The sequence below is a fragment of the Maridesulfovibrio salinus genome (assembly GCF_055394525.1).
The window spans coordinates 3,435,508-3,550,850 of the sequence record NZ_AP042461.1 but is presented as its reverse complement, the minus strand read 5'-3'; the positions used below and the strand labels follow the sequence as shown (position 1 = coordinate 3,550,850).

The following is a 115,343-nucleotide window of genomic DNA, read 5'->3' as shown; positions in this document are numbered from 1 at the left end:
TGGGCGTTTTATCTCACCTGATCCGTTGGGCTATGCTGGCGGGGATGTGGATTTGTATGGATATTGCGCTGATGATCCGGTTAACTTTGTGGATCGGGTTGGGTTGCAGGGGGAGAGTGAGGAAAGTGAAGAGGACGATAATATTACTGATTCTGTTTTTGGTGTTGACCCTAATGAGCAGGTAAAAAAGATGAATTCTCTTAAATGGGGTGGCAAAGGACGTTCTGTAAAAGACGGCCCTGAGTACGGGAATTGGGGTGGAGGAAAATATAGTGGTGGAGTTGAAGGTGGTAAGGTTGGGGCCGCTCAGCCAGTAGATAGTTCTGATGAAGCTTACAAAAAACATGATCTGGCTTATGAGCGAATTAAAAATATGGACACACTTGGTGATGTTAATGAAGAACAAAAAAAATTAATTAAAAAGGCTGATAAAGAATTGATAGAGGATCTAAAAAGACTAGATGCAGATTCCAGCAAATGGGAAAAGCCTCCCAAAAAAAGAGACCAGAATAATGCTGAATTGTATAGCGAAGGAGCAAAGTTATGGTTCTCAGTGAGCAACCGGTGGAAAGAAATAACACAATAATAGCGTTAATGTGGATTTATGTGCTTCCAAGTTGGATTTTATTTGGGAAACTTCTTTCTGAAACAGACAGCGCATCAGTTAATCTTTTGATTCCTGTTATTCCATATTCTGCTTTGTTTCTCTTATTTTTGAAAAGTAATGAGAAAACAAGAAAAGATTGGATTTTAGTGATTTTTGCAGGAGCAGCGGCAAATTTGCCTCAATTGTTCGTACTGTACTTACTATATAATTGGCTGGTTAGCGGATTTGCCGCATAGTTTTGGGGCGGTATTTATATAGGTCAGCCCTTCGGGGTTGGCCTTTTTTATTCGTAGTTCTGGAGTGTTATGCTTATTGTCCAAGCATAACATTTATGAATTCGATTTAAGGGGTTTTATACCATAACTGAGGCCATTTCTGTTGGCCTCAATTCAGAAAGTCACCCCGGAAATCTGTGATGAACCAAAAATATGGGGCCAATTCCTTAAGGTAATTATGCTACTGATATGGAAAAGTTAGTGAAATATTCAGGCATGAGTCGTTTGACAAATCTTCCGTTAAAAGGAGATCTAGGCCGTTTTTGGGTTTCTTTGGACCCTTCATCAAAAAATGAAATGTATGGAAGAACTGGTATTGGAATGCATGGAGGAATTTTACCTGGTTCTGCTGGTTGCATAGATGTAGGTGATAGTGATCGTGAAATTTTAAATAAGTTTCAAAAATCCAAAGGTAAAATTCCGCTTATAGTTGAATAAGTTAAAATGGCCCACCAATTATGGTGGGCCTTGTGAGGTTTTATGCTTGTCGATTTTGTATGGGCTTTTTTTTTAGGAAATATGATTAAATTATTGAACCATATTGATTACCATCCTCTCCCACTATTAGTCGATATCGTATTATTTTTTATCGTCTTGCATACATGCAGAAATAAACATGTGGGAATATTTGCTTCAGCATTTGGTTTTGCGTTTCATGAACAGTATTTTTCATCTATTGGTACTTCATTAGGACTAATATATCCACAGTATCCACCAGAATTAGCCTTTAGTGTATTTATTATTACTGTAGTGCTAGTTTATTTTCTCTTCTTTACTGTTAATTTATTTAATATAATTTGGACTAGAGTATCAAAAAAATAAAAGCATGTTGTTGGAATAAAGTCGTTAGTCCTGTTTAAAAACTTATAATATCAACTCACGGGCTGATTTTTAGGTTTGAATAAAAGTAGAAAAATCTAAAGAAGAGAAAAATAAGAATACAACAGGATATGTGCTTGGTGTAGATGATTGTGTAGAAAATATTTCAGATATTCTAAACGAAGGTGAATTTAAAGCTCCAAAACATGATAAATTTACTTTGCCTAAAACTTATTTCAATGAACTAAAATAATTTAAGTAGGCCCAGAGGTTAATCTTTGGGCCTACAGTATAGTATATGAAAAAATATTTTTTAATCTGGCTTGTGACAGGAATTCTATCTGAGGTTCTACTGTATTCCAGTTCTATGACAGAAGATGTTGCTCAACGTGGGTATTGGTCAGATTTAGCTGTGTTTTTGAATCCATATGCGATGCTGTATATGGGGCATGATCTTTATTCAAAGGCGTTTTGGAACATTTTTTTATTTATGCATACCTTAAGATTAGTATGGCTTTTGATTGCAGGATGGTTAGACAGGAAGTCTTGTAAGTTCTTCTTTACTAAGTATATTGCGTGGATAATGCTCGTTTTGTATTTAACACCGAGCTTGTTCGTACTTTAGATTCCGGTTGTTAAAATTCAAAATATATAAGACCAGTCACCCTGTCTCTTTAGGTTGGCTGGTCTTTTTGTAGCTTAGCTTGATTACGCCATTTCGGTTTCCGAGAATACGACCCCGTCATAGGCAGGTTCACTTGCCCTGATCCCTTGGGATATGGCGGCGGGGATGTGGATTTGTATGGATATTGCGCTGATGATCCGGTTAACTTTGTGGATCGTGTTGGGTTGCAGGGGGAGAGTGAGGAGAAGAAGAGTATAAGTCCCTCTGATTCTATTACTGGTCTTGATATACGAAAAGTGCGTAGTGAAACCTAGAAAAGAAGTCCTTCCGATTCGATAACAGGGCTTGATATGAGGAAAGTTCGTGCGGAAGTACGAAATACTAAAGATGGGGATTCTTTATTCTTTAAAAATATAAATGAGTATATTGAGAAAGGAGTTGAAGCAGTTAAAGATGCTTCCGGTTATAGTAGAGCTGTTGAAATTGCAAAGGAAGAATTAGCAAAACGTGGTAGAGGAAATCATAATAATGAAGGTGATGCAATGCGGCATGCTGAATGGAATCGGAGGATGACAGAAGAACTTGGGGCATCAAGAGCCTGGGCATTTGGTACAGCACACGAAATTGATGGGTTGATATATCATAATCAACCATGGAATGAAGCAATGATGGACATGCATAATAACGCAGTAGGAAGAGCTGCTGGTAGTGAAAACAGACCTGTTGATAAATCAAAGCTTCGAAAAGGACTTAATAGTGATATACAAATCAACCCTTACGATTAATTGGGGCAACTAATGATGAAAAGAACTTCTTGTTTGCTCGCTATGCTATTCTGCTTGTTTTTAGGGGTTATTGGTGGGATGGGGTCAAAAACAAACTACGGCTTATTTATCGTTGAAAATAGTTCAGATGAGGATGTGGATCAAATAGAAATCAATGTGATGGATTTAAAAATAAAATTACCTGGAATTAAGACAAATGATTTAATTACTGGTCGTTATGAAATTCCTGGTGACAGTCATTATGATATAGTTGTTACATTTGTTTCAGGTAGGACAGTTGAATTTTCTTCTGGATATATGACCGACGGACTTGATTCCTCTGATTTATTCATTATTGAAAATGATAGTATAGAGCACCACTCTATACCACCTGTTGAAATTAATTAATATTTGGTGCTACATAGAAAATTGCATGGTTTTTATGATACATCCTAGCTAACAATTGATGAGCCCTTGGCATATGCACTGCCAAGGGCTTTTGTGTGTCAATTATGATGATCCGGTTAACTTTGTGGATGATAAATCTTGACTTGCTACTCCAATGGAGTACTATAGAAGCATGGCCAAGTTGATGACCGTCATTGAGACTCCCGAATTCATAAAAGACATTAAGCGGTCAAAGATGAGCGCCGAAGAGCATAGGGAGCTTATCAATTTCTTAGCAGCTAATCCTGCTGCCGGAGTCCTGATGGAAGGAACTGGCGGTGTTCGTAAAGTTCGTTTTGCCGGAGCTGGCCGAGGTAAAAGTGGAGGCTACAGAGTTGTGTATTATTATCACGACACAAGTATTCCTGTGTTTGCCTTGAATCTTTTTTCAAAGAGTGAAAAGGCCAATCTGACCAAAGCTGAACGTAATATGATGAAGATGCTTGTACAGCTCCTAGTACAAAGCCTCAAGGGGGAAAAGTAATATGGCAAGTGCCGGAGAACGTATCCTCAAAAGCCTTGAGCAGGCAGTTTCCATTGCCAAGGGTGAAATGGATGAGTCTGAGTACAACGTTAATATTCCAGAAGAAGTAGATGTTCGCAGTATTCGCGAAAAGCTAAATATGACGCAGATCGGTTTTGCAAAGGCATTCGGGCTTTCTCTGTCATCAGTTCGACACTGGGAGCAGAAACGCCGAACACCTGAAGGTCCAACCAGAGCTTACCTTAAAATTATTTCTCAGGAACCTGAAATGGTCCGCAAGGTCTTGTCCGATCCAGGGTGTGATGCACGGTAAACATTCTGTCGTGAAATATGTTTTTGAAATGAAAGCACCCCGCTTGGCCGGTGGGGTGCTTTTTATTGCGAACCAGCCATAGCCATGCCCCTAGCGTTGCACCTGCCAAGGGCTCTTATGTATTTAAAAGTCTATCCTCTTTTTTAGCTTAAAAATAATTTCCATCCTAAAGCCGCCACTCAAACTCGGCAAGTCCCACGGACGCATTGCCCAAGTCCTGAGACTGCAATGTTCGTCCGTTACTGCTGTAAAAAGTGTAACGCCGGTGAATGGGCTGATAACCGCCTTACAGGATGCTGTCGAAATATTCGATAGTGGGTTTCAGACCTTCTTCCAGAGGTGTGGTGGGGGTCCAGTCCAGTTCCTTTTGCGCGAGGGAAATATCCGGTCTCCGCTGGCAGGGATCATTTTCCGGGAGCGGACGGTATTCCAGTTTTGAAGACGATCCGGTCATTTCAATTATCAGTTCGGCCAGTTCCTTGATTGTAAACTCCCGTGGGTTGCCGAGGTTGACGGGCCCGGTGAATGAATCATCGGAATTCATAAGCCTGATAAAGGCGTCAATGAGGTCGTCAATATAGCAGAATGATCTGGTCTGCGAGCCGTCTCCGTAAATGGTTATGGACTCATTTTTCAGGGCCTGAACAATGAAATTTGATACCACACGGCCGTCATTTACCGCCATGCGCGGGCCGTAAGTATTGAATATGCGGGCCACTTTTATGAGCAGGCCATGCTGGCGGTAGTAGTCGAAGAAAAGGGTTTCTGCACATCTTTTCCCCTCATCATAGCAGGCCCTGAGGCCGATGGGATTCACATTTCCCCAGTAATCCTCCTTCTGGGGATGGCAGGTAGGGTCACCGTATACTTCTGATGTGGAGGCCTGAAAGATCTTAGCCTTAACCCTTTTGGCCAGACCAAGCATATTGATAGCCCCGTGAACAGAAGTCTTTGTGGTCTGCACCGGGTCGAACTGGTAATGGATGGGGGATGCGGGACATGCCAGATTGAAAATATTATCAGTTTCCACATAGAGTGGAAAAGTGATGTCATGGCGCATCATTTCGAAATACGGGCTGTCCAGCATTGCTACTATATTGGATTTCTGGCCGGTATAGAAATTGTCCACACAAAGAACTTCATGGCCGAGTTCCAAAAGTTTTTCACATAGTCTTGAGCCAAGGAATCCGGCTCCACCGGTAACAGTGTAGTGTCGGGATTGTGTCATTGATGCCTCCGGCAGCGGAACAGATTTACAAATATATTAATAAATACTTCTAAAACATAGATAAAACAAGATGTAAAAAGATGCCTTCATTCCATAAAAAATAGCAACAGGGTCTTTTAACTTTTTTGGAAATGTATTATTCAGCAGGTTATGGAAAAAACTCTCAAAATACTGCTCGTTGATGATAATGCAGTGAACCTTAATCTGCTGGCCAGAGTGCTCAAGTCTGACGGGCTTGAAGTGTATACCGCTTTTGATGGAAATGAGGCGGTTGAGCTTTGCCGGGAGAATGACTTCGCCCTGATCCTTCTTGATGTTCAGATGCCTGGTATGGACGGCTATGAAGCAGCAAGGGAGATCAAGAAAATAGAAGCATGCCGCCTGATCCCCATAATTTTTCTGACCGCCATATACAAGGATCCCACGTATGCCCGCATGGGCTATGATGCCGGGGCCGTGGATTTTCTCACCCAGCCGGTTGACCCCCAGATTTTACGGGGCAAGGTTGCTGTTTTTCTGGAGCTCAAGCACCAGAAAGATATGCTCGAGAAAGAAATCGCGCAGAGAAAGCGGACCGAGCTGGCCCTGCGTAAGGCGGAAGAGAAATACAGGAATATATTCGAGCGCGCGGTAGAGGGTATTTTCCGTTCCACTCTGGGGGGCAGGCTTATCGAGGTCAATCCCGCACTTGCGCGGATAATGGGTTATGACTCCCCTCAGGACATGATTGATAACGTCAATCTGGATACAGTGTATGTTGAGGTTGAAGAGCGTCCTGTTTATGTGAAAAAACTGATGAAAGAGAAGTCTCTGAATGATTATGAAATGCAGGTCAGACGCAAGGATGGCTCCCTGATCTGGATTTCGGAAAGCAGCAGGCTGTTCGAAGAGAATGGAGATTTCTACGTAGAAGGTGTTGTTGAGGATATAACACACCGTAAAATATGCGAAATGGATTTACAGGAGAAGGCGACTCTGGATGCGCTGACCGGCATTCCGAACCGTTACCTCTTTTTCGACAGGCTGGGTAAATCCATCGCCAATGCGGTCCGCTTCAAACAGGAACTGGCCCTTCTTTTTATCGACCTCAATGACTTTAAGAAAGTCAATGACCGCTATGGGCATCATGCCGGGGATCTGCTTCTCGCGAAAGTTGCAGGCAGGTTGAGGGCAAGGCTTCGCTCCTCGGACACTTTCGCTCGACTGGGCGGTGACGAGTTCTGTGTGCTGCTTGAACGTCCGGGAGAGGTGGAAAATATTGCCCGCGTAGCTGAAACATTCATTGAATGTCTGGAAAAGCCTTTTCAGTTTGACGGCATCTCATGCAACATCGGGGCATCAATCGGCATAAGCCGCTACCCTCATGACGCTTCGATGGCGGAGGAGCTGGTGAGAATGGCGGATGATGCCATGTACCGGGTCAAGGAGTGCAGAGAAGTGAGTTACCGTTTTTATTCAAGTGCAGGGCCGGTCCGTTTATAAATTTATAAATCAAAGTCCCGCAGGAGAGCCTCGCTTGCAGGACCCATGAATCGAAAATAACCGATTCGTTCTTTTTCCCGCCTGTTAAAACCGCTTTTCTTTTGATTTTATCTGACTCATAGCTGTTTTTTGAGTGTATCCATTTGTCGCGTAGATGCGAATGCGTTGTTAAGTGTTTCTGCCATTTTGGGCAGAAACACTTTTTTTGTGGGCAGTTATGCATGGTTTGACACTGACACGCATCTTTGTGTCGATTTGATACGCATCTGGTATGAAAATGTAATTGTGAAAAAAAATACTAATCATGAATCCTTAAATATACAGGGATGTGCATGTATAATTACCTACTGTGTCATCTTTTTACGATGGAAAACCCCTTGTTAATGCTCATAAATGTGGTAAAAGTAGCTCAAAATTTATTTATGACTTTCTGTTTCATGTAATGTTTTGAATTTTAAATTTAAAAAGATGTGAATGTTTTAACTATCTATTATTTTAAACTGCTTTGAACTGTTGTTTCGGGCTCTGCACCTTGACACTATAAATAGCTGGTGAGATAGATTTAATTAAAAAATTGTTGCAGGAAGAATCTGAAATAATTTTTGTTTTTTTCAGACTGGTGTAATCAGGAACCAGTCAGGTATGTTTTTAGTAATATTAATTTCAAAATCGTAAGAGAGGTGGAAGGATGGTTTTCGACTGGCTCCAGTTTGCCATTATCATGTTTCTGGTAGGTGGTCTGCTTTTCGCCGGCGGGCCTTTGATCCTGTCCGCCCTTGTCGCTCCCAGAGCCAAAGGGGGAGATATGGGGATGCCTTATGAGTGCGGTATGAAACCACACGGTCGGGCCTGGAATCAGTTCGGTATCAGCTATTATGTTTATGCTCTTCTGTTTCTGGCTTTCGATGTGGACGTGCTCTATCTCTTCCCGGTGGCAGCCTGGTATCACGAAGCAGACGGCCTGTTTGCTTTTATCGAAGTGGCCGGATTTTTGTCGGTTCTGGCAATCGCAATCATATATTTCTGGAAAAAAGGAGTTTTCACATGGCCCCGCAAGATTTCCTGACTCCCGGCGGGCACAAGGTCGAAGACGGGCTTGTGCGTCTGGAGCTGGCAGAGGATGCCATGAACATCTGCCGCTCCATGTCGCTGTGGCCCATGACCTTCGGTCTGGCCTGCTGTGCTATTGAGATGATGGCGGTGGGCATGGCCCGTTTTGATATGGCCCGTTTCGGCGCGGAGGTGTTCCGTCCTTCCGCACGTCAGGCGGACCTGATGATCGTGGCCGGTACAGTCACTAAAAAGATGGCCCCGGCTGTTGTTCGCCTTTATGAACAGATGCCTGCCCCGAAATGGGTTCTGGCCCTTGGAAACTGTGCAATTTCAGGCGGACCGTTCAAATTCAAGAACCAGTACGGAATAGTGGAAGGGGTGGACCAGCTTATCCCGGTTGATGTTTATGTACCCGGCTGTCCGCCGCGGCCCGAAGCATTGCTGGAAGGTTTATTTCAGATTCAGGAGAAAGTGACCGGTAAACGCTGGTGGCCTGTACCTGAGGATTTGCAGAAGGAGCGTGCCAGATGATGGGGAAAGATTTCAATCTTCCGGTCAGTCCATTGATGGTCGGCAAAGGCAGTGTTGAAAACTCAGGGGTGAGCTTTAATGTTTTTCTGCTGCCGGAGGATATAGAGCAGGCCGCGCGGGCCATGCTGGATCAGGCCTACCATCTGGAGAACATAGATGCCATTGATGTGGCTGAAGGTTTTCTGATCACCTACCACTATGCCCATTTCACAAAGCCGGGACGTGTGGCGCACAGGGTCCTTGCCCCTAGGGAAGAACCGGAAGTGCCGACCATTTCACACATCTATCAGGGAGCCGACTGGCACGAGCGGGAGTGCAACGATTTTCACGGCGTGAAATTCAACGGACATCCCAATCTGCTTCCACTGCTTCTTGATCCTGAAACACCCAACGGAGTGCTGCTTAAGGATGAAAAGACCCGCAAGCCGTTGCGTGAAGTGCTCAATCCCGGTCAGATTGTTTTCAAGGAAGAAGCATTCACCCTTTTCGATGAAGAGCAGCCGGATGAAGAGTCCGGGTAGTTAATGCCTCCGGCGGCTCTCCGAGGGCGCTTTCAGCGGGACCAAAAGGCCCGCGGCCCTTTGGAATCCCAATCGGGCTTTCGCTTTCGGGAATCGTCGAAACGGCAGGACTTAATTGCAAGTGCTCCCTTTAACAGGCAGCCACAATAAACTTTATTTGTAAAGATTTACCGTCAACAGCGGCGAAGCCTTAATAAAAAGTTTTGGGATTCTTAAACCCTTTTTTACAAATCTGCAGGATAGCAGATTTGGGGGTTGCCACTAAAGGCAACACCTCGAAGAGGTGAGCCACAGGAAGTGGCGAATCAAAAGGGTTTAAGGCTCCCGGCAGGGTCGCCGAAGGCTAAAGGCTCCCGGCAGAGTCGCGAAGGCATTCAAACCAACAGGACGAGATTATGACTACATTTCCTGAAGGTGATTTTTACACCAACCACTTCGAGAAGGGTGCGGAAGAGAACACCATGATTCTGAACATGGGTCCTCAGCATCCTTCCACTCACGGTGTCCTCAGGGTCATCCTTGAGCTGGATGGTGAGTACATAGTGCGGGCCGAGCCTATTCTCGGTTACCTGCACCGTATGCACGAGAAGATGGCCGAGGTTAAAACGTGGGTTCAGTTCATCCCCAATATGGGGCGTGTCGACTACCTGCATCCTCTGGCCTGGAACCATGCTTATGTGGGAGCGGTGGAAAAGCTGGCGGGTATAGAGGTTCCCGAGCGGGCTGAGTACATCAGGGTCATCACCACCGAGCTGAACCGCATTTCCTCGCATCTTCTCTGGTGGGGCGCGTACCTGCTGGATCTCGGTGCATTTACTCCTATCATGTACGGCTTTGATGACCGTGAAATCCTCATGGACATGATGCAGAAGGTCACCGGAGCCCGGCTGACCTACAGCAACTTCCGTTTCGGCGGGGTTGTGCATGACCTTGATGACATGTTTGTGGATAAATGCCGCGATTTCATCAAACGGCTGCGTGACCGCCTGCCCATGTACAAGGATCTGGTTACCGACAACATCATTCTGCGTAAGCGGATTGAAGAGATCGGTTACATGGACGCTGACATGTGCAACCGCTACGGGGCCACCGGGCCGTTGATCCGCGGCGCGGGTGTGAAGCATGATACCCGTGTGGCGGAACCGTATTCCATCTATGACCGTTTTGAGTGGGAGGTTCCGGTTTATTATGAAGCCGATGCCATGGCCCGCTACATGGTCCGCATGGATGAAATAGAGCAGAGCCTCAATATCGTCGAGCAGGCTATCGAACAGATTCCCGAGGGCGACCACATTATAAAGAAGGCTCCGAAGCCGACATGGAAAGCTCCGGCCGGAGAGGCTTACTTCTGTACCGAAGGTGCAAGGGGCAAGGTGGGCATTCATATCGTAAGTGACGGCAGCAAGACTCCATACCGGATCAAGCTGCGTGCCCCCGGATTCTGCAACCTGTCTCTGTTCGCCGAATGCGCCAGAGGCACAATGCTGGCTGATGCGGTTGCCATTCTCGGCAGTCTTGACATGGTAATCCCCGAAATCGACAGGTAGTCAGGAGCTTCGTATGTCTCAAATACCGGTTGAACTTATAAAACTGCTCATCGCGCTGGTGGCTATCGCGGCTTTCGTGGGGCTGAACGGACTTGTTCTGGTCTACCTTGAGCGTAAGATTGCTGGATTCGTCCAGCGCAGGCCCGGTCCTTACGAAGTAGGGCCGCAAGGGCTCCTGCAGCCACTTGCCGATGCTGTTAAGCTGATTGGTAAACAGCTGTTTACCCCCTGCGGAGCAGATAAACTCCTTTTCTGGATGGCTCCGGTTCTTTCATTTTTCCCGGTACTACTTCTCTTCCTCCCAATCCCTTTCGGTCCAACTGCGACCGGAATGGAAATGAACCTCGGCCTGCTGCTCATTCTGGCCTTCTCCGGTCTGAATGTCCTCGCCCTATGTCTGGCAGGCTGGGGTTCTAACAACAAATGGGGGATACTCGGCGCGGCAAGGGCGGTGGCCCAGTCGGTCGCCTACGAAATCCCGCTGCTGCTCTCTGTGCTTGCCATTGCTTTCATGACCGGAAGCCTGAACCTCAGCACCGTTGTTGAAGGGCAGGGCGGCTGGCCGTGGCAGTGGAACCTGTTTTTGCAGCCTCTTGCTTTCATCGTCTATTTTGTGAGCGCGCTGGGTGAAACCAACCGCGCCCCCTTTGACCTGCCCGAAGCTGAAAGTGAACTGACCGCGGGATTCCATACTGAATATTCCGGCATGGGATTTGGACTGTTCTTCCTTGCCGAGTACGCAAACATGATTGTGGTCTGTTCGGTTGCCGCGGCACTGTTTCTCGGCGGTTGGCAGGGGCCGTTCTTCGATGGCGCATGGTGGTTCCTGCTCAAGGTCTACCTGCTGCTGATCGTCATGATCTGGCTGCGCTGGACCTATCCGCGCGTACGTTTCGACCAGCTCCTGAATATCAACTGGAAGTGGCTCATGCCTCTGGCTCTGTTCAACCTGTTCGTAACAGCGTTTGTGATGAAGATCGTCTGATGCGCTGCGCGCTATTGGATGAAAGATTTCGCCTCCGGCGGCCAAAGGGACTAAGCCCCTTTGGAATCCCTGAGGGGCTTTCACTGAAAGATTAACGTCAACGGCGGCGAAGCCTTAATAAGAAGTTTTGGGATTCTTAAACCCTTTTTTAAAAGGGTTTAAGGCTCCCGGCAGGGCGCACCGCGAGGGCCCCGGCAGGGTCGCCGAAGGCATCAGGTGAAATATGAGTGCAATCAAAAAGTTTGTAGATAACGTGACTTCTCTCTGGTCCCTGGTTGTGGGCTTGAAAGTCACGGGTAGGAATTTCATGGATGAGAACGTTACGGTGCATTACCCGCGCCGTACTGTTACTCCTGAACAGCTTGAGGGATTTCGCGGTCCGCTGGAGCTGGTCGGTAAACCCAAAGACCCCGCGAAGCCCAAATGTATCGCCTGCATGATGTGTGTCACCGCATGTCCGAGCAAATGCCTGACTGTGGTCAAGGCCAAGGCTCCCAAGCCCACCGAGGCCGAGGTTCAGGCGATGAAGGAAGCTGAGGAGCGCGGCGAAAAAGTCAAGAAGCCCAAGGCTCCCAAGGAACCGGCAAAGTTTTTTTATGATTTTTCACTCTGTTCACTGTGTGGTTCATGTGTGGAGAATTGTCCGGTCGATTCTCTCAGGTATTCATCCAATGTGTACCTGACCGTCACTGACCGCAAGGAATTGAAGATGGATCTGCTGGCAAGGCTGGCAGGGCAGGCCGAATCCGCCGCTGCGGACAAGTCTGCCGGATCATCAAACAAGGCTGAAGCTGAACCGTCTGAAAACTCAACAAGGACTGACTCATGATGGAACTGCTCGCTAAAGTCGCTTTCGCTATCTACACGCTGCTTATTCTGGGCGGCGGGTGCATGGCCGTGGGCGCGCACAGTCTGGTCCGGGCCATGGTGGGGCTGATAGCTTCACTGCTGGGGGTGGCCGGAATGTACATGCTCATGGCGGCACCGTTCATGGCCTTCATGCAGATCCTCATTTATGTGGGGGCTGTCTGTGTGCTCATCTTTTTCGCCATTATGCTTACCCAGGCTGACGAACATGGAGTTGAAGCGGGTTCCCGCAGACCGGGCAAATCCGCTCTGTCAGCTCTGACTTTTATTTTACCGGTTTTCGTAATCGGTTTTATTCTGGTCAAATTTCAGCCCGCGTCCATCAACCTGCCCGTGGAAGTCCCGCTGACTCAAATAGGTAAAGGCCTTCTGGAGGACTATCCGGTCGCCTTCGAGCTTATTTCAGTGGTTCTGCTGGCGGCAATGGCCGGAGCCGTTCTGCTGGCGTTTGAAAAGAAAGGGAGGAAGATTCAATGAGTCCTCTGCTGATGTATCAACTTGTGGCGCTTCTGCTGCTGGCGATCGGCCTGTACGGCATCGTCTGGCGCAAGTCACTGGTGGGTATGCTCATTTCCGTGGAGCTGATGCTCAACGGGGCCGGGCTGTCCATCGTGTCCGCCACCCAGCTTACCGAAGCCGGGAGCGCAGTGGGGCAGATCGCCGCACTCTTTGTAATGGGACTGGCCGCTGCTGAAGCGACCCTTGTACTGGCTATCATTGTTGTGGTGGCAAAACGGTTCAAGACTGCTGAAACCGATGCAGTATCAAGGCTGAAAGGGTGAGTAAATGACAGTAGCTACAGAATTCATCACCAGTTCGCGCATCCTGATTCCGCTTGGCATCACCCTCGTGGCTCCGTTCTTCATCTGGTTTTTCCGGGAGAGCATCAACAGGCGCGAGGCCGTATCCATCTGGGCCGGGATACTGACTTTTATCTCGGTGGCCTCGATGGTCCCCGATGTACTGGAAGGGCGCATCATCCAATACACCCTGTTCACTCTTTTCCCGGGTGTTAATGTCTCCTTTGCCGCTGACGGGCTGGCCTTTGTGTTCGCCCTTATCGCATCTTTCCTCTGGGTTTTCGCAACAAGCTACAACATAGGCTATATGCGGAGTCTCAATGAGCATGCCCAGACCAGATATTATTTCTGTTTCGCGGTAGCCATTTTCGGTGCGGTCGGCGTGGCTTTCTCGGCCAATATTTTCACCCTCTACCTTTTCTATGAAATCATTTCCGTGTTCACCTATCCACTGGTTGCCCACCATCAGGATGATGAGGCATTCAGCGGGGCACGGAAATACATGGTCTACCTGATGGGTACTTCCAAGCTGTTCCTGCTTCCGGCCATGGTCCTGACCTATGTGCTCTGCGGAACACTTGATTTCCATCTCGGTGACGTGGCGCAGGGAATCTTCCCGGCGGATGCCGATCCCATGCTGGTTACCGTAACTTACGTGCTTTACATCGCGGGTCTGGCAAAAGCGGCGCTCATGCCGTTTCACAACTGGCTCCCTTCAGCGATGGTCGCGCCGACTCCGGTATCCGCGCTGCTGCATGCGGTGGCAGTTGTTAAGGCCGGTGTGTTCTCGGTTTCCCGTGTCATCCTCTCCGGCTTCGGCGTTGATCTCATGGATAAATTGGGACTGGGACTGCCTACAGCCTACCTCGCGGCTTTTACCATCGTTACGGCTTCACTCATCGCCCTGACCAAGGACGATATCAAGGCCCGGCTCGCCTACTCAACTGTAAGCCAGCTTTCCTACATCATTATAGGTGTCGCCATGCTTACTCCGGAAGCGGTGCAGGGCGGGCTGATGCATATCGCCCACCACGCTTTCTCCAAGATCACCCTGTTCTTCGGAGCCGGAGCCATCTATGTGGCTACACATCTTAAAAAGATCAGCCTCATGGACGGGCTTGGACGTCGAATGCCGTGGACTTTCGGAGCCTTTGCCATCGCCTCCCTTTCCATGATCGGTGTACCTCCGGTCTGTGGATTCGCGACCAAATGGTATCTGGTCAAGGGTGCTGTCGGGATAGGGCAGTGGGGGCTGCTGATTGCACTGCTGGCAAGTACCCTGCTCAATGCGGGTTACTTCGGTCCCATCGTCTACCGGGCTTTCTTCAAGGCCCCAGCGGAAGGTGCGAACATAGAGCAGTACAGCGAAGCACCGCTATGCATGGTTATTCCGCTTTTTACCACGGCCCTGATTTCGGTCTGGCTGGGGCTTTATCCCCAGACTTTCCTGAACTTCATCAACGTGTTCGGTAAATTCTAAGGAGAACCGCCATGAAAGAAAAACTTGGAAACTGGTTCGAAACCCAGCGCACGCAGAATATGAAGTTCTGGAAGATACTGTTCGCGGCCTTCCTCGCGGTGCTGGTGATCCTCAACTTTTTCATACACCCTCATCATGCCGAATATCATTACGATATCTACCCGGGATTCTGGGAAGGCTTCGCTCTGGTGGTTTCGGTGGGAATGGTCTTTGTGATGAAGGTGCTTATCCAACCTTTTCTAGTAGGACCGGAGGAGAAAGGAGAAGACAATGACACTTAACGGATTCCTCCACCCCTCTCTGGCTTTTATAGCTCTGGCTGTGGCTCTGCCTTTTTTCCGGGGCAGGCAGTGGAAATACTTCCTGCTGATTCCGCCTGTGATTGCCATCGCGGTGGTCTTTACCGCCACCATGGGCAATTTCGGAGTCATCCCGTATCTTGGCAATGTTCTGGTGCTCGGAAGGGTGGACAAGCTTTCGCTGGTCTTCGCCAACGTCTTTGCCATCCAGTCGCTTATCGGCATGATCTATGCCCTGCACATGGATGACAAGGCGCACCACGCCGCCGCGGCCCTTTACGTTGCAGGCTCGTTCGGCTGTGTTTTTGCCGGTGATTATCTGAGCCTGTTCATTTTCTGGGAACTGATGGCTGTGGCCTCAACCTTTCTGGTCTGGCTGCACCGCACCAAGACTTCATCGGCTGCCGGATTCAGGTATTTCCTGTTCCATATGCTCGGCGGGCTTTTCCTGCTTGGCGGACTGCTTCTGCGTTACCACGAGACAGGGACATTCGCGTTTCTGCCGGTGGACCCGCAGGCTGTACACTACTACGACTGGCTGATCCTGATCGGATTCTGCGTCAACGCCGCTGTGGTTCCGCTTCATGCATGGCTTCCTGATGCGTATCCCGAAGCAACCATTCCCGGCGCGGTGTTCATGTGCGCATTCACCACCAAGACTGCCGTATACGTTCTGGCCCGTGGATTTGCGGGGGTTTACCTCCTCGCGGTGGCCGGAACAATCATGGCGGTTTACGGAGTGCTTTACGCGTCCATGGAAAACAATGCCCGGCGAATCCTTTCGTATCACATTGTGTCGCAGGTCGGTTACATGGTTGCGGGGATCGGTATCGGAACCGCCATGTGCCTTAACGGGGCCATCGCCCACGCTTACGCGCATATCCTTTATAAAGGGCTCCTTTTCATGGGAGTGGGTACTGTGATGATGGCTGTGGGAACCGCTGACCTTGACCGCCTCGGCGGGCTGGTCGGAAAGCTGCCCATCGTCATGCTTCTGTACATGGTCGGAGCAGTTTCCATCTCCGGTATGCCCTTCTTCAACGGTTTTATCTCCAAAACCATGACCATTACCGGGGCCGCGGAATCGCATCACACCCTGCTGGCCGTAGGACTTGAGATCGCGGCAGTGGGTACGTTCCTCTCGGTTGGTATCAAGCTTCCCTACTTCGCTTTCTGGAACAAGCCCGCGCGCACGGATGTGAAGCTTAATCCCATCCCCAAAAACATGTATGTGGCCATGGGAATTGCCGCGACTCTCTGTTTTGCGCAGGGTGTTTACCCGCAGATGCTCTACAAGCTGCTGCCGTTCCCGGTTGATTATCATCCCTACACACCCTGGCATCTGTTGCAGGCATCCATGCTGCTGGCTTTCACCGGAGCGGGCTTCTGGATCATGCGTAAAATCATCGTGCCGCACCACGGACGCAACCTTGATTTCGACAAGCTTTACCGCTTTGTCGGGAACATGGGGCTGCTGCTGGTCTGCCGCCCGATCGCCATCGTGGATTCGGTCTGGACCACTGTTTACAGAGTAATTGGCCTCAAGTGGCTGATGAATTCCGCGTCCGGATCATCGTGGTTCGACCGCAAGGGTATCGATACGGTTGTGGACGGAACCGCTTACACGGTGCGTAATATCGGCAGGACAGGGGCTAAGATGCAGACCGGACGATTACAGGATTACCTCGGTATGGCTGTAGTTATCTCGCTTTGTGTGTACGGGCTGGTCTGGTACTTTGGATAGTTAGGGCCTCCGGCGGCTCTCCGGCGGCTCTCCGAGGGCTCTCCGAGGGCCAAAGAACCCTTTTGGAAAAGGGTTCTCTGGACTCTCCTAAAACTTTTAATAAGCTTCGCAGGTTTTAGCGAGAAAGCATTAATAATAGTAAGGAGAAATTGCCTTACAAAGCGGCAAAGCCTTATTGAAAAAGTTTGGGATTCTTAAACCCTTTTCAAAGGGTTTAAGGCCCCCGGCAGGGTCGCCGAAGACTCTCCTAAAACTTTTAATAAGCTTCGCGGGTTTTAGCGATAAAGCATTTATAAATTGAGACAAAATTGCCTTACAAAACGGCAAAGCCCTATTGAAAAAGTTTGGGGGCCCCCGGCGGCTCTCCGAGGGCGCTTTCAGCGGGACCAAAAGGCCCGCGGCCCTTTGGAATCCCCATCGGGTTTTCGCTCTCGGGTATATTGATAATTGAGAAAATATTAAGTTCTGCGTCCCTTGATGAAACTATGAGTTCCAACATATCGCATCAATGGAGACGAAGTCATAATAAAACGTTTTGGGATTCTTAAACCCTTTTGGAAAAGGGTTTAAGGCCCCCGGCAGGGTCGCCGAAGGCATTTTTAAATAAACTGGAGAGAATGCAATGCAAGAAGTAGCTTATCCGGTTCTGACCGTTCTGGTGTTCTTCCCGCTGCTTGCCGCCATCGGACTTTTTTTCCTCCGTGGCGACAACAACATAAGGGTTTACACCTTGATCGTGTCAGTCATAGAGCTCGCGCTCTCGTTTCCTCTTTTTGCCGGATTCAAACTGGAATCCGCGGCCTTTCAGTTCGTTGAGCGGACTGACTGGGTGGCAAGATGGGGAGTGGAGTATTACCTGGGGACGGACGGTATCAGCTTCCTGATGGTTGTACTGACTATCGCGGTCCTGCCCCTGTGTGTGCTCTGTTCGTGGACTTATATACAGAAAAGGGTCAAGGAGTTCCATTTCTGCCTGCTGTTTATGACCGCGGCATGTGTGGGTGTCTTTACCTCCCTTGATCTGGTGCTGTTCTATGTTTTCTGGGAAGCCATGCTGATTCCCATGTACCTGCTCATCGCTGTATGGGGCGGACCGGAGAAGCGTTACGCTTCCTTGAAGTTCTTCCTTTACACCCTCGCGGGTTCGGCACTGCTTCTGGTTGCGATTGTCGCTTTCAGAGTGGTGGGCGGAACGTTCTCCATTCCGGAACTCATGGAGTACAACTTTACTTTCGGATTCCAGTTCTGGGCTTTTCTGGCACTGGCACTGGCATTTGCCATCAAAGTACCCATGTTCCCATTCCACACATGGCTGCCCGCGGCTCATGTGCAGGCTCCGACAGCGGGATCGGTTATTCTGGCTTCGGTTCTGCTTAAAATGGGAACTTACGGCTTCCTGCGCTTCAACCTGCCTCTGACTCCCGCCGCCAGTGAATACTTTGCTCCGTTCATGATAGCCATTTCTATCGCGGGTATCATCTACGGCGGTGTAGTGGCTCTCGGGCAGAATGATATCAAAAAGGTTATCGCTTATTCATCGGTGGGGCATATGGGATTTGTCACTCTTGGTATCTTCCTGTTCAACCTGCGGGGATTCGAGGGTGCTCTTTTCCAGATGCTTAACCACGGTATCACCACCGGCGGACTGTTTATGATGATCGGCGCGGTCTATGAACGCAGCCACAGCCGTGAAATCAGCGACAACCTCGGCCTTGGCAAATACATGCCCGCATACATGTTCTTCTGGGGACTGTTCGCGCTTTCATCCTTCGGATTCCCCGGAACCAACAGCTTTGTGGGTGAGATACTCGTCTTTGTGGGCGCGTTCGAACAGAATCCGTGGATCGGCGCATTGATGGTTCCCGGCGCGATGGTCGCCGCGGCCTACATGCTGCGTATTTCCCTCAAGCTGGCCTGGGGCCGTCCCACTTCGTGGAAGGAATGGGCGGATCTCAATTTCCGAGAATGGACCTACCTTGCGGTTCCGGCGGTCTTTGTCCTTTATATAGGACTTGCTCCGGGACTCTGCTTCAAGGTGATGGACGCTTCCCTGATCAAGCTTGAGAAGGATGTTAAGGAAGGGGCTAAGATTGTTTCCATTGAAAAGGAAGAGCCCATGAAGCTGGCCCTTAATTCCCTCAAGGGTATCATCAAGTAAACAGCAGGAGAAATTGATATGGATATGCAACCACATTTATTCATGCCGGAACTTTTCACGTTCCTGATCATTGCCCTGCTGTTCGTGCAGGCCGTGGGCAGTGCGAAAATGCGTGAAAATGTCGGTGTATGGCTTCCTGTTGCTTCGGCAGTGGGAGTCGTGGTGGCCCTGCTTTCGCTTGGGCAGGAAGGACTGGTCTTCAAGGGGGCCTATAAAGTGGACGGGTTGTCCCAGTTCTTCAAGGCGGCCGTTGCCGTGGGGTTCTGCGTGACAGTTCTGAACGCCACCCGCCAGCCGACTCTGGATTACGAGAAACGGTCCGATTACTTTCTTTTCCTTGCGATCTGCGCCTGGGGATTGATGATGCTTGCCTCGGCCGTTGAGCTTATAACAATGTACCTTGCGCTTGAACTCTCTTCCTATGCCCTCTACGCCATCATCGCGCTGCGGGCCAAGGACAAGGGTGCTGCGGAAGCGGCAATCAAATACATTCTCTTCGGAGCGGTCTCTACAGTCCTTGCCCTGTACGGCTTCTCCTACATACTTGCCGGGATGCACACCACCTACCTCTCTGAACTGGTGCAGAAGACATGGACCTTCCAGGCGGCCCCCATGGCTGTAACGGGCATGGTCCTGTTTCTCGGTGGTATGTTCTACAAACTGGCCTTATTCCCGTTTCATTTCTGGTGTCCTGATGTCTATGAAGGCGCGAGTAATGAAACCGCCGCTTTCGTGGCAACCCTGCCCAAGCTCGGAGCAGTGGTTATTCTGATCCGCCTCGCCGCCATGTTCAAGCCGGGGTACGACATAACCACCATCATTGCCGTGCTCGGTGCACTGTCCATGACTTTCGGCAACCTGTCCGCGCTTGTACAGCGTGACGTTAAACGTATCCTCGGTTACTCCTCGGTGGCCCATGCCGGTTACATAATGATCGGTCTGGTTTCCGGGACAGCGGAAGGATTGGCAGCGGCGTCATTCTACGCGCTTGCCTACGTTGCGATGAACCTGACCTGTTTCTGGGTAGTCAGCCGTGTCTCCGTTGACGGACGCAACCTTCAGCTGGATGATCTTAACGGACTGCACAAGCGTGCTCCGGCACTGGCCTTTGCCCTTGCTGTAGGTTCGTTCGCTCTGGTTGGACTGCCGCCTATGGCCGGGTTCATGGGCAAGCTGTTCCTGTTCTCCGCCGGCTGGAACCACGGTTACAACTGGCTGATCATAATTGCCGGTATCAACACCGCGATTTCCATTTACTACTATCTGGGAATGGTCCGCCATGCCTACACCAAGGATGCCGCTGAGGACCAGCCGCTGCCGGATACTTCCGCTTTCAGCTTTGCTGGCGCGGCAGTGCTTTCCGTGCTCGTGCTCGGTCTCGGAATGATGCCCGCCGGTATTTTCGACTTCGCCCTGAAGGTGGGAGAGATTATGCCGTAAGGCGTCTGGCTGCGATGTGAAAATTAAATGAAGCCCCGCTGCCATTTGGCGGCGGGGCTTCTTTATGTTGTCCTTTCAGGGGTGTGGCTCGGCATGTTGAAGTTTAATTGACTGCTTGAATGCTGCTGGCGCTTATTATCCCGTGAGTCGATATCCGGGTTACACCCCCCTTTGGGGGTGTAACCCCACAGGAAGGTTGTTTACTGTCCTACAACAAAAAGGCCGGGAAGCTTCATAACTTTCCGGCCTTGCATGACGGCAATTGGAGGTACAGGGTTTTATATAGAGACTGTACTGCCGTACTTTGTGTGGTCTTATCTAGAGATTCAAAGGCTGTAACACGTCTATCTTTTCAGATTCCTTGTTGCCGAGATATTTCAGGGTTGCGTAGATTCCGCCAAGAATCGCCAGCGCGATCGCAATGTAGATCATGTTTTTGCCTTCAGTTACCTGATAGAACAGGGTGGCCACGGACCATCCGAGAGCGGTGCAGTACATGGCCATTACGGCAGAGTAAAAGCCGCCCATTTCCTGACGGGTGGCCCCGATTACTGCGAGGCAGGGGAAGTACATGAGTACAAAAAGGAGATACGCGAAAGCGGAGAATACGGTGAAATTGGCGGCGAGGTGCTTGTAGACAGATGTGTCCGCCCCGATTTCTTCTGAAATGGTGGCGCTGTCTTCGCCTATAAGCCCGATTCCGAGCAGGTCGACAGAGCTGACCAGTCCGACAAGACCTTCGCCGACGGTGGTGAACGCTTCAGTTACAGTCGCGCCGATATCAACGGATTCTTCTTCCGCGGGAGCATCGGCTGCAACAGGTTCCTGTGCTTCCATTGAGGAGTAGAGCGAGTTGACTGTTCCGACAATTGCTTCCTTGGCAAAGAGTCCGGTAAAAAGGGCCACGGATGCGGGCCAGTTTTCTTTTTTAATGCCCATGGGTTCAAAGATGGGTGAGATGGATTTACCGGCAATGGAAAGTACCGAGTTCTGGGAATCTTCGTTGCCGAAGCTCACCTGACCGTTATCGATACCCACGGAGTTCAGCATGGAAAGGACAAATACGGCGGTTACTACAATAACACCCGCGCGTCTTACGAATCCTTTCATACGCAGCCACGCACTTTTGAAAACAGCGCCGACCCGCGGCACATGGTAGTGGGGCAGGTCCATGACAAAGTGTGATGATTCGCCCTTGAAAAGGGTGTTCTTGAGCAGGAATCCGGTGAATATGGCCATGGCCAGTCCGGAGAGATAAATGAGAAATACCGCAAGGCCGGAGTACGCTCCGAAAAGGGCCACGCAGAACAATGCGTAAACCGGAAGCCTCGCGCCGCAGGACATGAACGGAGCCATGAAGATAGTCATGAAGCGGTCACGCTTTGTGCTGAGTGTGCGCGCTGCCATAACAGCGGGAACAGTACACCCGAAACCTACGACCATGGGAATAAACGCTGAACCGGGCAGGCCGATGCGCCGCATGAAGCGGTCCGCTACTACCGCAACACGGGCCATGTAACCGAAGTCTTCGAGTATGGCCAGAGCCAGAAACATGAAGAATACAACCGGAATAAAGGTGGCAACCGTCTGGATACCCGCGCCGATTCCGCCCAGTGTCACGGTTACCCATTCCGGTGCGCCTATATTCCCCAGCATTTCCGCGGGCAGGTCAATGAAGAAAAGTCCGGCAGTAATGTCGAAGAAATCGATGAACACGGAACCCAGCCCGATGGCAAACCAGAAAGTAAGGAACATTGAAGCCAGAAAAACAGGAATCGCGGCAAATTTGTTCATTACAATGCGGTCCACCCGGTTGGTGAAACTTTCATTGGGGTCTTTGTTTTCATTGAGGACTTTCTGATAGATTGTGTCGATAAAAGCGTATTTCTGAACTGTGTCCATCACTTCCGCGCGGGTGGGATGGGTATCGTGTTCGGGCAGTTTCTGTGCCTTGGCCGCTATTTCTTCAACGGCTTTGCTCACGGATGCCCTGTCTACCGCAATTACCGGAATAACCGGAAGCCCCAGTTCTTCGCTGAGTTTATCCACATCAATGTCCAGACCCTCCTTCTCAGCCACATCAAGCATGTTGAGGAGGATTACGATCTGGTCGGTGCGCTCCTTGAGATCCATGGTCAGGAACAGGTTGCGGGAAAGGTTGGTGGCATCAACCACATTGATGATCATGTCATATTCACCGGCGCGGATAACCCGTTCCGCGACTTTCTGATCTTCCGTGTCGGGGCTGAGGTTGTAGGTTCCGGGAAGGTCCACCAGTTCTACCGAGCTGCCCCCAAGAGTGAAGCTGCCTTCAATTCTTTCGACTGTTACACCGGGCCAGTTGCCCACTTTCTGCCGTGATCCGGTCAGGGCGTTGAAAAGTGTGGTTTTACCGCTGTTGGGGACGCCTGCTATGGCTATTCTGTCAATCCTGTGCATTTTAAAGCTCCCTTACCTTGATCTGCATTGCTTCTTTTCTTCTGAGAGCCACCCGGCTTCCGCGAATCTGGAAAACCATGGGGTCGGAAAGTTTTACCGGAGCAAGTCTGATGGGAGTGCCTTCCACAAAGCCCATTTTACGGAGCTTTTCAGCATAACCGGTTGTGTCCGCATCAAAACCCACAAGTGAATAATTTCTGCCGCTAAGAATATTTGAAAGATCCATGTTCTTAGTCATTTTCTCTCCGCCTGCAGTTTCCACTGCTTTGAATTTAACTGTTAAGGTTGAACGCAAAGCCCTCTCAGACCCTGTGAAAGCCGCATTGTTATTATTTGGTTAGTATTTTGTTACTGTCAGTTCCTGGCTGTAAGCTGACAGGAAATTTAATGTCATGTTCGTAATTCAGAGCACTTGCAAGGTGAGTGATCTGTTTTAACCATTACCGTTAAATGATTGATAAGGGTTTTCAAAATCGGGTTCAGTTGACGTCTATCCAGTGTTTGTTGTTGGGTCAAGAAGAAAATGAAAATTATTCTCATTGAGCCGTAGTGTCTGTCCGCCGGAGAGCGGGAGCGCCCTTTTTTATCCATATTGACGGTTGCTTCCGCATTTCGTCACTGTGCCGCAATGCAGGTCGGCTTTAATTGATGTATCCGGTGATGTATCCGGCAAGAAACATTACTTTGAAAGGACAACCGAAAATACATCTGCTATAAGTAAGGGTAATCACAATGGAAGAAAATCCGGGGGGTGGACTCATGGCGGCAAACGGTCAATCCGGCCAGGTGGCTGCGAGATCGGTTCAGGAATATATAGATGAGACGCCGTTCTGGGCTGACGGAACCTGCGCGCCGTCTTCTCCCATGACATCCATGCAGTGGCGGATCTGGTTTCTGGCTTCCGCGGGTAAATTCTTCGAAGGCATGGTTGTTTTCATGACCGGGGTTGCCCTGCCGCTGATAGTCAGGGAATTCGGGCTGGGGGCAATGGAGAAGGGGGCGGTGAGTGCGGCGACCCTTTTCGGTATCCTTATCGGAGCCACCGCCCTTGGAGGTCTGGCCGACCATTATGGGCGCAAAAAGATGTTCATAGTGGAAATGGTGCTTTTTGTAGCCTGCCTGATAGCCCTCATATTCAGCCCAAGTTTTATGATGCTGGTCACATTTCTTTTCGGGATGGGGCTTGCGCTCGGCTGTGATTATCCCACCGCCCACATGGTCATTTCCGAATCAATTCCCAGCACGGACCGGGGGCGGCTTGTCCTCAGCGCATTCGCTTTTCAGGCTGTTGGCGCGTTGACGGGTACGGCTATCGGCTATCTCATTCTCTATAAAGCCCCAGAGCTTTCAGCCTGGCGTTATATGTACGGGACAGCCATCATTCCGGCGGTTCTGGTTGTGGTGGGAAGGTTTTATATCCCGGACAGCAGCCACTGGCTTGTATGCAAGGGCAGAATAGAGGAAGCCGAGAAAGAGTTGCACAGACTGCTGAACAGGAATCCCAGCTATCCGAAAGTTATCAGGATTGCCCCGCCAGCCTGTGAATGTGCAGAAGAAAGCAGGAGAAAGGGTTCATACCTTGAGCTGTTTCGTGGCAGGAATCTCAGGGCGACTGTTCTGGCTTCGGTTCCGTGGTTTCTGCAGGATCTGGCGACATACGGAATAGGAATTTTCACGCCTACGATTCTGGGATCGGTCATCGGGGCCAAGGCTGTCCACGCGCGCAATGTCGCGGACCTCATCCATAACGACATGCTTGCCGCCAAGGGTGCTGCGTTCATTGATGTCCTGCTGCTGATCGGTATCATCGCCGCTGTGCTGATGGCGGACAAGGTCGGGCGGATCAAGCTTCAGGTCGCTGGGTTCATCGGTTGCGCCGCGGGACTTTTTCTTGCTTCCATGTCCATGACAATGGACTCCGGTTCATCCATGTCCATTACTCTCCTTTTCAGTGGATTCATGCTTTTCAGTTTCATGACCAACATGGGTCCCAACGCCATAACCTATCTGCTGGCGGGGGAGGTCTTTCCCACCCATGTGCGGGGTAAGGGAGCGGGGCTTGCCGCTTCATTCGCCAAAATAGGCGCAGTTGCCACCGCATTCTTTTTTCCCGTACTGATCAAGGATTTCGGTACCGGGGTGATTCTCTGTGTTCTTGTGGGCTGCTCACTTCTCGGGGCCGTGGTCACATGGATATTCAGGATAGAAACCAGCGGAGTGAATCTGGAAGAAATGTAAATTCCATCGCAAAACATCCGTATCCCCGCCCGCACATTCTGCCGGCGGGGTTTTCTTTTTTGTTCCCTCTTGCACAATGGGGGAGGATGGCTATATATTTGGCTGAAACAATTAAGTAAACATGACGACAGCTTCGGTGCTTCAGACCGGGATATTTGAATCAGCGGTTTTATGGATTTCACGAACTGTCGCTGCCAGCCCCTTGGAGGCATAAGATGCATGAAGTCAGTATGGGTGGAACGCTGCGGGATTACCTGAGCGGAGAAGAAATAGATGAAACGACTTATGAGGAGTTCCGGCAGGCTCTGGCCAGAATGCTGGTTGAGGAACTCGGCTATCCGAAGGATTCCCTTGAGGCAAAAGTCGATCTCTGTTTTGATATAGATGGCGAGGAAATATGCCGGACTATCGATCTGGTGGTCTACAATAAAGAGAAGCTGCCCGTGATGCTGGTCATGTTCTGTGCTGGTGATGTGGGCAGTTACGAGCGTGAAGCCGTCTGCGCCGGGAAGCTGTTTCAGGGCGGGCCAGTGCCGTACGTTGTGATCAGCGATTCCATGGACGCTTTCCTGCTGGACGCGATATCGGGAGATACACTTGCCCACGGCATGAGAGCCGTTCCGAGCTATGAAGAACTGATGGAGAAAACCGCTGATTACGATCGCAAACCGCTTCCGCCGGAAAGAAGAGCCAAGATTGAGCGTATTTTCTACACTTACACAGGTTTCCTGCAGGGCACATGCTGTAGTGAAACATGTTCATTGCCCCCCAAGAAATAACGGATGCATAAAAAACAGCCCGCAACTCCCTTGAGTGTTGCGGGCTGATACTTTTGATGGGTCTTCAACCGGAATAATCCGGCAGCCTGAATCTTATCTGTACAGAACCCTGATATCCACAAATCCGGCTTTTTCGGTTCCGGTCAGAACCATTGCGGCGGTGAGTTCCGCTTTCAGCTGATCGATGTATTTTTCAACACCTTCCTGAAGTCCGCCCACGGTTGCAACCGAGAAAGGACGGCCGATCATTACCGCATCCGCTCCGAGGGCAAGCATTTTCAGAACATCAATTCCGGTGCGGACTCCGCCGTCAACCATTATGGCGCATTGTCCGGCAACAGCCCGTGAGATTTCGAAAAGCACTTCCGCTGTTCCGGGACAGGAATCCAGCACCCGGCCGCCGTGGTTTGAAACAACAATTCCCTTGGCTCCCGCGTCAATGGCCATGCGTGCTTCGTCAGGAGTCATGATGCCCTTGAGGATGAAGTCCGCATCAACTGAATCGATGATCTCACGCAGCTTGCGCATGCATTTGGGAGTCACGGGACGTCCCATCTTCTTCAGTGTGATCAGTCCGGCGGCGTCAATATCCATTCCGATGATTTTGCATCCGGTTTCCTGAGCCTTTTCAAGCTTTTCATTCAGCTCTTTTTCTTCCCAGGGCTTGATGAAGGGAATGCCGTGTCCGTCAACATCCTTGATGGCGGAGAAACCGCTTTCATGGATGAAGGGCGGGACACCGTCTCCGGTACAGCCGATGATGCCTTTTTCCTTACAGCCTTTGAGCTTGGAGGTGATGTAGTCAAGTTCGCTGATCTTACCGCCCATGTTGAACTCAACACCGCCGATAGGAGCGGCGATTACCGGAATATCAAGGTCCATACCCATGATGTTCACGGAAGTGTCGGGCTCGCTGAACTCGTGGATGGTGCGCATGTTGAGCTTGAGATCTTCCAGTGCCTTCACATTATTCTTGAAGCTGGAAGCGGTCCCGAGGCCGCCCATGCCGGGAACTTCTCCCACACAGGCCTTACCGTTACACACAGGACATACTTTGCAGTAGCCTTTCATGAGTTCACGGGCATTGTCGCGTACTTCTTTCATTTTAAAAACTCCTTATATAATTAGAAGATAGAGATTAACATTCTGGTTGCCACGATGATGAGCAGAATCGCGAAAATCTTTTTGAGCCTGTCCACGGGCAGACTGTGCGCCAGCCTTACACCAAGGGGAGCGGTAAGCATACTCGCTGAAACGATTCCGATCAACGCGGGCAGGTAAACATAACCGAAACAATATGGCGGCAGCCCTTCAACTCCCAGTCCGGTCCAGACGAATCCTGATGTACCGGCAATGGCGATGGGCAGTCCGATGGCCGCGGCGGTTCCGATAGCGGTATGGATGGCAACGTTGCACATGGTCAGAAACGGGACGGAAAGTGTGCCGCCGCCGATTCCCACGAGACTGGAAAATATACCGATCACGTTACCGGCAACAAACATGCCCTTGCCCCCGGGAACCTGTCTTGATGCTTTGGGCTTGAGTCCGAAAAGCATCTGGGAGGCAACGTAGTAAAGAAAGATGACGAATATGCCTTTGAGCACATTGGTGTTCATGAAGGATGTGGACAGGGAGCCTAGAAAAGTTCCGAGCAGGATTCCCGGTGTTATCGCCTTGAAGATATCCCAGCGGACCGCGCCTCGTTTATTGTGCGAGCGCATGCTGGAAATCGAGGTGAAGATAATGCTCGCCAGCGAAGTTCCCAGTGCAATGTGCATGAGATGTTCCTGGGGAATGCCCAGCGGCGGAAGCGCAAACACAAGAATGGGCACAATTACCAGTCCGCCGCCGATGCCGAGCAGCCCGGCAAGAATCCCGGCGAACACACCGAGAATAATGAAAATAAGCAGGGTAGAAATCATTAATAAGTCCTCACTGCGGAAAGAGAGTCGGATACTCTCAGGTTAAAGATATCCACCGCTGCGGCCCCAAAGATCAGCACGGTTCCGTTTTCCGGTGGATGAAATAATATGTTTATGCACTAAGTGCCTTGGCTGTTCTTGCGTTCAGCGGCAAGCTCCACCTCGGAGATATGCTGCCGCATGACCTTGCGGGCTGCATCGGGATCACGGTTTTCAAAAGCCTCAAGCAGTTTGAAATGCATGCTTATGGATTTTTCCTGACGGTCCGGAGTCTGAAGAATCTCCGATCTGCTCTCCATCATGATCTGGTTGAGCGCTTCCATCATTTCAGGAAAAATAGAATTTCCCGTGGCACGGGCAATCTCAAGGTGGAACAGGGAATCAAGGTCACGGGCGTTATTGCCTTTGCGGTCTTCAATCTGCTGGTTGCAGACGATTACCTTCATGCGGTTCAGGGTCTCATCATCAATGTATTCAGCGGCGAGCGCGGCCATTTCAGGTTCTATGACCCTGCGGAACTGGAAAATATCGTTGATGCGCTTCTTCTGGGCCGCAAAAACACAGGTGAACGCTTCGGCAATGTCGCTTGCTTTTTCTGTTTTTATATAGGTTCCGTCACCGCGGCGGCTTTCCAGAAGATTTTTCTCAGCCAGAGATTTTATGGCCTCACGCACCGAGCTGCGGGAAACTTTGAATTTCTCCGCAAGGGTTCTTTCAGCGGGCAGCCTGTCGCCGGGATTGAGTTCTCCGGAATCAATCAGCTCGGCAATCTGCATAGCTACTTTCTGGTATACGGGATTATTTTTCTGTTTTTTCAAAATTGGACCTGCCAATTCCTGTTTTTGGTTGAATTGGTCTGACCAATATCATTTGCTGTGGGCAGGGGCAAGACAAAATAAAGGCGGCACTGCAGTTAAATACAGTGCCGCCTTTATTTATGAATGAGTGGGTTATTTGAGCCTGAAAAATTGAGTTATTAAGTTGCGGGATGCGGGTTGGACCTGTCTTGGGCTCGGTTAGCCCGGAAAAAGGGTGACTGGTTAAAATCTGGAGTCAGCTTTAATCCTTCTCGGCATTTTCCATTTCATCCCGCGCAATGGATTTGAGGAATGATATTTTGATTGCGGCCTTTTTCCTTTTGACCGCGTATTCCGCCCGGTAGGCCGAACGTTTGTCCGGAAACATTTTAAAGGTTTCCATTTCCACCGGAAGCCGTGCCCGAGTGTATTTGGCGCCCTTGCCCGAGTTGTGCTCTTCAAGCCTGCGCCGGGGATCGGTGGTTACTCCGCAGTAGAGTGAATTGTCGCTACAGCGGAGAAGATAAACATACCAGTTGCTCATACACGGTTTGATACATTCCCGACCGCTTCCGGTCAAAGGGCATCATGCTCTAAACACTCATTGCTTTCCGGGCCAGACTGTAGGCGATGGTCCACATGGTTATGCCGATGATTGTGTCAAGGATTCTCCATGTCTGCCGCCTGCGGAACAGGGGCGCCAGTGCCTGACCGCCGAGGCCGAGGGTGTAGAACCACAGGAAAGAAGCGGAAATGGCCCCGAACCCGAAAGCGTAGCGCCCGTCTCCGCTGTACTGCCCGCTGATGGAGCCCACCATGACGACCGTATCCAGATAAACGTGCGGGTTCAGCAGGGTTATGGCCAGAGTCAGGGATATGAGGGAGCGGACGTTTGTTTCGCTCACTTCGTCTTCATCAAGCCTGCCGCCTTTCATTGCCGAACGGAAGGAGTTGAAGCCGTACCAGCCCAGAAAGGCGGCGCCGCCCCATGCGGCCGGTTTCAGAAGCATGGGATTGGCGGCAATCAGTTCCCCGGTTCCGAGCACTCCGAGAGTTATGAGCACCGCGTCACATATCGAACAGACCAGACAGACGGTGAGATGGTGATTCTTTCTGATGCTCTGTGAAAGTACAAAGGCATTCTGGGCCCCGATGGCGATGATCAGCCCGGCCCCGGTCCCGAGCCCCTGCATATATGGAAGGATGAGTGACATTCTTTCTGCTCCTTTTGAATGATTTCGATCAAGGTATGCAGTCAGCTGAAATTAGTAAAATTAAATATTTTCATTTCTCATTAGTTTTACTTATAATGAGGCATGCTCGATAACAGATATCTTGAAGCCTTGGCGGCAGTGGTGGAAGAGGGCGGCTTTGACAGGGCCGCGCGTAAACTGCATCTGACCCAGTCCGCGATATCGCAGCGGATTCGCAATCTTGAAGAACAGGTAGGTCAGGTGCTGGTGGTGCGCTCCGTCCCGCCCGAACCCACAGAGGCCGGACGCAGGATGATCAGGCATCTGCGGCAGGTGCGGCTCATGGAGCACGAACTTGAGGAATCATTGGGGATTGGAGATCCCGGTGATTTTGTCACTCTGCCCGTGGGGGTGAACGCGGACAGCCTCGCCACATGGTTTATCGATGCCCTTGAAGATTTCATGCACGAGAACAGGGTGCTGCTGGATATTTACGTTGATGATGAAAACCGCACCTATGAGATGCTCAAAAACGGAGAAGTCGCGGGATGCATCGGTACTGACAAAGGGAAGGTCAAAAGCTGCCGGAGTCAGTTTCTGGCTGCGGTGGACTACCTTTGCGTATGCACGCCCGGTTTTCTGGCCCGCTGGTTTAAAAACGGGTTCAACCATGAAAGTGTCAGCAGGGCTCCGGCGGCGGTATTCAACCGCAGCGATGAAACCCAGTCCATGATGCTGCGGAAGATTTTCCCGGGGCGTGAGCTGAGCCACCCCATCTTTTATGTCCCTTCATCGGAATCATTTGTTGACGTTGTCAGCAGGGGGCTGGTCTACGGGATGGTTCCGGAAATGCAGGCTGAATCAGGGATCAGGTCCGGAAGGCTAGTTGAAATTATGCCTGAAGCAAGAGTTCCGGTGAATCTTTACTGGCACTCATGGAATATTGATAATCCATTGTTAAGCCAGCTTTCCCGTACGCTTAGTGAGTATTTTGATTCAACTTTCAGGAAGTAAAAAGGATAATATTTAAAATAAGTTAAAAGAATGAATAAATGCTGTTGACACCCCTATGCCTAACATGTAGACATGCTCTCACGTTGGCGCGGGGTGGAGCAGTTTGGTAGCTCGTCGGGCTCATAACCCGAAGGTCGTCAGTTCAAATCTGGCCCCCGCAACCAAAGCAGCTTAATGCTTTTTGTGCTGACCCAAGTTCTTTCAAATTTTAGAAATTATCTTAAAAAAGTGCTTGCCTTTAATTTAGCTTGCACGTAGATACATTTCTCCGTGGCGCGGGGTGGAGCAGTTTGGTAGCTCGTCGGGCTCATAACCCGAAGGTCGTCAGTTCAAATCTGGCCCCCGCAACCATAAGTTAATAATAAGGTTTGTGATCAAATGATCGCAAACCTTTTTTTTTGCGCTTTTTTATGTGCCGGAGGGTGGGGTGGACTGTAAAGTTGAGGGGATACACCGAAGCAAAGGGGAGATTCATGTTCTCGGAAAATATTTTACCGGAACATGAATGACCGCTGCTGAACCGGCGTAAGCAGGCCGCTTACGGAACCTGCCATGGAACAGTGCCGGGCAGTTTGATCAGTTCAAAGTAAAGCAGCAGGGTCAGGATCAGGAGCATCAGTCCCCAGAAACAGGCTATTCGCAATGCGGTGGATTTGGCCTGTTTTCTTTTCCTCCATGGCAGCGGCAGCACTCCCTGAAGTATGAAAGTCACCACTCCGGCCAGATTCAGGCAGATTATGTTGGTCAGAAAAAGTATGGCCGCTCCGGCGGCGTATTCGGTGAGGCCCGCCCCGAGGAAAAGGCCGCAGGCACTTAACGGGGGCAGCAGGGCCAGTGCCACCATCACTCCGACAAGGGATGTCGGGACTCCCAGAGTGAAGGATATGATCCCGGCGGTTCCGGAAATTATGGCCAGCAGGATGTCGTAGAAATCAATGGAGCTTCGAAGCATCAGTTCGGGCGATATGGGCGGCAGGTTTACTGCCCATCCTATGCCGTAGGCGATGGCCAGACTGAGCAATGTTCCCGCCGTGAGTGTCTTGAGTGCTTCAACAGCAAGTTTTGCATCTCTGAGAGTCGCGGCCAGACACAGCCCCACATTGGGACCGAGCAGAGGGGCTAGAACCATCGCTCCGATTATTACCGCCACATTATTGCGCAGCAGTCCGATGACCGCCACTATCGTGGAAAGGAACACCAGCAGCACATAATTGTAATTAAACAGTGAAGTGTCCAGAATGTCGGTATAAAGCTCCTCCCTGCTGATGCGTCCTATCTTGTTTGCGTTGTTATCCCCGTTGCCGTTTTCACTATCGCTGTCATTTCCGTTCCCATCGCCGTTTTTACCGTTATTTTTCTCTATGGTTTCAAGACGCGGAAGGGTGGCTTCCACCGGGTAGATCACTATGCGGTAGTCTGATTTCCATGTAAAAATATTTTCAAGTTTATCCAGAACATTCTCGGATTCCTGCACGTCCAGAATCATGCGGAATGAAAGAGATGATTCCTTTTCAAGCGGAGCCGACCAGAAAACGTATCCCTCATCCGTGCACTGTGATTCGAGAGTTTTTTCCACTTCATCCTTATCTTCCTTGGGGGTAATTATTTCAATCAGTCGCAACGGCATCTGGACTCCGTGGTTATTGTGGTTATATGCACTTCGGCGGCATGGCATGATTCAGCGCGGAACTCTGTCCGTGCTTTTCAGCCGCAAAGATTTCGAAGCCTATTGTTCATGTGGATATTATGATTATGCTGTATTATATGCAGATATAAGAAAAAAAGGAATACAGGAATAAAATGAAAAACTCCGCGATTGAAATATGCGGCCATGTTGTTGCTCCCGGTTCCGGGGCGACTGTGTCTCTGCCTGTTCCGGATTCGTATCTGGGGCAGGGGCTGAGCATGCCTGTGCATGTCTTTAACGGAAAGAAGGCGGGGCCTTCCCTTTTCGTGAGTGCCGCTATTCATGGTGACGAGCTTAACGGCATTGAGATTGTCAGAAGGCTTACCCGCTTGAAAAGGCTGAACCGGATCAGGGGAACGCTTTACGCCATTCCCATCGTCAATATCTACGGGTTCATGTCCAATGCCAGATATCTGCCGGACCGCCGGGACCTGAACAGGTTTTTCCCCGGAAAGTCGGGCGGTTCCCTTGCTTCCGAGCTGGCCAAGGTGCTGTTTGACCATATTGTGGGGCGCTGCCAGTACGGGGTTGATCTGCATACCGGATCGAACCACCGTGTAAATTTTCCCCACCTGCGCGGAGATATGAAAAATGAAACTGTTCTGGCAATGGCCAAAGCTTTCGGGGCTCCGCTGGTGCTGGACGGTGAAGGAGTTGAGGGAACCCTGCGCAAGGCGGCCTATGACTTAGGAGTGAAAACCCTGCTTTACGAAGCCGGGGAGGCTCTGCGTTTTGATGAATTTTCCATCAGGGCGGGGCTTCGTGGAATATTGTCGCTCATGGAACATCTGGAGATGCTGCCCGCTTCCAGAAAAAGCAGTGCTCCCCTTGATCTGCAGGTAGCGGTGGGCAGTTCATGGTGCCGTGCCCCGGAGAGCGGCCTTTATCTAGCCAAGGCCAAGCTTGGGCAGCGGGTTAAAAAAGGCGAGCTGCTGGGATCGGTGCATGATCCCATAGGCAATTCCTCGTGCGAGCTGCTTTCGCCCCGTGACGGTGTGGTTATAGCCCACCAGGCGCTGCCTTCGGTTTACAAGGGTGACGCAATGCTGCATATCGCCTGCTTTGAGACTCCGGCAAAGGCCGAGGCCTCGGCGGATGAATTTTCAGAAATAGTGATGGATCAGGAATCCGTCATTTAGCTTTAAGATTTTCAATTTACAGAGGATGGTTGAATAATGAACAGGAATGTTAAAAAGATAATATACTCAATGATGGTTCTGCTCGTCCTGCTGGCGGGATGCAGCAGTGGAGACTGGCGCACAGCCAGCCGGGAACCAGCCGGAATCGCTCCGGACCCGGCATCCACGCCTGAAGCGGTTATTCAGGTCTACGCCGCCTCCACATGGGGCTGGCGGGGCTGGTTTGCCGTGCATACCTGGATTGCCGCCAAGAAGAGCGGTGAAAAGGAATATACCGTTTATGAAGTGATCGGCTGGCGTATGAAACGCGGGCTGCCCGTGGTCAGGATTGAGCGTGATGCTCCAGACCGTTACTGGTTCGGGGAAAAGCCCGAACTGCTGGCCGATGTGCGGGGCGCGAAAGCTGATGAGCTGATCAGCAGAATTGATTCCGCCGCCCGGACATACCCGTGGAGTGACACATACAAAGCTTTTCCCGGACCCAACAGCAATACCTTCATAGCATGGATACTTGAAAAGGTCCCCGAGCTTGGAGTGGAGCTTCCCTTTTCAGCTATCGGCAGCGGGTACAGCGGCTGACGCACCTGCTGTTTTGTAAAGTGAATTGTCAGCGGGGGGGCACCTTGAAGAATCTCACGACTGCTGAAGGCTGCCCCCTTCCAAAGAAGGTAATATAATGTCAAACAGAGTCTTTGTCGGAACCAGCCTTGATGGATACATAGCAGATCGCAATGGCGGTCTTGAATTTCTTGAAACCGTCCCGAATCCGGAAGGCCATGACCTTGGTTTTGTCCCGTTCATGGAGAGCGTAGATGCGATTTTGATGGGACGAAAGACTATGGATGTCGTCCTTGAGTTCGATGGTCCATGGCCGTATTCAAAACCTGTTTTTGTGCTGAGTTCTTCGATTTCGGCGCTCCCCGAATCATTGGCAGGTAAAGCTGAAGTCGTCTCAGGAGATATTCACGACATAGTGGAAAGATTAAACGATCAGGGTTTCACGGATCTCTATATCGATGGGGGGAAGCTCATTCAAAGCTTTTTGGCTGAAGATATGATTGACGAACTGATCGTGACCCAAATCCCCATATTGATAGGCGGTGGTGTCCTCTTGTTTGGCGATCTTCCCGACCACTTGCAATTTGAACTGATCAGCAGTGAAGTGCTGTTGCAAGCTCTCGTTCAGTCCCATTACAGGCGCAAGCGGTAAAGTGGATATGTGGATGGCTCACCACGATGCTGGCGATTATTGGAAAAAGAAAAGATAAATTATTCACCGCTCACTCCAGTATAAAACAGGAAGGCCCCCCGGCAAAACTGCCGAGGGGCCTTCCAGACTGCTGATAAAGCACCATCTGCGTCGTAGCTGCGGAAAAAACTGAAACTCACGTATGCTTAAATACGCTTCGTTCCAGTATTTTCCTTGCGCCTAGCATATGATACTTTCTCAACAGTCTGATGATTTTGATAAAGCACCATCTGCGTCGTAGCTGCGGAGAAAACTGAAACTCACTTATGCTTAAATACGCTTCGTTCCAGTATTTTTCTTGCACCTAGCATATGATACTTTCTCAACAGTCTGATGATTTTGAGTTTGTTGATCTTCGAATTTAGCCCTTCATACGTTCGGTCATTTTGTTCAGTGTCCTGATCTGGGCGGACAGGTCTGTTACTACCGTTTTGGAAAGGGACATGGCATTCGATGTTTCAGAGGAAATTTCACTGATGTCGGTGATGCTGTGGCTGATCTCTTCGCTGGCGGCTGAGTGCTGGTCCGCCGCAGTGGCGATGGACTGAACCTGCGCTGTGGCATCATTAACCAGTTCAACTATCTGGCGCAGGGAGTCCCCGGAAGCGTTGGCCAGTTCAGTTACCTTTGAAATCGTTTCCACGGAATTTACTGTGGTGTTGATGTTCTTGCGCGCTTCATCCTGAATGTTCTTTACCGCGTTGGCCACATCATTGGTGGCGGTCATTGTCTTCTCCGCCAGTTTACGGACCTCGTCCGCAACAACCGCGAAACCTCTTCCTGCGTCTCCGGCCCTTGCCGCTTCAATGGCGGCGTTGAGGGCGAGCAGGTTGGTCTGGTCGGCAATATCGTTGATCACGTTGATGATTTCACCGATGCCTTCCGCCTGACTGCCGAGGCTCTTCATGTCGGTCATGAGTGTTTCGGCCTGTGTGGACACTTCGCCCATGCCGTCCACCGCCTTGTAAACAACGTCCGCGCCTTCCTCCGCCATGCTGCGGGCCTTGTCCACGGCATGCGCCGCGTCAGCCGCGTTGCGCGCCACTTCAAGCACTGTGGCGTTCATTTCTTCCATGGAGCTTGCGGTTTCTTCCACTCGCTTGGCCTGTTCAACGGCTCCCACGCTGGACTGCTCAATCTGGACCATGAGGTTTTCAGATGCGGAGGAAACCGAATCAACCACCTGATCAAGCTGAATTGCGGCATCGATTAGTTCCGAAGCCTTGGATTCCGCCAGTTCGTTGGCGGCGTTCGCTTCCTTGGTGGCCTTCATGGCTTCTTCAGCGGTGCGTGCTGTTTCCTGCTCTTTTCTGGTGATCTCGGCAATGTTGTTCTGCAGGGATTCCGCCATATCGGAAAGGGCTTCCTGCAGCTGGCCCAGCTCATCCCTGTTCCTGATTTTCAGGTCGGTTTTGAATTCACCGGACGCGATTCTGGTTGCCGCTTCCTTGGTCTCGATTATGGGGGCGATGATGCTTTTGGTAACGATTATTCCAAGGGGCAGCAGTATCAGCAGAAAAATAGCCGCGGAAGCTCCGGCCTGAAAAAGCAGGGCGGTCATGTTCAGATCATCCATCTCTTTTCTGATGAGTGCCGCCTGACTGTCGATATTATCAATATATACTCCGGTTCCGATCCAGTAGTCAGTGCCGGGAATCATTGTGGCATAGCCGAGCTTGGGCATGGGGCTGGCGTGGCCGGGTTTGTCCCACATGAAGCGGACGAAGTCACCGCCTCTTTCAGCGGCTCTGGCAAGTTCGCGCACGGAGTACACATTATCCTTGCCTTTGAGGTTGCGCAGGTCCTTGCCGTGCAGGGAGGGTTTAACCGGGTGGGCAGCGTTAACGGTTCCGCGGTAGATGAAATAGTAGCCGGAGGAGTCCTCTTCAAAGAAGGCGTTTTTGATCATTTCTCTGAAAAGCTCGACTTTCTCATCCTCGTTCGAGATTCCTGAAGCGGCACTTCCCAGAGCTTCGGCCATGGTTGTGACAGCCACCTTGATCTTGTCCTTGTGGGCATCAAGCATGATTTCCTGAGCCTTGAGGGCTTCTTTGTCGGTAAGAGTGTAAGAGGAATATACACTTATGCTAATAGTAATTAATGACGCTAATATAGCGATACAGAACAATACAGCGAGTTTGCTGCGTATAGACAGGTTGTTCACAACGTATCTCCCGATAGTTCAGTACACAGGCGGGTACTGATTTGATTGTGATGAAAATTGTTAGTGGAAAGAACTGGTGCTGTGTCGGATGAAATGCCAACGGCAGTTGTTTCGATCCGGCAAATAAAGAAAGTCTTTGCCAGCGTGTTCTGAAAGATATCTACCCCGACCCGACGGATTTAAACATACATTCAAGGATTTGAACATACATTCAATGTAGAAGTAACAGAAAATTTTTAATTATAAAGGTTAGCTGTGAAATCATACTGGATAATGATTCACTGCTTCCTTTGAATTCTGAAAATATTGATATCGTTTTTCATTGTCAATTGTAAATTTTACGGCAGGCGAACGATATATCCATATGTAAAAAGTGGGTTATTGACTGTGCGGGAGAAAAATACTCGGTCAGTACGGTAAAAACAGGAGTTAATAAGTATATTATTCTTTCAATGTTGGCTTTGCCCGGTTTGACAAACGGATATTTTCTCGTATGCTATACATATAAACACTTAACTATAGATATGTATAGTAAAATGAAAAAACAACAATCATTGCTGACTCGCGCAATACGGGTAGTGGACGCGGTAAGTGCTGCTCCTGAGGGAATCAGGTATTCAGATGCGGCTTCGGTTCTGGAAAACCCCAGCCCTTCCACCGTTAGTAAAATCCTGAAAGAGCTTGTGGGGGAGGGGGTGCTTCAGAAAAATTCCGAGGGCCGTTATATTCTCGGGAGCAAGGTCTTTTTCTGGGGCAGAGTCACCCGGACCCAGAACACGCCTATCAAGATTATCAGGGAGCAGATGCGTGTGCTTCGTGAGCGCTATCAGGTCTCGGTCAACCTTTTCAGTTGTACCGATCAGACCATGTTCTGCCTTGAAAGCTACATGGATGAGCACTCTCCGCTGATATATCCGTCAGGAACAAGCCTGCCGCTCCATCTGAATGTTATGGGAGCTATTTTTCTCATTTCTCCGGAGAATCTGGATAATCCTCTTTTTCTTGAAGGTGAGGCCGCGAAAAACGAAGAACCTGTCTCTGTCGAGGACCTGCGATTGATGATCGACAGTGCTCTGGAAAGCGGAGTGCAGGATGATTACGGGATCTTTTTTCCGGGACTGCGGCGTTTTGCCGTTCCCATCCGTGAAAGGGGAAGGACCATAATGACCCTTGGGGTGGGCATATCACGGCGAAGGGCCGAGATTGGAGAACTCCCGGAACTTATCAGCAGGGATCTTCTGGCTATCCGGGACTGGATTGAATCGTCATTTGAATAAGCTTCGGGGCGGAAAACACAAGAACATATAATTTTAAATGAATGCAGTCCGCGGCTTCAATGCAAACGGCTGCCGAAACTGGAAATGTAAAAGCGGGAGCATAATCACATGAAATCAGAAAGACCGAACATTCTACTAATTCAGGCTGATCAGGTCTGTGCCGAGGCCCTTAGTGCCTATAGTGACAAGGCAGCGGCCAAAACACCCAATCTGGACGCTCTTGCCGAGGACGGAGTTGTTTTTGAAAGTGCCTACTGCAACAATCCCATCTGTGCTCCGTCAAGGTTTTCCATGCTTTCAGGCCAGCATACTTCAAGGATCAGGGCTTATGACAACGGTGCGGAGTTCCCTGCCGATATTCCTACCATTGCCCATTATCTGCGCGCGGACGGCTATCAGACCTGCCTTTCAGGGAAGATGCATTTCGTGGGCGCGGACCAGCTGCACGGGTATGAGGAAAGGCTGACTACTGACGTCTATCCCAGCGACCACGGCTGGACACCGGACTGGAGCAGGGCCGAAGAGCGCATAGACTGGTGGTATCACAACATGGACAGCGTGCGTGAGGCCGGTCCCTGTGAAAGAACCAACCAGATCGACTTTGATGACGAGGTGGCATTCAGGGCAGTCCGTAAGGTGTACGATCTCGGACGCAGCAGTGATTCCCGTCCTTTTTTTCTGACAGTTTCCTTTACCAATCCCCATGATCCCTATGCCTGCCCCAAGGAGCACTGGGACAGATATGACCATGACTCCATCAACATGCCCGAGGTAGGCTACCTGCCCGACGGTGAGCTTGACCCCCACAGCATAAGGCTTCGCGAGGCCTACCTGCAGACTCCTGACGCGGTCAGTGAAGAACAGGTCCGTAACGCGCGCAGGGCGTACTACGGGCAGCTCAGCTATGTTGACGATAAGATCGGGGCTATCCGCAAGGCCCTTGCCGATACCGGACTGGACCGCAATACCCTGATCGTATTCACCTCCGATCATGGCGACATGCTCGGTGAAAAGGGATTGTGGTACAAGATGTCCTTTTTCGAGCAGTCCGCCCGGGTTCCGCTGATTGTAAATTACCCCGGCGGGTTTTCCGGCGGCAGGATAGGAGAACATGTTTCACTGGTGGACCTGATGCCGACTCTGCTGGATGTTTCCGGCAGCGGATACATGGAAAATCCTCCTGCTCCCATGGACGGGGACAGTCTTATCCCGCTCATTGAAGGTTCCGGCTGGAAAAATGAGCGCAGCGTGATTTCCGAGTTCTTTGCCGAAGGGTCCTGCGGTCCATGTTTCATGGTAAGGCGTGGAAAGTACAAATATATCCACGCCGAACCGGACCCCGCACAGCTCTATGATCTTGAAAACGACCCTCGTGAACTGAATAATCTGGCCGGAAAAGACGGGTATCAGGAAGTTGAGGAAGCCATGAGACAGACGGTCATGGATCACCAGAATCCCGAGAAGGTGAGGGAGAGTGTGCTTGCAAGCCAGAAAAGGCGGATGCTGGTATTCAAGTCCCACATGACCGGTAATCACACCCCCTGGGATTTTTCTCCGAGGCAGGACGCTTCGTCCCAGTACATGCGCAACCATCTGGACCTCAATGAGGTCGAGAGCGGCGCGCGTATTGAATCCATACGCTGACGGCAGGGGTAAATTTGGATTTTTCTCTGCTTGTAAAGCCCGTGGGGGCTGCCTGTAATCTGGCCTGCAGCTACTGTTATTACGGTCCGTCCAGAAAAAGAGACTCCGGCAGTCCGAATCTGTCGGGGGCCATGAGCGATGAGGTGCTGCAACGCACCATCAGCGAGTACATGGCTACCGGACAGTCGGTTTATTCAATGGTCTGGCATGGCGGTGAACCGACCCTGCAGCCTGTTTCATTTTATGAAAAGGTCATAGACTTTCAAAAGAGTCATGCTCCCCGCGGGGCGCGTATCTCCAACAGCCTGCAGACCAACGGAATCGCCATTACCGGTGATCTTGCCGCGCTGCTTGGCCGATACCGCTTTCTGTGCGGAGTGAGCATGGACGGTCCGGCGGAAATACATGACCGCTACCGCCTCACCCGCCGTGGGGAACCTACCCATGAACTTGTGCGTGAAGGTCTGCGCACTCTGCATGCAAACTCGGTAGCCACGGACACCCTTGTGCTGGTCAATTCGGCCAATGTGGATGACCCGGCCGGAACTTACAGGTATCTGCGGGATACTGGAGCGGAGCACTTGCACTTCATACCCTGTGTGGAGTGGGACGGGGAGGGCAGGCTGCGGCCCGAGGCAATCAGCGACGGACAGTGGGGCCGATTCATGTCCAGAGTTTTTCACGAATGGTACGCCAACGATATCGGCAGGGTTTCAATACGTCTTTTTGAATCCGTATTGGCAAAGATCGTACAGGGTGTGAGCATCGACTGTTACAACAGCGGCAGTTGCGACCGCTATCTGCTTGTGGAGGCCAACGGTGATGTCTATCCCTGTGATTTTTTCACGGATAGATACCATCTGCTGGGCAATATCATGGATATGTCCTTTGAAGAGATTCGTAATTCCAGAAAATACAGGGATTTTGCCGCATTGAAAACAGCATGGGCAAAGGAATGTGATGACTGTGAATTTGTTGAGCTGTGCATGGGGGACTGCCGCAAGTATCGCCTCGGCGGAACCGGGCGCAGCTTTCTCTGTGAGGGCTGGAAAGAATTCTACAGCCGCACCCTGCCTCATTTCAGCCGTCTTGCGGGGAGGGTAAAGGGATAAGTGTCAACATTGCCCTTGGTTATTGTTCTGCGCAACTGCGGATTTGCTTCACGGCTGTCCGTGGATTGCGCAATACCTGCCGGGGACAGGATATAAAAAACAGGCCCCTGCGTTTCAAATTACACAGGGGCCGTTGATTTAGGGGGTTGTCTCCGCCTCTTTCCAGCAGGTCTGCCGGAAGGGGGAGCTGCGGACTAAAGGATTTTGAACAGCTCTATGGCTTCAACCGGAGGAGTAGTCTCCACTCTGCGGTATTCCGTTCCGTCCGGGGTGCGGCTTATCAGGCCGTTATCGACCATCCAGCGGCGCAGCAGCACATGATCGCAGAAACTGTGGTTCAGGATCAGCTGTTCATCCAGTTCCAGTTCGGTCATGGCGGTGCGGGCGGGCAGTCTGGACCAGAGTACCCAGAGGCAGAGCATCCGCTGATTGTGTTTTTTGGGCCAGCGGTTCAGGCGGCCGTCCAGATCAAAGTAACGGGTGGCTTTTTTTACCCGTTTTGCATCAAAGCTTGACGCCTCGGCCTTGCACGGTTCTTCACGTACGGCCTTGAGATGCTGGAAGTTGCGGTATCCTCCCGCTTTGGCGAGCAGGTTGAGCATTTCAACATGTCCGGGCACATGACCTGAATTATCAAGTTCTTTGCGCAGGTTGCGGGCAAGGTTTGAAACGTCGCTGATGTGCAGTGATAATGGTGTTCTAGGCATAGCTTATCCTCGTTTTCGTGCCTACCGCAGAAAAGGGATTGCCGGTGGTCGCCGACTTCCGACTCGGCACGGGATAAGTGTCGGACGGGATATGGTGATGGCAGGTTTAGCTCCCCAAAGGGGCGGCGACGCCTCGGTGAACTGCCGACCGGGTTTTCTGCATAACCGAGATAGACCAGCTTGGCAATAAAAAGAAATCAGCAAAAATTGGAAACAGGGAAACCGCAATGAGTATGCAGGTATCTGATTTTGGGAGAATTATCCTGTTTTATTTTTCAGTTTCCGGCTTGTTTCTGCTGCTGCACCAGGCTCTGCCGCATAGTGATGGGTCGGAAATAGTCCGCACAATCTGCAATTCGGTTATATTTGTATTTGTTAGCCCTTTCATTTCATCTTCCATAAAAGTGGTTCCTGAATTTCGTTGTTGATTATATTGATTGTGGCCTGATTATAATGGTACGGTAGTGATCTGATAAAGTCTTTTTACAAGTGAAAGGAGATCATATTGGCCTGGAGACACTGCTTTATTATATCCTTTATGATGGTCATAGCCGTCATTTCACTGAATATCCGCTGTATGGCTGACGAGATTGTTATGGTGAACGCGCATGAGTATTCTCCTTACCAGAATCCCGACCAGACCGGATTTCAGAATGAACTTGTCAAAGCCGCTTATAAAGCCTCGGGACTTTCCGCGGAAATTGATATCCTGCCGCCCAACAGGACTATCCGTACATTTTATGTTGGCGGTTACGCTGTCTGCGCGGACGGCGAAACCCTCAATGACTTGAAGAAAAACGAGCAGATGGAAGTGACGAAAGTAAGTTACTGGAACGTTCCGCTGGGGCTGATGTACTACAAGCCGAACCTGACTCGTGAACAGTTGCGCAACCTTCAAAGTGCAAAGGATTTTTCAGATATCGATCCTTCGTTCAGGATATTGAGCTATGGTGGATACAATCCATTCAATGAAGCCGGGTTCAGGGGCAGGGTGGTAATCAAATCAGAGAGTCCGCAGCAGACATACAAGATGGTCAGGGCCGGACGTTATGAACTGGGCTTTGAGGTTCTGGGAGTAACACCTTATTTTGTGGCTGAAACTTCACCTGAAGATCTCGAAAACTGGGGATTTCTAAATTTCTGGCTTTATATTCCGCAGTATATGGCCTTCAGCGGCAGGCACACCAAGGGCGCGTTTTATGAGAGGAAATTTCGGGAAGGCTTGAGTGTAATAAAAAAGAACGGCAAATATCTGGAAATATATGAGAGACTCTACGGAAAAAACAATGTTCCGGAGTCCGCCATTGATGATCCTTACAATGAAGTCAGCCCCGAAGACCAGTCCCGGATTGTCAGGGACAGTGATTTCGATATGGCTAAGTTCCTCAGGCAGGAAAGGGATGAGAGCGGTTCTATCGTCAGGTTTGTGGATTGAATCAGTGACGGGGAGAATTAAAAATCTCAAGCGGAATATGCATACTGCATTTTCCGCTTGAGATTTAATTGTTTATTCTGTCAGGCTTATTTTTACTTGAAACGGCTGCGGAAGAACGCTGCCACAGGAGCAAACGCCAGCATCAGCCATTCAAGGCCCAGGGTCTGGGCCGGGTTGAAGACACAACCGGAGCTGCCGCCACTTGAAATGGTTCCAAGAACAGCGGGGTCGGTGATCTTGCCGTCAACGTTGTCATCATCGTAGGGGCTGCCGTCCGCCAGTGCGAAGTATACAGCGTAGGTTGTGCCGGAAACAAGGGTGTCACCGGGGCCTACTGCTCCACCCGTTGAAGTTGTGATCCAGAAATCTCCGGAAGCCGGGGTTGCCGGAGCCGCACCGAGACGTCTGTAGGTAAGGTTGTCTCCCGCTGCCTTCAGCTTATAGAGAATCACATTGTTGAAATCGTAATTCTCAGTGGGGGTGAAGTTGAAGGTGAATGTGTGGGTGGAGCCGCTTGTTACACCTCCGGTGGTGGTGAACTGCTGAACCTCACTCACAACGGCCATATCGGAGGGAGTTCCGTAGGTCTTTGCCAGAACATCCGGAGTTCTTTTTACCGGAGTCTCAGAGCTGACAACTGCGCTGTCGTCAGTGTTGGGGCTGACTGAGCTGTCCTTGCTTCCGCCTCCGTCTTCCGAGTCGGAGCCGCCGGAGATCTCGTTCAGGTAGGAAGTGCTGTCCGCACCGACCGCAAGGAGATATTCGCCTTTGGCGGAACCGCTGATATCAGCAAGTTCAACGCCGGACCTGACGGTTTCGGTGGTCCATCCATTGGTGTTGGCATTGTAGGTGTGAACCTTGCCCGCATCGTCAGTGGTGTAAAGGAAGCCTTTCTGTGCCCAGCAGGAGGTCAGTTTCGGGGTTCCGGTGATTGCGGGCAGGTTGGTTGCGGAGCTGCCATCGTATTTTACTGCGTAACCATTGTCCCCGACAGCATAAATTTCGTCACTGGATACCGCGACAATATCATTGAGGGTTTCAGTGTTGGTGATGTTTATTATGTCCAATGTCCACTGATCGCCCGAAGGAGAGCTCAGCTTATAAAGCTTGCTTGTCGCAATTGCATAAACGGTATCTGAATCAATTGCGCTCAATGCGGCCAGAGAGCCGGGAATAGATCCCGCTCCCGAGACGCTCTGTTGTGTATAGGCGATCTGGTTGCTGCCGGAATCCACTGTTCCTTTAACAAAACCGTTGCTTGCGCTGGCAAAGTAAATGATGGAGCTGTCAATGGCCTGCATGTCATTGATGGTGCCTACAGAGCCTGAGCTTTTACTAAGCTGGGTCCATTCAGTGGCAGTCAGGTCTTTCCATGCGAGGTCGCTTCCGAAGCTGCCATATGCTGCAAAAACCTTATCTCCGGCACCGGTGATTTTAGTCAAATCGTAAGAACCGAAGAAAGAATCGTTGTAGCGTTTTTCTTTCCAGGCGATGGAGCTGGCACCCTCTTTAAGGGTTCCGTTGTAGAGCAGGCCGTCCTGACCACCGACGTAGATTTCGCTTTTGGTGGCATTGAAAACACTGGAGATCTTTGTGCCGACCGGAAGTGCCCCGTCAGGAACTGCGGTGGTGTAGGAGTTTCCGGTGGAGTAGCCCAGTTCATCATAATCATAAATAGCGATTTTTGTCCCGGAAGCTGCAATGCCTGCGATGTCGCTGATACCTAAGGAATTTTCGACATCTTCATACCTTTCCCAGCTGCCGCCTTCGGTGTAGTGCCAGACTTCAGGATCAGTTGCTCCGCCTGGATTGAATGCCACGGCCATGTTAGTTGCAGATCCGGAAACGTCACGTACTTTAGAAGCCGCATCAACGTCGGTTGCAGGGCAGTCAAGAGCTTTGATTTGTATTTCATTTGAAGTGACATCGGCATCAGCCTGATCAGTAATCAAATGTAGTTTCCCGTCAGATGTAACAAGCACGACACCGCCTGTCACAGGGAATAATTTATCAGCGGTCACATTGCCATTATCAGCAAGGTATGTGGTGATTACGGATACTGCCGTCCAGCCCGGTCCTACTTCTGATTTACTCAGATCCAGAGTTTCAGTATTGCCCGGGGACTGAACACGGGCGTAGACGGTTGTCTTGGTAGCTTTATCAACAGCGTAAAGACCATTGGTTGATGCTGCTAAAGATTGTATTTCTCCAGTAAGCCCAGTGCCTGCTCCCATGAATATTCCTGAAGTGCTGGCGAGATCTCTGGCTGCAAAGCTTGCACCCCGTGCTTTGAAGAGAACAGGCTCGCCATTGAAATTTGCAACAGCGAAATGGGGTGTCTCCTGACCTAAATCCGATGTTCCGGGAGCGTTTGTCGTGTCTCCAGCTTTATAGGTTATAACGGATCTACCATCCATGGAGCTGCTGTATTGGGCAACATAAGTGTCTCCGCCAGAGGTTGTGCCGATGACAACTCTCGCTGCCATGTTGGGGGTAGCTCCGTTGGCGGGTGCAAGTGATGCCTCAGTCCAAGCTGAGTTGGGGCTGGAGGAACTGTAGAGCTTGTTGGTGGTGCCATCGATCATGTAAAAGACAGAGCCCTTTGAGATGAGTGCCCTCGGTGAAGGTGTACCTGAGCCGGGAAGGCCGGTGACGGAACTTATATCAGACCAGCACTCCTCGGAGCCGTACATGGACGCACCGTTGTTACCGGAAGCAAAAGCCCTTTTGATAGCACCGCTGAAGACAAGGTTTACATCGTTCAGGTCTTCGGTTGTGCCGCTGGATTTAGCTACTGCGGTAGTGTCCGAAAGACGGAACAGGGTTCCTTCGGCGCCGGAAATGTAACCGAGATTGCTGGAATTGTTGTACTCAACTGAAAGCAGGTCTGCGGTTCCGGTGTAGGCGGTGGTTCCATCCGCCTGTTTGAGGTCAAGCTTGGCTACTCCGATATTTGCAGTCGCTCCGGAAAGGTCCTGCGCTCCTTTGACAACTGCGGCGGTGTCACCGACTGCGTACCATGAGCTTTTGGTATGGATGGCCATGTCGTTGATGTTCGGGCAGTTTTCGACATTAAAGCCTACAACAGTGTCACTTCCGATGGTCACGGTGTACACGTTGTTGGCGTTGCCGTTGCCGCCGCCTTTACCGAAAACAACGACTTTGCCGTCTTCCCCGGTCAGGGCTTTAATGCCGGTGATACCTGCGGTGGCTATGTTTTCACCTGCGAGGTCGGCTGCTGTGACATTCCATGAGCTGGCAGATTGATCGAAATAGACAACAACACCATCTGCGGTAGTGATCACAATGTCGCTGTCGCCTTCACCGTCTCCACAGGCAGTAATCCCGACAACTTTTTTGCCTGCAATGGCACTTTTAGCCGGATCAGCTATTTCCACTGTGTTCCATGCTGCACTGTCGGAGCTTTGTACAAGTTCTCCGGTTTCGGTAACTGCCCAGTAAAATCCGCTTGTTGTGGTTTCATATACAATATCTGCGAAATCACCGGCAACCGGGATTGCTCTTTTGCTCCACTGGGGATCACTTCCCTTCATTGAGCTCGTGGACATCCGGTATAGCTTACCTTCCGAACCGACAATGACCATGCCTTCTGAACGTGTTGTATCGACTGCTCCCGCAGTGATGTTTGTAGCCAGTTTATTCGGCGCGTCAGAAGTCCATGCCGCGAAAGAAGGGCTGGAAAGAGCACAGGTTCCGGCAATGGCGGCCACGGTGAGGGCGGCTTTCATTTTTTCGTTTATATTCATTAACAAATTCTCCTCGCGTACAAAATATGTTGCCGTCTATTACGGCAGCATAATTGTGTGTCCTGGGCTTTATTCAGCTTTGATGATGGCGACAAGAATCCAGTTGCTGCTACAATTGCCAGGTCACTGTTTACGAAATATACTTGCCCTTGGTTATGTTATGCGCAGCATCTACCATGTTTTTTTTTGTGTATATACATATATATAAAATAATATAAGTATCAAAAAATAGACAAAAGGAATTTTTGCCATGGCGTATAGGAAATTAGTTTCCGGCTTTTGGAGAGATAGGTGATTTATACATTTATAAAGCGGCTTTTCCGGGCAGAAAAAGCAGTAAAACCGGAATTACTTTTCTGGAATTTGGCGGGAAAATTAAAAAGGGTCAGCCGGAAAACGGCTGACCCTTGGTTTTACGAGCGGACCAGAAGGGGATGGTCCTTCGTAAGGAGTAGGGTGAGTGAATTCTATAAGAACAGGTCCACCGCCAGAAGTCCGGCAATGGACATGGTGATTGTGTAGGGCAGTGCCAGCAGGACCATGCGTCCGTAGGACAAGCGGATGACCGGAGCCAGCGCGCTGGTCAGCAGGAACAGGAACGCTGCCTGTCCGTTGGGAGTCGCCACGGAGGGGATGTTGGTCCCGGTGTTGATGGCAACGGCGAGGCGGTCGAACTGGGCCATGATGCGGCCCGCCTGTTCTGCAGCCTGCTGCGGCAGTGCTCCGAGAACGTCCGCGCGTGCGAGGTGCGGGTCGGTGAGCTTGCTCATGAGTTCCTGACCGGTCATGCCGATGTTGGGGATTGCTCCCAGAAGCTGGGTGAAGTGCAGCTTGGTTTCGGAGATGTAGACCGTGGCCACGAACACGTTATCGGAAATGGCGGAAAGCAGGCCGTTGGCGATGTAGTAAGCGGCAAGCTGAGCCTGACCCTGCAGGCTGAGTACATATTCAATGATCGGCGCGAAAAGGTGCTGGGAGTGGATAACCGCCACAACGGAGAAGAAAACGACCAGCAGCGCGGTAAAAGGCAGTGCCTCTTCAAAAGCGTGGCCGATGCGGCTTTCCTCGATAACCCCGGTGAAGGCGGTCAGCAGCACGATGATGGAAAGACCTGTGATACCCACCGCGGCCAGATGGAAGGCGAGGGCGATGATCAGCCATACACCGGTGGCGGCCTGAATCATGATTTTCATTTTTCCGGCTTCGCCCTGTTTCTCTTCTTCGCGCATTGCTTCTTCAAAGAGGAAGGAACGGATGTTGCCGGGCAGTTCAGCTCCGTAACCGAAGATCTTGTATTTTTCGACACCCACGCAGGTCAGCATGCCCACGATTAAAACAGGGAAGGTTACCGGGGCTACTTCAAGCAGGAAGGTCATGAAGTGCCAGCCCATTTCGTGCCCGATAAGCAGGTTCTGGGGCTCACCGACCAGAGTGCAGACTCCGCCTAGAGCGGTTCCCACAGCGCCGTGCATCATGATGTTACGCAGGAAAGCGCGGAATTCCTGAAGCTCTGCACGGTTGGTTTCCTTGAGGTGCAGGTCGGAGGCGAGACTGTGCGAGCCTTCGCCGGACTGCTGGGAAATGAAGCGGTGGTAGACGGAGTAGAAAGCGTAGGCCACCGAGATGATAACCGCGGTAACGGTAAGGGCATCAAGAAAAGCGGAAAGGAATGCTCCGGCTCCGCAGAAAAGCAGTGAGATTTTCTGCTTGGACTGCACATTTACCAGAATACGGGTGAACGTGAACTGCAGAAAGTCTTTCATGAAATAGATACCAGCGACCATGAAGATCAAAAGCAGGATAACTTCAAAGTTGTTATGAGCTTCATGATAGATGGTTTCCGGAGTGGTCAGTCCGATGATGACCGCCTCCATGGCCAGCAGTCCGCCAGCCGGAAGCGGGTAGCACTTGAGTGCCATGGTCAGGGTGAAGATAAATTCGGCGATGAGCGCCCATCCGGCGATAAAAGGCCCCGCTGTGGTCAGCAGGATCGGGTTCAGGATCAGGAATCCGATGATGGCCATCTTGTACCACAGGGGGGCATTCCCCAGGAAGATGGACATAAAGGTCTTAGCCTTGTCTCTGGTCATTGGTCTCTCCATTTTTTCATCAGTAAAACCGGGCCGGGATGAAGTAGAAGTCCGGCATTCTCCGCAGGAATTGGATTTAGGCCCGCGCTGTTGCGGAAAATGCTTTCAGCAGGAAGATCGCACAAGGGCGGTGCGCACTTGTGGAGGAAGCCGTGCTGGCGACACGGCCTGACGCATGCATGCGGGTGATCTGTGAATCAGGTCCGCAAGTGCAGGCGCAGAGTGCATAAGAAGGGGAAAACCTATCCCTTTCGGAGGGTTTTATATGCCTGAGTTGAATCGGTGTCCAGTCGTGAAACATTAAATCGGGGTATTATGTTATTTTTGCTTTATAATTGTTACAAAATTCACATTTAATTGCTCTCAGGGCAGTAAATGAAAGGGTCCGTGCTTCAGGTGGTGTTTAAAACGGAACATGCTCAAAAAGAGCTGGGATGTTTTTAGAAGGTGCAGGAAGATCAAAAAGCGGTCTGCTACAGGGCTGGGTATTAGTGATATAAAGTTATTCCCATTGCTTCGGAGCTAAGTGGAGTAACAGTTCGGGTTGCGTAAAGTGGTTTACCGATGTAATCTGCAAGGTAATATCCATTCTTAGCATTTCGTCAGCTGATTACGTTTTTATCACATTCACAGGACTCTATATATATGCACTTTGACTATGAAGCCCTTTTTGAAAAGTCCCATGGAGGGATTTCCGTGTTAAGCGGAGGCAGGATACTGCATTGCAATTCAGCTTTTGCCGGCCTTTTCGGGTACACTTCCGAACAAATGCTTTCCATGAGTTTTTCCAATCTTTTCCATCCGGAATATGCGGAGCGGATGGAAGTAGCCATAGCCGGATGTCTTGCCATGAAAGAGGAGCCCGTGCGCGAGTCCCTGAAAGGGATTGCCGCTGACGGTTCCGAATTCTGGGTGGATATTTCCCTGAGTCTGGCGGAAGGGGTGGATGGTCCTGCCGTGCTTTGTTTTTCAAGAAATATTACGGGCTGCAGAGAGGCGGGACTTGAAAAAGACCGGAAGTTGCGGCGGCTGGAGACTGCCCTTGATATCGCCAATGAGGGCGTATGGGACTGGAATGTCCAGACCGGGGAAGTGTATCTGAACTCCACATGGTTCACCATGCTCGGCTATGAGCCTGACGATTTCCCGCAGGAACTGGATACATGGCAGAATCTGGTCCACCCCGATGATATCCTCACCGCCAAGGAATGCCAGCTCAGTAACTGTAATGAAGCCTATCCCCTGAAAACTTCCTTCCGCATGCGCACCAAGTCCGGGGAATACAAATGGATCAATTCCAGATGCAGGGTGGTTGAAAAGGATTCTTCAGGCGGGACGGTCCGCCTTATCGGTGTCCATGAGGAGTTTACCGAGCGCAAGGAAGCTGAAGATGCCCTGAAGGAAAGCGAAGAGCGGTTCAAGGCACTCAGCAACGCTTCTTCCGGCGGTATTCTGATCCATGACAACGGAATCATAATTGATTGCAATAGCATGCTGGAAAAAATAACCGGCTATTCCCGGGACGAACTTATCGGCATGGACGGTCTGATGCTTGTGACTGAAAGTTCCCGGCCTGTCATCACGCGGAAGATGGCCGAGGGGTATGAAAAAACATACGAGGTCACCGGGCTGAGGAAAAACGGTGAAGAATATCCCCTGCATCTTGAAGGCAGGAATATGCCTTACAAAGGCAGGGTGGCCCGGATTGTCGAGTTTCGGGATTTTACAGAGAGCCATAAAGTCCGCAGGGAGCAGATGGTTCTCAAGAGCCGTCTGGAAGCCCTGTGGCATGTCTCGCGAATGGTTGAGGCAGACTACGAAGCGCTTTGCGACATGATGCTCAGTGAAGCACAGTCCATGACTTCCAGCAGGTTCTCATTTTTCGGTTTCGTAAAAGACGGAAGGCTTGAATTACAGATTTCTTCACGGGAGGTCATGGCGGAATGCGCTCTGGATGATAAGCAGCCCAGTATTGAGATTGAAGACAGCAGCCTCTGGGCCAGAGTGGTTAATAAAATGCGCCCGGTCATAGTGAATGACTACCAAAAGAGCAGCATTGCCAGACACACTTCTCCGTATGGGCATGTTCCCATTCTCAGGGTTCTTCTGGTTCCGGTGGTTCTTCATGACAAGGTCGCGGCCATTGCAGCCGTGGCGAACAAGGAAGAGGATTACACCGATGATGACGCATCCCAGCTCAGCGCGTTCGTCAACAATATCATGATTCTGATTGATCGCCGCAGGATCGAGGAAGAACTCAGGAACAACGAAAAGAAATTGCACATGGCAATGGAGATCGCCTCCATGGGGCAGTGGGAACTGGACATGGAAAAAAAGGAATTTCTGTTCAATGACCAGTTCTACTCAATTTACGGAACCACCGCCGAGGCCGAAGGCGGAATGCTCATGTCTGCCGAGGATTACGGCAGGAATTTTATCCATCCCGAGGATTACGAGCTTTATTCCGGGGAAATCGAGCGCATAGCCAATAACGAGTATGCACACTCAACCGCTCAGGTGGAAAACCGCATTATCCGCAGGGACGGTGAGGTCAGGAATATTGTTGTGCGGTTCACTGTCCTCGGGGACGGTTCAGGTAAAAACAACCGAGTCCTCGGGGTCAATCAGGATATTACCGAGCTGCGGCGGACTGAGGAGGAAGTGGTAGCCCAGAGAAGAAGACTGTCCGACATCATCCGCGGGACCAACATCGGAACATGGGAATGGAATGTCCAGACCGGAAAGACCGTTTTCAACGCACGCTGGGCCGGAATTATCGGTTATACTCTGGAAGAAATTTCGCCCACGACAGTCGACACATGGATGAGCTTCTGCCATCCCGATGACCTCGATGCTTCCAAAGAACTGCTGAACAGACATTTCAATGGTGAACTTGATCAATATGAATACGAAGTACGCATGAAACACAAGGAAGGACACTGGGTCTGGGTTCTCACCCGGGGCAGGGTTGCTTCCTGGACTAAGGACGGGAAACCTTTGCTTATGTCCGGCACGCATCAGGATATCACCGAACGAAAAGAACGTGAGGAGAAAATACGTTATCTGGCCACACATGATTCCCTGACCGGACTCCCTTCGCTGCGTCTTGCAAGGGACAGGATAGAGCAGGCTGTTTTTTCCGCCAGAAGGAAAAATATGCTTTCGGCTATCTGTTTTGTCGATCTGGACGGGTTCAAATCGGTAAACGATACTCTGGGCCATGATGCCGGGGACGCGGTGCTTATTGAAACCGGGGAGCGTCTCAAATCCTGCGTACGGGAAGTGGATACGGTGGCCCGTATCGGTGGCGATGAATTTCTGGTGGTACTGTGCGAGCTTAAGGAAAAAGATGATGCGGGAATGGTTGCCGGGAAAATGATTGAAGCTGTCCGCAAACCATATTCGTACAAGGGAAATGAAGTGCAGGTTGGAGCCAGTGTCGGGATTTCGATCTGGAGTCCTGAGATGGATGAAACTGATGCTGAAGAACTGCTCAAAAAAGCTGACAGCGCCATGTACGCCATCAAGAAATTCGGAAAGAACGGCTACGCCTATGCAGACGATATGGAAACTGAAGAATCCGGTAAATAACTTTTTCTGTTTATGACATGTAAACTTTTTATGTCTTATGTTTAGTTTAATGATTGTTTATCATGGAATCCAGTCTTTGGTAAAAGGGCGGCTGTTGAACGCAGGCTGCCCTTTTTGTTTGATAATAGTGTTGAAATTTTAGTTTAGTTAATTTAAACATAGTTTTTCACGGCATTACGAGATTCTGATTATGCCGGAAAACAAGATTTAAAGGCCTTGTCTGTAACGTACTGATTGAAAGATTGCCGTATGCGGCAGAATATATTTTTGGAGTTTGAACAGTGAGAAGATTTTTATTTGCGGTTGCCCTGATCCTTTGCATGGCGGTTCCGGCTCAGGCCGAATCCCTTGAAGATATCTGGGGTGATGTGCACCCGCTGCTGCATGAGGCTGTTGCCGATCTGGCCAAAAAAGCCGACGCGCCCGATGCTGACTGGAATCCGCTAAAGGATGACAAGGAAAGTCTGGACCGCAGAATCAACAAGCTTTTAGACGAATGCATCGAGATTCTGGGTATTTCAGATATGTCCGAAACCAAGCGGGCGATTCAGGAACTCCGGGACGATTCTCAAAGGTGCAGTGAGCAGATAGCCGAACTTAAAACCGAACGACTGGCCGCGCCGCATAAGGTTGAGAAGTGGGAGGTCTGGAAGAAAGATGCCGCCTCCATCGACAAGGAAGTTGAAGATCTCAAGCAGCGCCGCAAGGAGAATGGCGAGCGGGTTGAAAAACTCATCGACCAGTTGATGGACGAGATGCGCGCAATAGGCATGAAGGTGGACCGTGAGCAGGTGGAGACGCTGGTCTACAGTGTTACCGGAAGCGATGATGTGCAGCTTGTCTCGGTCTTCAACAACGTCAAGCTGATAACCGCCGAACTCCAGCGCCTGACTTCGGAAGCCAATGAGAATATCGAGATGGCCAAGCGTTATTACGGCATGCACACCATGCTGCTGCGCATCCTGCTCAACCTCTACGCCCATTATGAAGACAAGATCAGTGACGTATACCTTGTCCGCATAAACGATATCATCGAAAAGCAGAAAGTTCTGATCGAAAAGACCAAGGCCAGAATCCAGCAGGAACCGGCCAAGTATACCATGATCTACAAAACCAACCTCATAGCGCAGGGGCTTACCGTGCGCACCGCGTACCTCTATGCGGACTACCTTGAAAAGAACAGGCGCCGGATTTCCACGGCAAAGGCCGGAGTGCAGGATGAGTACGAAGTGGCTCTTAATACCTACGAAACCGTGCAGGGGGCGCACAGCCTGATCACCCTGATGCGTAATGCCAATTCCATGCTGGACCGTCTTTCGGAATTGCAGACCCCGGAACTTATAGTGTTCAGGAATACTGAAATGAAAAACGAGTTCAAGAAACTTACCGGAATGATAAATAACGGTAAGTAGGGACGGGCGGAACAAGAGCATTGATCCTTTTCCGGTAAAATCCTTTATTGTCCTGTAATCATTAATGAACTGATTAGAACGGCGTGCCCCGGATCTGCCGGGGTGTTGAACAGGTTTTGCTATAAATATTAGCAACATGGCGGTGCTTCCGGTGTATTGAACATCGGGAGCACCTCTTTTTTTGCCGTCCTTATAAATAATCCTTGAAGATTGTTTTTTACTGACCGCAATGTTATAGAGTTTTTAATCTTTTCTCTTTTATAACCTGTATTCCTGACCCTAAGTGCTACCTTATGAGCAAAAAAAGATTTTCCATCGCTTTTCTGGTTACTTCAATGCTGGCAGGTACCTGTCTGCTTTTGACTCTTACTATCCTTGCAATCGTCAAGAGTGAATCCAATGAAGCGGCAATTGAATCCGCCGAGGATTTTTTTCAGGAAATAACCCAGAAAACGGAAGCCCGCCTTGAGGCATTCATTGAGCCTGTTGCGGCCCTGACTGATATTGCGTCTTCCGCAGTAGACAGTAATATAACTACTTCCTCCACAAAAAGTCTGCAGAATAATTTCCGGGCCTTGAGAGCGGTTCTTGATGCTGATGAGGAAACCATGTCCGCTTACATCGGTTATGATGACGGAGCGTTTTATCAGGTGATAAAGGTGCGCGGGAATGAGTATATTCTGGAGAAGTATGATTCGCCGCTGAACTCTGCCTATATTGACCGTTCCATATGCTGTGACGGAAACCATGAGCGTAAGGAGGTCTGGCGTTTCTTTGATTCCGGGCTGAAGATGCTTGGAACCCGTGTGAAGACCGCCGAATACGACCCGAGGGTCAGGCCATGGTTTAAGTCCGCATCCGGAACGGAAAAATGTGTTTTCACCCCGCCTTATGTTTTCAGCAGTTCCCGCCTGCCGGGGGTAACCTGCGCCAGAACGCTGGCGGATGGCGGTGGTGTGTTCGGTATGGATATCAGCATGGCCCGTATCGGGGAAATGCTTTCCGAGCAGAAGCTTACCGCCAATGGAAAGATCTGGGTGGTTGATTCCGGTAACAGGCTGATCTCCTGCCCCGGTGAAGGATGGAAAGGCGTGGATGGACCTGATAGCGGGTTTATTGATGCCGGAAAGTCCGCAGACCCTGTTGTCAGTAAAGTGGCTGATTTTTCGGGTAAACCTGAGAAGTGCAGTCCGTCCTGCCCTTTTTTTGTTGAGGTTGACGGTGAGCCTTTCATGGCCAGCCTCACCCCCATGCCCCTGGATTCAGGCCTGCCTCTGGTGATTGCCGCCGCTGCCCCGGTAAGTGATATTACCGGGCATATTTCGCGTATGTCTTTGCGGATTCTGGTCGGTTCCCTAATTATCATGTCCATTCTTACCATGATCTCATTTTATCTGGGCCGCAGGGCTTCCGGAGCATTGAAGGCACTGGTGCGCGAGGCCCGTAAAGTCCAGCAGTTCGACTTCTCTCCGTCAACACCGGTCGACAGCAATATACTGGAGCTGCATGAGCTTGGCGGGGCCTGTGAAGTTATGAAGTCAACCATCAGCGAGAAGACTGAAAGCCTTGTCATCACACAGGGCCGTCTGAAAAAACTGGTGGACGGCGGGCTGGCCCTTTCCGGAGAAAAGAAAATGGGCCGTCTGGTGCAGCTGATATTCGAATCTGCCCGGGACCTGCTTAAGGCGGACGGGGGAGTTCTTTATCTCAAAAACGGAAATAAACTGGGCGTTGAGCTCATCTCGCTCAACTCTTCAAGTACCGTGCTCGGAGGGCTTTCCGAGAATCCGGTTCCCCGGGTTATGGTCATCCCCGGCATTGCCGATTTTCTGGCTCCTGACTCATTGTTGCGCCCTGCGTGCGAGGCTTATACATCAGGCCGTGTTATCACCGATTCGGGAGTATCCTACTCGCTTTTCCCCACCGGGATGGAGCGGGAGCACGGTCATGTCACGGTCAATTCCCTCATATCCGTTCCCATAATAAGCCGCGGCGATGAACTGCTCGGGGTTATTCAGTTATTCAATCCCGGCGTGGAGGAAATTCAGAATGTGGAGGATAACACGGATACAGGTATGCAGGGGCTTCTCGGGTCACTCATGGCACAGGCCGCTGTGGGGCTGGATAACCATTATCTGGTAAACTCCCTTGAAGAGCTTCTGGATTCATTAATCAGGGTGATTGCTTCTTCCATTGACGCCAAGTCTCCTTATACCGCCGGGCACTGCACCCGTGTTCCGCAGCTTGCCGAGATGCTGGCCGAAGCAGTCCACAGGACGGATGAAGGCTCTCTGGCGGATTTCAGGCTTGATTCTGAAGATGAACGGAGACAGATGTGGCTTGCCGGATGGCTGCATGACTGCGGAAAGGTTATCACTCCTGAATATGTTGTGGACAAGGGAACAAAACTTGAAACCATCTATGACCGGATTCACGAAGTCCGTATGCGTTTCGAGGTCATGCGCCGGGATGTGGAGATCGATTTTTACCGGAAACTTCAGGCAGGCGGTGATGAGGAAATACTGCGCCGGGAAATGGAAGAAGAGATCAGGCGCCTCGAAGATGATTTTGAGTTTATCGCGGAATGCAACAACGGCAGCGAATACCTGTCCGGTCACAAAATGGCGCGGATTCGTGAAATTGCGGAACGCACATGGCTCCGCCACTTCGACAGCAGAGCGGGAGTCGGCCACATAGAGCTTGCCCGTATGGATGAAGATTCCGGCGGCGCTCTTCCGGTGGAGGAGAAGCTTCTCGCGGATAAGGCCGAGCATATTATTCCCCGTTCCAAATCCTACGATCATTTGAAAGATATCCACGGCAATCCCATACAAGTGCCTGAAAACGAATACAACCGCGGTGAGATATACAATTTGTGCACTACACAGGGAACCCTGACCGCTGAAGAGCGGTTCAAGATCAACGAGCATACCCTGAGCGGTCTTGAGATGCTCAGACAGATTCCTTTTCCTGAACGGTTCAGCAGAGTTCCGGAAATTGCGGCCGGGCATCACGAGCATCTGAACGGAAAAGGATATCCGTTGAAAAGGGACCGCAGTTCTCTTTCGGTTGAATCCCGCATTCTGGCGATTGCGGATGTTTTTGAAGCACTTACCGCTTCAGACCGTCCTTACAAGAAATCCAAAACCCTGTCGCAGGCTTTGAGGATCATGACTTATATGTGCAAGGATGAGCAGATTGACTCCGAGATTTTCGACATATTCCTCAAAGAAGGTATATACAGAAAGTACGCGCAGGAATTTCTAAGTCCGGAGCAGATTGATGTGGAGGATATCACCCCCTACCTGAATCAAAAGGATTAACTCAAGGAGGAAAGATTGTGAATATGCTTGAGTGGAACGATTCCCTGTCCGTGCATGTGGAGGAAATAGACGATCAGCACAAGCACCTTGTAGGCATCATCAACAATATCTACGACCTGATGACCAACAGTGCTGACGGTGAAGAGCAGGTTCTTGAAATTATAGCGGATATGCGTATCTACGCGGTGGAGCACTTCTCCACCGAAGAACGTTACATGGATATGTTTGAATATCCTGATGCCCCTGTGCATAAAAATGAGCATCGGCTCTTCATGGACAAAGTCAGTGAAGTTGAAGAAGGATGCAGAAACGGAAGCATGCCGATCTCCATGGATATTCTGAATTTCCTGAGTGACTGGCTGGTTACCCACATAAGTGACACAGACCGCAAAATGGGCGAATTTCTGAAAAGCGTGACCTGACAGCCGCTTGGAATCGGCCGCATAAAAGCAGAAGCCCTCGATATCGGGATGATATCGAGGGCCTTGTTAATCCAATTTCAGTCAATACAGTCTAAAAATCATACTGCAGCCTTACACGGACCTGCGCCACGTCCCTGCCGCCCATGGAGCGGTCGGCGTCCTGATATTCCCAGCGGTTGAGCAGGGAGAGACCTTCCAGATATTCTCCGAAATCATAGCTCAGGTTGAGGTTGTATTCGTTGCGGTCGTATGATGCGTTCTTTCCGGTATCGGGTGTGTCACCGAATCCGGCCTTGAAATTTGCGGAGAACCCTTCAATGCCGATCGTGCTGAAATCGTAGGTGGCAGCCAGAAACAGAGCCTTTTCCCCGGCCCGGTTGAAGTCGCTGGACATGAGGCTGTTGAAGAAGGGGTTGGCTCCCCAGTCGTAGCGCACATCATCGGTATCATCCACGATGGTTCCGCCTATATCAAGGGTCAGCCCGCTGAAGCTCACTCCCCAGCGAAGCCCGCCCTGAAGCGAATTCATGTTTCCGAGCAGGTTGTCCCCCACATGCTGCTGGCTGATACCCTGAACCTGAACATGTGTCTCGAGCCTTTCACCTATCTGATAGCTGTAGTCGGTCTGGAAGAAGAGAGTGTTGTATAAATCCGGCGCATAGTAGTTCCAGACCCTGAATCCCAGAGCATCCGTGGGACTCCAGTCCGCCCCGAGCATGATCAGACCGTTGTTTTCATTGGAAATTCCGGCAGCCTGAGTCATGCTGATGAAATCATCTGAGTCACGCTTTTTTATCTTGTCCACCCATGCGGCCCTGAGAACCAGATTTTCGATATCCCTTGATTCCAGTCCGTAAGCCTCAAAAGTGTTGGGCAGAATACGTGAATCATTACCGTTGACGATTGGAGTCTCCATACGCTGACGGAACAGTCTGGCTTCGGTTTTGCCGTAACGGGCCTTGAAATAAGCCTCACCGACCACCGCGAAGCCGTGGTTTTTATCATTGAGCAGTCCGCCACCTGCGTAGCGCTCCCGGTTGAGTCCGTCAAAAAGGGGCGCGGCCAGAAATCCGTTTACGACACCTCCGAAATGGTCCGCCAACCAGGGAGTTTCATACCTCAGCTGACCGCCTATGGCGAAGCTTTCTTTGGTGCGGTCAAAGGAATCACCCTCGGGGCTTTCCTCCTGCAGAAAGTAGAACATCCTGACCTGTCCGGATATTCTGCCGTATTTCCATTCTTCGGATTCTTCTTCCCCGTCCCCGGCAGCAAAGCAGGGAAGGGCGCTAAACAGAATCGAAAATATGAGCAGAATTAATAAGCAGGGTCTTAGCTGTTTGAGGTCCATGAAGTATCTCCGGCTTTATGAATTTATTAGCTGATAAATAAACTTCTATAGTTTGCAATGGGAAAATGTTCAATGATGAATGTTTATTTACGATTAAAATCGGGCAAAATTCCGTAAAGGTCACATGGTTGTTAAGTTTATGGTGTATGAATCCCCGATCAACCTTTTTTTATGTGAGATATTAATCGGTTTAAAAAAGATTTGCTTATTGTGTAACTTTGGGCGTAATAAAAAGTAAAGTTCAGTCAGTATGTTGCAGCTTGCGAAGCTGTTATTTTGAGAATATTCTTACGGGAAAAGTCCGATGGTTTCTGGCAGCTTTGATTCGAAAATTGAATATCTGAACACCGCTTTTGAAAAAATAGGAAGCTGCTTTTTTTTCAAGGCCATGCGCAGGGCATTGCTCCTTGTCTTTCCCCTTACAATTGTAGGGGCCGTTGCGCTGTGCACTGTGAATTTCCCCATGGATGCTGTCCAGAACCTGATTTACGGAGAAACCAGAGAACTGCTGCAGATAGTGGTGGACGGCAGTTTCGGAATCGCCGCATTCGCCATACTGTGCAGCATGAGCTATTGTCTGGGCGAAATGTACAACAGCGAGGATGAAAAGGCTTATATCCATCCATTTCTATATGTTGTGGTTGCCATGAGCTGCTTCTTCATACTTGTTGGCAGCACCAAGATAAGTTCTTTTACAGAAATAGCCTCCCTTTCCAACTCCATGCTTGAGGCGGTCTTTTCCGCCGCTGTTTCCAGCTGGCTGCTCAGCCGCGTGGTCAGGAAACGTTTCAGAATTCAGGTGGCCGGTACGGGGTATGACCTGTTTTCCATGGAGGTTTTCTCTGTGGTCCCGGCAGCGACAATTGTCATCGCGCTTTTTGCCGGACTCAGGTTCGGTGTGCACCTGACGGGTTACGGCTCGTTCCATGATCTGACCGAACACCTGATTCTGTTCGCATTCTCCTTTGCCGAAGGGGATTTTCTGACCGGATTATTATATGTGCTGCTCAGCCAGCTGCTCTGGTTTTTCGGGGCGCACGGGCCGAATGTGCTGGAAAGTATAAGGTCTAATGTGCTGGAGCCCAACATCCTGTCCAACATGGCTGCCGAAACCATGGGAGGTCAGGGGCATGTCCTCACCAAAGGGTTCATAGACGCTTTCACTGTTCTCGGCGGTTCCGGGTTCACGCTTTCCCTTGTCATAGCCATACTTCTCTGCAGCCGTAACCGGAGGACAAAGCAGTTTTCAAAGATGGCCTTTCTGGTCTGCCTGTTCAACATCAATGAACCGCTGCTGTTCGGCATCCCCATAATCCTCAATCCCGTTTATTGCATCCCTTTCATTTTCTGTCCGCTCATTGTCTACAGCATTGCCTATGCCGCCAGTGCACTGGGGCTTATTCCTCTGGTCGCCAGTACCTTTCACTGGACCACTCCGGTTTTCATCAGCGGGTATCATGCCGTGGGCGGATGGTCCGGGGTCGCTATGCAGGCTGTGCTGCTCATGGTGGGAGTAGCGGTTTACACGCCTTTCGTAAGAATTTCCGAAAGGCTCCAGAGAGTTCGGTTCAGGGAGGGGCTGGACGATCTGGTAAGGGTGGCCCGTACTTCCATGACCCCCAAGAAGGTCCGTTTCGTCAATCTTCCGGGGATATCCGGTTTTGCCGCCCGGTCCCTCGGCAAAGACCTGCTCAGGGCACTGCGCAAAAATGAACAGCTTTATGTGGTCTTTCAGCCGCAGGTGAATGTACGCTACAATGAAAAAATCGGGGCTGAGGCCCTGCTGCGCTGGGAGCATCCGAGGTACGGATTCATATCTCCCGAAGTGATTGTCTCTCTGGCCGAAGATCTTGAATGCATCGAGGAGTTGAGCTTTTTTGTCCTGCGGGAGGCCTGCAGTCATCTAGAACACTGGAGCGGTTGTCTTGATTTCAAACCGCACGTTTCAGTTAACTTTACTCCCTCGCTGATCACGGAAGAAATGCCAGCCAAGGTGCTGCGCCTTGTGAAAGAGTACAATATTTCTCCCGACTGCCTCGAAATAGAAATTACCGAATCAGAGGCCGTGACCACCCGCCAGTCAACGGTCTTCAGGCTCAATGCCCTGCGCCGGTCAGGGATAAGAATCGCCATTGATGATTTCGGCATGGGACATACTTCTCTGCGCTATCTGCGGGAGATGCCCGTGGATAAGGTCAAGATAGACCGTTCCCTGACCCTTGAATCCTCCCGCGGAGTAAACATGCATATCGTGCACAGCATTCTTGAGCTTTGCCGCAGAATCGATATGCAGGTCATCATAGAAGGCGTGGAGAATGAAAAACAGCTCAAGGCTTTCAACGCAATGGGAGCCGAATATTATCAGGGATACTACTTCAGCAGGCCCGTTTCCGCCGAGGACTGCTTCGCTTTTATCCGGGAATGGTCCGGGCGGGATGAGTCTCCGGATGTTGAGCCTGATAAAGCCCCTTCTGCCTCATAACTCCCCTAAAATACAGATACCCGACACTGCCGGACTGCTGGTAAAGCCCCATCCGTGTAGTGAAGCGTATTTTTCATTAACATAAGGTATTACCGGATTTCACTTCTGTATTATGCTGCAATAAATATTGATAAGCACGTATGTATAGATGTGCTTTTTCAGTACGTTGCGCCTTGCCGTTCTTCTTTTAAGCCCGATGAATCTGATTTCAGCAGCGGATTACTCTCCCAAAATGTTCCATAAAAAACTGAATATCTCGTGGACACGAAGCCGTACGGATGGCAGTATAGTAGGGAATTTTATTATATTGTCCGCTATCATTTCAACGGGAGAAGAATTATGTCCCAGACGGTTATACAGCATCTCTTAGAACGACTTAAAGAGATCGGAATTACTGATATATTCGGGGTCCCCGGAGATTACTCCTTTCCGGTGAACGATGCCTTCTGCAACGATTCCGACTTCAGGTGGATCGGCTGCTGCAACGAGCTCAATGCCGCATACGCCGCGGACGGATATGCCCGTATCAAGGGGAAATCCGCCGTATGCACCACTTACGGAGTAGGGGAACTGAGTGCCATAAACGGCATTGCCGGATGTTACGCCGAGAATCTGCCGGTCTTCCATATTGTGGGGATGCCCAAATGCTCGGTTCTGCAAAACGGCAATCTCATCCACCATTCCCTCGGTAACGGCGAATTTGATCTTTTTCACAGAATGGCCCAGCCCGTTGTCTGCGCCAGCACCATTCTCACCGCTGAAAATACCGTTTCCGAAGTGGAACGCTGCATCAACGCCGCGCTCACCAGAAAACAGCCGGTCTACATAGCGGTTCCCGCTGACGAAGCTCTCAAGAAACTGGGCTGCACCAAGCCCCATAAACTGCCCATGCCGAGCAGCGACAAGGACACCCTTGATACTGTCACTGCCCTGATTCTGGATAAGCTGGAACATTCGAGGAATTGCGTTGCAATGGTCGGGGCGCTTATAGCCCGCTACGAACTCCGGGATCAGATGAGAGAATTCATCGACCGGGCGGGAATACCTTTCACCTCCATGTTTATGGCCAAAGGCACGCTTTCCGAAACCCATCCCTGTTTCATAGGCGTCTACAATGGCCGCATTCTTGACCAGGATGTTCAGCAGGTGGTGGAGGCAAGTGATCTGGTGATCAGTTTCGGGACCATCAGGTCAGATATCAACACCGGAGCTTTTACCGTCAATATCGATCCCCGGCGGGAGATAAAAATTCATCCCGACCGGGTTTGCATCGGACATGCCGTCTATCACAATGTACTGATTGAAGACGTTATGCGTGAGCTTTGCGCCCATATCGGCAATCTGTATCAGGAAATTCCCATGTCCCCCAAAGGTCTCGGTGAACCCGAAGGCGGACCGGACGACAGGATAAGCGCGAAATCCCTCTATCCGCGCATCGAGCGTTTTTTCAAGGATAACGACATCATCATGGGCGAAACCGGGACCGCTTCCATGGGACTGGTCAACGCAAAGCTGCCCAGAGACGCGGTGCTGTTCAATCAGACCCTCTGGGGTTCCATCGGCTGGGCGACTCCCGCCGCATTCGGGGCGGCAATGGCCGCGCCGCAGCGGCGCATGCTGCTCATAACCGGTGAAGGCTCGCATCAGATGACCGTGCAGGAAATTTCACAGTTCGCAAGGTTCGGGCTCAAACCTGTGATTATCTGCCTGAACAATGACGGCTACCTCATCGAAAGACTGCTCTGCGAAGATCCGTACATCTATTACAACGACCTTGCCCAATGGAATTACAGCAGGCTGCCGCAGGCCTTTGGAATGGATGACTGGTACAGCAGAAGAGTGACCACCAACCGGGAACTGGACGAAGCTCTGGAAGTGGCTTCAGGCGGTGAAAAGGGGTGCTACATAGAGGTGCTGACCGGGATGATGGAAGCCCCTGAAATGGCTCAGAAGCTGAACGAAATAGTGGTGAAGGGGCCGGGCTGGAAAGCCTGATGAATTTAACCTGTAATTATTCAGTGAGCTTGAACATGGGTCTTGCGCTAAGAAGATTGGCGCAATGTGTTTTGTTGGAAAATATAAAGGAGAGTGGATATGCTTAAGAATTTAAATATTCGTACCAAACTTTTTTTGATTCTTGGGATTAATATCGCCCTCCTGGTTCTGATGGGAATTGCCGCAAAGATGGGCGCAGGCATTATCAATGATGAAATGGAAGTCATATATGGCCGAGATCTCAGGGGAATGTCTTTTCTTCTTGAGGCCGACCGGGATCTGCATCAGGCTCTGGTTGCCGAGAGAACAATGTTCATCGCCAAGCCCGGCACAGAGGTTTTCAGCCAGTTGATGGATGACTACACCAGCAATAAGGAGCAGGCCGATACCAGAGTGGGAAAGTTTGCTGATATTTCCGACAGTCCCAGCCAGAAGAAACTGGTTCAGAAATACATGGCTGACCGGAAAAAATGGGATGAAGTCTCTCTGGAGGTTGTGAGGAATCTGCAGGCCGGTAACCATGACGATGCCGTGGTGGAGAGTTCGATAAGGGATGGTATAAAACGGTTTGATGCCATGAGGGATCACATCGATAAGATAACCGGGCAATTGAATGAGCAGGCTGTTGCATCTTATGATCAGGCTGCGGACACTTATTCGAAATTATCTTATTTTCTGTTATTCCTGACTCTTGGCAGTGCTCTGGTGGGATCCTTCTGTACACTGCTTGTCACGAATAATATAACTCATCCTCTTAGGGCTGTGGTTGAGAGTGCCGGGAAACTGGCTTCAGGAAGTTTTCCTGCCCCCATGAAAATGGACCGCAAGGATGAAGTCGGTGTTTTAGCCGATTCATTTGATGATATGAGTTTTACCCTGCAAAGCAATCTTGATGAAATTGCGGTCAAGAGCAGGGAGGCGGAGGAAAAAGCGGAAGCGGCTGAAAAAGCCATGATTGAAGCTGAGGAAGCCCGTGCCGCCGCTGAAAGTGCAAAGAAGGAAGGGATGAATCAGGCCGCTATGCAACTGGAACAGATTGTATCACAGATTGCTTCCGCTTCTGAAGAACTAAATGCCCAGATCCGCGAATCGCAACGCGGGTCCGAAGCTCAGCGTACCCGTACTTCCGAAGCTGCGACTGCAATGGAAGAAATGAACGCCACGGTTCTAGAGGTTGCCGCCAATGCTTCCAGCGCTGCAGAGAATGCCAGAAATGCCCACGAACAGGCTCAGGAAGGTGGAAATAAAGTTCAAAGTGTTGCGGAATCCATTGAAGAGCTTAATGAGGAATCCAAAAGACTGCAAAAAGAGATGCAGGAACTGGGCGAACATGCCGAATCTATCGGTAAGATAATGGAAGTGATCAGCGATATTGCCGACCAGACAAACCTGCTGGCTCTGAATGCTGCAATTGAGGCAGCAAGGGCCGGTGAAGCCGGGCGCGGCTTTGCCGTTGTAGCCGATGAAGTACGCAAGCTGGCGGAGAAAACAATGACTGCCACTCAGGAAGTTGGAAATGCCATCAACGCCATTCAGGGCAGTGCCCGCAACAGTATCCGTTCGATGGACAGGAATACTGAAATGGTTGTAGGCAGCACGGAGCTGAGTCGTGAGGCAGGGCTGTTTCTGACAAAAATTCAGACATTTGTGGATGAAACAGCCGATCAGGTGCGTGCCATCGCAACCGCAGCCGAACAGCAGTCAGCTTCTTCTGAAGAAATCAACCGCTCCACTGAAGAGATCAACACCATTTCGGCGGATATTGCCGAGGCCATGGACCAGTCCGCGCAGGCCATGGATGATATGGCTCAACTTTCGGATGAATTACGAATGTTGATAGATGAGCTTAAGCAATAGCAGTGTTTGTTGAACATGATTTCAAGTTCAGGAAAAATATTAAAAACAGTTAAAGACAAAGCGGGTGATTTCAGAGAATCACCCGCTTTGTTTTTTAATCAGATAAAGAAATACGCGGAACTGTTTTTATGAGTGCATTACGAAATACGAATCAGTCCCCACCCGCTTTGTTAAATCGTTTGAAGGCATAACCGAGTCCCCTGAGTACCGGCTCGGAAGCTTTGGTATCTTCAAGTATTTCGACACCCTTGTGTGCTTTTGAATTTGTCATTGTGTGGAATTGCTTTTCAAGTTTTGTCTTTGGGGGACCTTTCAATTTTTTAATCAGCAGGTCCAGAGCATATCTTCCCTGTTGGTCAATAGATTTGGCGTAAGCCTCCAATTCCCTGTAGAGCCTTTCCCTGTCTCTAATATTCGAAAGGTCAATATTGTTTTGACGGCTGATTTCCAATATTTTCCGGTAATGAGGATTTGTCTCGTCCAATTCAGCGGAACCTGAATTCATTCTCTGCCGGATAGAATCCTCAAATCCATAACTTGAACCCAACTCATCGTAATTAAGTCCAAGCATATTGGATAATCCGTTCTTCATCATGTTCAGGAACCCCTGATTCTGCAGGTCCTCTGATGCATACTTCTGGCCATTCATGGTCAACTGAGCCATGCGCGCTTTGGCATACTCCTTACTGGGAGCTGATGAACCAATGGAGCTTGCGGAGCTACCCACGCATATTTTCAATGTTTCCCGATAATTTGAGCAGCTTCTTTCGAGCTTCTGTATGCTTTCCCTGTTGGCTCTGGATATCAGGTCCATGTTTTTACGGCATTTATTTTCCAGATGGTTCCGAGCTTTTGCATAACAGGAAGCTCCCCTGTTGGCGCATATATTTTGAACAACCTGTTCCCCGTATTCGGTCAGGCAGTATGCGTTGGTGGAGCAGAAAATTGAGATAACAATAATTATCAGAAAGGGAGTTTTCTTTAACATCTGGAGTGCGTCTATCCGGTCTAGTGTGAAGATGATTGCAAAAAAGCATGTTATTTAGTGTGTATATAATGGTTGGCACTTGACCATAATAATACTGTGATGTAAAGAGTTCCAAAAAATAAAAAGGGGACCTGTATGAATTGTTTTAAAAGGCTGTTATTAGTTTGTATTGTTTTTTCGCTTGTAGGGTGCGGTGCTGCCAGAACTGCCATCCAGAAAAAGGACTTGAATGTTGAGACCAAGATGTCTGCTGCTGTAGTGCTTGAGCCTCTTTCTCCTTCTGAAAGGATTGCATATGTCAGAGTCCGTGATGCTAGCGGAAACTCTTTGCGCCGCGGAATGATGAACACTCTGAAAAGCCAGCTTCAGGCGGAAGGGATTAAGATTACGAATGATCCTAAAAAAGCAAACCTGATGCTGCATGCAACTATTCTTCAGGCGGGCAAGTCTACAAAAGAGGAAGCATATTCTTCCCTCAGATCCGGATTCGGCGGTGCCCTTGCCGGAGCAGGAACAGCTGCTGTTCTCGGAGCAAATGCATACGGAGTGGGAGCAGCAGGTCTGGGTGGAGCGGCACTCGGTTTTCTGGCTGACACAATGGTTCAGGACGTATACTACACCTTTGTTGTAGACGTTGAGTTGAGGGAAAGACCTCTTGCCGGCGACCAGTACGCCAACAGTGCTGATACTGTGGCAAAATCAGGAACCAGCACTATAGTTAACAGCAGTGTTGTCCGTGGTGAAAATTATAAATGGATTATTTATAAAACAAGAATTGTAACTGTAGCGAATCAGGTGAACCTGGAACTCAACGAAGCTCTGCCTGTAGTGCAGAAGAAGACTTCCTACAGCATTGCTGAGTGCCTGCTTTAGATACAGCGATTTTAATATAGCGGATTTATTTCCGGTCATTTAAAAAGAGTAAGTCGGACCAGACGGTTCAGCTTACTCTTTTTAATTTTAATCAATCAGGGATTCCAAAGGGGCTTAGCTCCTTTGGCCGCCGGAGGCGAAATCTTTTGTCAAAAGCGCGCAGCGCATCAAATTCCTCTTACTGGGATTCAGGACCGCTCCCGAGAGGAAATCCCGGCAGTTTCCCGAAACTTCACCTGATTTTTTTTGAAATCAATCAGGGATTCCAAAGGGGCTTAGCTCCTTTGGCCGCCGGAGGCGAAATCTTTTGTCAAAAGCGCGCAGCGCATCAAATTCCCCGGCAGGGCCGCAAAATTATCCGAGCCCGGTGGTGAAGCGTATTGCTTCTTCTTCGGCCATTTCGAGATCTTCGCAGATGGGATGGTGCGTGGCGATATGCGCGGTTACGTGCCCGATGGTTGCCAGCAGCCTCTGGATTTCGGTTTCCCGTGCCGGACCGTGCCTTGCTTCGATGAAATCTCCCTGACTGGTGACTTCGAACCCCTGCGGCCTGAGGGCGGTTCTGATAAATTTGACGCGCGCTATGCGCTGCTCGGCTGTCCCGCTTCCGCCTTTGAAGCGGAAATGGATGTGGTTCCTGCTGTTATCAGGGTCGCTCACCGCGTCCACTTCGGTGAGATCCTTCTCTGATTTCAGGGTCACGTTCATGTAGGTTCTCGAAAGAATGGCATAACCCTCAATGGCGTTCTGCTCATTCCAGCCGGGCCTTTCCGCGCCAAGCCCGAACCAGAGCGCCCACATGGGGGCCGACTCGATATCATCGGGCGAGATATCAAGCTTACCAGCGGCAGTGGTGAAAAGCGCGTCCGCAAGGTTCAGAACCGTGAGCGAAATGGGCTGGCGGGCCTTGAGGTACTTGGCTCCGTCCAGTCCAAGACCCTTTTTGCTGACCAGTGAAAACATCTCCTCGATTCCCTTCTCGTTCGCAAAGCGCACCAGATCATAAATGGAACGGCTCTTTTCCGGCAGAAACATTTCGGTGTTCCTTGGCGAAATATTCAGTCCGGCAATGAAGGGAAGGGCGCGTTTGATGCGGTTCAGTTCCTTCATGGCCACCGGAGGATGCGGCAGAACCGAGGTAATCATCACCCGGTTGCGCAGATCGGTGATCCAGCCGCACTTCTGGGGAACCTCGAAAAGCTCATCGGCCTGCCTGCCGAGCGAGGCGATGGTTTTTATGGAATGGGCGGAAAGGGGCGATGGGTCGGGTTTTTCCAGCACACGCTGCTTGGAGCGTCTGGAAACCAGAATCGTGTCCCCGGTTTTGGTGCACAGGATGGCCGAACACCCGGTTTCCCGGTCCTTGGGCGGGAGTTCCGCTTCGGTTTCGTGCTGCATCTCAATGAACCCGCTGAGATGTACATCTTTCAACGGCTGGATGAGTACGGCCAGAGGCGATTCACGGTCGGCATAACCGGATTCAATGCGCGCCTTGATGGAGGCCGGGGAAAATTTGCACAGGGCGGCTTTCTTCCATGACTCGACTATGTCCTGAGCGGGAACGGGATAGAGGGTGCATTTATTCTTGGGCAGGGGATGAATGCTGCCTTCGGGAGTGACCCCGGCGGAAACAGTCAGGTTGCCGCTGCCGCGCGATGCTTCAAGGGCGGCGATCTCGATCTCGTTGGCGATCACGGCAGGCATGGTTCCCTGCACGAAAATATCCCTAATCTTGGCGGAAACTATTTCAAGATCGGCAATATCAAGGGAGACCACCGATTCAAGAATCGTATCAATGGCGATGCGCAGGTTGTTGGCCTCGATGAAATAATTGTAGACGTCCGTGGTGATGACCATGCCGTCCAGAACCGGGACCCGGTCCTTTTTGAGCCGGGCAAGGTTCACTGCGTAGGCTCCGGCCTTTGCTTCGTAGTCCAGCGAATCTTCAAGGGAGAAGGTGAAGGGCTTGGATATTTCCGGGTCCGGCACGGTTACCGCCATGCGCAGGTAGAAGTTGATCTTGTTGTAATAGTCCATGATATCCATGAACCGGACCGGATTCATTTCCTGCAGCTGTTCGAGCATGGCCCGGGCCTTGAGGCCGAGGTCCGCGGAAATTTTCTCGATGTGCGCCCAGTCGGTGCGGCTCTGTCCGAAACCGATATCCTCTATGCGGGCGATGATGTTCAGGCACTCCTCTTCAAGTTCCATGAGCTTCTTGAAGGAGTTGTAACGGCGGCGGAGTAATCGTCCCGGCGGAAAGGTCTCGTAGGTCCAGTGATCGAAAACGTGGCGGAATTTCATGTCGTGTCTTTTCATCCTCGCCGTCAGTTACCGCCGGCGGCTCTAGGGAGATTTTTGAAATGAACTGATCCGGATTCCGGAGGCTGGAGGCCATAATCCATGCCTGATTCCCCGAATGCAGGTCTGCCGGAGCAGTTCCTGCGGGGCGGGACAATTTCAGGTCTGTGGAATCCTTATCCTGATTAACTATCTGAATTTAGCACATTAAACTGTATTTAAGGAAGGGGTGGAGAAACGGAAATGTTGCCTTTTCCGCAAATCTCTTCATCCTCGGAAGCTTCATCCAGCGGCAGGACCACAGTGAACATGGTTCCCGGGCCGGAATCCTCGGGCAGGCCGAATTCATGAAGTACCGGGACCGGAAGAGGGCTTATCACTTCGATGGTTCCGCCGTGGTCCTTGATGATTCCGAATGAAACCGAAAGGCCAAGCCCCGTTCCCTTGCCCACCGGCTTGGTGGAAAAGAAGGGATCGAAGATGGTGTTGAGATCCTTCTGCTTCACCCCGTGCCCGGTATCGGCAAATATGGCAGTGATGGTCATGGCCGAGGTGTCCAGACGGGTGGAGATATGGATGCCGCCTTTTCCGGTCTGACTGCTGCGTACGGCTTCCATGGCGTTGGAAAGCAGATTCAGCCAGACCTGTTTCAGTTTCTCCGGGTCCCCGTGGATGATGGGGAAACGGTCGTCAAGAGAGGTTGAAATATCGATCTGCTCCATCTTGAAAGTATGGCTGACCAGCTGCACCACTTCCATGATGGAGTTGTTGAAACACATGGTAATCTTTTCGCTCTCGGTCTGGCGGGAGAAACCGAGCAGGTCGGCCACGATCTTGCGGCAGACACGGGCCTGCTTTTCAATAATCTCCAGATCCTTGAAAATCTGATCCTCTGGCTTGAAGTCGTCCTGGAGGAGCTGGGCGTAACCGAGGATAATCCCCAGCGGCGTGTTGATCTCATGAGCCACGCCACCTGCCAGCTTACCCACGGATTCCATCTTCTGGGACTGGATGAGCTGCGCCTGATAGCTTTTGAGTTCCGTGATATCCCGGGCCGTGGAAAGAACGCCTATGATACGGTTGTTTTCCCCGTAAACCGGAACCCTGATGGTGTGGAACCAGCGGGCCGGAGTGTCGGAGTCTCCGTCTTCACGGGTTTCCTTGTTGATGGTGCGTCCGGTATTGAGGACCAGTCTGGCCTCTTCGCTTCGCAGTTTGGCGGTCTGCGGCGGGTAGAGATCTTCATCGGTGCAGCCGAGGATATCTTCCTCGGTGCGCCCGAGGTGCTCGGCAAAGGGCTTGTTCACCGCAAGGTAGGTCAGCTGCGGGCTGAGCAGCGATACAAAGTCCGGCGAGACATTGATAATGGTTTTGAGCAGTTCCTTCTGGCGGGTCAGGTCCGTTTCCGTGATCTGCAGGTCCTCGATGTGGCATTCAAGGGACATGGCCATCGCGTCAAAAGTTTCGGTGAGCTGCTGGATTTCATCACCCTTGCTGAAGCCACGCATGAACTCACCGTTGGAGTCCGGGGTGTCACTCTGTTCAGCGGGGCCGAGATGGGTGCGCACAATATCACGCGCGTGTTTCCTGAGCGCGCCCAGTTGAAGGGTCAGCGTGCGCGCGAAATGGGTGGAAACAACAACTGCCAGAAGCAGAACCGCTCCGGTCAGCGCGCAGATGGCGAAGATCAGGTTCTGGACCACGGAATGGATGCCCGAACGGGAAAGCCCCAGGCGCACCGTGCCCAGACGTTTCTCGCTGATGAATATGGGGGCGGCGAAGTCGAAAATGCGTTCCTTTCCGGTATCAACGGTGACAACGTTGATGGAGTGACCGTTCTCCGAGTTGGCGTACTTGAGATTAATGGGGAAGCCGTCACTGAAAGTATTGGCTATCACCCTGTTATGCGGGTCCATGATGAAGGCATAGACTATTTCATCGTCAACTTTCTTAAGCTCGTTGACCATTGATTCCAGACGCAGCAGGTCCATGGAAAGAAGCGGGTCTTCAGCCCTCAGCGCAAGGTTGCCAGAGAGCACTTCACCCCGTTTGCGGGATTGCTCGATAAGTGCGTCCGACGCCATGCGGATAACGAAAATAGTGATGATCAGTGAAGTGAATCCCACGATCAGGGTCAGGCCGAGGTTGATCTTTGTACGGAAGCGCATCCGGTTTAAAAGCTTCATTCTGCTGACCTCCCCGGGCCGCCGTAAAGATTGCGCAGTCCCAGTTCTTCAATAAGGTCCCTGACTGAATCGTAATCGCTGTCCCTTGCCGGGATAATACCCCGCATTCCCGCTCGTTCAAGAATGTTTTTCTGAACCGGATCATCCATTTCAAGCTTGAACATGGCGTAGGAAATCTTGCGCACCACTTCCGGATTAAGGCCCCGTCTGGCCGCGTAGACCCAGCCCGGATAAGCCTTGGTCTCCGCTACGATCTTGATCTTGTCCACGTTGATTTTGTCGCGCACAACGTCAAGGGTTCCCTCACGGATGGAGCCGAAATCATACTTGCCCGCATAAACCGCAAGGGCCACTTTCTCCTGCTTGCCGCCGGGACCGGGTGCAAATGACACTTCCCGGAAATCCGAGGCGGTGATGCCGTTTTCAAGGAACAGGCCCAGTGGATAGAGGTAGCCGCCAGCGGAAAGGGGGTCCACCGCTACCCATGTTTTGCCGATGCAGTCTTTAAGTTTCAGTATGGAGCGGTTATCCTTGCGGGTTATTATCTGGCCCCGGAAAGTGGGGCTGCCCGAAGGTTCAATAATGCGCGCGAAAGCCCTCGCACCGCTCTGGGCGATGCGGATGTAGGTCATGGGATTGGAGAATGAAATATCGATCTCGCCGCTTTCGACCATGCGGCGGTGCTCTTCAAAGGTGTCCGGGAAAACCTGACGGATGGAAAGGCCCGTTGTCCGCGAAAGGTATTCGATCAGCCTGTTGTGACGCTGGTAGGATACTCGGTGCGAATACTGGGGAAGGTATGCGTAAGTGATTGCCGGAGATGGTTCCGGAACACGGATTTCCTCGCGCACGGACATGTCCACGCGCACTACTTTTTCTTCGGGAGCGGAACCGAAAAAATAAAAGGCTACACCGACCAGCAGCAGGACCGCCGGGAGAATGAACTTGAGCTTCTGCATGGTCTCTCCGGTGAGAGCGGAAAGATCCACATGCAGGGCTCCGCGTTCCCGTAAGGAACTAAGCCTTGCTTTCGACCGGTGCGGCTGTTGATTCTGCTTCATTTTTTTCAGCGGGAGCCTGTGTTCCAAGCTCGCTCCATGAAGTCATCTGACCGGCCTTTTCGGCATCTTCCGCTTTCATCTCGTCAATTTTTTTAAGGAACGGTATATAACACCTTACCTTAGAGAAACTGAACCTTACAAGGATATATGACAAAATGAAAACAAAAGGATAGCCCAATCCAAAATCAATATACGGAACCGTATGGATGTCGATTCCAGCAAAGCGGGACTGCAACCAGCCCATTGCAAACGGAACAGGCCAAAGGGAAACAGCGAAAAGAGCGGCGTGGGAAAAGAAAACCTTACCGAAATATTCATTGGCCCACTTGTTCGCGGACTTGAATGTCTCCTTCTCCTTATGACGCACCGCCTCAACTGAAATATTGTGCATGCGCGTCATCTTGCGGTTCAAGTCGGTATAGTATTCACGGTTCCAGATGTAAGTGAGAGTCATGCTGAGCTCGCCGCCAAGGGTGCACCAGAATGCAAGAACCGCCGACCCAAGCCAGAATGAAGCAAGAGCAGGCAAACCCAAACGGTACGGGGCTATAAGAATACTGTCGATTATCGGGTAAACTGACTCAAACATTTATATCACTCCAATTTTAATAGGCTCAGAGAACTTTCCCTGCCGGGGGCCTCTCTGATGGCTCTCCGAGGGCTCTCCGAGGGCCAAAGAAACTTTTTGATTCGCCTCGTCCTGAGGCTCACCCCTTCGGGGAGTTGCTATAAGCAACTTCCAAATCCGCTTTCCTGCGGATTGGTGAAAAAAGTTTCTCTGGACTCTTCAAAAACTTTTATCGGGGCTTTGCCGCTTCGTGAGGCTCAGCCGTTTTGAAATTTGTGTTCAGGCTATTTTAAAAAGTTTCTCTGGACTCTTCGAAAACTTTTATCAGGGCTTTGCCGCTTCGTAAGGCTCAGCCGTCTGGAAATTTGTGTTTCATGCTATTTTAAAAAGTTTCTCTGGACTCTTCAAAAACTTTTATCGGGGCTTTGCCGCTTCGCGAGTCTCAGCCGTCTTGAAATTTGTGTTTCATGCTATTTTAAAAAGTTTCTCTGGACTCTTCAAAAACTTTTATTGGGGCTTTGCCGCGCCGTCTGGAAATTTTATTTGGCGAAGCCTTGTTGAAAGGTTTTGAGGGGATGGGGTCCGGGGAAGGGGAACTTTTGCAAAAGTTCCCTTTCCCCGGCCGCCGGAGGCATTTTTCAATTGCCTGCGCCCTTTCTTTTATAAGGAGTGCGTTGAAAGGGCGCAGGACTTGATGTGGTGCGTGTCGTCCCGTCCTGCTGTGGTACAGGGCGGGACTCGTGTTGTTTATTTCTTAGAAGGGGGGCAGCAGGCTGTAGCCGAGGAAGCCCTTGGAGCTGTAGCGGATACCCACGTACAGAGCCAGTACTACGAACAGACGCTTCAGCCATACATCGGGGATGTACTTGGAGGTACGGGGGCCGATGAAGGAACCGACCAGGATACCGAGAAGTTCAACACCGATGAGGGGCCAGAACACGGGAGTGTCTTTTACAACCATGTAGGTGAAAATGGAGGTAGTCATACCTACGAGAACTGCCAGAGCGGAAGTACCGGCAACCAGGTACATGGGCAGGCCAGCAACACTGGTAAGGAAAGGTACGAGCAGGAATCCGCCGCCAACGCCGAGGAAGGAAGCGAGTGCAGCGATGAAGAAACCACCGACAACGGGGATCAGGGGGTTGAAGGAGAATTCAACGCCGTAGAAAGTGAAGATGCACTTGGTGGGAGCGAAGCTTACAACTTTAACACCCATGGATGCGGTATCAACGGCTCCGCCTTCTTTTTCTTTTTTGATGGAAGCTTCGAAAGCTTTAGCGGCTTCTTTAGCTTCTTTTTTACCGGCCTGACCTTTAGGGGTGGTTTCGTAGAAGAGGTAGCAGCCGAGTGCGAGTACGAAAAGACCGAAGTAACCGATGTAGGATTTCAGGGAAATCTTACCGGCGGTCAGCCAGGGCACGAGGTAGGAACCCGCGATGGAACCTGCTGCAAGAGCAAGACCCAGAGGCAGAACCAGACGGCCCATTTTGTAGTAGTTGAAAGAGGACATGGCTGCGGAAGTACCAACGAGCCACTGGTTGGACACGCGGATGGAGTCAGTGATCAGCTTGTTCATTACGGGGGAGGTCTTCTTGAAAGTAGAAGCGTAGTTACCGAAACCGTAAATGGTGATGTGACCAACACCGGCCATGATGCCGCCGAATGCGCCGACGGTGGAGAAGATCCAACCTACCCAGATCGCCCATGCGAATCCGATAACGAGGTTAACGCTGGGGCCGCCGGGAATTCCGAGGAAACCGGTTGCCAGTTCGTTGTTGATCTGACCTGCTTCAGTGCCGGTGGGGGTTGCGCTGATGGCGTCGGCAAGTCTGTCGGCGAATGCGGGCTGGATGTATGCTACCACCGCCAGCAGCGCGATAGCCATGATCATCATGCCTTTGCGTGATTTAAACATTGTGTGTATCTCCTTAAGCGAAAGTTGGTTTTTGCTGTTTCCGTTGTCTGCTTCCCTTAGGCTGTTGCAGCAGCCGGGGACCCAATCAGCTCAACAGAGCAGCGCCTTCATTCCGTTAATGCCTGTTCCCGGTATTGCAGTACCGGGACAGGCTTTTTTGCTTTTCAAGAGGACTCTCCGAGTGTCCTCCGGGTAGAAGCAACCTTGATCAGGCGGCTTCTTCGCTACTTCTTATCTTTTTTGAAGATAATCAGCGGACAGTTCTTACATACATCCTGACCGGGGAAGCCGTCGCCGGGCTTGGTGATAGCGGAGCTGGCGATTTCCATGCGGTCCATGAGTCTCTGAACCATTTTCTTGAACTTGGTACCGGGGATCATGACGTTGATTTCGCCACGCTCGGTTTTACCAGCGTTGTAGCTGCCGGAACAAGCGGGAACCATGTTGAATTCCTGCTCGTTGTAGGTGAACACGCAGCCTGCGCAAGCGGAGGAGTTCATGGTGATATTCGGACGCAGGGGATGGGTGTCGGTTGCAGCAGCGTAGTCAACCGCGAAGTGGTATGCCTGCATGTTGTCACAGTAAAAGTGAACTACATCAGGCTCGAACAGGCCGTCGATGGAACCGATGGGAGCAACGGCGATGCCGATCAGGCCTTCTTTCATGCGGGGTTTGCTGAGAACGAATTTTTCAGCCTGCTCCATGTCCACAACGTACTTGGAGTGACCCTTGATTTCGCCTTCATCCAGCTCTTTCCATGCAAAAGCATATTTTGCGTTGCCGCAGCCGAGGCCTTCAACGTCGGAGTAAACGATCTGACCTTTCATGCGGGCAGCAATTTCCCACTGACAGAAAGTCATGGGCTTGAGCGGTACATGAACATCAGCCTTTTCCTTGAACGCATCAACTTCAGCCTGGTCGAAGAAATATTTAACCGCGACAGGGTAATGGTAAAGGCGCATTTCCTTCATCAGCAGTTCTTGAATTTCTTTGTAAGTCATCGTGTCCTCCTCGCTTTCCGTTAAATAAATTATTTTTTAAGTTCACCGGTTTCCCGGTTAATTTTTAAAGTAACACCTTTTTAGGGACCTGTGAAAAAAGAAACAATAAATTTTGAATTAAAGAAAAAAATAACTTCTTCACATTCTATACCGCTTCAATAGCAGGAAACAGCTTAAAATATTGTGATTAAATTCACATAATATGTGTTCAAATATTATAATTACGAGTGTTTATTTCAAAAAATGACTTAGTGTGTCATTGTGTCTTTAAGTTCATTTTGGATGTGACATAATTCTCATAAGCCGTACTTGTCTATATTTTCACGTATCTGGGCGGGTGTTTACTGGTGAAATATATTTTATTCTGAGTATAAATAGGCCGTTTCAGGTTTAAAATTGAGCGAATAAATTTGAGAAGGTTGGTTTTGTGTTTGACGGGGCGGATTTGAGCGAAATGGATGAAATTGATTGTGCCGGATTAAACAAGCCTGTTTGTTGCCGGAAGGGCGGGGGGTGAGGAGTGCCAGAAGTCATGAAAGGGCGGCAGCGGGTAGCCTGCCATAATCAAGATGATTCCCGGACCTGAATTTAAAGGAATGGATGCCGAACAAAAACAGTGCTATGTTCACCCATCATTAATATATAGAACTTGGGCAGTTTCAGTCCCGGAAAGAACGAGGAATATCCCGGGCAGTTCTGCAAAGCCCCGATAAAAGTTATTAAAGAGCACAGAGAAACTTTTTTAAAATAGCCTTAAACACAAATTCCCAAACGGCTGAACCATACGAAGCGGCAAAGCCCCGATAAAAGTTTTTAAAGAGCACAGATAAATTTTTTAAAATAGCCCTTATACTCAAATTTCAAAACGGCTGAGCCTTACGAAGCGGCAAAGCCCTAATAAAAGTTTTTGAAGAGTCCAGAGAAACTTTTTTCACCAATCCGCAGGAAAGCGGATTTGGAAGTTGCTTATAGCAACTCCCCGAAGGGGTGAGCCTCAGGACGAGGCGGATCAAAAAGTTTCTTTGGCCCTCGGAGAGGCCCCCGGCAGGGAAAGGGAACGGGAAAAGTTCAAAGGAGCAGATCGTGAGCAAGTATAGAATTCATCCGATAGTGGTAGGCACGAAGAGGTTCGACAAGGGCATGATGACTTACCAGCACGACTACGGAAAGCCTTACATCATCCCTATCTACAGCTGGTACCTTGAGGGCGGCGACAAGAATATCCTTGTCGACACGGGCGAGATGCAGCCCATCATTTCCGCAGACCGCGAGGCAGATCTTGGCGGCAGCATTTATACATTCGAAAACGGCCTGGATAAGTTCGGCTTAAAGCCGTCGGATATCGACATCGTAATCCATACCCACCTGCACAATGACCACTGCGAGAACGACTATAAATGCGGCAACGCCAAGTTCTACGTCCACCGCAAGGAACTGGAGCATGTGCATCATCCGCATCCGCTGGATTTCAGATACCTTGAAGATTACATTGAGGACGTTGAAGACGCGGGGCAGGTGGTGGCTCTGGACGGCGATTACGAGGTCACGCCCGGAATCCGTATGATGCATACCCCGGTACATACCCCCGGCGGAATGACCGTTCTGGTGGATACCGAAGGAGGGCTGGCGGCGATTACGGGATTCTGCGTGATAAATGAAAACTTCAACCCGCCGCCGGAAATACGGGGCATGGAAATGGAAGTCATCCCGCCCGGTACATCGGTGAATACCTATGATGCATACGATATAATGCTGAAGTTAAAAGATATGGCTGATATCCTTATCCCGCTTCATGAGCCGAGCTTCGCGAAAACGGATATCGTTGAAGGGACCTAACGGCCTGCCCGCCTCACTCCACTAAAGCCCGTTCCATACGGCGCTTGAGCAGCATGCAGATTGTTTCCTGTGAAAGGTCGCTCATGAGGTAGGTGTTTACCGGGACGCGGTTGCCGAGAGTGGAAAACTGCTCGTTGAGCTGCCTTTCCCATCCTCCGAGCGTGCGGTGCAGAAAGCTGTCGTAGAAAACCCGGTCCGGGTCCTTGAGTTCAAGGTATATGAGGGTCTTGAGATCGCCCAGCTCTTCGGGATCGGTCTGCACGCTGGCGAGCTTTGCGTCACCGATTACTATATCGCTGATGTTGGACCAAGGAATGTATCGGCGGATGCGGTCATTGAGCATTATACCGTCATCACTGGTTTCAAGGTAATGCCTGCTGTGGCTCAGCCTCGAAATCTGCCATCCTGAAAAAGCGGACAGCATAAGGCTTGCGATAACTGAAAAGTAATCATGCGGTGTCGCCTTTCCCTGAATGGCCATAAGAATATAGAAAAACAGCATCACAGAACAGATCAGCCCCAGAACTGCCATTATAATGAATGCCGGACGCATTTCACTTTCGAGGATGATTTCTTCCCGCAAATCGGACTCCTTGGTTTTAGAACTCACTGCAAGTATAATATATTTTGAAGAAGAATCCCAATATATTTGAGCATTATACTGTTTTTGCTTATCGCGTAGAAATGCAGGGGCCTAAATTTGCGATTACGTTTTTATACCGGTTGTGTTTTAATAATACAGCATCGGCAATTTGGGTGACATGACATTGTTCCTTTTTTTCAGATGCGGGGTTTCTCGATTTCGGTAGGTCTTTTTATGTAAATTTAGGTTATTTTTTATTTAATTACTTTTTTGAATCACAGCTTTAAAAGTTATGTTACATATAGCACAATAGTTGTATTTATATAAATCATTGTGCTGTTGAATCTCTGGACGTTTTAGTAAAATGCGTACAATAAACTGTGGTCAGGTGTAATTTTAAATGATCATTTCCAAACGGGATATTTCCTCCCAATCTTATTAATATGAAAGGTTATATTAGAGATTGTCGCAGCAAATCAGGATTTACCGGTGTTTACTCCTGTGTATCACTGGTACTGCTGCTGTTTTCCGTTTGTGTGTGCGGGATTGTCTCAGTTAGTTACTATTACTTTTATTCACTGCAGGATATTGCATCAAAGGACTACGAGGACAGGGTGAAGATAGCCCTAGAGTTGGAACTTCGCAGGCAGGAACATATCCTTGAAGATCTGACCTACTGGGATGAGGCCTATGAAAAGACGATTGTGAATCCCGACAGTGAATGGGTAGACGATTATACCGGAGAATATCTGTTTAAAAAGTTCGGGTATGAATTTACTCTGGCTGCACGTTCTGGAGTTGATGCCACGTATATTGCCACGGCTGAGAATGCTCCTGATCTGGATTTTTACAACCTGCGCAAGGCCGGACTGGATACCCTTTTTGAGCGGTCCAGGAAAAACGAGTCCTTTTACCGGGTTGAAAGTGGAGTGCTGGTTTTGGAGGACGGTCTGTACCTTGTTTCTCTCGGGCCGTTCATAGATGAAGATAAAGAGCTTGTCCGCCCGGATTATTCCTTTCTGGTGCTGGGCCAGCGGCTTGATACGGAGTTCATTGACGAGATAGCGAAACGGTTCAAGCTGCCCGGACTGAAGCTTGTTAAAAGCGAGTCGCATGAAAGTTGCATTGCACTGCCCGGAGTGCCCGGGGCGGATCTTGGGTATATTGTCTGGGATGAGTCCCTTGTAGCCTGTGACAGTCTGGCCGGACTGGGATATCTTTCCATCGGTTTTTTCTTAATCACCGCGCTTCTCACCGGATTAGTCCTTATCCGCCATAACAGAAGCCGCAGATGCTATGAAGATAAACTGCGGCTGGCCGCGGAACGGGCAGAATCCCAGAGCCGGGAAAAATCCGCTTTCATGGCGGCCATGAGTCATGACCTGAGCTCTCCCGTGCATGGAACCATAGGCGTTCTGGAGCAGTTGCGCATGGAAACACTCACCGATCAGCAGCTTGATCTTGTTAAATCCGCAATCGGTTCCAGCCGGAGAATGAAAAACATGCTGGTTGATTTCCTTGATCTGTCACGCAGCGAATTTGCCGAGCTGACCATTGTCCATGAAAAATTCAGCCTGAAGGAAAGTATGGCGGCTGTGCGGGATATGTTCGAGGTAGCCGCTTCCCGGAAAAGAGTATGCTTTTCCTATACCAGTGCGTCGGAGCTTCCTGATATTCTGCTCGGCGATGAACATAAGCTGGTCCGTATCCTTTCGAATCTCGTGGATAATTCACTGAAGAATGTACCCTCCGGGGGATCGGTTCAGATAGAGGTCTGGCCCGTGCGCCGTGAATTAAATAAGCTGCACCTGCTCTTTCTGGTCCGTGATGACGGCTCGGGAATGAGCGATGAAAATATGGTTCACCTGTTTGAAAACAAAGGGCAGGGCGGTGAAAACAAGCAATCCGGAAAGCGCGGGCTGGGGATCACCATCGTCCGCTGGTTCACTCTGCGCATGGGCGGAACCGCCTGTATGCAGACCGAAGAGGGCGTGGGCAGCGAATTTGCCGTCTGCCTGCCTTTTGAAGTTGCTGAGCAGGAATAAACGGGCTGCACTGTTGCGTTTCAGGGCGTAAGGCTTTTTTTGTTGAACGGTTCCAGATATCACTTCCAGTAAATTTATCGTTAATCAGGGTTCCGGGAATTCTTTCCGGTTCCATTTTTTCTCTCCAATATATCATTAAATATTTCATAAGTTCAGCTGTTTAAACGTAATATACAGGATGGTGCGGGAGGCATTTCTCCATCAGTAAGGGGCCGGATTTTTCCGGGCTTTTTTATTGTGCTCAGTGTGAAATAATTCTCCCGTAAGTATAAAGATAATCATGTTTGTGCCGATATGATTGTTTAAATACACCACGGAGGGCCATTATGTGTCCTATAGCTGAAATTGATTATTCATCACCTCGTCCGGCAGCAGATGATATAAACGCAGTCCGGCTGGCTGAGCTTGCAGCGAAATCAAGGAAACATCACAAGACAGCAGCTGATACGGTTGAAATCTCACCGGAGGGCAGGCGCTGCTCCGAGTGCATGGATGGCAAAGCCGTGCAGTCCGCTGAATCACCGGAAAGAAAAGCTCCGGTCACTTCCCCCCAGCTTATGGAAGAGCCTCTCCCCGAAAATGCGTCCATCAAGACTCTCGGCACTATGACTCTTGATTCAGGGCGCAGTGTGACCATCGAACGATTTGCCATACCAACAGAACAGGATTCTGGTTCGCAGTCTGAAAACACTGCGGCACAAGCGATTGACCCGGAGATTGAGTCAGGTGCTGATGGCAGCGCATCCGGCAGCGCATCCGGCAGCGCATCCGGCAGCGCATCCGGCAACGCTTCCGGCAAGGCATCCGGCAACGCAACGGGCAACGCAACGGATAATGCTGCGGGCGGGACTGCAAACGGTTCTGCCAGCGGTGCTGACGCAGCGGATGCGGAATCTGTTGCGTCCGGCAGGGAAACAGAATCTCTTTCCGATACTCCCGCTTACGGCTACAGGGCTGTAATTGTCTCAGCGGATGGACAGAGCAGCGAAGCCTATCTGTTGCGCTCGGATACCATAATTAATGAAGACGAGAACGGGGTGCTCAAGATTTCCGGCTACACCGAGGGTGCGGAAACTTCCGGCGATGATCTGATTCTGGGTTTTCAGGGCAAAGCCCTGCGCGGCGGTTCGGGAAACGACACCATCATCGATGCCAGTGCCGACTATAATGAAAATGAGGCCAAGGCTGCTTCCGCCACCGGGAAGGCGGCTGATGCGGCTGCGACCAACCCCGTTTCCGGCAGCATCGACAGCGGGTCGGGGGATGATACCGTCATACTGGTCGGTCAGCGGGTGATGAGTGTTTCTGTCATTACCGGCAGCGGTAACGACACGGTCATAAGCACTGGCGACATTGAAATTTCGGCTCTTGATACCGGATCAGGAGATGACACGGTAAAAATCAGCGGCAACCTTGTCATAAAGGGTGAGGTTGATAAGCAGGCGGTGTCTGAAGGATTCCTGTATCGACAAGATTATGAAAGCGGACCGCTTTTCAGAACCGGTTCCGGGGATGATACTGTCGAGGTCGGCGGAGATTTGGATATCAAAGGCGGAAATGTAAAAGTCACCTACGGCGTTCCTGATAATAACGTCCATGTTGATCCGTTCAGGCCTGACAGCTTTGATGAAGCTAATGGCCGCACGGTGGAAGTGCTCAGCATGGACACAGGCTCCGGTGATGATACCATCCGTGTGGGCGGCAGCTTCAATATGGAAAGCGGTGTTGTCCGCACCGGCGGCGGTGATGATACCATCTCAGTTGGCGGGGACCTGAACATGAAGAGCGGGCATCTGACCCCCTTCGGGAAAAGAACCGGGAGCAGCATCGATACCGGAGAAGGTGATGACCGGGTGCACGCTGGAGGGAACCTGTCTCTTGATGAATCGGAAATTATCACCGGGTCGGGGGATGACAATATTTCAGCCACAAATATTTCAGCCCGGGATGATTCCGTGATCAGTACCGGAGAGGGTGATGATAACGTTTCAGCGAGAAAGAACCTGAGCCTGCAATACAGGGGAGCAATAATCTCCGGTGATGGTGACGATACCATCAGTGCCGGAAACATGCTGCACCTGTACTGGGAAAGCATGATGAATACCGGAGCGGGAGACGATACCATAAGTTCCGGCAGGAACATGACTATTGATGTCTACAGTCTGGTCAAGACCGGGGAAGGCGATGATACCATGAAAGCGGCCCGCCGATTTCATGTGGACGGAGACAGCATCATTCACACCGGAGAGGGGAATGATAAGCTGAAGGGCGGCAGGAGTTTTTCCACTGACGGGCATGCCCTTGTCTACACATCCGGCGGCAGTGACTCCATTACCGCGGGCAGAAGAATGCACAGTGACGGCGGCAGCGGAATAAATACCGGGGTGGGGGACGATTATCTCAGCGCCGGGGTCGGTCTGGGTAAAAACAGCGGAATCGGCGTGCATGGCGGCAGCTTTATAGAGATGGGAGACGGTGACGACAGGATCGAAGCGAGTAATATTTATATTAGTCAGGGGGCTTCGCTGCGGACAGGGAAAGGCAATGATTATATCAGGGTGAATGAATTGATGTCCGGGGGCAATCTGGATACCGGGGCGGGAGATGACACCATAGAAGCCGAAAAAGTGGTCCTGTGGGGCGGAAACGGATCAGGAATGCGTATTGCTCCCTACAATCTGTTCGATTTCCCCGAATTTGCGGGAAGCCCCTTCAAGGGCATAAACACTTATCGTGAATTAATGATGTCCGGTGAATTTGACCCCGAGGAACTGACGAATGAAAGACAGAAGTATCTGGAAGCACTGTTTAGAAACGGCGGTTATGACGGGGAAATGGAATGATTTGATCTGTAAGGAGCCGGTAAGTACTGTTTATATCAAGCGCGCTATCCGTCAGGAAGGCGCGCATTTTTTTTATTATAAAAATTCCGGAAGTATGAGTGATTTTGACTGTCGTTATTGGTTTTCTGTGAATTATTGGGCAATGTTTTTTGGTTATTATTAGTTTAACCCTATTTTTGATGCGAAGTGTGTGAAGAACGTAACGATCTCACTCCAGTTCTGATTTTGTTGTTCAGAATTGACCCACATGATAATAGATAATGTGTTGGGGTACATTATTATATCAGAGGAGTGTTTGAAATGAGGCTTAACATTAAATTTATACTGCCGCAGGTGGCGGTGGTGGTGCTTCTGGGATGCGCCAGTTTTTATACTATAGACAAGTCGTTTGACGAGTTGAAGGATATGTATGTCGAGTCCGTGGTCAGGACCGCCTTCAATTCGGTGCGAAACGGAATTGACAGTTCTGCGGAAACAGCGCAGCAGGTGGCTGCTCTTTTTTCGCAGCGTCCCGGGGTTATTGAAGCCTTTGAGATTGCCCATTCGGGGAATGTTGATGACGAGCGCTCTCCTGACTCCCAACGGGCGCGTGAAGAAATCCGCAATCTGCTCAAGTCCGACCTTAAAGGATATCAGGAGCTGGGCACTGGCAAGCTGCGCCTTCATTTTCATCTGCCCAACGGGAGAAGCCTCGTGCGGCTGTGGCGTGATAAGCAGGCCAAGCGTTCCGGCAACTGGGTGGATATTTCAGATGATATTTCAAGTTTCCGCCAGACCGTGCTGGATGTTAACAGGCAGGGCAATCCGCTGGGAGGAATTGAACTGGGCCGGGGCGGATTCGCCATCAGAGGGCTGGTTCCGGTCAAGAATCCTTCCGGGCGCACCATCGGTTCCGTGGAGGTTCTGAGAAGTTTCGCGCCCATTCTTGAGGGGGCGGAGAATGCCGGAATTTCAACCATGCTTTTCATGAACAGGGATCTGCTCGAAACCGCCACCTCATTGCGTGATGAATCAAAATATCCGGTTCTCAACGATGATTATGTGCTGGTAAGCGCCACCGACAAGACCGACTATCTGGGTCTTGTGGATAAAAAGACGCTCGACAGGGGACGCAGTGAGCAGGTGGTCATCAATCTTGGAGACACCGCGCTGGCGACCCTGCCCATCGAGGATTACCGGGGTAATCAGGTGGGTGTGCTGGTCGGGGCCATCAATCTTGAAAAAATGGCCATGCTTTCAAATTCCGCCAACAACTGGCTGCTGATCTGTCTTACAGCAATGCTGCTCATTCCTCTGGCATTTATTTTCTTTTTATTGCGTTATCAGGTGATCAGACCGGTACAGATGATTACCCGAAAAATCATGGATATCAACGAGGACCGCGCCGATCTGGACAGCTGTATGGCTGTGCGTTTCAGGGACGAGATCGGTGACATGTGCAAACAGTTCAACAGTCTGCTGGGCAAGCTGACCGGGATGGTCAACGATATGCAGGTCTATGTGGATGTTGTTAACGCCGTGCCCGATCCCATCTTCGTGGTGGATAAGAAGTTCAATATAATCCTGGCCAACAAGGCGGTCGGGGATTTTGCCGGGCTGGATGAAGCTGCTGTTAAACGCAGCAAGTGCGCCAATATATTCAAGACCAGTGTCTGTTCCACTGAAAAATGTCCCATTGAAATGTCCATGAAGACCGGGGGGCGTGAACAGACCGAGATAATAAACCTCAAGGATCGTCATGGGAATAATGTACACATTCAGCCCGTGGCTGCCCCGCTCAAGAACGTCAAGGGCGAGACCTTCGGTTATCTTGAGGTTGCCCGGAACGTGAGCGAGCTTGTTGCCAAGGAAAATTCCATCAACGAGCAGCTTGAACGAATCAACGAGGTCAACCGCTCCACAAGGGTTGCTTCCGCCAATGTGAACCGCAGCTGCAGCGAACTTGATCAGGAAATGAAAGCGGTTGACGATGCTGTCGCCAATCAGCAGAGACTGCTTTCCGAAACCGTTTCAGCCATGAGCCAGATGAATGCCAGCGTGCTTGATGTTGCAGAAAACGCCGGGCGCGCGTCCGAGAAATCCCAGGAGACAAGGGGCCGGGCCGAGGAAGGCGCAAAGGTGGTTATGCAGGCGTCCGGAGCCATCGGTGATGTGAGCCGCCAGACCGAGGTAATGAGCGAGATCATGGGCAGCATGGAGGAACGGACCCAGAGCATCGGCGCGGTGCTGGGCGTGATTAATGATATCGCCGACCAGACCAACCTGCTGGCCCTGAACGCGGCTATCGAGGCGGCAAGGGCCGGAGATGCCGGAAGAGGGTTCGCCGTGGTAGCGGATGAGGTCCGCAAACTGGCCGAGAAAACCGTGGATGCCACCAAGGAAGTGGAAAAGGTTATCGCCGGGCTGCAGGAGCAGGCCGGAAAGTCCAAGAGCATCACCGATGAAACTAGGGCGCTTGCGGTCAAGGCCGCCGAGTATGCCGAGAAGTCCGGCTCTCAGCTCAAGGAGATAGTAGAACTGGTGCAGGAATCCACCTCGGACGTGGCAAACATAGCCGCGGCGGTGGAAGAACAGTCCGCCAGTTCCGAAGAGATCAACCGGGCCATGAACGAGGTCAATGATCTTGCGGTAACGGTGGGTGATAGGGTAAAAGAATCCACCAGTGCCCTGCAAAACCTTGCAAGGTTGGCAGAGGAGCTGGAAGAAATATCGGGCAAGTAGCAAAGTGTTGCTTGCTTCAAGGATAAACGCCCCGGACATTGGGTCCGGGGCGTTTTTTCGTTTGGTTAACGGCGGAGTTTGTTTCGCAAAGCAAAGGCGAAGAGGGCGGCTTGTAGGGTTCTGAGAAGGTTGAAAATTTTGTTATAAAGGATTGAAAGATCGCTACAGGTTCTGCAGTAGCGTAATAAAGTGATGATTGCTTTTCCGTTTAGCCTTTGGTATTTATTCTATAGTTACAATTTGTCGTTTTAACGGCATAATTATAAGAAATTAAATATCTAAATAAAATAAAATGGCACAAGCACTCATCAATCATAAAATTATCCCATGGGCATGTCATAGAGCTGATATGGATCTTGATTTTTTGGCTTCCAAAATGAAAGTCAATGTTGAAAAGCTGAAAGAATGGGAATCCGGTGAGTCTAAGCCAACCTTCAAGCAAGCTCAAAAATTGGCTAAATACCTTCATATTCCTTTTGGTTATCTCTTTCTGAAGGAAGCCCCTGCGGAAACTGTTCCTGTTACTGATTTCAGGACTATTGCTAATCGCCAACAGAAAAGCTTGAGTATTGATCTCAAAGATTTGCTGAACGATCTTGAACAGAAGCAAAGTTGGTATAGAGAATATATACGGGATTATTTTGGAGAACCTGTCAATATCATTGGTAAGTTTTCCAGCACCAATACCCCCCTCGCGGTCGCTACGGACATCATCGCAAAGCTCAATTTAACATTGCAGGATAGAAAGCTGGCCAGAAATACAACTGAGTTATATAATCTTTTGGTAGCAAGAATTGAGCGATATAATATTCTAGTTATGAAAAGTGGTGTAGTCGGAAGTAATACGCACAGGGCATTGGATTTAGAGGAATTCAGAGGAATATCCATGTATGATGATTATGCCCCGATAATTTTCATTAATGGAAGAGATGTTCCTGCTGCACAGCTTTTTACCTTGGTTCACGAACTGGCACATTTATGGATAGGCGAGGGGGGGATTTCCAACCAGCCCTTGGATTCTCAGATAACCGGTTCTAATGCTATTGAAAGGCTCTGCAATGCTGTTGCCGGGGAAGTACTGGTTCCCCAAGACATTCTTATAAATCACTGGGACAACGGTAAAACCCTTGATGAAATCACAGCTGATCTCAGAAGAAAAATTTTTCGTGTGAGCCAAGTTGTTATCGCTCGCAGAGCTTATGACATAAGGCTCATTTCCTGGGGAGATTACAGCGAATTTTATGCTGATCAAGCGAAGAAATGGAAAAGCCCTAAAAGTCCTGGTGGCAATCCTTATAACACCATACCTATCCGTAATAGTAAGACTTTCACCAGTGCGGTTGTTCAGCGGGCAAGGGCAAATGGGATCCTTTTACGTGATGCCGGAAAGCTGCTTGGTGTTTCTCCTGCGAGAATAAGTAAACTCGCTACACATATTGGAGTTAGCTAAATATAATGCATTTACTAGATGCCAATGTATTTATTCAGGCCAAGAACCTCCATTACAGATTCAGCACTTTTCCATGTTTTTGGGAATGGCTGGATTTTTCATGTCAGATGGGTGATGTCGCAAGTATTGCATCGATCAAGGCAGAACTATGCAAAGGAAACGATGAGCTTGCACAATGGGCAAAAGACGTTGATACCTCATGGTTTTTAGATGAAAGTGATGAGCAGACTCAGCTTAACCTCATAGAAATCGTCAACTACGTTGGTAGCGGCGATTACCGCCCTTTTGCCATAGATGATTTCTTGTCCGGTGCAGATCCGCTGCTGATAGCTAAAGCCAAAGCTATGGGTGCGACAATTGTTACTCAGGAAAAGTCTGACCCAAAGAGCAGAAAAAAAGTTTTTATCCCCGATGTTTGCAATGAGTTCGGTGTTCCATATCTCGACACCTATGATCTTTTGGAGAATTTGAAGGCTCGGTTTTAACAGTCCAGTAAGCTATCAAGAACTGGACCATTAATTTTTCCAAAGCACATCACACAAAATCACCCCGCATTCCTCATCCACCACCGTTTGCGCCAGCTGCGCTTTCAGGTTCGTTTACACTTCGGTATAATTGACGGGGGGAGACTGACGGGGTTGACTTTGTAGTAAAACCCCAAAAAACGCCCCGGACATTGGGTCCGGGGCGTTTTTTGGGTTTATAGCTTTTAAGTCTTTAGTTTTTGAACTTGTTTCTCAAACTAATAATAAATGGCGAGATGAGTAACAGTAGCCATTCAATACTCATGGTCTGAGTCGGGTTAAACACGCAGCCTGTTGAACTGTCTGAGCTTACGGAACCAAGAACAACCGGGTCCGCGATGACCCCTGCAGCTGTGTTTGTGTCATAACTGCCATTATCTTTGATTCCGAAATTGACCGTATAGACACTGCCTGAACTCAGGGTTTCACCAGAAACTTTTACAATTCCATTAGAATCAGTAATCCAGAAAACTCCATCTGTCGCAGTGGAAGGCGCGGCATTCAGCCGGGAGTATCTGATATTACTGTTTGTTGATGAAAGCAGCTTGTAAAGTACAAGGTCATTTACAGCCAGATTGGTTGTAGGGGTAAAAGTATAAAGGAAGTTGTGGGTTGAGTCGGCTGTGATAGCTTTTGTCTGAAAAGACTGCTGCCTGCCGAGAACTGTCATACTTGGTGTGTTGTAGGAAGTTGTTAAAGAACTTGTAGTAGGCACAGAAGAAGATGCCGAAGAAATCAGGTCAGCGTCTTCTCCTGATCCGGGCTGTGCATCGGAAGAGTCGTCACCGCCGCCAGAAGAGCTAAGAGTTGTTCTTTCAAGAACTCCATCCTGCCCCGCAGCGACTAGGAATCCACCTTTGGCGGAACCGCTGACAACCTGAATATTTTTGGACGCTTCCACAGTACCTGATGTCCAGCTGCTGGTGGAAGTATTGTAGTCATGAACCTGTCCATTAGAATCTGCCGCATATACATGAGTTTCATAAGACCAGACAGAGTTCAGGGTAGTCGCCGCCGGAGCAGTCAAAAGGGTAGCCGTAGAGCCGTCATAAGATACTGCATAGCCACTTGCCCCAACCATATAAATTTTATCAGTGGCTTGAATGGTTACATCGGACATTGCCGCAGGCGCGGCTCCGGGCATGGTAATCTGTTCCACTGTCCATGCATTGGCTGCCGGAGAGGTCAATTTGAAAGCGTTATTGCTGGCCCCTACACCATAAATAGTCTGACCGTCCGAGCTGACATCAAGCGCATTAAGGTCGGCAAGAGTTCCTGCTCCTCCTCCCTTGGTCTGCACTGTGTAGGTCGCGGTTGTTCCGGAGATGGTAATTTTATAGATAGAGTTGGCACCGTTTGCAGCAGAAGCATAAAGCGTTGTCGCGGAAACGGCTTTCACATCGGTAAAGGTAACCGGAGGGTTATTAGTGACAGCGGACCATGTGGTTCCGTCAAACATGATCATTTCAGTGCCACCGTTTACAAGGCCATAGACATTACTTCCGAAGCCGGTGAGCTTATTGACCGCTTTGGAACCGACAACTCCTGAACTTACACGGGTCCAGGTAAAGGAAGTTGTGGAGGAACTGTAAACACCTTTATAGAGGAGTCCGTTATCACCACCAATATAGATATCTGTGCTGGTAGCATTAAAGACCGTGTTGATATTACTGCCTACATCCGGCTGCGTATCAGGGGCCGCTGCGGCAAAACTTGAACCTGTAGAGTATGCAATACCTCTGTTGGTATTAACCGCATCGGCATCGATAGCTATAACATTTGCCCCGGAAGATGCCACGCCGTCAACCGCGTCCATAACTGATATAGTTGAGCTGAGGCTGTCATATTTCTCCCATCCGGAAGATGTGTAGCGCCAGACATCAGAGGCTGTAGAGACAATAAAATCAGTTGAGCTGCCACTGACATACGTAGGAGCGGCCCCGGGGTAATTCAAATTAGTCGCAGCAATATTGGCAATGGTATCTCCTGCAGAATCACTGACCAGAAAAATTCCCGGGGCATTATCAACAATAATCATTTTTCCGTCAGAAGTGGGAAAGAGTTTTTGTGCAGTGCCAACGGCAGTATTGATATCAGTAGCGGTAGTCCATACATTTGATGAAACAGAAGTATTAGACAAATCCGTAGCTGCTCCGACAGCCGCCATGGCTTTTACAGCTCCGTCACTTATAATATACAATCCATTCGCACTGGCTGCCATTCCACTGACAGCAGTACCTGAAGCTACAGCAGCGTCAGCACTGTTTGCATCACCGGACGTGTAATCTATAGATTGAAGAAGTTTACTGCCATCGGAACTGGCAAAATAAAATTTACCATTAAGTGCTGCAATGAAATCGGCTGTAAGCGGAGTATTTGCCCCTGCAGGAGCGGTGATTAATCCACTTGCAGCACCATTGGTAAAAATTGTCATCCTTGCTTCGGTTCCGGTTCCAGCTACTTTTGCAGCTACATAATCATTAGTGGTAACTTCAGCTCCGGCTATAGCTCCGGATTCAACAGCTTGCGTGCTGGCAGCACCTGCAGAAGCCCAAGAGGTTGTGGGGGCAGTTGATGAGTACAGCTTTTCATCATCACCGCTGGGGATATAGTATGTGCCGGAAAGAGCTACGATAGACTGTGGATCAGCAGGAGCAGTAGCAACATCCTGAGTTGCCCCTGTCAACACTGCGGCCCAAAAAGTTTCACCGCCATACAGTGATGCTCCTGACCCCCCAACGATAAATGCACGCCTCAGTGACCCGGTTGCAACCAGCGCTACGGAGTTAAGGCTTGCTGTTGAAACAGACTGAGTTTTGTAGGCAACAGTTGAACCGGATATCCTGAAGACTGAACCGGAGGCACCTACGGCATATCCAAATGTTTCGGTGTTATTGTAGTCTATTGCGTTAAGATTGGGGGTGGTTCCGGTTCCGGAGATGCTCAGTGCGGCAGTCGTGACATTTGCTGTTGCTCCGGTCAGATCCTGGGTTCCACGAACTACTTTTGCAGAATCTCCAACAGTGTACCATAATGTTGCGGACTGAACGGAAATATCATTTATGTCGGGGCAATTCTGTACATTGAATCCAACGACAGTGCCATCCTTAAGAAGTTTATAGAGGTTGTTGGTACCTGCGCCGCCTCCGCCGGAACCAAAAACTACGCAAGCTTCGTTTGTCCCGGTCAGGGGTTTGACTCCACGGATACGGGAGCCGGTTGCGATAGCTTCATCGTCAAGTAAGTTGCCTACACTGGTCCATGTGGTCACATCACTGTCATAATAAGCTGCTCCGCCATCAGTTGTAACAATTACAACATCATTAGGCGCTCCTCCATCTGAGGGACAGGCAATTCCAGCAACTGTTTTGCCGTCAATTGCAGTTCTGGCTGCAGCACTCAATGATTGGGTGGCCCAGGTAATACCATCAGCACTGTTTACAACAGTTCCATTGACCGTCACAGCCCAGAAGTTGCTGCCGTCATGGGCAACACCCACAAAATTGGTTGAAGCAGGAGGATAAACCTGAGTCCAGTCCACGTTGGCAGCTGTTGTATCTTCCATCTTCGCCTTGGTCATATGATAGGTCTTCCCATCATTACCAACGGCTACCAACCCATCTGTTGAATCCATTGCCAGTGAGCTGAGATCTGTGCCTAAGGCAGTGGGAGCATCAGGAGTCCAGGCGGCGAAAGCAGCCGAGCTGATAAATAGAGAGAGGCAGAAAAATAATGTGAATATGGTCTTTCTAGAAAACATGAATCCCCCTTTGATATGGATTCTACTATCAAAATTTAATCCATGATGTAAAGGTAGCAAGAGTATAAATAACGACGATTTGAATAAAATATTCTTTGCCCCGGGATTTTATGTGTGCAATATATAATACATTGCATATCTTCTGATTATAGTTTGTCAGCCGCTATACCCGTGTTCCCAATAAATCCTCCTTCATCACTTTTGTGCTGAGAAATTCCTCATCCACCACCGTTTGCGCCAGCTGCGCTTTGCCACTTCCGTACTCATGGGCAGGGCGCAGGCCTCGTCTATTCTGGTGATCTCTTCATCGCTTAGTCCGGCAAGCCATGCCTCGAACTTTTCGTCCTGTTTGTCCTGCTCGGCCCGTTTCTCCTTTTTGTGTTCAAGGTCTTTCAGTTTACGCAGCGTTTCCCGCTCCTTTTCCGCATTGGCCAGAGCCTGTTCGTTGGGCGTTAGGAATCCCTGCGGCCTGCGCCAGCAGCCTTTGTTCTTGAGTGTGGCGAAAAGGTAGTTGCAGGCTCCTTTTCTGGCTTTGGGGAAGCTTTCCCGCTCCAACTCGTACTCTGCCGCGTAAAGTGAATTCTCGATATCCAGTATGGTTTCATCAAACGATAGACGGTGCTTCACAATCTGGCTGATCTGGTCCGGCCCGAATCCCTCCCGGTGCAATCCCGGCCACAGAATGTGAAAATCGTCCGTGCTGAAACTCAGCAGTCGGCGGGCACGTTGTTCTTCTTCCGGTTCCTCGCGCGCGTTAGAAAGATATTTTATCTCTCTATCTAATATAGGCGGCTGCTGATACCGATCAGGGTTGGTCACATCCGGGGCGGACTGAGCCGGGTAATTGCCAGTAAAACAAGGGCTGACGGGCTGAGCTTCCATGCGGTCGGCATTGGTTACAGCATACCGGTCAGGATAGGTATGCTGATCGGTATCAATGCGGTCATGATTCCGGTCAGGTCCGGTAACAGGCTGATGATAGCGGTCCGCTTTGGTAACAGGTCCGGTCACGGGACCGGGAGGAAGCGCGCTCAGCATCCTTTGCACACGCTTAACCGCTTCGGGGTCAGGAGTCAGCATCAGGCCGTAACGGGGCCCCTGTTCGTGGGTGCTTTTATTAAATATTCCCGCGTGATGACTGTTGCGGATGGTTCTCCTCGCGGTCACTTCACTGCAACCCGCACGGTCCGCGCACTGCTGAATGAACAGGGGGATCGGACTTTCTTCGCTATCATTAAATATGGAACAGATGTGCGCCAGCACCCGCTTGCCCTGATCGGATAAACGCAGGAAAAGCTCATCCACGGGATTGCTGAGGTCCAGACCTGAAAGGGCGTTAATGCCCGTGCCTGTTGATTTTGCGGGATTCCGTGCCTGATACCGGTCAGCTCCGGTAACATTTCCCTGATAGCGGTCAGGTTCGGTAACAGGGCCGTGCTCATTTTCGTAAAGCTCCATGAAAGCGGCACAGGCTGCGGAATCAAGGGTGATCAGCGAGCCGTAACGATTTCCGGTCCCGCCTGTTGCACGGTTCAGCAGTCCGGCGCTTTCCGCTTTTGCAACATTGCGCAGCACGGTGATCTTGCTGCAGTCCGCGCTTTTGCGCAGGACCGAGAGCACGCAGGGATACGGCCTGTCCATGTGCGGGGCACGGCTGATCAGGCGGGCGATGACCCTTTTTCCGCTCTGGGAAAGGGATTTATAGTAATTATTCAGGTCTGTTGACATGCTTTTCTGCTATGATTGTTCTTTGCTGAATCAGTATGTTGAAAAACGATTCGCCGCGCTTTTCGCGGCTTCAAAGATCCGTCATAACAGAGCGGGCGGACATTTTTAATGCAACTCAGGTCCGGCCTGTCTTTCAACTTCGGATCAGAACAGAATCAATATCGGATTGAGGGCTGAAAACGTGGCTGGCCTTTGATTCGGGTGTAAGTGGTCTTGTAACGCTTATGGCATATTATCAGTCTTAAAAATCCTTTTTGAGGTGTTTTAGGTTACTTGTTTTGCTTATTAAGCAATAGGTAGCGCTCCGGCTTGATTAGAGATTTGCCGCTGCATGGAGGCTCTTTCCCAAAATTGTAAAAATTAAAAATATCTCCGTCGGTTTTTTGTGGGTTAAAACGTAGAAAATTTAAAATATGGTTAAAATTTTAGAATTAAATTTAACGAATTACGTTTTTGTACAGCCAAAACTTTGCTAAACCTCTCGGTTAGACAATTTTATGCATATCAGCGGTCGCTGTGACCGTGGCTTTTTTGTGAGGGAGTGGGTTTTGTTCTGATAAGTGTCTGTTTTTATATATTTAAATTTGTGTGATGCCGGATGTGGCATGCAAATTGATCTGTAAGCGGCAGGATGTCCTTTGAAGACTGTTCAGCTTTCAGGACATATAAACGGCATGATTTGATAATCCTGTGAACCCTGCCGGGGGTGCAGGGTGATATTGATAGAATACAAGACCTGTTTGTAAATATCTGACCAAAAGTTAAAGGGGATAGTAACCATGTTTGAAGCACCTTACCTTCTGTTTCTCGGAGATGCACCGGACGCTCTGGCCGCGAAAATGGCTCAGGGTATTTATGACTGGAGACCCGAAGCTGTTGCCGGACAGCTGCGCATGGAAGGCTGCGGAGCCGATCTCGGCATCAAGGATCTTTCTATAAAGGATGCGGTTGCGGCAGGCGCCAAGACACTGGTCATCGGCGTTGTGAACCGTGGCGGCATTATTTCCGACAGCTGGAAATCCATTCTCGTGGAAGCTCTTGAAGCTGGAATGGACATCGCTTCCGGCCTGCATACTCTGCTGCGTGATCAGCCCGAGCTGGTTGAAGCCGCAGAAAAAAGCGGACGCACCCTGCATGATGTTCGTATCCCCACAGTAAAATATCCCATCGCGAGCGGCAAAAAGCGTACTGGTAAAAGATGCCTTGCCGTGGGAACAGACTGCTCTGTCGGTAAAATGTACACCACCCTTGCCATGGATCGCGAGATGAAAAAGCAGGGCCGCAAATCCACCTTCCGTCCCACCGGCCAGACCGGTATTCTTATTGAAGGGAACGGAGTTCCTCTTGACGCGGTTATCGCTGATTTCATGGCCGGTTCCGTTGAATATCTCACTCCTGACAACGATGCCGACCATTGGGATTTCATTGAAGGGCAGGGCAGTCTGTTTCACGCCTCCTATTCCGGTGTGACCATGGCCCTCATCCACGGCGGCCAGCCCGATGCTCTGGTTCTCTGCCACGAGCCTACCCGTGAGCATATGCGCGGTCTGCCCGATTACACCCTGCCATCTCTTGAAGAGCTGCGTGATCTGGCACTGCCCATCGCCCGTGTGGTCAACCCCGACTGCAAGGTTGTGGCCTGTTCCGTCAACACCCAGCACATGTCCGAGGACGAAGCTGTCACCTATCTCGCCGAAGTAGAGAAGCAGATGGGCATTCCCGCTGTTGATCCTTTCCGTCACGGTGCTGAACGTCTGGTTGAGGCGCTGGGATAATGAAAGTTACCGTAACCAAAGATGTTTTCCCTCTGGCGCAGGTCTTCACCATCGCGCGCGGTTCAAGGACCGAGGCGGTGGTGCTGCGGGTTGAGATCGAAGAAGACGGTTACACCGGGCGCGGGGAATGCGTTCCCTACGCCCGTTATGACGAGACTGTGGAGTCCGTCACCGCTGAGATTGAGGGGCTTGAAACTCCTTTCACCCGCGAAGAAATCCAGCAGGCCCTTCCCGCAGGAGCCGCCCGCAATGCCGTGGACTGCGCGCTCTGGGATCTGGAAGCAAAAAAGGCCGGAGTGCCTGTCTGGAAGCTGGCCGGTATCGGTGAGCCCACTCCCGAAGTCACAGCCTACACACTTTCGCTCGGTGAGCCGGAGAGCATGCGTGAGCAGGCTGCCAAAAATGCCGCCCGTCCGCTGCTCAAAACCAAACTTGGCGGCGGGATCGAAGATATCGCCCGCATTGAAGCTGTGCGTGCCGGAGCACCCGATGCCCGCATTATCGTGGATGCTAACGAGGGCTGGACACCGGAAGTTTACCGTGAACTGGCTCCCGTTCTGGTACGGCTCGGAGTTGAGATGGTCGAGCAGCCCTTCCCGGCTGATGCCGATGATGCGCTGCTGGAGCTTGACCGGGTGCTGCCCGTCTGCGCGGATGAGTCCTGCCATGACCGCAAGTCTCTCGCCGGATTGAAAGGAAAGTACGATATGATCAATATCAAACTGGACAAGACCGGCGGTTTGACCGAAGCTCTGGAACTGAGAAAGGACGCGCTTAAAGAAGGGTATAAAGTGATGGTCGGCTGCATGGTCGGATCCTCACTCGCCATGGCGCCCGCAGTGCTGGTCGCGTCCGGAGCCGCTGTGGTTGATCTCGACGGGCCGTTGCTGCTCGCCAAAGATCGTGAGCACGGGCTCAAATACGACGATAAACACGTTTTTCCCCCCGTAACGGCACTCTGGGGGTAAAGGAGAAAGGCCCTCGGCAAACCCTGCCGGGGGCCTCTCCCGAAGTCTCTTCGAGGGCTCTCCGAGGGCTCTCCGAGGGCCAAAGAAACTTTTGGGAAAAGTTTCTCTGGACTCTTCAAAACTTTTCATCAAGGCTTCGCCGCTTTGTCCGGTTGAGGGTTTGTGGCTTGAGGAGTTTGGAGTGTTTCTCGGAGTGGTTTGCTCTGGTTTGGAGGCTCTTCTCGGGCCAAAGAAACTTTTGGGAAAAGTTTCTTTGGACTCTTCAAAACTTTTATCAAGGCTTCGCCGCTTTGTCCGGTTGAGGGTTTGTGGATTGGGGAGTTTGGAGTGTTTCTCGGAGTGGTTTGCTCTGGTTTGAAGGCTCTCCGGGGGCCAAATAGACTTTTGGGAAAAGTTTCTCTGGACTCTTCAAAACTTTTCATCAAGGCTTCGCTGCTTTGTCCGGTTGAGGGTTTGTGGCTTGAGGAGTTTGGAGTGTTTCTCGGAGTGGTTGCGGAGTCGTCAGGTCTTTTTATATTTTAATGTTCCGGTTTTAATTCTTGAGGGCATGGGGTAACCCGCTTTTTCAGATTTAGTTCCGGGTTGCAAATCTTTGATAACTTACAATCTTCCGTTTCCGGTGGCGCAGCCCCTTGAAAATATTTGAAGGGTAAATTCGGAAGGAGGAACTTTTCCATAAATCTGCATGAAAGCGGATTTAGGCTTGGCCACAGGGCTTGGCGAATCTGAAAGTTTTTCCATCTGGCCGCCGGAAGCATCACAAAGGAATAATATTATGAGTCGTACTGTTTATGTGAATGGTTCATTTGTGCCTGAAGAAGAGGCAATGGTTTCTGTATTCGACCGCGGATTTCTTTTTGCTGACGGTATTTATGAAGTTACTGCCGTTGTTGATGGTAAAATATGTGAATGGGATGGTCATGTAGGACGTCTGGAGCGTTCCCTGAGCGAGATCGGCATGGATATGCCCATGACATCCGAGGAACTGCTTGAAGTTCACCGTGAACTGGTCAAGCGCAACGAGCTTGAAGAGGGCGCAATCTATCTTCAGGTTACCCGTGGCGCTTATGACCGTGATTTCCTGATGCCCAAGGAAGTGAAGCAGACAGTTGTTCTTTTCACCCAGGCCAAGAAACTCACCGGTGAGAAAAAAGGGCTGCGTGTAATCTCCCAGCCGGATATCCGCTGGGGCCGCCGCGACATTAAGACCGTGCAGCTTCTTGCCGCTTCCATGGTCAAGAGCGAAGCCTACAGACAGGGCAAGGACGATGCGTGGATGGTCGAGGACGGTTTTGTTACCGAGGGTTCTTCCAACAATACTTACATTGTTACCAAAGAAGGCAAAATCATCACCCGCAACCTGACCAATTCCATTCTGCCCGGCATCACCCGCAAATCCGTGCTGCGCATTGCTGACGAAATGAAAATGGAAATTGAAGAGCGCCCCTTCACTATCGAAGAGGCCCAGAATGCCGCCGAAGCTTTCATGACCGCGGCTACCTCTTTCGTCACCCCGGTTATCGAGGTGGACGGAGTGGAGCTTGGTGACGGCACTCCCGGTCCGGTGAGCAAACGCCTCGGTGAAGTTTACATCGAGGAAAGCCGCAAGGCTTCATGTTAAGATTCTGCGATTTTCCGTTCCCTGAATTATAACGGACTTGCCCTTCCGCCACTGGTGGGTTATTGGGCTTAAAATAATTTGCGCAACTTGGGGAAGTTCGCGCTCCTGTACAAACACTTGTTTGTGTTTAATGAATGTAAGACGGTTCGCTACGACTGCCATAGTCGTAAGCGAACCGTCTGTTTTTTCGGACTTGGATGATGTTTTTAAGTGAGATGTGGACACGGGATTCAAAAGAAAGTAATCCTGCAGCAGGGGACTCTTTAAGATTTAACTGCGGAGGATTAAATTGGGTCGGTGGAGAATCAAGAACGCGTCAGTTGTGCTTTATTGCATGCTCTGGCTGCTTTTGCTTTGTGGTGTTGCTGCTGCGGAAATACCTCGTGTTGCAATAATCAACAGCTACCATCACGAGATGGATTGGGTACGGGAGCATAACGGTGTCATAAAACGCGGCCTTGGTCCCAAGGCGGTTGTTGATACTTATTATATTGATTTCAAACGTCAAAGCGATCAGGGCGTTGCCCAGAATGTGAAGCGGATAAAAAAAATATGTTCACTGCATTTACCTGATGCTGTTGTGTTGACTGACGACTACGCAGTGAAGGTTTTTGCCAGCTATTTTGTGGACAAGGGGGTCCCGGTAGTTTTCCTGGGTGTTAACGGGAATATCAGAAATTACATAGATAATGCCCACGCAATTACAGGTGTTTTTGAAAGGCCGCTCGTAAAAAGATCGATAACTCACTTGCGGGCAATAATGGGACCGAGCCTGAAGCGCTGTCTTGTCGCGATGGATGACAGCATGAGTTCCAGAGTTTTCATGAAGGAAACCATGAAAGATTCCTTTTCATTTGAGCTTTCCGGCGTGCACACGGATATAAGGCTTCTAAAAAATTTCAGCGAATGGAAACAGGCTGTTAAAACTTCCAAAGCTAAAGGTTATGATGCCATAGTTATCGGCACTTACCATATATTCAAGGATGAAAAGGGCAGGCATATTGAAAGCAAGGATGTTCTGCTCTGGACATCAAAGCATGCTCCGCTGCCGCTTTTTGCTCTATGGGATTTTTCTGTGGGGAATAAAATGGCTTTAGGCGGATATGTCATTTCCGGCATTGATCAGGGGCGTGAGGCTCTGAAACTTCTGCGCAGGGTCCTTGCAGGTGAAAAACCGAGGGATATTAACCCGGTAATTGGTAAAACAGGTATGTTGTTTTTCAGCAATCCCGAAATGAAACGCTGGAACATTGAACTGCCCCGTGAATTCCTGTCCAAAGGATATCTTATCAGGATTATCCGCTAGCACGATAGGGCCAGTTGCCCGGCCATCCAAGACTACGCTTCTCACCCAAACCAAACGGCGAAGCCCTGATAAAAGTTTTTGAAGAGTCCAGAGAAACTTTTTCCAAAAAGTTTCTTTGGTCCCCGAAGGGCCGCCGGAGGCATCACTCATTCCCCGTCCGACCCCCTAAGATAGACCCTCTTGTAATATCCCACGCCTGACCAAACCAAACGGCGAAGCCCTGATAAAAGTTTTTGGGATTCTTAAACCCTTTTTTCAAAAAGGGTTTAAGCCCTCGGAGAGGCTCCCGGCAGGGCCGCCGGAGGCACAAGAAGGCCGCCGGAGGCATAAAATGGCCGCATGACTCTTGCTATTTTCGTAACTGTAGGGGGAGAGTGGCACTCTTGGTGCAGATGTATTTGTTATGGCGGAAATTTTGACAGGAAGCATTGATTTGCTGCCCTTGCCATGATCACTACGATTGTATATTATAACTTAAGTTAGCCTGCACTTTGAATGGTGTTGGGTGATGGAAGATGATGATTATATCTGGTTGAGATTTAAACAGAAGGGAAGATGAATTAAATCAACCCTTTCAAGGAGTATTGGTATGAGCCTTGCGTATGCTGCGCCTTTTAAGTCCAGGCGGATTAAAGCAAAGAAGCAGAATCGTACCACGCCGGTCGTGGCGGTCAAGGGTAATATCAGTGATCGCGATTACGATCTGCTTGTGAATGCTTGTGAGAACGCACCTGAACCGAATGCTGCTTTGATAAAAGCAGTAAAGGATTACTGCGCTCGATAAATGAAGTACTTCACTTCCCTCCTTTCTGATGAACATGAAAGGGCTGGTTTTTCTTCTGGAGAACCAGCCCTTGATTCATTTCTGATAGAGCGGGTTGATCGTGAAGTTCGAAATGGTCTTTCAAAATGCTATGTTCACTGCGCCGAGGGAACCCCGAACGTGCTGGGTTATTACACACTGAGTATGCACACGTTTCAGCCCGGCGTGATGAGCAAAACCCAAGGGAAAAAGATACCGAAAGGATATAATGTTCCCGCTGCGCTTGTGGGCCGGCTGGCCGTTTCCTCTGCCTATCAGGGACAGGGCATCGGGGTAGGTCTTCTTCTTGATTCATTTCAGCGGGCAGTAGATCTTGCACATATTGTGGGTATTTTTGCCGTCGCTGTTGATGCCAAAAATGACGAAGCACTTAGTTTCTATAAGAAATATGGATTTATACAGTTCAAAGATGAGCCATATAAACTTTTTATTCCTATGAAAACCATTCGCGGAACTCTGGAAATGTTCTGCTAGAAAACCCCGCTATTTTAATTAGTCCTGCCACCCTATTTCCAAGCGACAACACCTCTGATTTCCTACTTCTCCCGACTAAGCCAAAAGCGAAATCCTCGGAAAGTTAAACCTTCCTGTAATACCCCTCGCCAGACCAAACCAAACGGCGAAGCCCTGATAAAAGTTTTTGAAGAGTCCAGAGAAACTTTTTCCAAAAAGTTTCTTTGGTCCCCGAAGGGCCGCCGGAGGCATCGCTTATTCCCCGTCCGACCATCTAAGATAGACCCTCTTGTAATATCCCTCGCCAGACCAAACCGAACGGCGAAGCCCTGATAAAATTTTCTTTGGTCCCCCAAAGATAGACCCTCTTGTAATATCCCTCGCCAGACCAAACCGAACGGCGAAGCCCTAATAAAAGTTTTTGGGATTCTTAAACCCTTTTTTCAAAAAGGGTTTAAGCCCTCGGAGAGGCTCCCGGCAGGGCCGCCGGAGGCAAAGAAAAGGCCACCGGAGGCATAAGAGGGCCGCCGGAGGCATAAAAGGGCGTCCTATCCGATAGCTTTAACAGCCGCCAGCGCGCATTTTTCTCCATCCATAGCCGCGGACACGATTCCGCCTGCGTACCCTGCACCTTCTCCGCAGGGGAACAGCCTTTTTATTTGCACATGCTCGAAAGTTTCACGATCACGGGGAATTCTTACGGGCGAGCTGGTGCGTGATTCAACTGCGAGCACCTTGGCCTCGTTGGTATCGAATCCCTTGAATTTCTGTCCAAGCGCTTTGAGCCCATCGCGCAACGCGCTGGCCTGAATGTACGGCAGCAGCTCGTGCACCGGAGCGCTGTACACACCCGGAATGTAGGAAGTCTTTGATATACTGCCGGAAACTTTACCTTTGATGAAATCTGAAACCAGCTGTGCCGGGGCCTGCTGTGTTTTTCCGTCCCCGGCTTCGAAGACACGTTTCTCGGCTTTGGCCTGATAGTTAAGCGCGCAGAGCGGATCTCCGGGATTTTCCAGATCTTCGAGCATAACCTGCGCGACAAGTCCGGCGTTGGCGAAAGGCGCGTTGCGTGCGGCAAGGCTCATGCCGTTCAGCACCAGTTCTCCGGGAGCGGTGGAGGCCGGAACAATGTACCCGCCCGGACACATGCAGAATGAAAACACCCCGCGTCCGCCCACCTGTGTGGAGATTCTGTAACTTGCTGCGGGCAGATTCTCGTGCCGTGGTGACTGATGATAGAAAATTTTGTCAATAAGCGGCTGCGGATGCTCGATGCGTACACCCAGCGCAAAGGGCTTGGGCTCAATAAGAATCCCGGCATCGTTCAGGGCATGAAATATATCACGGGCTGAATGCCCTGTGGCGAGGATTACCGCGTCAGCATGGAGCTGCTCCCCACTGCTCAGGGTTACTCCGGTCATGCTTCCGTTATCTGTGAGAAAGCCTTCCACACGGGTATTGAAGTGAATTTCACCACCGCAGGAGGTTATGTCGTCACGCATTTTGCGCACGATTCTGGGCAGCATGTTGGACCCGAGATGCGGATGGGCATCAATGCGGATGTCAGAGGGCGCACCGTTGGCGATGAGCAGGTCCAGAATACGGCTGACGTTGCCCCGCTTGGTGGCTCTTGTGTACAGCTTTCCGTCAGAGTAGGTCCCGGCTCCGCCTTCACCGAAACAGTAGTTTGAATCGGGATTAACCTGCCCCTCGGTGTATATTTTTTTTAGATCCTTGCGGCGTTCGTTAACGTCCCGTCCCCGTTCGATTATGATGGGCCTGACCCCGTGCTCCAGCAGGGTCAACGCCGCGAAATATCCTGCCGGACCCGCCCCGGCGACTATGACGCTTCTGCCGTTCAGCGGGCGGGGAGTGAATACCGAGCCTGTCGGCTCCACGGTTTCGGGATCGCCAACGGCAACCTGCAACTGGTAGTGCGGATTGCGTGAACGCGCGTCTATGGAACGCTTGAGAACCCGGGTGGAAATCTCGGAATTGTCCGGCAGGCCCGCTTTTTCAAGCGCCGCAAGACGGATGGCTGACGGCTTTTCTATGTCATCTGGGGAAATTTTAATCTGTACCTGAATCTGTTTCATGGCTGCCTCCGGCTGCTTTCTGGAAATATGTCTGGTGTTCCCGAGCGGTTGATTTCGCCAGCTGATGCCGGATCACATGGCCCCCTGATCGGGCCCCTGCGGCAGGACGGTCGGGCTGTCGGGACTGAACCGGGGTAAGCTGTACTGACTGGCCGGGGAATGTCAATGGAAATAATCAGCAGAAAGTCGTTAATTTTCCGCGCGGCCATTCATCCATTATGATGATACAGGTAAAGGCAGCGCGGAGTATAAGCTGTTTTCATTGATCGGTGAATAAAAACATTTTTATATCAGTTTATCCAAATCCAAGGAGTGGAAAATGAAAGTTACCGTAGTGAAGGGCAGCGCCCGCAAAAAAAGCAATTCCAGTGAAATTGTAAACGCTTTCTGTGAAGGTCTGGCTGATGGGACCGAAATAAAAGAATATGAAATGCAGAAATTGAATGCTTCCGGCTGTATCGGATGCATGGCCTGCAAGGGCAAGGTTGAACGCTGCGCCATCAAGGATGATCTGACCGAAGTGCATGATGAAATGCATGAGTCTGATGTTCTGGTGCTCTCCAGCCCGGTGTATTTCGGCGATGTGAACGCGCAGACTAAAACTTTCATCGACCGGCTGTACCATCTTTTCACACCGGACTTCCATGACGGTTTTGATGAAGAAGGCAATATCGATTCAAGCCGGAGATTCAGCCGTCTGAAAGAAGGAACAAAGCTTGTATTCATCATAGCGCAGGGTGCTCCGGACCCGTCCATGTATGGGGATATTCAGGAAAAATATGAAAGATTCCTGCGCTTTCTGGGCTTTGATGAAGTGCACATCCTGCGCGAGGTCGGCGACCCCGGATACTATCCCCAGCTCAGCAATGCCGGGTCCGTTCTGGAGCAGGCCCGTGAATTGGGAAGAAGTTTCAGCGCGTAAAGTCGCAGTAAGGGATTTTACGCAGGGCTGGATACAACTGTTGGATTGGGAAAAGCGTCCTGAACAAGTCATCCGGTTGGAGTCTGATAAAAGTCTCTGATGCTGAGAAGATATGAAATTTAACTATCGATGTTGACGATGCTGCTTTTTCATGTATCTTTGTAGTTAATCGCTTTTTGCGGTCAATGCTGTTCAGCATCAATTATAATACAGAAGGAGACACGTTTAATGTCCAATCGCGAAGAATTTGTTCAGAAAATCAAAAGTAAAATCGATGAAATCGACGCTCAGATCTCACTGCTAGAAGCCAAGGCAAAAGGTGCTGAAGCCGATATGCGTATAAAATACGCTGATGAGATTAAGGAAATGAAGGAAAAGCGCGCCGAGACTGAAGAGAAACTCTCTAAACTGAAGGCTTCCAGCTCGGATGCATGGAAGGAACTGAGAGCCGGTCTTGAAGAGGCCTGGGGCGTGCTCGATAAGTCCATCAAATCCGCTAAAGAGCGTTTTAAAGATTGATATCCGCAGTTCTCTGAAATGGCGCTGATAGAGCCTGTCGTGAAATGCCCTAATGATAAATCCCAGTTCAACAGGAGTAATGAATGTCGAAGTTAAAGAAATTAATCTATCTGTTCTGCCTGCTGGCTTTCTTTGCAGCTGTTACCGGATGTGAAAAAGAAGGTCCTGCTGAAAAGGCCGGTAAAAAAGTAGATGAGCAACTTGAAGAAGCAGGGGACACAATTGAAGATCTCGGCGATAAGGTCGAGGATTCTCTGGATAAATAGCCGGACAGGGTAACAGGGTCGGGCAAGTCTCGATCAGAAGCAGCAAGGAGATAGAAAAAATGAATCTTCATTTCCAACTACAGCCCCTGATTGCACTGATAGCGGGAGTCATGATCCTGATTGCTCCCAGGATGCTTAATTATATTGTGGCCGGATATCTGATAGTCTTCGGACTGGTCGGTCTGGTACACTGAAATTAAAAAAATCTGATTCCTCTTCGCCTGAAGACTGGAATCAAGGTTTATTTCCACAGGCCGGGCCCTAGCGGTCCGGTGTGGGATTTACATAAATGTCCGCAGGTTTCTTCGGGAGCCTGCGGGCTTTTGTGTTTTTAAGTTTCACTTGACCGTAAAGCCGCTTGATGTTCCCGCGCTTGCAGTGCAGGCCAAAGTGGCGGACCCTACGTCCGGTATGTCTGATTTTTTGGGATAAATATTCTGTAATGCTGGATGTATAGAGTTTGTAGGCCGCGGTCATTCCATCATATTCGAAAAGCCTATTGAGATGAATGGATTGATTCACGGCTTCATGGTCAGGCATGGATTGATCTGATAAGCCTTAAAGCAGGTGAATTAATTGCCACGCATCGAAGAATCATGAGTTGAGTTTGGATCTTAAGGGTCTGTATTTATTGATTAAAAAACATAATAATTTTTAAGTTCTTTTTGTGTCAATCGACATATTCAGGCCCGAATGGGAGTGGAGGAAGTGCTGTTTCAGGTGCTGCTCCGGTTTGGAGTGTGGCCGGTCCGGGGAGATGTGGGGGATGTCTGGCTGCTGTTCACACAAAACTGGAGAATGCCTACGGTTTTCATACATTTCATAAGCAATGGATAAAGCAGACTAAAAGTACTCAGTGCGGCGTAATGAAGCTCCACGGACAGTATTGTTTTTCAGTGTCCAATTGTTCACAGGGAGTGTTTATTTCCGAGTTTTTTGGGTGGAAATAAGGGTGATTGTCCGTATATAGACCGTCTTTATATGAAGGCGGTTTTTATTTTTTGTGAAAAAAATATCACTATTAAACAGCTGAATGTGAAAAAAAGAATTAATATTTTGCTATTGACGATACCTTTTTTCGGCGTATTATTTAATTAAAGTCTTTTGAAAAAGGAGTGTCCGAAGTGTTGTTTGAACTTTACTTCACAGTAGCTATACTTTTCCTGCTTTCTGTAAGTGCGTTTGCAGAAGCTGAAAAGTATATTGAGGCCCATGTTTTTGGTGATAAAGGTAGCTTTAACATTTTAAAAAGAATTTATCGCGGAAAAGTAAAAGAACTTTCCCATAACAGCGATGAATTTTACTGCTTTTTTAATAAAAGTGCATTCGATGTAAAGTAATTTTACAGACTAACCTTATCCCAGAATCGAACCCCCGTCCTGAAATCAGGACGGGGGTTTGGTTTTGGTGTTTCCTTCCTTTCCTATAAATTCCCTTACTTTCATTACCACCCGGACCTGAGTTGGGTTAATTATGTCCGCCCTGCCTGTCCTTGAGCGTTAAAGGATACATTGTCGCAACCGACCAGCTTGGCAGCATTATTAGTGTTGCGGATTTGTCGGGTAATAATGTACAGGAGGTTCTATATGATTCTTTCGGAGGAAAGATACTGGACAGCAACCCCGATCTTTCACAACCGCTGGGCTTCGCCGGAGGTCTGTACGATCCCGACACCAACCTGATCCACTTCGGCTACCGGGAATACGACCCGACCATCGGAAGGTTCATCTCGCCGGACCCGCTGGGCTATGAGGGCGGCGATGTGGACCTGTACGGCTACTGCACTGATGATCCGGTTAATTTTATGGATTGCAGTGGGTTGGCGGGGAGTAGTGAGGCTGGTGAGGATGAGAAGGCAGAGACTTCTAATCTGAGTAAAAGGCTTGATGAATCAGGTGTTGATCCTCAGGCAGAAATAATTTCTGTTAAAGGAAATAAGGCTGATAAAAAGACCAAGCCTAGATCAAATGACCGTCCTGCGGAGGAAGCCGGCTCTCATGATTCTCCTAAGCAGAAAAAGGCAGATGCCGAGAAATCTGAACCAGTTCCGGAGGAAGATAAATCTTCGGATGCAGAGCCGGCAGCCCGTGAGTCAAATGAAAAGGAAGACGAGGGCGGTTTCTGGAGTGCTGTTACCAAAATGGGGCGTGGGACTGCGGATGCTCTGAGTCGTGCTGCAGATACTCTTTCCGGTGATGGGGATGATTATATAAAATTTGCAAAATATGTCAGTCCGGAGAAACGTAAGATATTTAATAACATGATGTCAGAAGCTAAGGAGGTTGCAACAGACAAGGGGCTTAATGGCTTTATGAAATATGGACCTGCTGGCTTAGGTCTTGGATTAGCTGGAGGGTCATTAGGTATGTTAAAAGGTTTAGTCGGGGCAATTCTGGACAATAAAAAAACAAAAAATGAAGCAGCTAAAAAGGTTAAAGAGAACTTCCTCGAACAACGTCAAGACACAGAGAAACACTTGGACAATTTCAAAAAACATTACAGGAAATAAGAATGACCAGCAAAGAGCTCAGTACTGTCGTATTCATTTTAGCATTGACCTACTGCATTTTCTTTCGAAAAAGAATAAAATGTCCTGAATGTCAAAATGAAATTAAAACGGCTACATATGCTCAACTTGGTACAATAGCATTATTCATAATTGGTTCTGACATAGTTTATGACATTGTGACAGGAAATAGTATCAACTATTACCTGGAAACGCTATTTCTAACCCCAGCTATTTACTACCTTTCCTCCGAACCGAAGTTCTATTGTCGTCATTGCATGAAAGGAATTCCTTATCGTGAGGAGTATATGGTTAAATGAGTATGCCCCGCACCACCCCCGGTGCGGGGCTTCCAATATCCACCACCGCATAAAAATTTTACGGAAACCATACCAGTGCTTCACCGCCCACCCCCGACACCAACCTGATCCATTTCGGCTACCGGGAATACGACCCGACCATCGGCAGGTTCATCTCCCCCGACCCGCTGGGCTATGAGGGCGGCGATGTGGACCTGTACGGCTACTGCACTGATGATCCGGTTAATTTTATGGATAGCAGTGGGTTGGCGGGGAGTTTGGAATGTTTGAAGGTTTAGGTGGGGCAATTCAAGATCAAAAAAATAAATCAAGAGATTAAATAGCAGAAGAAGTTGAGGAAAATTTCAGAGAGCAACACGAGAAGGCTAAAGATGGATTGGATAAATTCATTAAGAAAAATAGGAAGTAAATATGACCAGCACGGAACTGACTTTAATCGTTTTTATGTTGTTATTAGTGTATGATGTTATTTTTAGGATAAAGATCAAATGTCCGGAATGTGGGAAGGATTTGAAAACTGTTACTTATAAACAGCTAGGCATTTCGTGGTTGCTCATTGCTGGCTCTGGTGTCGTATATGACCTTTTTGCCGGGGAAAGTATTAATTATTATCTAGAAATGTTATTCATGACACCAGCTTTTTATTATTTATCATCAGAACCTAAAGTTTATTGTCGGCATTGTATGAAAGGCATTCCTTTCAATAAAGAGGATGTAATCTCTTAATATTCAGCCCCGTACCACAACCCGGTGCGGGGCTTCCAATATCCACCACCGCATGCCCCACCACTTTGGAGATCAAATGAAAAAAATATTATTCATTGCAATGACATTTCTGATCTTGGCATATGCTTTATATAGTACAAACACCTTCAAAGCCTATTTTCTCCCTGATACATTTTATCAGAACATATCTAACGCAAAATTTGATATTTCTCAGAAAGGAGCGGAAGCAACACTTACCCTGGAATACAATCATAAAGCTCCACATGCTTTATTTATTGCCGTTCCCGAGAATCATGCACTCCAATATTTGTTAAAGGAGGACGGTAAAATCAGCTATAAGTTCATGTCCGGAGATAAGGAAGTCAAATCAGGCCATTTCACTTTGACATCCAGAAGAAACTCCGTTGAGAACACCTCTTACTCGGCTGTTATAGCGCTAAGATTTAACCTGCCTCTCAAAGAGTCCGCTGCTGATTTAAAACTACGTCTAAAAGTTGTAGAGCCAGTGCAGAAAATGAAAAAATACTCCGGCTCAATTTTCTGCTTTGTAAAGCCTGAAGAGGTTTACGAGTAGGGTGTGAGCTATCTCGTTAAATGAGTATTATCTCCTATACACTTGAAACCTCCCTGATTCCGGTCAGGGAGGTTTTTTTATGGAAAATCATCAGGGCGGACCTGAGTTGGGTGAAATATGTCCGGCTTAGTCTCTATTGTGGCCGAAAAAGGAGGTTCAAACATGAACAGAATTTCGGCAGAGACGCTTGCGGCACTTTATCCCATGGAAAGCCGCAGGATGATCAGAAACTATGCCTCGTTTATTGAGGAGTACCCTGAATGGGTGGACAGCGGATGCTCGCTTATGGATTACAAGCACACCCGTAACCGGCCCGAATTCAAGGGCTGGACTCCGCCTGTGGAGAGGCCGGACAACGGAGAGGAATCATGATCGGTTCCATTCTGGATCTCGGCTCGACCATCATCGATAAAATTTGGCCCGATGCGGGCGAGCGGGAAAAAGCCCGTCTGCGGCTCATGGAACTGCATCAGTCCGGCCAGCTCGCCGACCTTGAATCAAGGGTGAAAATCATGCTGGCGGAGATGTCCGGCAACTGGCTGCAGCGTTCGTGGCGGCCCATTCTCATGCTGACCATCATCGCTATCGTGGCCAACAACTATCTTGTCTACCCCTATCTTGCCCTTTTCTGGGACAAGGCTCCGCAACTGGCTCTTCCTTCCCAGCTCTGGTCCCTTATGGAACTGGGCCTTGGAGGATATGTTGTCGGACGCAGCGCCGAGAAGGTGGCTAAAACCTGGAGAAATAAAAATGAGTGAGGAAAGGAATGAAACACAGGACCTGCTGATCCGCATAGATGAAAGAGTCAAGGCGATTCAGGAGGATATTGCCGAAATAAACGGAGCCAGACGCTGCCATACCCACGCGGAAAAACTGCGCAGCCTTGAGCGGGCGGTCTGGGGAACCGGGACGGTTGTCGCCGGGGTTGCGGGAAGGGTTGTCTACGAGGTGTTCAAGTGACCAAAGCTGAAGTGATCAGAAAACAGAAAGAGGAACTGGACAGATTCCGGGAGGTGTTCGCACTGGCTGTGGAGGGAGATGATTCCGATCTGGTCAAAGACCTGAAAGCCAAACTGGATATCATGCACAAAAGACACGAAATGGAGCGAAAGGCCTGGGGCATAGGCGAAACCAAAAAGGATTCCGCCACAGTGAAGAAAACCGTCAAAAGCCGCGGCATCAGCCCCGAACTCAGGGAGAAACTCGATGAAGTTTACGGATCTGGACAGCGTAAATAACTGGTACGCCGAGGTGCTGCGCGAGGCCGAGCAGAAGAATGAAGCCCTGCTGGTTATGGCCGAGCTGGGACGCAATGACCTTTTTTTCCTGCTCACCCGTCTTCTGGGCCGTGCCGATGCCAACCGGGAGTGGGTTTTCAACCGCTGCCGGGAACTGCAGGCCGCGCCGGACGGACATCTGGATCTGTGGTCCCGTGAACACTACAAATCAACCATCATCACCTTTGCCCTGACCGTGCAGGATATCCTGCGTGACCCTGAAGTTACCGTGGGTATTTTCAGCCACACCCGGCCTGTTGCCAAGGGTTTTCTGCGTCAGATCAAGCAGGAATTCGAGCGTAACGAACTGCTCAAGCAGTGCTACCCGGATGTGCTCTGGAGCAATCCCAGAAAGGATTCGCCCAAATGGTCGGAAGAGGACGGGATAATCGTCAAACGCAAATCCAATCCTAAAGAAGCCAGCGTGGAAGCATGGGGACTGGTGGACGGCCAGCCCACCGGAAAACATTTTTCCCGGCTCATATATGATGATGTTGTGACCCGTGAATCTGTCTCATCACCGGATATGATTTTCAAGACCACCGAGGCATGGGCACTGTCCATCAACCTCGGTACTCGGGACGGTATCAAGCGTTACATCGGAACCCGTTACCATTTCAACGATACCTACCGGGAAATGATGAAAAGGGAGGCCGCTGTCCCACGCATCTATCCGGCAACGGATGACGGAACCATGCAGGGCACACCCATGCTGCTGACCCGTGAACAGCTTGAAACCAAACGCAGGGAGATGGGACCGTACGTCTTCGGCTGCCAGATGATGCAGGACCCCCGGGCTGATGATGTTCAGGGGTTCCGTGAAGAATGGGTTTCCCGATGGGATACAAGGCACACGGACGGACGGCCCCGCTGGGAGCAGTTCAACCGCTATCTGCTGGTGGACCCCGCCAGTGAAAAGAAGACCGGGAGCGATTACACCGTGATGCTGGTCATCGGCCTCGGACCGGACCGCAATTACTATCTCATTGACGGCATAAGGGACAGGCTGAACCTCACCGAGCGGGCGCGGGCCCTTTTCCGTCTGCACCGCACCTACAGCCCCCTTGCGGTGGGCTACGAAAAATACGGTCAGCAGGCGGACGTTGAGCACATGCAGTATGTCATGCAGGAGCAGAACTACCGCTTCACCATCGATCCTCTGGGCGGGAATGTGCCCAAGGTGGACCGAATCCGCAAGCTGGTCCCGCTTTTCGAGCAGGGGCGCATGTTTCTGCCCTGGCGGGCTAGGTTTCTCGATCATCAGGGCCGGGAACGGGATCTGGTGCGTGAGTTCATCGATGACGAGTACCTCGCTTTTCCGGTGGCCCCGCACGATGACATGCTCGACTGCATGGCCCGTATCCTCGACCCTGCACTGGGGGCGGTGTTTCCACGCAAGGAGACGGTTTTCAGCGGCGGTGAGTCCATGCAGGGATTAATGGATTACGACATCTTCAGCGGAGGCTAGAATGTACGGTTTTGAAATGGAAGGCGGATACACCTTCTATAAATATCGCGATTTCGACGGCACGGTTTCCCTTACCGAGGCACACCTTAAATGGTTCTGGAATTATCTGCACGAGGCCGGAACCCTGCCCGTGATTTTTTACGAGTGTGCAAACAGGTCTTTCGATAGCTTTAAACGCATTGCCGATATGGAGGATCAGCATTTCTTTTTCGGGTTCAAGGATGAGAAACCCGCCGGGCTGTTCTGGCTGAACGGTTTTACTCCCAGATCATGCTTTGTGCACATTGCCTCAATGCCGGAACATTACGGGCGGGGAGCGTTGCAGATGACACGGGGCGGAGTGCGACATCTGCTGACTGTCACTGACGCATCGGGCGCATATCTTTTTGACTGTATAAAGGGACTGATACCTGTTTCCAATGAACTGGCCTGCAGTGTCGCCCTGCGGTGCGGATTCCGGAGAGCCGGAACCATACCCAAAGGGGCGTACATGGCGGATCTGGATAAAAGCATAGACGCGGCATTGTTCTGTGCCGTGCGTGAAAACATTTTAAGCAAAGGAGAATAATATGGGAGGCGGAGGAGGTAAATCCCCGACCGCTCCGGTAGCACCACCACCGGCACCGCCGGTGTCCAAGGTTCCGGAGCCACCGAAGATGGATGATGTCGCCAACAGCGAAGAGAAGCTGAAGGCCAGAAAAATGCGTGAGATGGAAAGGCTCAAGAAGGGCCGGAGCTCCACCGTGCTGACCGGAGGGCAGGGCGATAACGGGCAGTTGACCGTTAAAGCCCCGGCCATGCAGTCGCAGAATCTTCAGGCCCAGAAGAAAAAACTGGGTGAGTAGGAGGGCATATGGCGAAATTTTACAGGCCGCAGCTGCCGACTGCCCCGCAGGGAAGGGGATCTGTCTGGTATGACATACATTCTCCGGGGTTCAACGGCTATTTCAAGTGGCATCGCACAACCTACGGGACCAATCCGAGGTCCAACACCAAAGGATTGAACGCCCCCTCAGGATGGCAGCCGCCGACTGACTGGACCTTCTCTGAAAAGACCGGACACTGGTACACGCCCGATGAGATGCACAAAGCCGGATACAACCTGATCGATGGAGAATGGCTGCATCCAAACGATATCAGGCAGCGGGAAGTGGATCGTCAGAATGCCGAGCTGGATGCCAAAATCGCAAGGCGTACCGCAAGCGAGAAAAAGTTTCGGCAGGTCAGGGCCGCAGGACGCATGAAAACAATCCTTACCGGAGCAAACGGAGTGGCTGGCAAAGCAATGGTCAAAAAAGAACAACTGCACAATTCCAAAGGAGCAAACTGATGGAAGAGCACAGGTGTCCCGTATGCAGGCGGCTGCTCATGAAAGGCAAAGTTGTCGAAGTTCAAGTCAAATGCCCCAAGTGCAAGCGGCTTGTCGTTATTAATAATAAATAAATAAATGATAATGCTTCCGGCGGCTGGGGAAGGGGAAACTTTTGCAAAAGTTTCCCCTTCCCCAGACCCCATCCCCTTCAAAACCTTTTAATAAGGCTTCGCCGAAAAAGAAGTTCAGGCTTGATAGTTTTGTGAAAGAGTAACTGTCGGCTTAAATTACACGTTGATCTATTTCGATCATGCGTAGTTTTTAATGCGAAGCGGCGAAGCCCTATTAAAAAAGTTTGGGATTCTTAAACCCTTTTCAAAGGGTTTAAGGCCCGGCAGGTCCCCGAAGGGAGAAAACAGCTTTAATTACATGCTAATTCTATTAGATCATGCGTAGTTTTTTAATGCGAAGCGGCAAAGCCCTATTAAAAAAGTTTGGGATTCTTAAACCCTTTTCAAAGGGTTTGAGGCCCCCGGCAGGGTCCCCGAAGGGAGAACTCTGGATTGAAACTTTTGCAAAAGTTTCCCCCCCTGGCCCTCGGAGAGTTTTAAAAGCCGTTGGAGGCAAGGATAAAAGATATGAAAGATATTCAAAAAAACAGATACACATCCAGATTGCAGACCTTGAAGCAGGAGCGTGGCAGCTGGGAAGGGCACTGGCGTGAGATCAGTGAATACATCTTGCCCCGGCGTGGTGTTTACAGTGGCCAGCAGCCTAACGATGGCCGTTCGCGCGGTGCTAAGATCATTGATTCCACTGCTACGCGTGCTTTGCGCATTCTGGCGGCGGGCCTTCAGGGCGGTCTGACATCCCCCGCAAGACCTTGGTTCCGTCTCGGTATAGCGGAGCGTGACCTTTCCCGTAACAAATCGGTGCGTGAGTGGGTGGCACAGGTCGAGAACATCATGTACCGCGCCTTATCCAAAAGTAATTTCTATTCCTGCATCCATTCACTTTATACAGAACTGGCGGGTTTCGGGACCGGAATCCTTTACTGCGAACCGGACGAGGAACGCGGGCTTCGTTTCAGGACTCTGACCGCCGGGGAATACTCACTGGCAACTGACGCTCAGGGCCGTGTGGATACGGTTTTCCGTGAATTCAAGATGACCGCCCGGCAGTTGGAGAAACGTTTCGGGCGTGAAAATCTGCCCGCCACGGTGGTTACAAGCCTCAATGTCAACCGTGACCACTGGTTCGATGTACTTCATGTGGTGCAGCCCCGTGACGAGTTCGACCATGAAAAAAAGGACGCGGCGAACATGCCTTTCGAGTCGATATTCCTGCTCAATGACCGTGGCGGCTATGTGCTCTCGGAAGGCGGATTCATGGAAAATCCGTACATGGTTCCCCGCTGGGACACCTCGGCTATGGATGTCTACGGCCGCTCCCCGGCAATGGATGTGCTGGCGGATGTCAAAATGCTCATGGAAATGAGTAAAAGCCAGATTCAGGCCGTTCATCTGACATTGCGCCCGCCCATGAAGGTCCCGTCCATGTATTCACGCAGGCTGAACCTGCTGCCGGGCGGACAGAACCCGGTGGAGCAGAATCAGCAGGATTCAGTTTCACCGCTCTATCAGGTGCGCCCGGACCTCGCCGGGGTGAGCAACAAGATTCAGGACGTGCGAGGCTCCATCAGGGAAGGATTCTACAACGACATATTTATGATGATGGCAGGCTCCGACCGCAGAACCATCACCGCGGCGGAAGTTGCGGAGCGGCACGAGGAAAAACTGATCCAGCTCGGCCCGGTCATCGAAAGACAGCATACCGAACTTCTGGACCCGCTCATCGACAGGGTTTTCGGAATCCTGATGCGTGCCGGACAGCTGCCGCAGCCACCCTCCATACTGGAAGGACACGATATCAAGGTGGATTATATTTCGGTTCTGGCACAGGCCCAGAAAATGGTCGGCACCCAGTCCATCCAGTCACTGGCGGACTTCGTGGGCAGGCTGGCACAGGCCAATCCCGAAGTGCTTGATAAAGTGGATATGGACCGCGCTGTGGAAGACTACGCCGAACTTATCGGTGTGCCTAACGGTATCGTGCGCTCCGGCGATGAAGTGGAAAAATTCAGGGACCTGCGCAGACAGCAGATGCAGCAGCAACAGCAATTGCAGCAGAACCTGCAGGCGGCATCCATGGGCTCGGGAATAGTCAAGGACCTCGCACAGGCCGGAGTCAACCCGGCCCAGATGCAGGGTATAATCGGACAGGCCGGGCAGATGATGCAGGGCACACAATAGGATTAGAGTTCTTTTAATAGCCAGTCCGGTTCTGGGAATCCTGAATAAAGGGAAAGCTTCGGTTATAAATGAATTTTAAAAGGGGCCCGCTTTAGTGACTAAGGCGGGCCCTCAGGCGGCCGGTAACGCATCATCTGCGTTGCCCCTGCTAAATGATGGCA

General features: G+C 50.2%; 99 protein-coding genes and 2 tRNA genes (1 of these 101 running past the window's edge). 74 read left to right on the top strand and 27 right to left on the bottom strand.

Going from position 1 to position 115,343, the window contains the following annotated elements; genetic code table 11:
• The 9 genes from ACZ5PW_RS16320 to nadS all read left to right on the top strand — a co-directional run.
• Positions 1–586: the end of an RHS repeat domain-containing protein gene (locus ACZ5PW_RS16320; protein WP_464555630.1), read on the top strand. It extends 1,343 nt beyond the left edge of the window; 586 of the gene's 1,929 nt are visible here — the last part of the coding sequence; its start codon lies beyond the left edge, outside the window; it ends in the stop codon at positions 584–586.
• Positions 544–843 (top strand): hypothetical protein, encoded by a 300-nt coding sequence (locus tag ACZ5PW_RS16315; protein ID WP_464555629.1) that lies wholly within the window; start codon positions 544–546, stop codon positions 841–843. The genes ACZ5PW_RS16320 and ACZ5PW_RS16315 overlap by 43 nt, the downstream gene beginning before the upstream one ends.
• Positions 844–1,071: 228 nt before the next feature.
• Complete coding sequence (locus tag ACZ5PW_RS16310) at positions 1,072–1,320, top strand: hypothetical protein (protein ID WP_464555627.1); 249 nt, start codon at positions 1,072–1,074, stop codon at positions 1,318–1,320.
• Between the two features lie 42 nt (positions 1,321–1,362).
• Positions 1,363–1,704, top strand: a complete 342-nt coding sequence (locus ACZ5PW_RS16305) for a hypothetical protein (protein WP_464555626.1) — start codon at positions 1,363–1,365, stop codon at positions 1,702–1,704.
• Between the two features lie 768 nt (positions 1,705–2,472).
• Entirely contained in the window at positions 2,473–2,640 is a 168-nt protein-coding gene (locus ACZ5PW_RS16300) for a hypothetical protein (RefSeq protein ID WP_464555625.1), read from the top strand.
• A gap of 36 nt (positions 2,641–2,676) precedes the next feature.
• On the top strand, positions 2,677–3,111 hold the full coding sequence (locus tag ACZ5PW_RS16295; protein ID WP_464555624.1) for a DUF6973 domain-containing protein: 435 nt from the start codon (positions 2,677–2,679) through the stop codon (positions 3,109–3,111).
• Positions 3,112–3,123: 12 nt separating this feature from the next.
• Positions 3,124–3,498 carry a hypothetical protein gene (locus ACZ5PW_RS16290; RefSeq protein WP_464555623.1) on the top strand — a complete coding sequence of 125 codons (375 nt, stop codon included), beginning with the start codon at positions 3,124–3,126 and terminating at the stop codon, positions 3,496–3,498.
• Between the two features lie 172 nt (positions 3,499–3,670).
• The gene (locus ACZ5PW_RS16285) at positions 3,671–4,021 is read left to right on the top strand and encodes a type II toxin-antitoxin system RelE/ParE family toxin (RefSeq protein ID WP_464555621.1); all 351 of its coding nucleotides are present in this window, start codon (positions 3,671–3,673) and stop codon (positions 4,019–4,021) included.
• Position 4,022: 1 nt separating this feature from the next.
• Positions 4,023–4,334: a NadS family protein gene (gene nadS, locus ACZ5PW_RS16280; protein WP_464555619.1), complete on the top strand. Its 312-nt coding sequence runs from the start codon at positions 4,023–4,025 to the stop codon at positions 4,332–4,334.
• A 286-nt stretch (positions 4,335–4,620) separates the two neighbouring features.
• Here the strand turns inward: nadS and ACZ5PW_RS16275 are convergent, their stop codons facing one another.
• Positions 4,621–5,562, bottom strand: coding sequence for a UDP-glucuronic acid decarboxylase family protein (locus tag ACZ5PW_RS16275; RefSeq protein WP_464555616.1), 942 nt, complete (start codon positions 5,560–5,562; stop codon positions 4,621–4,623).
• A 150-nt stretch (positions 5,563–5,712) separates the two neighbouring features.
• Here ACZ5PW_RS16275 and ACZ5PW_RS16270 point away from each other — a divergent pair, with 150 nt between their 5' ends.
• From ACZ5PW_RS16270 to ACZ5PW_RS16205, 14 genes are all read left to right on the top strand, one after another.
• Positions 5,713–7,044, top strand: a complete 1,332-nt coding sequence (locus tag ACZ5PW_RS16270; RefSeq protein ID WP_464555614.1) for a two-component system response regulator — start codon at positions 5,713–5,715, stop codon at positions 7,042–7,044.
• Between the two features lie 688 nt (positions 7,045–7,732).
• Positions 7,733–8,110 carry an NADH-quinone oxidoreductase subunit A gene (locus ACZ5PW_RS16265; protein ID WP_464555612.1) on the top strand — a complete coding sequence of 126 codons (378 nt, stop codon included), beginning with the start codon at positions 7,733–7,735 and terminating at the stop codon, positions 8,108–8,110.
• On the top strand, positions 8,089–8,628 hold the full coding sequence (locus tag ACZ5PW_RS16260; RefSeq protein ID WP_464555610.1) for an NADH-quinone oxidoreductase subunit B: 540 nt from the start codon (positions 8,089–8,091) through the stop codon (positions 8,626–8,628). The genes ACZ5PW_RS16265 and ACZ5PW_RS16260 overlap by 22 nt, the downstream gene beginning before the upstream one ends.
• The gene (locus ACZ5PW_RS16255; protein WP_464555607.1) at positions 8,625–9,149 is read left to right on the top strand and encodes an NADH-quinone oxidoreductase subunit C; all 525 of its coding nucleotides are present in this window, start codon (positions 8,625–8,627) and stop codon (positions 9,147–9,149) included. The genes ACZ5PW_RS16260 and ACZ5PW_RS16255 overlap by 4 nt, the downstream gene beginning before the upstream one ends.
• A gap of 395 nt (positions 9,150–9,544) precedes the next feature.
• Positions 9,545–10,696 (top strand): NADH-quinone oxidoreductase subunit D, encoded by a 1,152-nt coding sequence (locus tag ACZ5PW_RS16250; protein ID WP_464555605.1) that lies wholly within the window; start codon positions 9,545–9,547, stop codon positions 10,694–10,696.
• A gap of 13 nt (positions 10,697–10,709) precedes the next feature.
• Complete coding sequence (gene nuoH, locus ACZ5PW_RS16245) at positions 10,710–11,681, top strand: NADH-quinone oxidoreductase subunit NuoH (protein ID WP_464555602.1); 972 nt, start codon at positions 10,710–10,712, stop codon at positions 11,679–11,681.
• A 223-nt stretch (positions 11,682–11,904) separates the two neighbouring features.
• Entirely contained in the window at positions 11,905–12,510 is a 606-nt protein-coding gene (locus tag ACZ5PW_RS16240; protein ID WP_464555599.1) for a 4Fe-4S binding protein, read from the top strand.
• Entirely contained in the window at positions 12,507–13,025 is a 519-nt protein-coding gene (locus ACZ5PW_RS16235; protein ID WP_464555596.1) for an NADH-quinone oxidoreductase subunit J family protein, read from the top strand. The genes ACZ5PW_RS16240 and ACZ5PW_RS16235 overlap by 4 nt, the downstream gene beginning before the upstream one ends.
• Complete coding sequence (gene nuoK, locus ACZ5PW_RS16230; protein WP_464555594.1) at positions 13,022–13,330, top strand: NADH-quinone oxidoreductase subunit NuoK; 309 nt, start codon at positions 13,022–13,024, stop codon at positions 13,328–13,330. Before ACZ5PW_RS16235 ends, nuoK begins: the two co-directional genes overlap by 4 nt.
• Before the next feature lie 4 nt (positions 13,331–13,334).
• A complete protein-coding gene (locus ACZ5PW_RS16225) occupies positions 13,335–14,828 on the top strand; it encodes a monovalent cation/H+ antiporter subunit D family protein (protein ID WP_464555592.1) in 1,494 nt (497 codons plus the stop codon).
• Between the two features lie 11 nt (positions 14,829–14,839).
• Positions 14,840–15,109 (top strand): hypothetical protein, encoded by a 270-nt coding sequence (locus tag ACZ5PW_RS16220; RefSeq protein WP_464555591.1) that lies wholly within the window; start codon positions 14,840–14,842, stop codon positions 15,107–15,109.
• Positions 15,099–16,871 carry a Na(+)/H(+) antiporter subunit D gene (locus ACZ5PW_RS16215; RefSeq protein WP_464555588.1) on the top strand — a complete coding sequence of 591 codons (1,773 nt, stop codon included), beginning with the start codon at positions 15,099–15,101 and terminating at the stop codon, positions 16,869–16,871. The genes ACZ5PW_RS16220 and ACZ5PW_RS16215 overlap by 11 nt, the downstream gene beginning before the upstream one ends.
• 622 nt (positions 16,872–17,493) lie before the next feature.
• On the top strand, positions 17,494–19,029 hold the full coding sequence (locus ACZ5PW_RS16210; protein ID WP_464555584.1) for a complex I subunit 4 family protein: 1,536 nt from the start codon (positions 17,494–17,496) through the stop codon (positions 19,027–19,029).
• 18 nt (positions 19,030–19,047) lie between these two features.
• The gene (locus ACZ5PW_RS16205; RefSeq protein ID WP_464555581.1) at positions 19,048–20,469 is read left to right on the top strand and encodes an NADH-quinone oxidoreductase subunit N; all 1,422 of its coding nucleotides are present in this window, start codon (positions 19,048–19,050) and stop codon (positions 20,467–20,469) included.
• A gap of 318 nt (positions 20,470–20,787) precedes the next feature.
• Here the strand turns inward: ACZ5PW_RS16205 and feoB are convergent, their stop codons facing one another.
• Together feoB and ACZ5PW_RS16195 are read right to left on the bottom strand one after the other, a co-directional pair.
• The gene (feoB, locus tag ACZ5PW_RS16200) at positions 20,788–22,908 is read right to left on the bottom strand and encodes a ferrous iron transport protein B (RefSeq protein ID WP_464555578.1); all 2,121 of its coding nucleotides are present in this window, start codon (positions 22,906–22,908) and stop codon (positions 20,788–20,790) included.
• A gap of 1 nt (position 22,909) precedes the next feature.
• On the bottom strand, positions 22,910–23,146 hold the full coding sequence (locus ACZ5PW_RS16195; protein ID WP_464555576.1) for a FeoA family protein: 237 nt from the start codon (positions 23,144–23,146) through the stop codon (positions 22,910–22,912).
• A 494-nt stretch (positions 23,147–23,640) separates the two neighbouring features.
• Between ACZ5PW_RS16195 and ACZ5PW_RS16190 the strand changes: the two genes are divergently transcribed.
• Both ACZ5PW_RS16190 and ACZ5PW_RS16185 read left to right on the top strand, forming a co-directional pair.
• Positions 23,641–25,146: an MFS transporter gene (locus ACZ5PW_RS16190; protein ID WP_464555575.1), complete on the top strand. Its 1,506-nt coding sequence runs from the start codon at positions 23,641–23,643 to the stop codon at positions 25,144–25,146.
• Between the two features lie 215 nt (positions 25,147–25,361).
• The gene (locus ACZ5PW_RS16185; RefSeq protein ID WP_464555573.1) at positions 25,362–25,925 is read left to right on the top strand and encodes a type I restriction enzyme HsdR N-terminal domain-containing protein; all 564 of its coding nucleotides are present in this window, start codon (positions 25,362–25,364) and stop codon (positions 25,923–25,925) included.
• 93 nt (positions 25,926–26,018) lie between these two features.
• On the opposite strand, the gene ACZ5PW_RS16180 is transcribed toward ACZ5PW_RS16185, so the two are convergent.
• The 5 genes from ACZ5PW_RS16180 to ACZ5PW_RS16160 form a co-directional block, all read right to left on the bottom strand.
• A complete protein-coding gene (locus tag ACZ5PW_RS16180) occupies positions 26,019–27,029 on the bottom strand; it encodes an alpha-hydroxy-acid oxidizing protein (protein ID WP_464555571.1) in 1,011 nt (336 codons plus the stop codon).
• A gap of 20 nt (positions 27,030–27,049) precedes the next feature.
• A complete protein-coding gene (locus tag ACZ5PW_RS16175; RefSeq protein WP_464555569.1) occupies positions 27,050–27,847 on the bottom strand; it encodes a sulfite exporter TauE/SafE family protein in 798 nt (265 codons plus the stop codon).
• Positions 27,848–27,966: 119 nt separating this feature from the next.
• Positions 27,967–28,665, bottom strand: a complete 699-nt coding sequence (locus ACZ5PW_RS16170) for a FadR/GntR family transcriptional regulator (protein ID WP_464555566.1) — start codon at positions 28,663–28,665, stop codon at positions 27,967–27,969.
• Positions 28,666–28,906: 241 nt separating this feature from the next.
• Entirely contained in the window at positions 28,907–29,188 is a 282-nt protein-coding gene (locus tag ACZ5PW_RS16165; RefSeq protein ID WP_464555565.1) for a GIY-YIG nuclease family protein, read from the bottom strand.
• Between the two features lie 49 nt (positions 29,189–29,237).
• Complete coding sequence (locus tag ACZ5PW_RS16160) at positions 29,238–29,858, bottom strand: LysE/ArgO family amino acid transporter (RefSeq protein WP_464555564.1); 621 nt, start codon at positions 29,856–29,858, stop codon at positions 29,238–29,240.
• A gap of 102 nt (positions 29,859–29,960) precedes the next feature.
• Here ACZ5PW_RS16160 and ACZ5PW_RS16155 point away from each other — a divergent pair, with 102 nt between their 5' ends.
• The 3 genes from ACZ5PW_RS16155 to ACZ5PW_RS16145 all read left to right on the top strand — a co-directional run bounded on the left by ACZ5PW_RS16155 (position 29,961) and on the right by ACZ5PW_RS16145 (position 31,202).
• Positions 29,961–30,851 (top strand): LysR family transcriptional regulator ArgP, encoded by an 891-nt coding sequence (locus ACZ5PW_RS16155; RefSeq protein ID WP_464555562.1) that lies wholly within the window; start codon positions 29,961–29,963, stop codon positions 30,849–30,851.
• Between the two features lie 87 nt (positions 30,852–30,938).
• A tRNA-Met gene (locus ACZ5PW_RS16150) sits at positions 30,939–31,015 on the top strand.
• A gap of 110 nt (positions 31,016–31,125) precedes the next feature.
• Positions 31,126–31,202 (top strand) — tRNA-Met (locus ACZ5PW_RS16145).
• Positions 31,203–31,389: 187 nt separating this feature from the next.
• On the opposite strand, the gene ACZ5PW_RS16140 is transcribed toward ACZ5PW_RS16145, so the two are convergent.
• Complete coding sequence (locus tag ACZ5PW_RS16140; protein ID WP_464555561.1) at positions 31,390–32,478, bottom strand: TIGR00341 family protein; 1,089 nt, start codon at positions 32,476–32,478, stop codon at positions 31,390–31,392.
• A gap of 173 nt (positions 32,479–32,651) precedes the next feature.
• Here ACZ5PW_RS16140 and ACZ5PW_RS16135 point away from each other — a divergent pair, with 173 nt between their 5' ends.
• From ACZ5PW_RS16135 to ACZ5PW_RS16125, 3 genes are all read left to right on the top strand, one after another.
• Positions 32,652–33,677, top strand: coding sequence for a succinylglutamate desuccinylase/aspartoacylase family protein (locus ACZ5PW_RS16135; RefSeq protein ID WP_464555560.1), 1,026 nt, complete (start codon positions 32,652–32,654; stop codon positions 33,675–33,677).
• A gap of 36 nt (positions 33,678–33,713) precedes the next feature.
• Positions 33,714–34,256, top strand: coding sequence for a DUF3750 domain-containing protein (locus ACZ5PW_RS16130; protein WP_464555558.1), 543 nt, complete (start codon positions 33,714–33,716; stop codon positions 34,254–34,256).
• A 97-nt stretch (positions 34,257–34,353) separates the two neighbouring features.
• A complete protein-coding gene (locus ACZ5PW_RS16125) occupies positions 34,354–34,887 on the top strand; it encodes a dihydrofolate reductase family protein (protein ID WP_464555556.1) in 534 nt (177 codons plus the stop codon).
• Positions 34,888–35,287: 400 nt separating this feature from the next.
• On the opposite strand, the gene ACZ5PW_RS16120 is transcribed toward ACZ5PW_RS16125, so the two are convergent.
• On the bottom strand, positions 35,288–37,090 hold the full coding sequence (locus ACZ5PW_RS16120; RefSeq protein ID WP_464555554.1) for a methyl-accepting chemotaxis protein: 1,803 nt from the start codon (positions 37,088–37,090) through the stop codon (positions 35,288–35,290).
• A 536-nt stretch (positions 37,091–37,626) separates the two neighbouring features.
• On the opposite strand from ACZ5PW_RS16120, the gene ACZ5PW_RS16115 reads away from it, so the two are divergent.
• The 3 genes from ACZ5PW_RS16115 to ACZ5PW_RS16105 all read left to right on the top strand — a co-directional run bounded on the left by ACZ5PW_RS16115 (position 37,627) and on the right by ACZ5PW_RS16105 (position 41,123).
• Positions 37,627–38,367: a transcriptional regulator, IclR family protein gene (locus ACZ5PW_RS16115; protein ID WP_464555552.1), complete on the top strand. Its 741-nt coding sequence runs from the start codon at positions 37,627–37,629 to the stop codon at positions 38,365–38,367.
• Between the two features lie 108 nt (positions 38,368–38,475).
• Positions 38,476–40,011: a choline-sulfatase gene (gene betC / locus ACZ5PW_RS16110; RefSeq protein ID WP_464555551.1), complete on the top strand. Its 1,536-nt coding sequence runs from the start codon at positions 38,476–38,478 to the stop codon at positions 40,009–40,011.
• A 14-nt stretch (positions 40,012–40,025) separates the two neighbouring features.
• Entirely contained in the window at positions 40,026–41,123 is a 1,098-nt protein-coding gene (locus tag ACZ5PW_RS16105; RefSeq protein ID WP_464555549.1) for an anaerobic sulfatase maturase, read from the top strand.
• Positions 41,124–41,317: 194 nt separating this feature from the next.
• Here ACZ5PW_RS16105 and ACZ5PW_RS16100 read toward each other — a convergent pair whose 3' ends face one another.
• A complete protein-coding gene (locus ACZ5PW_RS16100; protein WP_464555547.1) occupies positions 41,318–41,830 on the bottom strand; it encodes a DUF2087 domain-containing protein in 513 nt (170 codons plus the stop codon).
• 505 nt (positions 41,831–42,335) lie between these two features.
• Here ACZ5PW_RS16100 and ACZ5PW_RS16095 point away from each other — a divergent pair.
• Positions 42,336–43,265: a hypothetical protein gene (locus ACZ5PW_RS16095; protein ID WP_464555545.1), complete on the top strand. Its 930-nt coding sequence runs from the start codon at positions 42,336–42,338 to the stop codon at positions 43,263–43,265.
• Positions 43,266–43,357: 92 nt separating this feature from the next.
• Here the strand turns inward: ACZ5PW_RS16095 and ACZ5PW_RS16090 are convergent, their stop codons facing one another.
• Together ACZ5PW_RS16090 and nhaB are read right to left on the bottom strand one after the other, a co-directional pair.
• A complete protein-coding gene (locus tag ACZ5PW_RS16090) occupies positions 43,358–47,032 on the bottom strand; it encodes a hypothetical protein (RefSeq protein ID WP_464555543.1) in 3,675 nt (1,224 codons plus the stop codon).
• A gap of 467 nt (positions 47,033–47,499) precedes the next feature.
• A complete protein-coding gene (gene nhaB / locus ACZ5PW_RS16085; protein ID WP_464555542.1) occupies positions 47,500–49,122 on the bottom strand; it encodes a sodium/proton antiporter NhaB in 1,623 nt (540 codons plus the stop codon).
• A gap of 645 nt (positions 49,123–49,767) precedes the next feature.
• On the opposite strand from nhaB, the gene ACZ5PW_RS16080 reads away from it, so the two are divergent.
• The 4 genes from ACZ5PW_RS16080 (at position 49,768) to ACZ5PW_RS16065 (ending at position 57,870) form a co-directional block, all read left to right on the top strand.
• Positions 49,768–52,713 (top strand): PAS domain S-box protein, encoded by a 2,946-nt coding sequence (locus ACZ5PW_RS16080; protein WP_464555540.1) that lies wholly within the window; start codon positions 49,768–49,770, stop codon positions 52,711–52,713.
• 281 nt (positions 52,714–52,994) lie between these two features.
• The gene (locus tag ACZ5PW_RS16075; RefSeq protein ID WP_464555537.1) at positions 52,995–54,125 is read left to right on the top strand and encodes a hypothetical protein; all 1,131 of its coding nucleotides are present in this window, start codon (positions 52,995–52,997) and stop codon (positions 54,123–54,125) included.
• A 293-nt stretch (positions 54,126–54,418) separates the two neighbouring features.
• Entirely contained in the window at positions 54,419–57,448 is a 3,030-nt protein-coding gene (locus ACZ5PW_RS16070) for an HD domain-containing phosphohydrolase (RefSeq protein WP_464555535.1), read from the top strand.
• Positions 57,449–57,471: 23 nt separating this feature from the next.
• Entirely contained in the window at positions 57,472–57,870 is a 399-nt protein-coding gene (locus tag ACZ5PW_RS16065; protein ID WP_464560441.1) for a bacteriohemerythrin, read from the top strand.
• Positions 57,871–57,961: 91 nt separating this feature from the next.
• Here ACZ5PW_RS16065 and ACZ5PW_RS16060 read toward each other — a convergent pair whose 3' ends face one another.
• Positions 57,962–59,218: an OprD family outer membrane porin gene (locus ACZ5PW_RS16060; RefSeq protein ID WP_464555532.1), complete on the bottom strand. Its 1,257-nt coding sequence runs from the start codon at positions 59,216–59,218 to the stop codon at positions 57,962–57,964.
• Between the two features lie 304 nt (positions 59,219–59,522).
• Between ACZ5PW_RS16060 and ACZ5PW_RS16055 the strand changes: the two genes are divergently transcribed.
• From ACZ5PW_RS16055 to ACZ5PW_RS16045, 3 genes are all read left to right on the top strand, one after another.
• On the top strand, positions 59,523–61,700 hold the full coding sequence (locus ACZ5PW_RS16055) for a PTS sugar transporter subunit IIC/EAL domain-containing protein (protein ID WP_464555530.1): 2,178 nt from the start codon (positions 59,523–59,525) through the stop codon (positions 61,698–61,700).
• A gap of 339 nt (positions 61,701–62,039) precedes the next feature.
• Entirely contained in the window at positions 62,040–63,695 is a 1,656-nt protein-coding gene (locus ACZ5PW_RS16050) for an alpha-keto acid decarboxylase family protein (RefSeq protein ID WP_464555528.1), read from the top strand.
• A 99-nt stretch (positions 63,696–63,794) separates the two neighbouring features.
• Entirely contained in the window at positions 63,795–65,552 is a 1,758-nt protein-coding gene (locus ACZ5PW_RS16045; RefSeq protein ID WP_464555526.1) for a methyl-accepting chemotaxis protein, read from the top strand.
• Between the two features lie 151 nt (positions 65,553–65,703).
• Here the strand turns inward: ACZ5PW_RS16045 and ACZ5PW_RS16040 are convergent, their stop codons facing one another.
• Positions 65,704–66,540: a hypothetical protein gene (locus ACZ5PW_RS16040; RefSeq protein WP_464555524.1), complete on the bottom strand. Its 837-nt coding sequence runs from the start codon at positions 66,538–66,540 to the stop codon at positions 65,704–65,706.
• Between the two features lie 135 nt (positions 66,541–66,675).
• On the opposite strand from ACZ5PW_RS16040, the gene ACZ5PW_RS16035 reads away from it, so the two are divergent.
• Entirely contained in the window at positions 66,676–67,413 is a 738-nt protein-coding gene (locus tag ACZ5PW_RS16035) for a complement resistance protein TraT (protein ID WP_464555522.1), read from the top strand.
• A gap of 354 nt (positions 67,414–67,767) precedes the next feature.
• On the opposite strand, the gene ACZ5PW_RS16030 is transcribed toward ACZ5PW_RS16035, so the two are convergent.
• The 6 genes from ACZ5PW_RS16030 to ACZ5PW_RS16005 all read right to left on the bottom strand — a co-directional run bounded on the left by ACZ5PW_RS16030 (position 67,768) and on the right by ACZ5PW_RS16005 (position 76,445).
• The gene (locus tag ACZ5PW_RS16030; protein WP_464555520.1) at positions 67,768–69,732 is read right to left on the bottom strand and encodes a PEP/pyruvate-binding domain-containing protein; all 1,965 of its coding nucleotides are present in this window, start codon (positions 69,730–69,732) and stop codon (positions 67,768–67,770) included.
• Between the two features lie 200 nt (positions 69,733–69,932).
• The gene (locus ACZ5PW_RS16025; protein WP_464555519.1) at positions 69,933–71,900 is read right to left on the bottom strand and encodes an ATP-binding protein; all 1,968 of its coding nucleotides are present in this window, start codon (positions 71,898–71,900) and stop codon (positions 69,933–69,935) included.
• Positions 71,897–72,859: a phosphate/phosphite/phosphonate ABC transporter substrate-binding protein gene (locus tag ACZ5PW_RS16020; RefSeq protein WP_464560439.1), complete on the bottom strand. Its 963-nt coding sequence runs from the start codon at positions 72,857–72,859 to the stop codon at positions 71,897–71,899. Before ACZ5PW_RS16020 ends, ACZ5PW_RS16025 begins: the two co-directional genes overlap by 4 nt.
• 58 nt (positions 72,860–72,917) lie before the next feature.
• Positions 72,918–73,550 (bottom strand): hypothetical protein, encoded by a 633-nt coding sequence (locus tag ACZ5PW_RS16015; RefSeq protein WP_464555518.1) that lies wholly within the window; start codon positions 73,548–73,550, stop codon positions 72,918–72,920.
• 733 nt (positions 73,551–74,283) lie between these two features.
• A complete protein-coding gene (locus tag ACZ5PW_RS16010) occupies positions 74,284–75,444 on the bottom strand; it encodes a sulfite exporter TauE/SafE family protein (RefSeq protein ID WP_464555517.1) in 1,161 nt (386 codons plus the stop codon).
• A 224-nt stretch (positions 75,445–75,668) separates the two neighbouring features.
• Positions 75,669–76,445: a DUF169 domain-containing protein gene (locus ACZ5PW_RS16005; RefSeq protein ID WP_464555516.1), complete on the bottom strand. Its 777-nt coding sequence runs from the start codon at positions 76,443–76,445 to the stop codon at positions 75,669–75,671.
• 1,083 nt (positions 76,446–77,528) lie between these two features.
• Here ACZ5PW_RS16005 and ACZ5PW_RS16000 point away from each other — a divergent pair.
• Positions 77,529–78,281, top strand: coding sequence for an N-acyl homoserine lactonase family protein (locus tag ACZ5PW_RS16000; protein ID WP_464555515.1), 753 nt, complete (start codon positions 77,529–77,531; stop codon positions 78,279–78,281).
• A gap of 13 nt (positions 78,282–78,294) precedes the next feature.
• On the opposite strand, the gene ACZ5PW_RS15995 is transcribed toward ACZ5PW_RS16000, so the two are convergent.
• Entirely contained in the window at positions 78,295–78,864 is a 570-nt protein-coding gene (locus ACZ5PW_RS15995; protein WP_464555513.1) for a hypothetical protein, read from the bottom strand.
• A 443-nt stretch (positions 78,865–79,307) separates the two neighbouring features.
• Between ACZ5PW_RS15995 and ACZ5PW_RS15990 the strand changes: the two genes are divergently transcribed.
• From ACZ5PW_RS15990 to ACZ5PW_RS15970, 5 genes are all read left to right on the top strand, one after another.
• Positions 79,308–80,909, top strand: a complete 1,602-nt coding sequence (locus ACZ5PW_RS15990) for a sensor histidine kinase (RefSeq protein WP_464555511.1) — start codon at positions 79,308–79,310, stop codon at positions 80,907–80,909.
• Between the two features lie 326 nt (positions 80,910–81,235).
• Positions 81,236–83,752: a hypothetical protein gene (locus ACZ5PW_RS15985; protein ID WP_464555509.1), complete on the top strand. Its 2,517-nt coding sequence runs from the start codon at positions 81,236–81,238 to the stop codon at positions 83,750–83,752.
• A gap of 300 nt (positions 83,753–84,052) precedes the next feature.
• The gene (locus ACZ5PW_RS15980) at positions 84,053–86,473 is read left to right on the top strand and encodes a methyl-accepting chemotaxis protein (protein ID WP_464555507.1); all 2,421 of its coding nucleotides are present in this window, start codon (positions 84,053–84,055) and stop codon (positions 86,471–86,473) included.
• A 349-nt stretch (positions 86,474–86,822) separates the two neighbouring features.
• Positions 86,823–87,923, top strand: coding sequence for an ImmA/IrrE family metallo-endopeptidase (locus ACZ5PW_RS15975; protein ID WP_464555505.1), 1,101 nt, complete (start codon positions 86,823–86,825; stop codon positions 87,921–87,923).
• A gap of 5 nt (positions 87,924–87,928) precedes the next feature.
• Complete coding sequence (locus ACZ5PW_RS15970; RefSeq protein ID WP_464555503.1) at positions 87,929–88,408, top strand: DUF4411 family protein; 480 nt, start codon at positions 87,929–87,931, stop codon at positions 88,406–88,408.
• 232 nt (positions 88,409–88,640) lie between these two features.
• Here ACZ5PW_RS15970 and ACZ5PW_RS15965 read toward each other — a convergent pair whose 3' ends face one another.
• Together ACZ5PW_RS15965 and ACZ5PW_RS15960 are read right to left on the bottom strand one after the other, a co-directional pair.
• Positions 88,641–92,207, bottom strand: a complete 3,567-nt coding sequence (locus ACZ5PW_RS15965) for a beta strand repeat-containing protein (protein ID WP_464555501.1) — start codon at positions 92,205–92,207, stop codon at positions 88,641–88,643.
• 195 nt (positions 92,208–92,402) lie between these two features.
• Positions 92,403–93,935, bottom strand: coding sequence for a hypothetical protein (locus ACZ5PW_RS15960; RefSeq protein ID WP_464555500.1), 1,533 nt, complete (start codon positions 93,933–93,935; stop codon positions 92,403–92,405).
• Positions 93,936–94,714: 779 nt separating this feature from the next.
• Here ACZ5PW_RS15960 and dgcN point away from each other — a divergent pair.
• Together dgcN and dgcA are read left to right on the top strand one after the other, a co-directional pair.
• Complete coding sequence (gene dgcN, locus ACZ5PW_RS15955) at positions 94,715–95,710, top strand: N-acetyltransferase DgcN (protein ID WP_464555498.1); 996 nt, start codon at positions 94,715–94,717, stop codon at positions 95,708–95,710.
• Entirely contained in the window at positions 95,710–96,678 is a 969-nt protein-coding gene (dgcA, locus tag ACZ5PW_RS15950; RefSeq protein WP_464555495.1) for an N-acetyl-D-Glu racemase DgcA, read from the top strand. The genes dgcN and dgcA overlap by 1 nt, the downstream gene beginning before the upstream one ends.
• Before the next feature lie 600 nt (positions 96,679–97,278).
• Here the strand turns inward: dgcA and ACZ5PW_RS15945 are convergent.
• Positions 97,279–97,419, bottom strand: a complete 141-nt coding sequence (locus tag ACZ5PW_RS15945; protein ID WP_464555493.1) for a hypothetical protein — start codon at positions 97,417–97,419, stop codon at positions 97,279–97,281.
• Positions 97,420–97,453: 34 nt separating this feature from the next.
• Here ACZ5PW_RS15945 and ACZ5PW_RS15940 point away from each other — a divergent pair, with 34 nt between their 5' ends.
• The 4 genes from ACZ5PW_RS15940 (at position 97,454) to ACZ5PW_RS15925 (ending at position 100,902) form a co-directional block, all read left to right on the top strand.
• Entirely contained in the window at positions 97,454–98,299 is an 846-nt protein-coding gene (locus ACZ5PW_RS15940) for a D-amino-acid transaminase (protein WP_464555491.1), read from the top strand.
• A gap of 289 nt (positions 98,300–98,588) precedes the next feature.
• Complete coding sequence (locus tag ACZ5PW_RS15935) at positions 98,589–99,605, top strand: ABC transporter substrate-binding protein (protein ID WP_464555487.1); 1,017 nt, start codon at positions 98,589–98,591, stop codon at positions 99,603–99,605.
• 589 nt (positions 99,606–100,194) lie between these two features.
• Complete coding sequence (locus ACZ5PW_RS15930; protein ID WP_464555484.1) at positions 100,195–100,389, top strand: hypothetical protein; 195 nt, start codon at positions 100,195–100,197, stop codon at positions 100,387–100,389.
• On the top strand, positions 100,390–100,902 hold the full coding sequence (locus ACZ5PW_RS15925) for a GNAT family N-acetyltransferase (protein ID WP_464555482.1): 513 nt from the start codon (positions 100,390–100,392) through the stop codon (positions 100,900–100,902).
• A gap of 527 nt (positions 100,903–101,429) precedes the next feature.
• On the opposite strand, the gene ACZ5PW_RS15920 is transcribed toward ACZ5PW_RS15925, so the two are convergent.
• Positions 101,430–102,980: an NAD(P)/FAD-dependent oxidoreductase gene (locus tag ACZ5PW_RS15920; protein ID WP_464555481.1), complete on the bottom strand. Its 1,551-nt coding sequence runs from the start codon at positions 102,978–102,980 to the stop codon at positions 101,430–101,432.
• Between the two features lie 319 nt (positions 102,981–103,299).
• Here ACZ5PW_RS15920 and ACZ5PW_RS15915 point away from each other — a divergent pair, with 319 nt between their 5' ends.
• The 4 genes from ACZ5PW_RS15915 (at position 103,300) to ACZ5PW_RS15900 (ending at position 104,881) form a co-directional block, all read left to right on the top strand.
• Positions 103,300–103,902 (top strand): flavodoxin family protein, encoded by a 603-nt coding sequence (locus ACZ5PW_RS15915; protein ID WP_464555478.1) that lies wholly within the window; start codon positions 103,300–103,302, stop codon positions 103,900–103,902.
• A 228-nt stretch (positions 103,903–104,130) separates the two neighbouring features.
• Positions 104,131–104,421 (top strand): sll1863 family stress response protein, encoded by a 291-nt coding sequence (locus ACZ5PW_RS15910; RefSeq protein ID WP_464555474.1) that lies wholly within the window; start codon positions 104,131–104,133, stop codon positions 104,419–104,421.
• An 83-nt stretch (positions 104,422–104,504) separates the two neighbouring features.
• Positions 104,505–104,687 carry a hypothetical protein gene (locus ACZ5PW_RS15905; protein WP_464555472.1) on the top strand — a complete coding sequence of 61 codons (183 nt, stop codon included), beginning with the start codon at positions 104,505–104,507 and terminating at the stop codon, positions 104,685–104,687.
• 59 nt (positions 104,688–104,746) lie between these two features.
• Positions 104,747–104,881 carry a DUF3096 domain-containing protein gene (locus ACZ5PW_RS15900; RefSeq protein WP_464555471.1) on the top strand — a complete coding sequence of 45 codons (135 nt, stop codon included), beginning with the start codon at positions 104,747–104,749 and terminating at the stop codon, positions 104,879–104,881.
• Between the two features lie 67 nt (positions 104,882–104,948).
• Here ACZ5PW_RS15900 and ACZ5PW_RS15895 read toward each other — a convergent pair whose 3' ends face one another.
• Entirely contained in the window at positions 104,949–105,227 is a 279-nt protein-coding gene (locus ACZ5PW_RS15895) for a hypothetical protein (RefSeq protein WP_464555469.1), read from the bottom strand.
• 584 nt (positions 105,228–105,811) lie between these two features.
• Between ACZ5PW_RS15895 and ACZ5PW_RS15890 the strand changes: the two genes are divergently transcribed.
• The 15 genes from ACZ5PW_RS15890 to ACZ5PW_RS15820 all read left to right on the top strand — a co-directional run bounded on the left by ACZ5PW_RS15890 (position 105,812) and on the right by ACZ5PW_RS15820 (position 115,182).
• Entirely contained in the window at positions 105,812–106,027 is a 216-nt protein-coding gene (locus tag ACZ5PW_RS15890; RefSeq protein WP_464555468.1) for a hypothetical protein, read from the top strand.
• A 152-nt stretch (positions 106,028–106,179) separates the two neighbouring features.
• The gene (locus ACZ5PW_RS15885; protein WP_464555467.1) at positions 106,180–107,196 is read left to right on the top strand and encodes an RHS repeat domain-containing protein; all 1,017 of its coding nucleotides are present in this window, start codon (positions 106,180–106,182) and stop codon (positions 107,194–107,196) included.
• Between the two features lie 421 nt (positions 107,197–107,617).
• The gene (locus ACZ5PW_RS15880) at positions 107,618–107,791 is read left to right on the top strand and encodes an RHS repeat-associated core domain-containing protein (RefSeq protein WP_464560437.1); all 174 of its coding nucleotides are present in this window, start codon (positions 107,618–107,620) and stop codon (positions 107,789–107,791) included.
• A gap of 133 nt (positions 107,792–107,924) precedes the next feature.
• Entirely contained in the window at positions 107,925–108,239 is a 315-nt protein-coding gene (locus tag ACZ5PW_RS15875; RefSeq protein ID WP_464555465.1) for a hypothetical protein, read from the top strand.
• Positions 108,240–108,315: 76 nt separating this feature from the next.
• Entirely contained in the window at positions 108,316–108,813 is a 498-nt protein-coding gene (locus ACZ5PW_RS15870; RefSeq protein ID WP_464555464.1) for a hypothetical protein, read from the top strand.
• 162 nt (positions 108,814–108,975) lie between these two features.
• Positions 108,976–109,185, top strand: coding sequence for a hypothetical protein (locus ACZ5PW_RS15865; RefSeq protein ID WP_464555462.1), 210 nt, complete (start codon positions 108,976–108,978; stop codon positions 109,183–109,185).
• On the top strand, positions 109,182–109,571 hold the full coding sequence (locus tag ACZ5PW_RS15860) for a holin family protein (protein ID WP_464555461.1): 390 nt from the start codon (positions 109,182–109,184) through the stop codon (positions 109,569–109,571). The genes ACZ5PW_RS15865 and ACZ5PW_RS15860 overlap by 4 nt, the downstream gene beginning before the upstream one ends.
• Positions 109,564–109,773, top strand: a complete 210-nt coding sequence (locus tag ACZ5PW_RS15855) for a hypothetical protein (RefSeq protein WP_464555459.1) — start codon at positions 109,564–109,566, stop codon at positions 109,771–109,773. The genes ACZ5PW_RS15860 and ACZ5PW_RS15855 overlap by 8 nt, the downstream gene beginning before the upstream one ends.
• Entirely contained in the window at positions 109,770–110,051 is a 282-nt protein-coding gene (locus tag ACZ5PW_RS15850) for a hypothetical protein (protein WP_464555458.1), read from the top strand. The genes ACZ5PW_RS15855 and ACZ5PW_RS15850 overlap by 4 nt, the downstream gene beginning before the upstream one ends.
• Positions 110,020–111,558, top strand: coding sequence for a phage terminase large subunit (gene terL, locus ACZ5PW_RS15845; RefSeq protein ID WP_464555455.1), 1,539 nt, complete (start codon positions 110,020–110,022; stop codon positions 111,556–111,558). The genes ACZ5PW_RS15850 and terL overlap by 32 nt, the downstream gene beginning before the upstream one ends.
• Before the next feature lies 1 nt (position 111,559).
• Positions 111,560–112,126 carry a GNAT family N-acetyltransferase gene (locus tag ACZ5PW_RS15840; RefSeq protein ID WP_464555453.1) on the top strand — a complete coding sequence of 189 codons (567 nt, stop codon included), beginning with the start codon at positions 111,560–111,562 and terminating at the stop codon, positions 112,124–112,126.
• Between the two features lies 1 nt (position 112,127).
• Complete coding sequence (locus ACZ5PW_RS15835; RefSeq protein WP_464555451.1) at positions 112,128–112,403, top strand: hypothetical protein; 276 nt, start codon at positions 112,128–112,130, stop codon at positions 112,401–112,403.
• Between the two features lie 8 nt (positions 112,404–112,411).
• Positions 112,412–112,888 (top strand): aminobutyrate aminotransferase, encoded by a 477-nt coding sequence (locus tag ACZ5PW_RS15830; protein WP_464555449.1) that lies wholly within the window; start codon positions 112,412–112,414, stop codon positions 112,886–112,888.
• Positions 112,888–113,001 carry a Com family DNA-binding transcriptional regulator gene (locus tag ACZ5PW_RS15825; protein ID WP_464555448.1) on the top strand — a complete coding sequence of 38 codons (114 nt, stop codon included), beginning with the start codon at positions 112,888–112,890 and terminating at the stop codon, positions 112,999–113,001. Before ACZ5PW_RS15830 ends, ACZ5PW_RS15825 begins: the two co-directional genes overlap by 1 nt.
• A gap of 507 nt (positions 113,002–113,508) precedes the next feature.
• Entirely contained in the window at positions 113,509–115,182 is a 1,674-nt protein-coding gene (locus ACZ5PW_RS15820; protein ID WP_464555446.1) for a portal protein, read from the top strand.
• The last annotated feature ends 161 nt before the right edge of the window (positions 115,183–115,343 follow it).

Bases quoted from the DNA above. Each gene is read 5' to 3' on its own strand.
- ACZ5PW_RS16315 (WP_464555629.1), top strand. From the start codon at position 544: ATGGTTCTCAGTGAGCAACCGGTGGAAAGAAATAACACAATAATAGCG.
- ACZ5PW_RS16310 (WP_464555627.1), top strand. From the start codon at position 1,072: ATGGAAAAGTTAGTGAAATATTCAGGCATGAGTCGTTTGACAAATCTT.
- ACZ5PW_RS16305 (WP_464555626.1), top strand. From the start codon at position 1,363: ATGCTTGTCGATTTTGTATGGGCTTTTTTTTTAGGAAATATGATTAAA.
- ACZ5PW_RS16295 (WP_464555624.1), top strand. From the start codon at position 2,677: ATGAGGAAAGTTCGTGCGGAAGTACGAAATACTAAAGATGGGGATTCT.
- ACZ5PW_RS16290 (WP_464555623.1), top strand. From the start codon at position 3,124: ATGATGAAAAGAACTTCTTGTTTGCTCGCTATGCTATTCTGCTTGTTT.
- ACZ5PW_RS16285 (WP_464555621.1), top strand. From the start codon at position 3,671: ATGGCCAAGTTGATGACCGTCATTGAGACTCCCGAATTCATAAAAGAC.
- nadS (WP_464555619.1), top strand. From the start codon at position 4,023: ATGGCAAGTGCCGGAGAACGTATCCTCAAAAGCCTTGAGCAGGCAGTT.
- ACZ5PW_RS16275 (WP_464555616.1), bottom strand. From the start codon at position 5,562: ATGACACAATCCCGACACTACACTGTTACCGGTGGAGCCGGATTCCTT.
- ACZ5PW_RS16270 (WP_464555614.1), top strand. From the start codon at position 5,713: ATGGAAAAAACTCTCAAAATACTGCTCGTTGATGATAATGCAGTGAAC.
- ACZ5PW_RS16265 (WP_464555612.1), top strand. From the start codon at position 7,733: ATGGTTTTCGACTGGCTCCAGTTTGCCATTATCATGTTTCTGGTAGGT.
- ACZ5PW_RS16260 (WP_464555610.1), top strand. From the start codon at position 8,089: ATGGCCCCGCAAGATTTCCTGACTCCCGGCGGGCACAAGGTCGAAGAC.
- ACZ5PW_RS16255 (WP_464555607.1), top strand. From the start codon at position 8,625: ATGATGGGGAAAGATTTCAATCTTCCGGTCAGTCCATTGATGGTCGGC.
- ACZ5PW_RS16250 (WP_464555605.1), top strand. From the start codon at position 9,545: ATGACTACATTTCCTGAAGGTGATTTTTACACCAACCACTTCGAGAAG.
- nuoH (WP_464555602.1), top strand. From the start codon at position 10,710: ATGTCTCAAATACCGGTTGAACTTATAAAACTGCTCATCGCGCTGGTG.
- ACZ5PW_RS16240 (WP_464555599.1), top strand. From the start codon at position 11,905: ATGAGTGCAATCAAAAAGTTTGTAGATAACGTGACTTCTCTCTGGTCC.
- ACZ5PW_RS16235 (WP_464555596.1), top strand. From the start codon at position 12,507: ATGATGGAACTGCTCGCTAAAGTCGCTTTCGCTATCTACACGCTGCTT.
- nuoK (WP_464555594.1), top strand. From the start codon at position 13,022: ATGAGTCCTCTGCTGATGTATCAACTTGTGGCGCTTCTGCTGCTGGCG.
- ACZ5PW_RS16225 (WP_464555592.1), top strand. From the start codon at position 13,335: ATGACAGTAGCTACAGAATTCATCACCAGTTCGCGCATCCTGATTCCG.
- ACZ5PW_RS16220 (WP_464555591.1), top strand. From the start codon at position 14,840: ATGAAAGAAAAACTTGGAAACTGGTTCGAAACCCAGCGCACGCAGAAT.
- ACZ5PW_RS16215 (WP_464555588.1), top strand. From the start codon at position 15,099: ATGACACTTAACGGATTCCTCCACCCCTCTCTGGCTTTTATAGCTCTG.
- ACZ5PW_RS16210 (WP_464555584.1), top strand. From the start codon at position 17,494: ATGCAAGAAGTAGCTTATCCGGTTCTGACCGTTCTGGTGTTCTTCCCG.
- ACZ5PW_RS16205 (WP_464555581.1), top strand. From the start codon at position 19,048: ATGGATATGCAACCACATTTATTCATGCCGGAACTTTTCACGTTCCTG.
- feoB (WP_464555578.1), bottom strand. From the start codon at position 22,908: ATGCACAGGATTGACAGAATAGCCATAGCAGGCGTCCCCAACAGCGGT.
- ACZ5PW_RS16195 (WP_464555576.1), bottom strand. From the start codon at position 23,146: ATGACTAAGAACATGGATCTTTCAAATATTCTTAGCGGCAGAAATTAT.
- ACZ5PW_RS16190 (WP_464555575.1), top strand. From the start codon at position 23,641: ATGGAAGAAAATCCGGGGGGTGGACTCATGGCGGCAAACGGTCAATCC.
- ACZ5PW_RS16185 (WP_464555573.1), top strand. From the start codon at position 25,362: ATGCATGAAGTCAGTATGGGTGGAACGCTGCGGGATTACCTGAGCGGA.
- ACZ5PW_RS16180 (WP_464555571.1), bottom strand. From the start codon at position 27,029: ATGAAAGAAGTACGCGACAATGCCCGTGAACTCATGAAAGGCTACTGC.
- ACZ5PW_RS16175 (WP_464555569.1), bottom strand. From the start codon at position 27,847: ATGATTTCTACCCTGCTTATTTTCATTATTCTCGGTGTGTTCGCCGGG.
- ACZ5PW_RS16165 (WP_464555565.1), bottom strand. From the start codon at position 29,188: ATGAGCAACTGGTATGTTTATCTTCTCCGCTGTAGCGACAATTCACTC.
- ACZ5PW_RS16160 (WP_464555564.1), bottom strand. From the start codon at position 29,858: ATGTCACTCATCCTTCCATATATGCAGGGGCTCGGGACCGGGGCCGGG.
- ACZ5PW_RS16155 (WP_464555562.1), top strand. From the start codon at position 29,961: ATGCTCGATAACAGATATCTTGAAGCCTTGGCGGCAGTGGTGGAAGAG.
- ACZ5PW_RS16140 (WP_464555561.1), bottom strand. From the start codon at position 32,478: ATGCCGTTGCGACTGATTGAAATAATTACCCCCAAGGAAGATAAGGAT.
- ACZ5PW_RS16135 (WP_464555560.1), top strand. From the start codon at position 32,652: ATGAAAAACTCCGCGATTGAAATATGCGGCCATGTTGTTGCTCCCGGT.
- ACZ5PW_RS16130 (WP_464555558.1), top strand. From the start codon at position 33,714: ATGAACAGGAATGTTAAAAAGATAATATACTCAATGATGGTTCTGCTC.
- ACZ5PW_RS16125 (WP_464555556.1), top strand. From the start codon at position 34,354: ATGTCAAACAGAGTCTTTGTCGGAACCAGCCTTGATGGATACATAGCA.
- ACZ5PW_RS16115 (WP_464555552.1), top strand. From the start codon at position 37,627: ATGAAAAAACAACAATCATTGCTGACTCGCGCAATACGGGTAGTGGAC.
- betC (WP_464555551.1), top strand. From the start codon at position 38,476: ATGAAATCAGAAAGACCGAACATTCTACTAATTCAGGCTGATCAGGTC.
- ACZ5PW_RS16100 (WP_464555547.1), bottom strand. From the start codon at position 41,830: ATGCCTAGAACACCATTATCACTGCACATCAGCGACGTTTCAAACCTT.
- ACZ5PW_RS16090 (WP_464555543.1), bottom strand. From the start codon at position 47,032: ATGAATATAAACGAAAAAATGAAAGCCGCCCTCACCGTGGCCGCCATT.
- nhaB (WP_464555542.1), bottom strand. From the start codon at position 49,122: ATGACCAGAGACAAGGCTAAGACCTTTATGTCCATCTTCCTGGGGAAT.
- ACZ5PW_RS16080 (WP_464555540.1), top strand. From the start codon at position 49,768: ATGCACTTTGACTATGAAGCCCTTTTTGAAAAGTCCCATGGAGGGATT.
- ACZ5PW_RS16070 (WP_464555535.1), top strand. From the start codon at position 54,419: ATGAGCAAAAAAAGATTTTCCATCGCTTTTCTGGTTACTTCAATGCTG.
- ACZ5PW_RS16065 (WP_464560441.1), top strand. From the start codon at position 57,472: ATGCTTGAGTGGAACGATTCCCTGTCCGTGCATGTGGAGGAAATAGAC.
- ACZ5PW_RS16060 (WP_464555532.1), bottom strand. From the start codon at position 59,218: ATGGACCTCAAACAGCTAAGACCCTGCTTATTAATTCTGCTCATATTT.
- ACZ5PW_RS16055 (WP_464555530.1), top strand. From the start codon at position 59,523: ATGGTTTCTGGCAGCTTTGATTCGAAAATTGAATATCTGAACACCGCT.
- ACZ5PW_RS16050 (WP_464555528.1), top strand. From the start codon at position 62,040: ATGTCCCAGACGGTTATACAGCATCTCTTAGAACGACTTAAAGAGATC.
- ACZ5PW_RS16045 (WP_464555526.1), top strand. From the start codon at position 63,795: ATGCTTAAGAATTTAAATATTCGTACCAAACTTTTTTTGATTCTTGGG.
- ACZ5PW_RS16040 (WP_464555524.1), bottom strand. From the start codon at position 66,540: ATGTTAAAGAAAACTCCCTTTCTGATAATTATTGTTATCTCAATTTTC.
- ACZ5PW_RS16035 (WP_464555522.1), top strand. From the start codon at position 66,676: ATGAATTGTTTTAAAAGGCTGTTATTAGTTTGTATTGTTTTTTCGCTT.
- ACZ5PW_RS16030 (WP_464555520.1), bottom strand. From the start codon at position 69,732: ATGAAAAGACACGACATGAAATTCCGCCACGTTTTCGATCACTGGACC.
- ACZ5PW_RS16025 (WP_464555519.1), bottom strand. From the start codon at position 71,900: ATGAAGCTTTTAAACCGGATGCGCTTCCGTACAAAGATCAACCTCGGC.
- ACZ5PW_RS16020 (WP_464560439.1), bottom strand. From the start codon at position 72,859: ATGCAGAAGCTCAAGTTCATTCTCCCGGCGGTCCTGCTGCTGGTCGGT.
- ACZ5PW_RS16015 (WP_464555518.1), bottom strand. From the start codon at position 73,550: ATGTTTGAGTCAGTTTACCCGATAATCGACAGTATTCTTATAGCCCCG.
- ACZ5PW_RS16010 (WP_464555517.1), bottom strand. From the start codon at position 75,444: ATGTTTAAATCACGCAAAGGCATGATGATCATGGCTATCGCGCTGCTG.
- ACZ5PW_RS16005 (WP_464555516.1), bottom strand. From the start codon at position 76,445: ATGACTTACAAAGAAATTCAAGAACTGCTGATGAAGGAAATGCGCCTT.
- ACZ5PW_RS15990 (WP_464555511.1), top strand. From the start codon at position 79,308: ATGAAAGGTTATATTAGAGATTGTCGCAGCAAATCAGGATTTACCGGT.
- ACZ5PW_RS15985 (WP_464555509.1), top strand. From the start codon at position 81,236: ATGTGTCCTATAGCTGAAATTGATTATTCATCACCTCGTCCGGCAGCA.
- ACZ5PW_RS15980 (WP_464555507.1), top strand. From the start codon at position 84,053: ATGAGGCTTAACATTAAATTTATACTGCCGCAGGTGGCGGTGGTGGTG.
- ACZ5PW_RS15975 (WP_464555505.1), top strand. From the start codon at position 86,823: ATGGATCTTGATTTTTTGGCTTCCAAAATGAAAGTCAATGTTGAAAAG.
- ACZ5PW_RS15970 (WP_464555503.1), top strand. From the start codon at position 87,929: ATGCATTTACTAGATGCCAATGTATTTATTCAGGCCAAGAACCTCCAT.
- ACZ5PW_RS15965 (WP_464555501.1), bottom strand. From the start codon at position 92,207: ATGTTTTCTAGAAAGACCATATTCACATTATTTTTCTGCCTCTCTCTA.
- ACZ5PW_RS15960 (WP_464555500.1), bottom strand. From the start codon at position 93,935: ATGTCAACAGACCTGAATAATTACTATAAATCCCTTTCCCAGAGCGGA.
- dgcN (WP_464555498.1), top strand. From the start codon at position 94,715: ATGTTTGAAGCACCTTACCTTCTGTTTCTCGGAGATGCACCGGACGCT.
- dgcA (WP_464555495.1), top strand. From the start codon at position 95,710: ATGAAAGTTACCGTAACCAAAGATGTTTTCCCTCTGGCGCAGGTCTTC.
- ACZ5PW_RS15945 (WP_464555493.1), bottom strand. From the start codon at position 97,419: ATGGAAAAACTTTCAGATTCGCCAAGCCCTGTGGCCAAGCCTAAATCC.
- ACZ5PW_RS15940 (WP_464555491.1), top strand. From the start codon at position 97,454: ATGAGTCGTACTGTTTATGTGAATGGTTCATTTGTGCCTGAAGAAGAG.
- ACZ5PW_RS15930 (WP_464555484.1), top strand. From the start codon at position 100,195: ATGAGCCTTGCGTATGCTGCGCCTTTTAAGTCCAGGCGGATTAAAGCA.
- ACZ5PW_RS15925 (WP_464555482.1), top strand. From the start codon at position 100,390: ATGAAGTACTTCACTTCCCTCCTTTCTGATGAACATGAAAGGGCTGGT.
- ACZ5PW_RS15920 (WP_464555481.1), bottom strand. From the start codon at position 102,980: ATGAAACAGATTCAGGTACAGATTAAAATTTCCCCAGATGACATAGAA.
- ACZ5PW_RS15915 (WP_464555478.1), top strand. From the start codon at position 103,300: ATGAAAGTTACCGTAGTGAAGGGCAGCGCCCGCAAAAAAAGCAATTCC.
- ACZ5PW_RS15910 (WP_464555474.1), top strand. From the start codon at position 104,131: ATGTCCAATCGCGAAGAATTTGTTCAGAAAATCAAAAGTAAAATCGAT.
- ACZ5PW_RS15905 (WP_464555472.1), top strand. From the start codon at position 104,505: ATGTCGAAGTTAAAGAAATTAATCTATCTGTTCTGCCTGCTGGCTTTC.
- ACZ5PW_RS15900 (WP_464555471.1), top strand. From the start codon at position 104,747: ATGAATCTTCATTTCCAACTACAGCCCCTGATTGCACTGATAGCGGGA.
- ACZ5PW_RS15895 (WP_464555469.1), bottom strand. From the start codon at position 105,227: ATGCCTGACCATGAAGCCGTGAATCAATCCATTCATCTCAATAGGCTT.
- ACZ5PW_RS15875 (WP_464555465.1), top strand. From the start codon at position 107,925: ATGACCAGCACGGAACTGACTTTAATCGTTTTTATGTTGTTATTAGTG.
- ACZ5PW_RS15870 (WP_464555464.1), top strand. From the start codon at position 108,316: ATGAAAAAAATATTATTCATTGCAATGACATTTCTGATCTTGGCATAT.
- ACZ5PW_RS15865 (WP_464555462.1), top strand. From the start codon at position 108,976: ATGAACAGAATTTCGGCAGAGACGCTTGCGGCACTTTATCCCATGGAA.
- ACZ5PW_RS15860 (WP_464555461.1), top strand. From the start codon at position 109,182: ATGATCGGTTCCATTCTGGATCTCGGCTCGACCATCATCGATAAAATT.
- ACZ5PW_RS15855 (WP_464555459.1), top strand. From the start codon at position 109,564: ATGAGTGAGGAAAGGAATGAAACACAGGACCTGCTGATCCGCATAGAT.
- terL (WP_464555455.1), top strand. From the start codon at position 110,020: ATGAAGTTTACGGATCTGGACAGCGTAAATAACTGGTACGCCGAGGTG.
- ACZ5PW_RS15840 (WP_464555453.1), top strand. From the start codon at position 111,560: ATGTACGGTTTTGAAATGGAAGGCGGATACACCTTCTATAAATATCGC.
- ACZ5PW_RS15835 (WP_464555451.1), top strand. From the start codon at position 112,128: ATGGGAGGCGGAGGAGGTAAATCCCCGACCGCTCCGGTAGCACCACCA.
- ACZ5PW_RS15830 (WP_464555449.1), top strand. From the start codon at position 112,412: ATGGCGAAATTTTACAGGCCGCAGCTGCCGACTGCCCCGCAGGGAAGG.
- ACZ5PW_RS15825 (WP_464555448.1), top strand. From the start codon at position 112,888: ATGGAAGAGCACAGGTGTCCCGTATGCAGGCGGCTGCTCATGAAAGGC.
- ACZ5PW_RS15820 (WP_464555446.1), top strand. From the start codon at position 113,509: ATGAAAGATATTCAAAAAAACAGATACACATCCAGATTGCAGACCTTG.